General features: G+C 70.3%; 97 protein-coding genes and 2 pseudogenes (2 of these 99 cut by a window edge). 54 read left to right on the top strand and 45 right to left on the bottom strand.

Going from position 1 to position 115,343, the window contains the following annotated elements; translation table 11 throughout:
- Positions 1 to 222, bottom strand: the 5' portion of a protein-coding gene (locus GPA04_RS14305) for a DeoR/GlpR family DNA-binding transcription regulator (protein ID WP_156224855.1). It extends 618 nt beyond the left edge of the window; the window shows 222 of its 840 coding nt (coding positions 1–222); its start codon is at positions 220 to 222; its stop codon lies beyond the left edge, outside the window.
- Positions 223 to 565: 343 nt separating this feature from the next.
- On the opposite strand from GPA04_RS14305, the gene GPA04_RS14300 reads away from it, so the two are divergent.
- The 8 genes from GPA04_RS14300 (at position 566) to GPA04_RS14265 (ending at position 8,604) form a co-directional block, all read left to right on the top strand.
- Complete coding sequence (locus GPA04_RS14300) at positions 566 to 1,717, top strand: ABC transporter substrate-binding protein (RefSeq protein WP_241680808.1); 1,152 nt, start codon at positions 566 to 568, stop codon at positions 1,715 to 1,717.
- Positions 1,718 to 1,830: 113 nt separating this feature from the next.
- Entirely contained in the window at positions 1,831 to 2,694 is an 864-nt protein-coding gene (locus GPA04_RS14295; RefSeq protein ID WP_241680807.1) for a carbohydrate ABC transporter permease, read from the top strand.
- Between the two features lie 2 nt (positions 2,695 to 2,696).
- A complete protein-coding gene (locus GPA04_RS14290; protein ID WP_241680806.1) occupies positions 2,697 to 3,617 on the top strand; it encodes a carbohydrate ABC transporter permease in 921 nt (306 codons plus the stop codon).
- A gap of 35 nt (positions 3,618 to 3,652) precedes the next feature.
- Complete coding sequence (locus GPA04_RS14285; RefSeq protein ID WP_156224853.1) at positions 3,653 to 4,519, top strand: ketose-bisphosphate aldolase; 867 nt, start codon at positions 3,653 to 3,655, stop codon at positions 4,517 to 4,519.
- Positions 4,520 to 4,549: 30 nt separating this feature from the next.
- Positions 4,550 to 5,413, top strand: a complete 864-nt coding sequence (locus tag GPA04_RS14280) for a ketose-bisphosphate aldolase (RefSeq protein ID WP_156224852.1) — start codon at positions 4,550 to 4,552, stop codon at positions 5,411 to 5,413.
- Positions 5,410 to 6,603 carry an ADP-dependent glucokinase/phosphofructokinase gene (locus GPA04_RS14275; RefSeq protein ID WP_156224851.1) on the top strand — a complete coding sequence of 398 codons (1,194 nt, stop codon included), beginning with the start codon at positions 5,410 to 5,412 and terminating at the stop codon, positions 6,601 to 6,603. The genes GPA04_RS14280 and GPA04_RS14275 overlap by 4 nt, the downstream gene beginning before the upstream one ends.
- Positions 6,600 to 7,835: an ADP-dependent glucokinase/phosphofructokinase gene (locus tag GPA04_RS14270; RefSeq protein WP_156224850.1), complete on the top strand. Its 1,236-nt coding sequence runs from the start codon at positions 6,600 to 6,602 to the stop codon at positions 7,833 to 7,835. Before GPA04_RS14275 ends, GPA04_RS14270 begins: the two co-directional genes overlap by 4 nt.
- Before the next feature lie 10 nt (positions 7,836 to 7,845).
- Positions 7,846 to 8,604: an SDR family NAD(P)-dependent oxidoreductase gene (locus GPA04_RS14265; RefSeq protein WP_156224849.1), complete on the top strand. Its 759-nt coding sequence runs from the start codon at positions 7,846 to 7,848 to the stop codon at positions 8,602 to 8,604.
- Between the two features lie 28 nt (positions 8,605 to 8,632).
- On the opposite strand, the gene GPA04_RS14260 is transcribed toward GPA04_RS14265, so the two are convergent.
- Both GPA04_RS14260 and GPA04_RS14255 read right to left on the bottom strand, forming a co-directional pair.
- The gene (locus GPA04_RS14260) at positions 8,633 to 9,799 is read right to left on the bottom strand and encodes a MalY/PatB family protein (RefSeq protein ID WP_156224848.1); all 1,167 of its coding nucleotides are present in this window, start codon (positions 9,797 to 9,799) and stop codon (positions 8,633 to 8,635) included.
- A complete protein-coding gene (locus GPA04_RS14255; RefSeq protein WP_206674236.1) occupies positions 9,796 to 10,572 on the bottom strand; it encodes a helix-turn-helix transcriptional regulator in 777 nt (258 codons plus the stop codon). The genes GPA04_RS14260 and GPA04_RS14255 overlap by 4 nt, the downstream gene beginning before the upstream one ends.
- Positions 10,573 to 10,844: 272 nt before the next feature.
- Between GPA04_RS14255 and GPA04_RS14250 the strand changes: the two genes are divergently transcribed.
- Genes GPA04_RS14250 through GPA04_RS14220 form a run of 7 tightly spaced genes read left to right on the top strand, consistent with a single transcriptional unit; the run spans position 10,845 to position 19,015 of the window.
- Positions 10,845 to 12,497 carry an ABC transporter substrate-binding protein gene (locus GPA04_RS14250; RefSeq protein ID WP_162458621.1) on the top strand — a complete coding sequence of 551 codons (1,653 nt, stop codon included), beginning with the start codon at positions 10,845 to 10,847 and terminating at the stop codon, positions 12,495 to 12,497.
- 28 nt (positions 12,498 to 12,525) lie between these two features.
- A complete protein-coding gene (locus GPA04_RS14245; protein ID WP_156224846.1) occupies positions 12,526 to 13,461 on the top strand; it encodes an ABC transporter permease in 936 nt (311 codons plus the stop codon).
- 12 nt (positions 13,462 to 13,473) lie between these two features.
- Entirely contained in the window at positions 13,474 to 14,763 is a 1,290-nt protein-coding gene (locus GPA04_RS14240; protein WP_156224845.1) for a metal-dependent hydrolase family protein, read from the top strand.
- A complete protein-coding gene (locus tag GPA04_RS14235) occupies positions 14,763 to 15,629 on the top strand; it encodes an ABC transporter permease (protein ID WP_156224844.1) in 867 nt (288 codons plus the stop codon). The genes GPA04_RS14240 and GPA04_RS14235 overlap by 1 nt, the downstream gene beginning before the upstream one ends.
- Positions 15,630 to 15,639: 10 nt before the next feature.
- Positions 15,640 to 16,665, top strand: coding sequence for an ABC transporter ATP-binding protein (locus GPA04_RS14230; RefSeq protein WP_162458620.1), 1,026 nt, complete (start codon positions 15,640 to 15,642; stop codon positions 16,663 to 16,665).
- Positions 16,662 to 17,687, top strand: coding sequence for an ABC transporter ATP-binding protein (locus GPA04_RS14225; protein WP_156224842.1), 1,026 nt, complete (start codon positions 16,662 to 16,664; stop codon positions 17,685 to 17,687). The genes GPA04_RS14230 and GPA04_RS14225 overlap by 4 nt, the downstream gene beginning before the upstream one ends.
- Entirely contained in the window at positions 17,687 to 19,015 is a 1,329-nt protein-coding gene (locus GPA04_RS14220) for an MFS transporter (protein WP_156224841.1), read from the top strand. Before GPA04_RS14225 ends, GPA04_RS14220 begins: the two co-directional genes overlap by 1 nt.
- A 332-nt stretch (positions 19,016 to 19,347) precedes the next feature.
- Here the strand turns inward: GPA04_RS14220 and GPA04_RS14215 are convergent, their stop codons facing one another.
- Positions 19,348 to 19,947, bottom strand: coding sequence for a hypothetical protein (locus GPA04_RS14215; RefSeq protein ID WP_156224840.1), 600 nt, complete (start codon positions 19,945 to 19,947; stop codon positions 19,348 to 19,350).
- Positions 19,948 to 20,005: 58 nt separating this feature from the next.
- Between GPA04_RS14215 and GPA04_RS14210 the strand changes: the two genes are divergently transcribed.
- On the top strand, positions 20,006 to 20,812 hold the full coding sequence (locus GPA04_RS14210; RefSeq protein ID WP_241680805.1) for a DUF1206 domain-containing protein: 807 nt from the start codon (positions 20,006 to 20,008) through the stop codon (positions 20,810 to 20,812).
- 4 nt (positions 20,813 to 20,816) lie between these two features.
- On the opposite strand, the gene GPA04_RS14205 is transcribed toward GPA04_RS14210, so the two are convergent.
- On the bottom strand, positions 20,817 to 21,803 hold the full coding sequence (locus GPA04_RS14205; protein WP_156224839.1) for an aminoglycoside phosphotransferase family protein: 987 nt from the start codon (positions 21,801 to 21,803) through the stop codon (positions 20,817 to 20,819).
- A gap of 203 nt (positions 21,804 to 22,006) precedes the next feature.
- Here GPA04_RS14205 and GPA04_RS14200 point away from each other — a divergent pair, with 203 nt between their 5' ends.
- Together GPA04_RS14200 and GPA04_RS14195 are read left to right on the top strand one after the other, a co-directional pair.
- Positions 22,007 to 22,645 (top strand): nucleotidyltransferase domain-containing protein, encoded by a 639-nt coding sequence (locus GPA04_RS14200; RefSeq protein ID WP_156224838.1) that lies wholly within the window; start codon positions 22,007 to 22,009, stop codon positions 22,643 to 22,645.
- Positions 22,642 to 23,037 (top strand): hypothetical protein, encoded by a 396-nt coding sequence (locus tag GPA04_RS14195; RefSeq protein WP_206674235.1) that lies wholly within the window; start codon positions 22,642 to 22,644, stop codon positions 23,035 to 23,037. The genes GPA04_RS14200 and GPA04_RS14195 overlap by 4 nt, the downstream gene beginning before the upstream one ends.
- Before the next feature lie 23 nt (positions 23,038 to 23,060).
- Here the strand turns inward: GPA04_RS14195 and GPA04_RS21235 are convergent, their stop codons facing one another.
- From GPA04_RS21235 to GPA04_RS14180, 3 genes are read right to left on the bottom strand one after another with little or no spacing between them, the layout of a single operon-like run.
- Complete coding sequence (locus GPA04_RS21235) at positions 23,061 to 23,774, bottom strand: hypothetical protein (RefSeq protein ID WP_206674234.1); 714 nt, start codon at positions 23,772 to 23,774, stop codon at positions 23,061 to 23,063.
- Positions 23,774 to 25,930 carry a hypothetical protein gene (locus GPA04_RS14185; protein WP_156224837.1) on the bottom strand — a complete coding sequence of 719 codons (2,157 nt, stop codon included), beginning with the start codon at positions 25,928 to 25,930 and terminating at the stop codon, positions 23,774 to 23,776. Before GPA04_RS14185 ends, GPA04_RS21235 begins: the two co-directional genes overlap by 1 nt.
- A gap of 1 nt (position 25,931) precedes the next feature.
- The gene (locus tag GPA04_RS14180) at positions 25,932 to 26,294 is read right to left on the bottom strand and encodes a DUF6507 family protein (RefSeq protein ID WP_156224836.1); all 363 of its coding nucleotides are present in this window, start codon (positions 26,292 to 26,294) and stop codon (positions 25,932 to 25,934) included.
- Between the two features lie 334 nt (positions 26,295 to 26,628).
- On the opposite strand from GPA04_RS14180, the gene GPA04_RS14175 reads away from it, so the two are divergent.
- From GPA04_RS14175 to GPA04_RS14155, 5 genes are read left to right on the top strand one after another with little or no spacing between them, the layout of a single operon-like run.
- On the top strand, positions 26,629 to 27,453 hold the full coding sequence (locus GPA04_RS14175) for an ABC transporter permease (protein WP_156224835.1): 825 nt from the start codon (positions 26,629 to 26,631) through the stop codon (positions 27,451 to 27,453).
- Between the two features lie 4 nt (positions 27,454 to 27,457).
- Positions 27,458 to 28,201, top strand: coding sequence for an ABC transporter ATP-binding protein (locus GPA04_RS14170; protein ID WP_156224834.1), 744 nt, complete (start codon positions 27,458 to 27,460; stop codon positions 28,199 to 28,201).
- 47 nt (positions 28,202 to 28,248) lie between these two features.
- Complete coding sequence (locus tag GPA04_RS14165) at positions 28,249 to 29,241, top strand: ABC transporter substrate-binding protein (RefSeq protein ID WP_156224833.1); 993 nt, start codon at positions 28,249 to 28,251, stop codon at positions 29,239 to 29,241.
- Positions 29,234 to 29,998: an SDR family NAD(P)-dependent oxidoreductase gene (locus GPA04_RS14160; protein WP_156224832.1), complete on the top strand. Its 765-nt coding sequence runs from the start codon at positions 29,234 to 29,236 to the stop codon at positions 29,996 to 29,998. Before GPA04_RS14165 ends, GPA04_RS14160 begins: the two co-directional genes overlap by 8 nt.
- The gene (locus GPA04_RS14155; protein WP_162458619.1) at positions 29,982 to 31,406 is read left to right on the top strand and encodes an FAD-dependent oxidoreductase; all 1,425 of its coding nucleotides are present in this window, start codon (positions 29,982 to 29,984) and stop codon (positions 31,404 to 31,406) included. Before GPA04_RS14160 ends, GPA04_RS14155 begins: the two co-directional genes overlap by 17 nt.
- A gap of 58 nt (positions 31,407 to 31,464) precedes the next feature.
- Here GPA04_RS14155 and GPA04_RS14150 read toward each other — a convergent pair whose 3' ends face one another.
- From GPA04_RS14150 to GPA04_RS14125, 6 genes are all read right to left on the bottom strand, one after another.
- Positions 31,465 to 31,797, bottom strand: coding sequence for a VOC family protein (locus GPA04_RS14150; protein WP_156224830.1), 333 nt, complete (start codon positions 31,795 to 31,797; stop codon positions 31,465 to 31,467).
- Between the two features lie 232 nt (positions 31,798 to 32,029).
- Positions 32,030 to 35,290, bottom strand: coding sequence for a phospholipase D-like domain-containing protein (locus GPA04_RS14145; RefSeq protein WP_156224829.1), 3,261 nt, complete (start codon positions 35,288 to 35,290; stop codon positions 32,030 to 32,032).
- Positions 35,287 to 38,442, bottom strand: a complete 3,156-nt coding sequence (locus GPA04_RS14140) for a hypothetical protein (RefSeq protein ID WP_156224828.1) — start codon at positions 38,440 to 38,442, stop codon at positions 35,287 to 35,289. The genes GPA04_RS14145 and GPA04_RS14140 overlap by 4 nt, the downstream gene beginning before the upstream one ends.
- Positions 38,439 to 45,587, bottom strand: a complete 7,149-nt coding sequence (locus GPA04_RS14135; protein ID WP_156224827.1) for a hypothetical protein — start codon at positions 45,585 to 45,587, stop codon at positions 38,439 to 38,441. Before GPA04_RS14135 ends, GPA04_RS14140 begins: the two co-directional genes overlap by 4 nt.
- Before the next feature lie 244 nt (positions 45,588 to 45,831).
- Positions 45,832 to 46,752: an oxidoreductase gene (locus GPA04_RS14130; RefSeq protein ID WP_156224826.1), complete on the bottom strand. Its 921-nt coding sequence runs from the start codon at positions 46,750 to 46,752 to the stop codon at positions 45,832 to 45,834.
- A gap of 28 nt (positions 46,753 to 46,780) precedes the next feature.
- Positions 46,781 to 47,794 carry an SDR family NAD(P)-dependent oxidoreductase gene (locus GPA04_RS14125; protein WP_156224825.1) on the bottom strand — a complete coding sequence of 338 codons (1,014 nt, stop codon included), beginning with the start codon at positions 47,792 to 47,794 and terminating at the stop codon, positions 46,781 to 46,783.
- A 116-nt stretch (positions 47,795 to 47,910) separates the two neighbouring features.
- On the opposite strand from GPA04_RS14125, the gene GPA04_RS14120 reads away from it, so the two are divergent.
- Positions 47,911 to 48,504 (top strand): TetR/AcrR family transcriptional regulator, encoded by a 594-nt coding sequence (locus GPA04_RS14120; RefSeq protein ID WP_241680804.1) that lies wholly within the window; start codon positions 47,911 to 47,913, stop codon positions 48,502 to 48,504.
- A gap of 177 nt (positions 48,505 to 48,681) precedes the next feature.
- On the opposite strand, the gene GPA04_RS14115 is transcribed toward GPA04_RS14120, so the two are convergent.
- Both GPA04_RS14115 and GPA04_RS14110 read right to left on the bottom strand, forming a co-directional pair.
- Positions 48,682 to 49,638, bottom strand: coding sequence for a hypothetical protein (locus GPA04_RS14115; protein WP_156224823.1), 957 nt, complete (start codon positions 49,636 to 49,638; stop codon positions 48,682 to 48,684).
- Between the two features lie 31 nt (positions 49,639 to 49,669).
- Entirely contained in the window at positions 49,670 to 50,278 is a 609-nt protein-coding gene (locus GPA04_RS14110) for a TetR/AcrR family transcriptional regulator (protein ID WP_156224822.1), read from the bottom strand.
- 98 nt (positions 50,279 to 50,376) lie between these two features.
- On the opposite strand from GPA04_RS14110, the gene GPA04_RS14105 reads away from it, so the two are divergent.
- The gene (locus GPA04_RS14105; RefSeq protein ID WP_156224821.1) at positions 50,377 to 51,114 is read left to right on the top strand and encodes an SDR family oxidoreductase; all 738 of its coding nucleotides are present in this window, start codon (positions 50,377 to 50,379) and stop codon (positions 51,112 to 51,114) included.
- Positions 51,115 to 51,174: 60 nt separating this feature from the next.
- Entirely contained in the window at positions 51,175 to 52,299 is a 1,125-nt protein-coding gene (locus GPA04_RS14100) for a PQQ-dependent sugar dehydrogenase (RefSeq protein WP_241680803.1), read from the top strand.
- A gap of 16 nt (positions 52,300 to 52,315) precedes the next feature.
- On the opposite strand, the gene GPA04_RS14095 is transcribed toward GPA04_RS14100, so the two are convergent.
- Complete coding sequence (locus GPA04_RS14095; RefSeq protein ID WP_156224819.1) at positions 52,316 to 52,870, bottom strand: hypothetical protein; 555 nt, start codon at positions 52,868 to 52,870, stop codon at positions 52,316 to 52,318.
- A 206-nt stretch (positions 52,871 to 53,076) separates the two neighbouring features.
- Between GPA04_RS14095 and GPA04_RS14090 the strand changes: the two genes are divergently transcribed.
- Positions 53,077 to 53,460, top strand: coding sequence for a hypothetical protein (locus tag GPA04_RS14090; protein ID WP_156224818.1), 384 nt, complete (start codon positions 53,077 to 53,079; stop codon positions 53,458 to 53,460).
- Positions 53,461 to 53,490: 30 nt separating this feature from the next.
- Here GPA04_RS14090 and GPA04_RS14085 read toward each other — a convergent pair whose 3' ends face one another.
- Positions 53,491 to 54,129 (bottom strand): TetR/AcrR family transcriptional regulator, encoded by a 639-nt coding sequence (locus tag GPA04_RS14085; RefSeq protein WP_156224817.1) that lies wholly within the window; start codon positions 54,127 to 54,129, stop codon positions 53,491 to 53,493.
- A gap of 104 nt (positions 54,130 to 54,233) precedes the next feature.
- On the opposite strand from GPA04_RS14085, the gene GPA04_RS14080 reads away from it, so the two are divergent.
- Entirely contained in the window at positions 54,234 to 54,776 is a 543-nt protein-coding gene (locus GPA04_RS14080) for a dihydrofolate reductase family protein (RefSeq protein WP_156224816.1), read from the top strand.
- A gap of 41 nt (positions 54,777 to 54,817) precedes the next feature.
- Here GPA04_RS14080 and GPA04_RS14075 read toward each other — a convergent pair whose 3' ends face one another.
- From GPA04_RS14075 to gabT, 5 genes are all read right to left on the bottom strand, one after another.
- Entirely contained in the window at positions 54,818 to 54,997 is a 180-nt protein-coding gene (locus GPA04_RS14075; protein WP_156224815.1) for a hypothetical protein, read from the bottom strand.
- A gap of 33 nt (positions 54,998 to 55,030) precedes the next feature.
- A complete protein-coding gene (locus tag GPA04_RS14070; protein WP_156224814.1) occupies positions 55,031 to 55,438 on the bottom strand; it encodes a hypothetical protein in 408 nt (135 codons plus the stop codon).
- A gap of 28 nt (positions 55,439 to 55,466) precedes the next feature.
- Positions 55,467 to 56,096, bottom strand: a complete 630-nt coding sequence (locus GPA04_RS14065; protein WP_156224813.1) for a DUF4203 domain-containing protein — start codon at positions 56,094 to 56,096, stop codon at positions 55,467 to 55,469.
- 68 nt (positions 56,097 to 56,164) lie between these two features.
- On the bottom strand, positions 56,165 to 57,619 hold the full coding sequence (locus tag GPA04_RS14060) for an NAD-dependent succinate-semialdehyde dehydrogenase (protein WP_156224812.1): 1,455 nt from the start codon (positions 57,617 to 57,619) through the stop codon (positions 56,165 to 56,167).
- A 31-nt stretch (positions 57,620 to 57,650) separates the two neighbouring features.
- Positions 57,651 to 58,997, bottom strand: coding sequence for a 4-aminobutyrate--2-oxoglutarate transaminase (gene gabT, locus GPA04_RS14055; protein WP_156224811.1), 1,347 nt, complete (start codon positions 58,995 to 58,997; stop codon positions 57,651 to 57,653).
- Between the two features lie 131 nt (positions 58,998 to 59,128).
- On the opposite strand from gabT, the gene GPA04_RS14050 reads away from it, so the two are divergent.
- From GPA04_RS14050 to GPA04_RS14035, 4 genes are all read left to right on the top strand, one after another.
- Positions 59,129 to 60,625: a PucR family transcriptional regulator gene (locus GPA04_RS14050; RefSeq protein WP_162458618.1), complete on the top strand. Its 1,497-nt coding sequence runs from the start codon at positions 59,129 to 59,131 to the stop codon at positions 60,623 to 60,625.
- 184 nt (positions 60,626 to 60,809) lie between these two features.
- On the top strand, positions 60,810 to 61,826 hold the full coding sequence (locus GPA04_RS14045) for a dimethylarginine dimethylaminohydrolase family protein (protein WP_206674233.1): 1,017 nt from the start codon (positions 60,810 to 60,812) through the stop codon (positions 61,824 to 61,826).
- A complete protein-coding gene (locus GPA04_RS14040) occupies positions 61,816 to 63,123 on the top strand; it encodes a M20 family metallo-hydrolase (protein WP_241680802.1) in 1,308 nt (435 codons plus the stop codon). Before GPA04_RS14045 ends, GPA04_RS14040 begins: the two co-directional genes overlap by 11 nt.
- A 119-nt stretch (positions 63,124 to 63,242) precedes the next feature.
- Positions 63,243 to 63,854 carry a helix-turn-helix domain-containing protein gene (locus tag GPA04_RS14035; RefSeq protein WP_156224809.1) on the top strand — a complete coding sequence of 204 codons (612 nt, stop codon included), beginning with the start codon at positions 63,243 to 63,245 and terminating at the stop codon, positions 63,852 to 63,854.
- Between the two features lie 21 nt (positions 63,855 to 63,875).
- On the opposite strand, the gene GPA04_RS14030 is transcribed toward GPA04_RS14035, so the two are convergent.
- Positions 63,876 to 65,456 (bottom strand): thiamine pyrophosphate-binding protein, encoded by a 1,581-nt coding sequence (locus GPA04_RS14030; RefSeq protein ID WP_156224808.1) that lies wholly within the window; start codon positions 65,454 to 65,456, stop codon positions 63,876 to 63,878.
- On the bottom strand, positions 65,453 to 66,832 hold the full coding sequence (locus GPA04_RS14025) for an aldehyde dehydrogenase family protein (protein WP_156224807.1): 1,380 nt from the start codon (positions 66,830 to 66,832) through the stop codon (positions 65,453 to 65,455). Before GPA04_RS14025 ends, GPA04_RS14030 begins: the two co-directional genes overlap by 4 nt.
- Before the next feature lie 264 nt (positions 66,833 to 67,096).
- Here GPA04_RS14025 and GPA04_RS14020 point away from each other — a divergent pair, with 264 nt between their 5' ends.
- From GPA04_RS14020 to GPA04_RS13990, 7 genes are all read left to right on the top strand, one after another.
- Positions 67,097 to 68,203 (top strand): extracellular solute-binding protein, encoded by a 1,107-nt coding sequence (locus GPA04_RS14020; RefSeq protein WP_162458617.1) that lies wholly within the window; start codon positions 67,097 to 67,099, stop codon positions 68,201 to 68,203.
- 85 nt (positions 68,204 to 68,288) lie between these two features.
- On the top strand, positions 68,289 to 69,185 hold the full coding sequence (locus GPA04_RS14015) for an ABC transporter permease (RefSeq protein ID WP_156224805.1): 897 nt from the start codon (positions 68,289 to 68,291) through the stop codon (positions 69,183 to 69,185).
- On the top strand, positions 69,182 to 69,970 hold the full coding sequence (locus GPA04_RS14010) for an ABC transporter permease (protein WP_156224804.1): 789 nt from the start codon (positions 69,182 to 69,184) through the stop codon (positions 69,968 to 69,970). The genes GPA04_RS14015 and GPA04_RS14010 overlap by 4 nt, the downstream gene beginning before the upstream one ends.
- Complete coding sequence (locus GPA04_RS21030; protein WP_162458616.1) at positions 69,967 to 71,109, top strand: ABC transporter ATP-binding protein; 1,143 nt, start codon at positions 69,967 to 69,969, stop codon at positions 71,107 to 71,109. The genes GPA04_RS14010 and GPA04_RS21030 overlap by 4 nt, the downstream gene beginning before the upstream one ends.
- Positions 71,110 to 71,216: 107 nt before the next feature.
- The gene (locus GPA04_RS14000) at positions 71,217 to 72,254 is read left to right on the top strand and encodes an NAD(P)-dependent oxidoreductase (RefSeq protein ID WP_162458615.1); all 1,038 of its coding nucleotides are present in this window, start codon (positions 71,217 to 71,219) and stop codon (positions 72,252 to 72,254) included.
- Positions 72,251 to 73,165, top strand: a complete 915-nt coding sequence (locus GPA04_RS13995) for an aldo/keto reductase (RefSeq protein ID WP_156224802.1) — start codon at positions 72,251 to 72,253, stop codon at positions 73,163 to 73,165. Before GPA04_RS14000 ends, GPA04_RS13995 begins: the two co-directional genes overlap by 4 nt.
- Complete coding sequence (locus GPA04_RS13990) at positions 73,162 to 74,376, top strand: MFS transporter (protein ID WP_156224801.1); 1,215 nt, start codon at positions 73,162 to 73,164, stop codon at positions 74,374 to 74,376. Before GPA04_RS13995 ends, GPA04_RS13990 begins: the two co-directional genes overlap by 4 nt.
- Before the next feature lie 397 nt (positions 74,377 to 74,773).
- On the opposite strand, the gene GPA04_RS13985 is transcribed toward GPA04_RS13990, so the two are convergent.
- From GPA04_RS13985 to GPA04_RS13980, 3 genes and pseudogenes are all read right to left on the bottom strand, one after another.
- Positions 74,774 to 75,301 (bottom strand): hypothetical protein, encoded by a 528-nt coding sequence (locus GPA04_RS13985; protein WP_241680801.1) that lies wholly within the window; start codon positions 75,299 to 75,301, stop codon positions 74,774 to 74,776.
- A gap of 90 nt (positions 75,302 to 75,391) precedes the next feature.
- A pseudogene (locus tag GPA04_RS21615) lies at positions 75,392 to 75,586 on the bottom strand (DUF7662 domain-containing protein); the annotation flags it as partial.
- 138 nt (positions 75,587 to 75,724) lie between these two features.
- The gene (locus GPA04_RS13980) at positions 75,725 to 76,858 is read right to left on the bottom strand and encodes an epoxide hydrolase family protein (RefSeq protein WP_156224800.1); all 1,134 of its coding nucleotides are present in this window, start codon (positions 76,856 to 76,858) and stop codon (positions 75,725 to 75,727) included.
- Positions 76,859 to 76,982: 124 nt separating this feature from the next.
- Between GPA04_RS13980 and GPA04_RS13975 the strand changes: the two genes are divergently transcribed.
- Positions 76,983 to 77,933, top strand: a complete 951-nt coding sequence (locus GPA04_RS13975) for a helix-turn-helix transcriptional regulator (protein ID WP_156224799.1) — start codon at positions 76,983 to 76,985, stop codon at positions 77,931 to 77,933.
- A 34-nt stretch (positions 77,934 to 77,967) separates the two neighbouring features.
- Here GPA04_RS13975 and GPA04_RS13970 read toward each other — a convergent pair whose 3' ends face one another.
- Entirely contained in the window at positions 77,968 to 78,444 is a 477-nt protein-coding gene (locus GPA04_RS13970) for an MSMEG_6728 family protein (protein ID WP_156224798.1), read from the bottom strand.
- Positions 78,444 to 78,896 carry a DUF3253 domain-containing protein gene (locus GPA04_RS13965; RefSeq protein ID WP_156224797.1) on the bottom strand — a complete coding sequence of 151 codons (453 nt, stop codon included), beginning with the start codon at positions 78,894 to 78,896 and terminating at the stop codon, positions 78,444 to 78,446. Before GPA04_RS13965 ends, GPA04_RS13970 begins: the two co-directional genes overlap by 1 nt.
- Before the next feature lie 152 nt (positions 78,897 to 79,048).
- Between GPA04_RS13965 and GPA04_RS13960 the strand changes: the two genes are divergently transcribed.
- From GPA04_RS13960 to GPA04_RS13935, 6 genes are read left to right on the top strand one after another with little or no spacing between them, the layout of a single operon-like run.
- Entirely contained in the window at positions 79,049 to 80,281 is a 1,233-nt protein-coding gene (locus GPA04_RS13960) for an ROK family transcriptional regulator (RefSeq protein WP_156224796.1), read from the top strand.
- Positions 80,278 to 81,231: a carbohydrate ABC transporter permease gene (locus GPA04_RS13955; RefSeq protein ID WP_156224795.1), complete on the top strand. Its 954-nt coding sequence runs from the start codon at positions 80,278 to 80,280 to the stop codon at positions 81,229 to 81,231. Before GPA04_RS13960 ends, GPA04_RS13955 begins: the two co-directional genes overlap by 4 nt.
- A complete protein-coding gene (locus GPA04_RS13950) occupies positions 81,224 to 82,045 on the top strand; it encodes a carbohydrate ABC transporter permease (RefSeq protein WP_156224794.1) in 822 nt (273 codons plus the stop codon). Before GPA04_RS13955 ends, GPA04_RS13950 begins: the two co-directional genes overlap by 8 nt.
- 44 nt (positions 82,046 to 82,089) lie before the next feature.
- Positions 82,090 to 83,376, top strand: coding sequence for an ABC transporter substrate-binding protein (locus GPA04_RS13945; protein WP_206674232.1), 1,287 nt, complete (start codon positions 82,090 to 82,092; stop codon positions 83,374 to 83,376).
- 55 nt (positions 83,377 to 83,431) lie between these two features.
- Complete coding sequence (locus GPA04_RS13940; RefSeq protein ID WP_156224793.1) at positions 83,432 to 84,577, top strand: glycoside hydrolase family 15 protein; 1,146 nt, start codon at positions 83,432 to 83,434, stop codon at positions 84,575 to 84,577.
- Entirely contained in the window at positions 84,570 to 86,798 is a 2,229-nt protein-coding gene (locus tag GPA04_RS13935; protein ID WP_206674231.1) for a glycoside hydrolase family 31 protein, read from the top strand. Before GPA04_RS13940 ends, GPA04_RS13935 begins: the two co-directional genes overlap by 8 nt.
- Positions 86,799 to 86,832: 34 nt before the next feature.
- On the opposite strand, the gene GPA04_RS13930 is transcribed toward GPA04_RS13935, so the two are convergent.
- On the bottom strand, positions 86,833 to 87,933 hold the full coding sequence (locus tag GPA04_RS13930) for a LacI family DNA-binding transcriptional regulator (protein WP_156224791.1): 1,101 nt from the start codon (positions 87,931 to 87,933) through the stop codon (positions 86,833 to 86,835).
- A gap of 357 nt (positions 87,934 to 88,290) precedes the next feature.
- Between GPA04_RS13930 and GPA04_RS13925 the strand changes: the two genes are divergently transcribed.
- From GPA04_RS13925 to GPA04_RS13905, 5 genes are all read left to right on the top strand, one after another.
- Entirely contained in the window at positions 88,291 to 89,253 is a 963-nt protein-coding gene (locus GPA04_RS13925; protein ID WP_156224968.1) for a hydroxyacid dehydrogenase, read from the top strand.
- Positions 89,250 to 90,281 (top strand): ABC transporter permease, encoded by a 1,032-nt coding sequence (locus GPA04_RS13920; RefSeq protein ID WP_156224790.1) that lies wholly within the window; start codon positions 89,250 to 89,252, stop codon positions 90,279 to 90,281. Before GPA04_RS13925 ends, GPA04_RS13920 begins: the two co-directional genes overlap by 4 nt.
- Before the next feature lie 92 nt (positions 90,282 to 90,373).
- Complete coding sequence (locus tag GPA04_RS13915; protein ID WP_156224789.1) at positions 90,374 to 91,219, top strand: carbohydrate ABC transporter permease; 846 nt, start codon at positions 90,374 to 90,376, stop codon at positions 91,217 to 91,219.
- A gap of 41 nt (positions 91,220 to 91,260) precedes the next feature.
- On the top strand, positions 91,261 to 92,829 hold the full coding sequence (locus tag GPA04_RS13910; RefSeq protein ID WP_156224788.1) for an ABC transporter substrate-binding protein: 1,569 nt from the start codon (positions 91,261 to 91,263) through the stop codon (positions 92,827 to 92,829).
- Between the two features lie 157 nt (positions 92,830 to 92,986).
- On the top strand, positions 92,987 to 93,709 hold the full coding sequence (locus tag GPA04_RS13905) for an alpha/beta fold hydrolase (protein ID WP_162458613.1): 723 nt from the start codon (positions 92,987 to 92,989) through the stop codon (positions 93,707 to 93,709).
- A 140-nt stretch (positions 93,710 to 93,849) separates the two neighbouring features.
- Here the strand turns inward: GPA04_RS13905 and GPA04_RS13900 are convergent, their stop codons facing one another.
- From GPA04_RS13900 to GPA04_RS13875, 6 genes are all read right to left on the bottom strand, one after another.
- On the bottom strand, positions 93,850 to 94,773 hold the full coding sequence (locus GPA04_RS13900) for a ketose-bisphosphate aldolase (RefSeq protein WP_156224786.1): 924 nt from the start codon (positions 94,771 to 94,773) through the stop codon (positions 93,850 to 93,852).
- Positions 94,774 to 94,807: 34 nt separating this feature from the next.
- Positions 94,808 to 95,662 carry a carbohydrate ABC transporter permease gene (locus tag GPA04_RS13895; protein ID WP_156224785.1) on the bottom strand — a complete coding sequence of 285 codons (855 nt, stop codon included), beginning with the start codon at positions 95,660 to 95,662 and terminating at the stop codon, positions 94,808 to 94,810.
- 1 nt (position 95,663) lies between these two features.
- Complete coding sequence (locus tag GPA04_RS13890; RefSeq protein WP_162458612.1) at positions 95,664 to 96,503, bottom strand: carbohydrate ABC transporter permease; 840 nt, start codon at positions 96,501 to 96,503, stop codon at positions 95,664 to 95,666.
- A gap of 173 nt (positions 96,504 to 96,676) precedes the next feature.
- Positions 96,677 to 97,936 (bottom strand): ABC transporter substrate-binding protein, encoded by a 1,260-nt coding sequence (locus tag GPA04_RS13885; RefSeq protein WP_156224783.1) that lies wholly within the window; start codon positions 97,934 to 97,936, stop codon positions 96,677 to 96,679.
- Between the two features lie 195 nt (positions 97,937 to 98,131).
- Positions 98,132 to 98,887 carry a DeoR/GlpR family DNA-binding transcription regulator gene (locus GPA04_RS13880; RefSeq protein WP_156224782.1) on the bottom strand — a complete coding sequence of 252 codons (756 nt, stop codon included), beginning with the start codon at positions 98,885 to 98,887 and terminating at the stop codon, positions 98,132 to 98,134.
- Positions 98,888 to 98,956: 69 nt separating this feature from the next.
- Positions 98,957 to 100,342, bottom strand: a complete 1,386-nt coding sequence (locus GPA04_RS13875; RefSeq protein WP_156224781.1) for an FGGY family carbohydrate kinase — start codon at positions 100,340 to 100,342, stop codon at positions 98,957 to 98,959.
- Positions 100,343 to 100,464: 122 nt separating this feature from the next.
- Between GPA04_RS13875 and GPA04_RS13870 the strand changes: the two genes are divergently transcribed.
- Both GPA04_RS13870 and GPA04_RS13865 read left to right on the top strand, forming a co-directional pair.
- Positions 100,465 to 101,469: a ketose-bisphosphate aldolase gene (locus tag GPA04_RS13870; protein WP_156224780.1), complete on the top strand. Its 1,005-nt coding sequence runs from the start codon at positions 100,465 to 100,467 to the stop codon at positions 101,467 to 101,469.
- A gap of 105 nt (positions 101,470 to 101,574) precedes the next feature.
- Positions 101,575 to 101,943, top strand: coding sequence for a hypothetical protein (locus GPA04_RS13865; RefSeq protein ID WP_156224779.1), 369 nt, complete (start codon positions 101,575 to 101,577; stop codon positions 101,941 to 101,943).
- 135 nt (positions 101,944 to 102,078) lie between these two features.
- Here GPA04_RS13865 and GPA04_RS13860 read toward each other — a convergent pair whose 3' ends face one another.
- Together GPA04_RS13860 and GPA04_RS13855 are read right to left on the bottom strand one after the other, a co-directional pair.
- Positions 102,079 to 102,399: an MSMEG_6728 family protein gene (locus GPA04_RS13860; protein ID WP_156224778.1), complete on the bottom strand. Its 321-nt coding sequence runs from the start codon at positions 102,397 to 102,399 to the stop codon at positions 102,079 to 102,081.
- A 22-nt stretch (positions 102,400 to 102,421) separates the two neighbouring features.
- Positions 102,422 to 103,750: an MBL fold metallo-hydrolase gene (locus tag GPA04_RS13855; RefSeq protein WP_241680825.1), complete on the bottom strand. Its 1,329-nt coding sequence runs from the start codon at positions 103,748 to 103,750 to the stop codon at positions 102,422 to 102,424.
- A 603-nt stretch (positions 103,751 to 104,353) separates the two neighbouring features.
- On the opposite strand from GPA04_RS13855, the gene GPA04_RS13850 reads away from it, so the two are divergent.
- A complete protein-coding gene (locus tag GPA04_RS13850) occupies positions 104,354 to 105,040 on the top strand; it encodes an 8-oxoguanine DNA glycosylase OGG fold protein (protein WP_156224776.1) in 687 nt (228 codons plus the stop codon).
- A gap of 59 nt (positions 105,041 to 105,099) precedes the next feature.
- Here GPA04_RS13850 and GPA04_RS13845 read toward each other — a convergent pair whose 3' ends face one another.
- From GPA04_RS13845 to GPA04_RS13825, 6 genes and pseudogenes are all read right to left on the bottom strand, one after another.
- Complete coding sequence (locus GPA04_RS13845) at positions 105,100 to 105,834, bottom strand: hypothetical protein (RefSeq protein WP_156224775.1); 735 nt, start codon at positions 105,832 to 105,834, stop codon at positions 105,100 to 105,102.
- Positions 105,835 to 105,836: 2 nt separating this feature from the next.
- The gene (locus tag GPA04_RS13840) at positions 105,837 to 108,113 is read right to left on the bottom strand and encodes a 3'-5' exonuclease (protein WP_156224774.1); all 2,277 of its coding nucleotides are present in this window, start codon (positions 108,111 to 108,113) and stop codon (positions 105,837 to 105,839) included.
- Positions 108,113 to 114,499: a DEAD/DEAH box helicase gene (locus tag GPA04_RS13835; protein ID WP_156224773.1), complete on the bottom strand. Its 6,387-nt coding sequence runs from the start codon at positions 114,497 to 114,499 to the stop codon at positions 108,113 to 108,115. The genes GPA04_RS13840 and GPA04_RS13835 overlap by 1 nt, the downstream gene beginning before the upstream one ends.
- A 4-nt stretch (positions 114,500 to 114,503) precedes the next feature.
- Positions 114,504 to 114,845, bottom strand: coding sequence for a hypothetical protein (locus tag GPA04_RS13830; protein WP_241680800.1), 342 nt, complete (start codon positions 114,843 to 114,845; stop codon positions 114,504 to 114,506).
- Positions 114,846 to 114,869: 24 nt separating this feature from the next.
- A pseudogene (locus GPA04_RS21530) lies at positions 114,870 to 114,953 on the bottom strand (DUF2510 domain-containing protein); the annotation flags it as partial.
- 1 nt (position 114,954) lies between these two features.
- Positions 114,955 to 115,343, bottom strand: partial view of a class I SAM-dependent DNA methyltransferase gene (locus tag GPA04_RS13825; protein WP_156224771.1) — the final stretch only. 4,336 nt of this gene lie beyond the right edge of the window; only the last 389 of its 4,725 coding nucleotides appear in the window; the start codon falls outside the window, past its right edge; the stop codon is at positions 114,955 to 114,957.

Here is a 115,343-nt window from a genome sequence, read left to right as displayed (position 1 = left end):
CGAGTTGGCAACGGCGCCGCCGCGGGTCCGGGTCAGCTGCCCGTCCTTGTGGAGGGCGGTGAGGTCGCGTCGGACGGTGTCCGGCGAGACGTCGAAGTGCTCGGCGATCTCGTGAACGCTGGCCTGCCGGGCGGCCTCCACGAATCCGACGATCCGGTCGCGGCGGACCGCGGGTAGCTCTCCTCCCGCAGCGTCCGACGGATCGATGCCCACTGCGCTCATCGGTCAGCCTCCCTCGCCCGCCATGCTGCTGTCATGCCCGAAACGTACCGGCTCTAGAGTGCGCGTTCCTGCGCTCAGGCCGACAACTTCTACGAAGACTCTTGCACGATTGCGCAGAAACATGCAAGTATCACGCACCACTTCGGCACGAATGCGCACCACACAGCAGTGGTGCCAGACCGGCAGCACACTTGGAGGAGCTATGAACAGCGCTGTTCGACACACCCGCTGGCGTCCACGGAGCCAGGTACTTGTGGCCACGCTCGGCGTCGCCGCTCTCGCGGCAGGCTGCGGCGCAAGCGGTGGCGGCGCGAGCGAGGGCGGAGACGTCACGATCGAATTCATGCAGTGGTGGGAGCCCGAACTTCCTGATGGGGAGTTCGCTGCCCTGATCGAGCAGTTCGAGGAGGAGAATCCCGGCATCGACGTCGAGCTTCTCTCCGGGCCCTACGCTTCGATCAAGGACCAGGTCATCGCGGGGTCGGCATCCGGCACCATGCCGGATGTCCTCGGTCTCGACGGCGCCTGGGTGCACGACTTCGCGACGCAGGGTTCGATCGCCGACCTGTCCGCCGCGATGTCCGACGCCGGTTACGACGACTCGCAGCTCGCCGCACAGGTCCAGGTAGACGGCTCGACCCGCATGATCCCGGTGGTCAACTTCGCCTACCCGATGTTCGTCAACAACGAGTTGCTGGCGGAGGCCGGTGTGGAGGTCCCGACCACCCGGAGCGAGTTCATGGCCGCGGCTCAGGCCGTCACGGACTCCGGCAGCGGAGCGGCCGGGTTCATCGCGGCCCTCGGTCTTGAGAAGCCCAACGGCATCAACATCGACATCATGCCGTGGACCTGGGCCTCGGGCGGCACCATGCTCTCCGACGAGGGCGGTCCCGCCGTCAACAACGAAGACGTCACCTCTACCGTCGACTTCATCAAGCAGATGTGGGACGCCGGGGTGATCGCACCAGGTGGTCTCACCATGGCCGAGCAGGACAAGGTCGAGGAGTTCACCAACGAACGTGTCGCCATGATGGTGTCCTCGTTGGCCCACATCAACCTGATCCGTGAGAACAGCCCGGACCTGGACTTCTCCGTGGTGCCGCTGCCCGTCGAGGACGGCTACACCGGTGAGTCAGGTGTGCGCTACGCGTCCTGGGGCATCGGGATGTCGGCCAACAGCGAGCACCCTGAGGAGTCCTGGAAGCTCATCGAGTTCCTCATGAGCGAGGGAGCGAACGGGCAGCTCAGCGCCTTGGCGAACGGATTTCCTGGTAACGCCAACGTGACTCCCGACTTCACCGAATCGGACCCCCTGTTCGAGGACGCGTTCACGATCTGGGAAGCCGGCTATCCCGTCAGTGAGTTCACGGGCCTGCCGTTGGCCGATGAGCTGATGCGGGTCTTCGACGAGGAGCTGCAGCAGGTGCTTGCTGAGGACAAGCCGGTCGACGAGGCGCTCGGGAACATCCAGACGGAGTGGGAAGGCATCTTCTAGCCGCCTGCGCGGCGCGGAGGGCCCATCGCCCACACCCTTCGCGCCGCCACCCCTCCTCCGCAGTCAGCCGCAAGAAAGGCCTCACAGTCGTGGCTCAGAGCAGACAGCACAAGGTGACAGCCGCCGCTTTCGGCTACCTGTCGCCGACGCTGGTCCTTCTGGCAGTCCTGATGGCGCTGCCGATCGGCATGGTCGTCTGGTACTCCCTGCAGAACAACGTCATCACCAACGCGAACCCGGAGTTCATCGGATTCGAGCACTATCTCGACATCTTCGGGGACAGCCAGTTCCACGCCGCGATCAAGAACACCTCGGTGTTTGTCCTGGCGTCGGTCGTCGCCCACCTGTTCCTCGGCCTCGGGTTCGCGATGCTGCTCAACACGCAGCTGCTCCCGCACTGGGTCAAGACGCTCTTCCGCACCATCTTCGTGCTGCCCTGGCTGCTGACGGTCGCGATCGTCGCAGTCCTGTGGCGGCTCATCCTCAACCCGAGCGGTGTCTTCAACTACCTGCTCGTGTCGACGGGCGTGATCGACTCGCCCCAGGAGTGGCTGGCCGACCCGAAGCTGGCGCTGTTCGCCGTCGTGCTCATCAACATCTGGTGCGGATACCCGTTCTTCATGATCAGCATGCTGGCGGGCCTCCAGGGCATCTCCGCCGAGCTGTACGAGGCGGCCTCGGTCGACGGGGCAGGTCTGATCCGGAAGTTCTTCTCGATCACGCTTCCCCAGCTGCGACCGATCATCATCTCGATGTTGCTGCTGGACATCATCTGGACATCCCACCAGTTCACCTTGATCTGGATGACGACCGGCGGCGGTCCGCTGGACCGGACCGAGCTGCTCTCCACCTACACCTACAAGCTCGCGTTCTCGCAGTACATGTTCTCGGCCGCCTCGGCCAGCGCGGTCGTCGTCCTGGTGATCTCCGCAGTGCTGGCCTTCGCCTACGTCCGACACCAGCGAGCGAGGGACTGACCATGACGACGACGACCGTGACCCCGGTGCCGCCCACGGCACCCGTGACCGGTGTGCGCACCGGGCGCCGACCGCCGCGCAAGATGACCTCGGTGAGCCGACGCAGGGTGGCGATCACGCTGACCCTGGTGGGCCTGATCCTCGGGGCACTCTTCGCGGGTGCGCCGGTGATCTGGATGTTGTTCTCCTCGTTCAAGTCCAATCCGGAGATCTTCGCGTACCCGCCCCAGCTGCTCACGGAGAACTCGTCGTTGGCTCCGTACCTCGCGATCCTCAACGATCCCCGGCAGCTGCGCTTCTTCGTCAACTCCTACGTGGTCTCGCTCGCGGTGGCGGTGCTGACGCTGCTCGTCGCCGTGCACGCCGCGTACGCCTTCAGCCGCTACGACTTCCCCGGCAAGAGCATCGTCAACATCGCGGTGATCTCGGTGCAGGCTGTGCCGCCGATCACGCTGCTGATTCCGTACTTCGGTCTCGTTGTTGCACTTGGTCTGTACAACACCTACCCCGGCCTGATCCTCACCTACATGGTGTTCACACTGCCCTACGCGATCATCATGATGACGGGGTACTTCAACACGTTGCCCAAGGAGCTCGACGAGGCAGCACGTGTCGACGGGACATCTTCGTTCGGGGCGCTGTGGCGGATCCTCATCCCGATCGCTGTACCGGGCATGGTCTCGGTCGGCATGTATACGTTCATGATCGCTTGGAACGAGTACTTGTTCGCGCTGACGTTGACGCGAACAGACGACATGCGCACCGTTCCGATCGGCATCCAGCTGCTAATGGGCCAGCACTCCTACGACTGGAACCAGATGATGGCGATGAGCGTGCTGGGCTCGCTGCCGGTGATCCTGCTCTTCATCTTCTTCCAGCGGTACTTCATCGGCGGCATGACATCCGGGTCCGTCAAGAGCTGACGCGCCACCACCGAACGAGAGGCAGCACGACCTTCATGGCACTCATCACAGGGTCTGAGATCCTTGCACCGGCGAGCGAGCACGGCTTCGCCGTGCCGGCACTGAACCTGTCCGACTTCGGCATGCTGATGGCGGCGTTCGAGGTGTGCGAGGAGCAGAAGTCGCCGCTCATCGTGGCCCTCGGTCCCAAAGAAGGGAATTGGATCGGCCCCGACTTCATCCCGGCGGTGCTCTCGCGTGCGGCGCGCAGCAGCGTCCCGACCGCGCTGCACTGGGATCATGGCAACGATCTGACCGAGGTAGTTCGGGCGATCCGGCTCGGTTACACCTCGGTGATGATCGACGCCTCGCTGCAGCCCTTCGAGACGAACATCGAGATCACGTCGCGCGTCGTTGAGATCGCCCACGCTGCCGGTGTCTCGGTCGAGGGCGAGCTGGGGACCATCGGCAAGACCGAGGGCGCCGACGAGGGCGGCACCGACGACATCCTCTACACCGAGCCGTCCGAGGCGAGAGAGTTCGCCGATAGGACCGGCATCGACTCGCTCGCGATCGCCATCGGCACCCGACACGGCATCTACCCCAAGAGCCTGACCCCGCAGATCAAGCTCGATCTGCTGGACGCGATCGACGACGTGGTCGACATCCCGTTGGTGCTGCATGGCGGATCGGACAACCCCGACGCCGAGATCCGCGATGCCTGCACCCGGGGGATCAACAAGGTCAATATCTCTTCCGACGTCAAGACCGCCTTCTACAGCGGCATGCGCGAGGTGCTCCAGGACCGGAAGCTGCTCGACCCGCGACTGATCGTGCCGACAGCGATGGATGCCGCCAAGGAGTTGGTGCGCCACAAGATCGGCCTCTTCGCATCCGCCGGCACCACCCACCACTACAGCTGACCCCACCGACGAGATTCAGAGGAGCCATACATGCTGCTGTCCGGAGACCAGGTGCTGAAAGTGGCGGCCGAGGGCAACTTCGCCGTACCCGCCTTCAACATCAGCGACTACTCGATGATGAACGCCGTGTTTGAGGTCTGTGAGGAGAAGCAGGCGCCGCACATCATCGCGATCCACCCGGACGAGGTGAGGCACATCGGGCGATACGTGCTTCCCGCCATCATCGATCGTGCCCGCACGTCGTCGGTCCCGACAGCGATCCACTGGGACCACGGCGCCACGTTCGAGCAGGCGCTCACGGCGATCCAGTACGGCTTCACGTCGGTGATGATCGACGCCTCGTTGCTGCCGTTCGACGAGAACGTGGCGCTCTCGAGGCGGGTGGCGGAGGTCGCGCACGCAGTGGGCGTCTCCGTGGAGGCCGAGCTCGGCACGATCGGGAAGACCGACGGCTACGCCGAGTCCGGGACTGACGACATCATCTACACGGTGCCCGCCGACGCGGCACGGTTCGTCGAGGAGACCGGTGTGGACTCGCTGGCCGTCGCGATCGGCACCCGGCACGGCCTCTACCCCTCCTCGCTCACGCCCGAGCTCAAGCTCGACCTGCTCGATGAGATCGACGCGGTGGTCTCGGCGCCGCTCGTGCTGCACGGGGGTTCCAACAACCCCGACGACGAGATCGCACAGGCATGCAGGCGCGGGATCAACAAGGTCAACATCTCCTCGGACATCAAGGTCGCGTACTACTCACGCATGCGTGAGGTGCTCGGCGACGAAGGCCTGCGGGAGCCGAACGCCATCCAGCCCTCGTGCGAGGCCGCCCTGCAGGTGGTCGCGGCCCAGAAGATCGACATGTTCGGCGCCGCGGGAAAGGCCTCCCTGTACCGATGAGCGTTGCAGGCACGAGGGTCGTGCTCGGCATGGGTGGGTGCGTCGACCACGAGATCGCGTGGGACGCGACGGCGATCGAGGAGCTCGTGCGAGAGCACGGGATCACGGACGAGGACCTGGCGATGCCGAGCGCGGTGGTCGGTGAGCGGGACATCCTGCGCACGCTGCTCGTGCAGATGCGGGAGGACAACGGAGGTGAGCGCTTCGTCGAGGACGCGGCAGCGTTGCTCACTTTCGCGCGCCGATTCCCGGCCGTCGTCACGCTGGGCGGGTCAAGCGTGCGTGCCGCTGTCGCGCTCGATCGGCTCGGTGTGCCCTCTCTGCTGCACCTGGTCTCGATCGACGACGACGTGCGACGGCTGCTCCCGGCTTCGACCTCCTACCTCTGCAGTGCGGAGACGGACTCAACCGATCCCCACGTGATCGTGCAGTACCCCGCAGGCGCGCGGGTACGTGTGGGTGACACCGAAGTGGTCGCGTCCCGGCCCAACCGGCTGATCTTGGTCAATGACCCCCCGAACGCCGAGCTGCGCCTTCATCCTGACTTCGGTGAGGCTGTAGCGGCGGCCGAGGTGGTCGTGGTGTCGGGGTTCAACTCCATGCAGGACCTGGCAGCGATCCGTGAGCGCGTCGGGCAGGTGCGCCAGGCACTGGAGCAGCGGCGCCCCGACGCGGTCGTCCTCTACGAGGATGCCGGCTTCCACCACGACGAGCAGCGGCAGGTGGTGCTGAGCGAGCTGGCCGGTGTGATCGACATCTGGTCCATGAACGAGGACGAGGCGCAGATCTATCTCGGACGCCCGCTGGACCTGTTGGAGGCTGACGCGGTGGCGGATGCGGTCCGCGAGCTGCACGCGGTCGTGGGGGTCGCCACCCTCGTGCTGCACACACAAGAGTGGGCGCTTGCCCACGGCGGCGCGACCGACCGCCGAGAGGCGCTCCGCTCCGGGGTGCTCACTGCGACGGCACGCTTCGCCCACGGTGACGACTGGCGAGCCGAGCATCGCGACAGCGTCGCCGAGATCCCGATCGAGCAACAGATGGCGGCGGTGGCCGCGCGGATCGAGGACGCTGTGGCTGAGAACATCGCCGTCGTGACGATCCCGCGCCCCGCGACGCCCCGACCAACCACCATCGGGCTCGGCGACACCTTCCTTGGCGGCCTCGTCGCGGGTCTGGTGGCACCGTGACCGGCGGCAGTGACGCTCGCCAGCGCTACGAGCAGCTGGTCGAGCAACGCGAAGCGCTCGTCGCCGCGAGCGGGCCGATCGTCGCCGGCTTCAGCGCCACCACCGATGCGCTGCACCGTGTCAGCGACGCGGCGCTCGAGCGGCTCATGACTGCCGGGCATGTCGGCTCCGACACCTTCGGCCAGGGGCTGGCGACGCTGCGGAGATGGCTCCTGGAGGGACGCGACGGTGAGCTCTTCATCGACGACGAGGACGCAGAGCCCCTGTTGGAGCAGCTCGCCGGCGCACCCGAGCGGGTGCAGTGCGGCGGGACGTCGATCCAGGCGTGCTGGAGCTGGTCGTCGCTCGGGCTGGCTCCGCTGCTGGCGTTGACGAACCGCAGCGAACGGCAGCTGCGCGCCACGGCCGAGCACGTGCGGGTGATTGCCGCCGGTGAGCCGATCACGGTGCGCCGGGTGACTCCGGTCCCCGGTCCGGTGGTGCCGTCCAACCATGTGCTGGAACTGACACGCGGGACGAGTGGCGGCGGCGTGACGGTCGCGCGGTCGAGCCGTATCACCGTGGTGCTGGCCCGGAAGCGGCTGCAGCTCGACCCTGGCTTCCTGACACGCTCGGCTGCGCTCGTGCGCGACGGCGTGGGGCTGGTCTCAGGACTGAACGGGATCGGTCGCGCCCGTGAGGCGGCAGTTCCGCAGGTCGCTGAAGCGGCCGCGGGGTGGCGCGCCGGTGGTGCTCGGCTCGTGCACCTGGAGCTTGCCGAGTACGCAGGCGCAGGTGAGCTGGGTCGCGTGATGGAGCTGGTGGGTGAACACGTGGACTCGGTCGGCATGAACGCGAGCGAGCTCAATCGCCTCGTTGGCGCCGGCGACCCGGCGCACGTGGCAGCGGCGTTCGCCGCCGAGCACAAGCTTGCACGGGTGGTCGTGCATGCCGACGAGTGGGCGATGAGCGTTCATCGCCGTGATCCGGAACGCGAGGAGCTGGCGCTAGCCGCGGGGAGCCTAGCGGCGGCGAACCGGGCCGAGGCGGGTGAGCCACGAGGGAGCTGGGTCATCCCGGACCACTCGAGTCTCGCCGTCGAGATCCCGCCTGCGGGACCGGTCACGCATGGGTACCGCGCGAGCGTCGTCGCCACCCCGTACCTGGTCACGCCGCGCTCAACGATCGGGCTTGGCGATACGTTCGTGAGCGGCGACCTGCTCGTGCAGGCCAGCTCAGCAGACCTCAACTGAAGGAGACAGCATGGTGCAGCCCCAGACCCTCGCCGGACGCCGCGTGATCGTGACGGGCGGCGGCATCGGGATCGGACTCGGCGTCGTGCGGCAGCTCGCGGCCGCGGGTGCGCGCGTCGCGCTGACGACCCACAGCCGGTCCGCCGACGAGGTCGTCGCCACCCTCGCCGGTGAGGGGATCGAGGTGATCGGCGCGAAGCTGGACGCGACCGACTCGGCGGCGGTGAGCGCCGTCGTCGACGATCTCGCCGCCCGGCTCGGTGGGGTCGACGTCGTGGTCAACAACGCGGGCGGACTGATCGCACGGCACGCAATCGCGGAGATGACCGACGAGCACTGGGACCTGGTGCTGAAGGTCAACGTGACGTCCGCCTTCTACGTGAGCCGCGCGGCGTTGCGGCACCTCGGTGAGGGCGGCCGGATCATCAACATCTCCTCGCTCGCCGGCAGGAACGGCGGCGGCAATGGCTCCGGCGCCTACGCGACCTCGAAGGCCGCGCTCGACGGCTTCACCCGCGCGCTCGCGAAGGAGGTCGCGCCCGCCGGCATCACCGTCAACTCGATCGCGCCCGGGCTGATCCTCGACACCCCCTTCCACGAGACCTTCACGCCGAAGGCCGACCAGGAGAAGACGATCGCCGCCATCCCGGTCGCACGGCCCGGCTACCCGGCCGACGTCGCCGCCGCGGTCGAGTACTACGCGCGTCCCGACTCCGGTTTCGTCACCGGCACCGTGCTCGACCTCAACGGAGGCGTGCACTTCTCCTAGCCGCCGGTGCGGGACCGGCGTGCCCGGGTCAGCGGGACCTGAGCGCCGCCCCCATCTGCTCGATCGCCTGCGCCATGATCGGCCGCGGCGTGGCGAAGTTGTAGCGGACCACGCCCTTGCCGACCTCGCCGCACATGGCGCCGTCGGTCATCGACACGCCGGCCTTCTCGGAGAAGAACTGCGCGGGGTGGTCGCCGAGGTCGAGCTCGCGGCAGTCGAGCCACGCGAGGTAGGTGCCCTCCGGTGGGGTGTACCGCACGCCGGGCAGGTGCTCGGCGATCAGGTCGGCAAGCATCATGCGGTTGCCGTCGAGGTAGCCGATCACCTCGCGCAGCCACTGGCCGCCCGCCGAGTAGGCGGCCGTGTTGGCGATGACACCGAGGTTGGCGGCGCCGTGCTCGAACATCATGCCCTTGCCCGCCCACAGCTCGCGGTCGGCGTCGTTGGAGAGGATCACCTGGGCGCACTTCATGCCGGGCAGGTTCCAGGCCTTCGACGCCGAGGCCGCGGTGAGCGTGTGGCCGGCCGCCGTCTCGTTGATCGAGGCGTAGGGGACGTGGCGGTGGCCGGGGTAGACGAGCGGTGCGTGGATCTCATCGGAGAACACCCGCGCACCGTGGCGATCGACCACGCGCGCGATCGCCTCCATCTCCGCCACCTCCATGACGCGGCCGCCGGGGTTGTGCGGATTGCACAGGATCAGCAGCCCGCCCCCGGCGGCGAACGCGGCGTCGATGGCGTCGAGGTCGTAGACGAAGCGGCCGTTCTCCTGCGCCATCGGGACCTGGATCACCTCCCGGTCGTGAGCCAGCGGGACCGTGAGGAACGGCATGTAGGCGGGGGTGGGCAGCACGATCGCCGAACCCGGGGCGGAGAAGTGCTCGATCGAGACCTCGAGCGCAGCGATGACGTCGGCGATGGGCCGGACCGACTCCGCGGCGATGTCCCACCCGTAGGTCTCCCGCGCGTAGCGCGCGTGAGCCTCCGACATCGCACTGCTCAGCGACGGCGGCAGGTACCCGAACGCGCCGACGTCCACCGCGGCGTGCAGGGCCTGCGTGATCGGAGGTGCGATCCCGAAGTCCATCTCCGCCACGAAGGCACCGATGGTGTCGGGGAACATCGACCACTTGATCGAGCCGACCTTGCGCAGGTCCTCGATCCGGACGTCGTCGAATCCCATCGTCTGGGTCATGTCTCACGTGCCTTTCGCTTCTCAGGTGTTCGGGCGGGAGCAGAGCTGTCGTCTGCCAGCTCGTTGAGGTAGTTGTAGATCGTGAACCGGGTGACCTGAAGGGAGGTCGCGAGCATCTCGACGGCGTCGCGCAGCAGGAAGATCCCTCGCCCCTGCAGGTCGCGGACGATCGCGAGCTTGTGCTCCTTCTTCATGAGCTCCACCGGGATCCCCTGCTCGAGGATCGAGGTGTGGATCAGGTGCGCGGCGAGCTCGTCGACGTCGCGTGCGAAGACCTCGGTGGGTGCGTCGGGCGCGTCATCTGCCGGCTTGGCCAGCTCCTCGTCGTCGCCGAGCATGCCGCCCGCGATGCGGTTCAGCGACTGCCACACCGACAGGTCGGAGTTGATGCAGAGCGCCGCCACGGGCGTGCCCTCGCGGTCGCGGATGATGATGGTGGTGGAGCGCATGTTGCGCCCGTCCGGCAGCGTGGTGCGGTAGCCGAGCATGTGGTCGAGGTTGCCCGCCGTCGCGCGTTGGAGCAGCAGGTCGGTCGCCGGGTCCCCGACCCGCCGGCCCGTGACGTTGCCGTGCACGGCGATGATCGAGTCCGGCAGCCTGGACAGGTCGTGGAGCACGACCTCGGACGAGCTCGGCATCGCCTGCCCGAGCGGTTCCACCATCTCCGTGATGGTGGCGAGCAGGCGTTCGGTGTCGCTCTGGAGCGTGGAGCGGTCGTCCCCGGGAGCCACGGGCTCCTGCCGCTCGGCAGTCAGCTGAGTCTTCTTGGTCACGCGAAGGTCCCCTCAAGGTGGTGCGTCGGCCTGCGGCTGTCGCGGGGTCAGAGACCCGACCAGCACAAAGCCTCTCGAAGCAGTGTTACGAACAAGTCAACAGCATGTTGCATGTTTCAACAAGGCCTTGCGTGCTTCAACTCGCGTTTGTAGAGTCCAACGCAACGTCGAACCGGCGCCACTCGTCCGAACCGGCACACCCCCGCCGCAGGACACCGTCGATCTCTGGTCCATCGCGACCCCCCTCCTCCCTCGACGCCGTGGAGCGACACATGACTGCGAACCGCACGTCCCGCCTCTCCGTCACCTCAGCTCTGGCGATCGGCGCTCTCGCGCTCGCCGGCTGCGGTGGGGGTGCCAGCAACGACCCCACGACAGGATCCAGCCAGACCCCCAGCATGGAGGCGGTCGACGGCGGGTCCGCCATCTTCGCCGTCGACACCCCGTTCTTCGGTTTCGACCCCAACGTGACCCCGGCGGCGCAGGATGCCCGGGTGCTCCGCCAGATGTTCGACTCACTGCTCTACCTGGACGAGAACGGTGAGCTGCAGCCCTGGCTCGCGACCGAGTGGACCGTCAGCGACGACGGCCTCACCTACGAGTTCACGCTCCGCGAGGACGTCACCTTCTGGGATGACACCGCCTTCGACGCCGCGGCGCTCTGCTTCAACCTCGACCGGATCATCGACCCGGCCGCCGGGTCCATCTACGCGATCGGGCTCGTCGGGCCGTACGCCTCGTGCGAGGCGAGCGGTGACTTCACCGCCGTCGTGACGATGTCGGCGCCGTTCTCGGCGTTCCTCAACAACCTCACCTCGCCCTTCATGGGCATGAACTCGCCGACGGCGGCCGCCGCGGTCGAGCCCGCCGACTACCTGATCGCACCGGTCGGCAGCGGCCCGTTCGAGTTCGTCTCCTACACGCCGCAGGACCGCGTGGAGCTGACCAGGAACGCCGACTACGACTGGGCGCCGGGCAACGCGGTGCACACCGGGGCGGCCCACCTGGAGAATCTGACCTTCCAGATCATCGCGGACGCCACCGTCCGGATGGGCTCGCTGCGCAACGGCACCGTGCAGGGCGTCGGCAACGTCCCGGAGACCGAGGCGGCAGCCGTGGAGGCGGACGGGACGCTGACCTACATCGCGCAGCAGCAGTCCGGCGCGCCGTACCAGCTGCACCTCAACGTCGACCGGGTGTTCGCCGATCAATCGGTCCGCGAGGCGGCCCGGATGGCGCTCGACATCGACTCCGCCGTGCAGGCTCTGTACTTCGGCACCTACGACCGCGCGTGGGGCCCGCTGTCTCCGACCACGGTCGGATACGACGCCGCCGTCGAGAGCTCGTTCGAGTTCGACGCCGATGGTGCGAATGCGCTTCTGGACGAGGCTGGCTGGGTCCTCGGTGACGACGGTGTCCGCACCAAGGACGGCGTCCGGCTCGAGGTCGTCTACATGGAGGGCACGCCCAACCGCGAGAAGCGGCAGGACCTGGCCACCTTCTTCGAGGCCAACCTGGAGGCCGTCGGGTTCGAGGTCGAGACGGTCTTCGAGCAGACCGCCGAGCTGCTGTCCCGGCAGCAGAACGGTGAGTACGACATCGCCGGGCTGAGCCTGGTGGCGGTCGACCCGAACGTGCTCTACCAGATGTACGACCCGCGCTTCACGCCGTCACCGGGGCAGACCGGCTTCAACCTGAGCCACACCGACGACGCCGCGGTCACCGACCTGGCGGCGCAGAGCCAGCAGCTGACGGGCGCCGAGCGCGAGGACGTCGTCGCCCAGCTGCAGCAGGACGTCATCGACAACGCCCGGTCGGTCGCGATCTACGTCCCGACCTACACGCTCGCGGTCAACACCCTGCAGGGCCTGCGCTTCGACGCCGAGGGATACCCGATCTTCTACGACGCCTTCCTCGCAGGCTGAGCCGGGGTCGACGGGAGGAGGAGGCGCCATGGGATTCGTGATCGCGCGGCGGGTGCTCGCCGGTGTCCCCACCCTGCTCGGTGTCACGGTGCTGCTGTTCATCGCGCTGCGACTGCTGCCGGGTGACCCGATCGCCGCACTCCTCGGCGGGGCGTCGGCCAGCCCGGAGGTGGTCGAGAACCTGCGGCAGCAGTTCGGGCTCGACCGGTCGGTGCCGGAGCAGTACTGGACGTTCCTCACCAGCGCGCTGCAGCTGGACCTGGGGACGTCCTACGCCACCCGGCAGCCGGTGACCGGCATGATCGCCGCCCAGATCGGGTCGACGCTGCAGCTGGCCGGGGCCGCGGCGCTGATCTCGGCGGTCACCGGGATCACCCTCGGGTCGCTGGCGGCGATCAAGCGGAACTCCTGGATCGACGGCCTGGTGCGGGTGCTCAGCCTGGTCAACACCTCGATGCCCTCGTTCTGGGTGGGCCTGCTGCTCATCATGTTCTTCTCGTTCCAGCTGGGGCTGTTCCCGGCGACCGGCAGCGGGTCGCTCGGGCAGCTGGTGCTGCCGGCCGCCACGCTCGGGCTCGCCGCGGCGGGCACCGTGACCCGGCTCGTGCGCAACAGCGTGATCGAGGTGCTGGGCGAGAACTTCGTGACGGCGCTGCACGCCAAGGGACTGCGCGGGCGGGTGATCGTCGTCAAGCACGTGCTGCGCAACGCGATCATCCCGACCGTGACGGTCGTGGGGCTGCAGCTCGGCGGGCTGGTGGCCGGCTCGGTGATCGTGGAGACGGTGTTCAGCCGCCGCGGCATCGGGCAGACGCTGGTCCAGGCGATCGGGGGCCAGGACTACCCCGTGGTGCAGGGCGTCGTGCTCGTCATCGCAGTGATCTACATCGTCATCAACATCGTCGTGGACATCTCCTACGCCTACATCGACCCGCGCGTGCGGTCGGTGCTGGCCGCATCCTGAAAAGGCGGAAACATGCAGATAGTCACAGCAGACCGGGCCCTCGTCGGAGCAGACCTGGAGGTGGTCGAGCACGCCGCCGTCGTGATCGACGGCGACCAAATCGCCTGGGTGGGCCGCGAGGCCGACCTCGCCGCGGACCTGGTCGAGCGCGCGGACACGGTGCGCACGCTCGGTGACGCGACCCTGCTGCCCGGCCTCATCGATGCGCACGTGCACCTGGCGTTCGACGGCGGACCCACCCCAGTGGCCCGCATGATGGCCGAGGGCGACAGCGCCCAGGTGGCCCTCATGCTGCGCAGCGCTCGCGAGCTGCTCAGCGTCGGCGTCACCACGGCCCGGGACCTCGGCTCCCGCGACTACCTCGGCGTGGACGTGCGGGAGGCGATCGCCTCCGGGACGGCGCGGGGGCCGCGAATCCTGACTTCCGGCCCTGCGATCACCGTGACCGGCGGGCACTGCTGGTTCATGAACGGCGAGGTCGACTCGCCCGACGCCATGCGCACGATGGTGCGGCGCCACCACAAGGCCGGCGTCGACTGCATCAAGGTGATGTCGACCGGCGGCAACATGACCCCGGGCTCGATGCCGTGGCACGCGCAGTTCACCGAGGACGAGCTGCACGTGGCCGTGGACGAGGCGCACCGGCTCGGCAAGAAGGTCGCCGCGCACGCGCACGGTGTCGAGGGCATCCGGCGCGCGCTCGCGGCCGGCGTCGACAGCCTGGAGCACTGCTCCTTCCAGACCGAGGAGGGCTTCGGCGGCTTCGACCCCGAGCTCGCCGACGCGATCGCGGCGTCCGACACGTGGGTCTCACCCACGTGCTCGGCGCGCATGAGCGACTTCCGGCGGCTGCTGCCGGAGCGGGAGTTCCCGCTCGGGGAGCTCTACGCCCGTGGTGTGAAGCTGATGGCCAGCACCGACGCCGGCATCGACAACAACCCGCACTACGGATACGTGTACGGGCTGCTGTCGATGCACGAGTTCGACATCCCGATCCGCGACGTGCTCCGGGCCGCGACCTCGGGCGCCGCCCGCGGCCTGGGCCTGCAGGGCGTCACCGGTGAGCTGACCGCCGGCACCAGCGCCGACGTCATCGCCGTGGCGGGCGACCCGCTCACCGACCTCACCGCGCTGCACGAGCTCCGGATGGTCGTGGCCCGCGGCGAGCACTTCGCCCCCGACCCGGTGCCGGCGATCGAGCCGCTCGACCCCGACGACCTGCCCGAGCTGCTGCGCCGGATGATCGAGGCGAGCCGGGTCGCACGCGAGCAGGCACTGGTCACGGCGGAGGGGCTGGGCTGATGGCGGCAGCGACCGCGGTGGCCGAGGCCACCGTGCTGCGCCACCGCACGTGGCGCTCGCGCGTCTCGGTCAACAACGTCACGCTCGGGTTCTCGCTCGCGTGGCTGGCCGTGGTGGTGGCGGCAGCCGCGCTCCCGGGTGTGCTGGCGACCGACGACGCCACCACGCTCGACCCCACCCGGGTGCTGACGGCGCCGGGCGAGCAGACGTTGCTCGGCACCGACCACTACGGGCGCTCGGTCCTGACGTTGCTCGTGCACGGCGCCCGCGCGGCCCTGGTGATCGGGCTCGCGGCCACCTTGCTCGGCATGCTGATCGGCAGCCTGGTCGGGCTGGTGGCCGGGTACCTGGGCGGCGCCGCCGACATGCTGCTGGGCCGCTTCGTCGACATCCTCATGTGCTTCCCGGGTGTGCTGCTCGCGCTGGTGATCGCCAGCGCGCTCGGTGCCTCGACGACCAACCTGATCATCGCCGTCGGGATCTCCGCGGTGCCGGGCTTCGCGAGGGTGATGCGCGGCCAGGTGCTCACGATCCGCGGTCGGCTCTACGTCGAGGCCGCCCGGTCGGCCGGGTTCGCGCCCGGCCGGGTGCTGATGCGGCACATCCTGCCCAACTCGGTCGCGCCCACCGTGGTGCTGGCCACGGTGACGGTCGGGACGTCCGTGGTCGTGGCGGCGTCGCTGAGCTTTCTCGGGCTCGGCGTCCGCACCGAGATCCCGGACTGGGGGCAGCTGCTGGCGATGGGCCAGCCGTACCTCGCCGGGGCCTGGTGGATCTCGACGTTCCCGGGGATCGTGCTCACCCTGACGGTGATCGCGGTCAGCCTGGCGGGCGACTGGCTGCGCGACCGACTCGATGTGGACTGAGGGAGACCGGATGCCTGCACGCGACCACCTGCTGCGGCTCGACGGCGTGAGCGTCGAGCTCGACAACGGACACCGAGACATACCGCTGGTGCGCGACGCCACCCTGGACGTGCGCAAGGGGGAGATCGTCTGCCTCGTCGGGGAGTCCGGCTCCGGGAAGTCCGTCACGGCCCGGACCGTGATGGGGCTGACCCAGCTCGACCGCCGCATGAAGGTCGGCGGCACAGCCCTCTTCGACGACGTCGACCTGTTCTCCCTCGACGCCGAGCGGATGCGGCGCATGCGCGGCCGCGACCTCGCGATGGTGTTCCAGGAGCCGCTGAGCAGCCTCGACCCGGTGTTCACGGTGGAGTCCCAGCTGCGGGAGGGGCTGCGCCGCCGCGAGCGCCTCTCCCCCAAGGCCGAGACCGCCCGGCTCTCGGAGGCGCTGCAGGAGGTGGGCATCCACGACTGCGAGCGTGTGCTCCGCTCCTACCCGCACGCGCTCTCGGGCGGCATGTGCCAGCGGGTGATGATCGCGATGGCGCTGCTGGCGCGGCCGCGGCTGCTGCTGGCGGACGAGCCGACGACGGCGCTCGACGTCACCATCCAGGCCCAGATCCTGGAGCTGATCGATCGGCTCCGGCACGAGGAGGACATGTCGGTGCTGCTGGTCACGCACGACATGGGGGTCGCGGCCGAGGTCGCCGACCGCGTGGTCGTGATGTACGCCGGGCGGGTGGTGGAGGACGCGGACCCGCAGAAGGTCTTCGCCGCGCCCGCCCACCCGTACACCGGTGGCCTACTGGCGTGCATCCCCCCGATGGTGGGCGCGCGACCGGTGGTGCTGCCGGCCATCGGCGGCTCCGTGCCCGACCCCTCGTCGTTGCCGGGTGGCTGCGCCTTCCATCCTCGGTGCGTCAACGCGCTGCCCCGCTGCACCACCGAGGACCCACCGCTGGAACCGGAGGCGGGCGGCACGGTGGCATGCTGGAACCCGCTCACGCGGGAGGCCGCCCCGGCCCCCGAGCTCGTGCACAACGGAGGATCGGCATGACCGCCGTCGTCGGGATCCAGGACGCAGGCGAACGCCTGGACGGCGACCCGATCCTCACCCTCGACGAAGTCTCCAAGCACTTCCAGGTGCGGACCTCCACCAACCCGTTCCACCCGGCGAGCACGCTGCGCGCGGTCGACGGCGTCAGCCTGAGCATCGAGCGCGGCGAGACCTTCGGGCTCGTGGGCGAGTCCGGTTCCGGCAAGTCCACGCTGGGCCGGGTGGCGGTGCGCCTGGACGCCCCGACGTCGGGCACGATCACCTTCGACGGGCAGTCGATCGAGAACCAGGGCGGCGAGCAGCTGCGCAGGACCAGGCGGCAGATGCAGGTCGTGTTCCAGGACCCGCTCGGCTCCCTCAACCCCCGCATGAGCGTGGGATCGATCATCGGTGAGCCGCTGCGGGTGTTCGAGGGTCTGCGTGGCTCGACGCTCACGGACCGGGTGGCCGAGCTGATGCGCTCGGTGGGTCTGGACCCCTCCCGGGCGGCCGCTCGTCCGCGGGCGCTCTCGGGCGGTCAGCGGCAGCGCGTCGGGATCGCGCGGGCGATCGCGCTGAACCCGCGGCTGATCCTGGCCGACGAGGCGGTCTCCGCGCTCGACGTCTCGGTGCAGGCGCAGATCACGAACCTGCTGGTGGACCTGCGCGAGCGGCTCGGTCTGACCTACCTGTTCATCGCTCACGGGTTGCCGATCGTGCGCCAGGTGGCGCAACGTGTGGGGGTGATGTATCTCGGACGGATCGTCGAGGTCGCGGACACCGACGACCTGTTCGCCAACCCCCAGCACCCCTACACCCGCGCGCTGCTCGCGGCGTCACCGGTCCCGGATCCCACGGTGCGCCGCGAGCGGATCATCCTGCACGGGGAGCCGCCGACGCCGCTGAACCTGCCCAGCGGTTGCCGGTTCCGCACCCGGTGCCCCATGGCTGCGGAGGTGTGCGCCCAGGTCGCGCCGCCGGTGGTCCAGGTCAGCCCGACGCACACCGTCGAGTGCCACTTCGCCGAGACGAGCGGGATCTGATGGCCCAGTCCCGCAGAAACCTCGCCGCGCTGGTCGCGAGCAACCTGCTCGGCGGCGTCGGCGTGGCGTCCGGGGTGGCCGTGGGCGCGCTGCTCGCCGAGCGCCTCGGTGGCACCGCGATCGCGGGGCTGGCGCAGGCGGCGAGCGTCCTCGGTGCGGCCGTGGCCGCCGTGCCGCTGGCGACGATGGCGGCCAAGGCCGGCAGGCGCCGAGCACTGACGCTCGGTTACGTGCTGGCGGTGGCCGGCGCCGTGCTCATCATCACCGCCGGGATCGTGGGCCAGCTGATCGTGCTGCTGGTCGGACTCGGCCTGTTCGGGGTGGCGCAGGCGTGCAACCTGCAGTCGCGGTACGCCGCCGCCGACGACGTCCCCGCCGACCGCCGCGCCCGCACGATGTCCATCGTGATCTGGGCGACGACGATCGGCTCGGTCGCCGGCCCCAACCTGACGGCGCCCGGTGACCGGCTCGGGGTCTCGCTCGGGCTGCCCGAGCTCGTGGGCCCCTACCTGTTCTCGGTGGTCTCCTTCGCGGCGGCCGCGACCGTGATCGGGCTGCTGTTCCGGCCGACGCGTGCCGCGGGTGGGGTGGCGGCCGCCGCTGCCGCCGCCGCGCCGCCGCGTGCGGCGCAACCGGTGGGCCCGGAGCCGACTGCGCCGGCGCCCGCGCCGGTGCCGTCAGGCGCTGAGAAGGTCGGTGCCCTGGCCGCGCTGCGGTGGGCGGCGGGCAACCCCCGGGCGAGATTCGCCGTCGTCCTCATCGCCAGCGCCCACGCCGTCATGGTGATGGTCATGGTGATGACACCGCTCCACATGCAGCACCACGGCATGACGCTCGAGCTCATCGGGATCGTCATCAGCCTGCACGTGCTGGGCATGTACGCGCTCAGCCCGGTGTGGGGGTGGGCGGCCGACCGGTTCGGGACGGTCCGCACCGCGCTCGCGGGTATGGCGGTCGAGGGCACCGCCGTCGTGCTCGGCTACATCGCCGCCTTCGGCGACAGCGAGCTCACGATGGTGGCGCTGACCGTGCTCGGGCTGGGGTGGTCGGGGTGCGTGATCGCGGGCTCCGCGCTGCTCACGGCCGCCGCGCCCGAGCGGGTCCGGGTGCCGCTGCAAGGGGCCACCGACGCCGGCATGAACTACGCCGGCGCGGGCGCTGCCGCCCTCGCCGGCCCGATCCTGGCGCTCGGCGGGTTCCAGGGCGTCAACATCGCCGGTGCGGTGCTGCTGGTGCCGGCGATCCTCACGGCGGTGCTTGCGATCCGGGCCGGTCGTGCCGCGCGGGTGCCGGTCGACGAGTCGACAACGGCCCCCACCCCGCACTGACGGGCCCTCGAGGTCGCACCTCCGGCTCGAGGTCGCACCTCCGGAGGTGCGACCTCGAGCCAAGGGTGCGACCTCGACGTGGCGGCGGGCTCGCGACCCTTCGCCCCACCGCCCCCAAGTCCCACCGCCACCAAGCCCCGCGGGCCCAACCCGCCCGCGCAGCCCCTCGCCCTCGTCGAGCTTCTCGCTCTCCCGCCCGCGCTGCCCGCGCACGGCCGACCCTGTCGCACGAGATCGCACCTCTGGCTTGAGATCGCACCCCCGCAGGTGCGATCTCGAGCCACAAGTGCGATCTCGTCGCGGTGGGGTGGCCGCGCGCCCGGTTGGGCGGCTCAGATCTGGCGCGGCAGCTGGTCGACCAGGCCGGCGACCTCGGGGGCGACCGTCACCCGGCGGGCCTGGTGGTCGACGTGGATCCGGTGCAGCGTGCCGTCCCGCCACCAGAACACGTGGGGCGTGCAGGGGTCGGCGGCGTTCTGGTGCAGGGACGCCGTCAGCGTGGCGAGCGTGGCGCACGGGTCCGGGAACGCGCGCTCCATGGGCCGGCAGATCGCCAGCGAGCGGCGCGGTGCCGCGACCAGCAGGTCGGTCACGCCCTCCAGCCCGAACGGCCCGCCGGGCGAGACCAGCATCGAGGAGACGTACCGCGATCCCTCGCGGACCGCCCCCAGGTACCGATGCTCCCCCACGGTGCGCGGGCTGATCTCGATGCCCTCCAGCTCGGCCCTGTTCGTGGCCCCGACCCCGATCTTCAGCAGGCTCTCGATCGGGAGCTCGACGGCGGAGCGAGCCAGGCTCTCCGGCCCGGCCGGCGTCGCGCTCACCAGCCTGACGACCATCCCGGCGCCGAGCTCGTGGGTGAGCTCCGCCGTCGGATCCGTCTGCTCGGCGGGCAGAACCTCCACGCGGAGGGTGTCGAGGTCGATCGGCATCGGACCAGGCTACGAGGGCGGGCTGGCCAACCGGGCCGCACAGTGGTGAGATCAGGCCGTGAACAACGACGTGCAGGGCATGGCCCAGCGAGCGAGCCGTAGCACCGCCTTCGAGCGGGTCGCGCGGATCGGGTACGCCGCGAGCGGCGTGGTGCACTTGCTGATCGCGTGGATCGCCGCCCAGGTGGCGCTCGGCTCCTCCGGCGAGGCCGACGAGGCGGGCGCGCTCGAGCAGCTGGGTTCGAGCACCGGCGGCTCGGTGCTGCTGTGGGTGTGCGCGGTGGCGTTCGCGGCCCTGGCGCTGTGGCACCTGGTGGAAGCGATCGTCTCGCACGGCGGCTCGGGCCGCGACCAGCTGCTCGACCGGGTCAAGGCGGCCGGCAAGGGTGTCGTCTACGGTGCCCTCGCGTTCACGGCGTTCCGCGTCGTCACCGGCGCGGGTGCCGACGGCGGCGAGACCACCTCCGAGGCGACCGCCACCCTGATGGCGGCCCCGGCCGGGCGGATCCTGGTCGGGCTGCTGGGCCTGGTGGTGCTGGGTGTCGGCGGGTATCACGTCGTCAAGGGTGCGAAGCGGAAGTTCCTCGAGGACCTGGGCGGCACGGGCAAGCGCCAGGTCAGCCGCGCCGTGACGGTGCTCGGCATGGTCGGCTACGTCGCCAAGGGTGCGGCGCTCGCCGTCATGGGTGGGCTGTTCCTCACCGCAGCGCTGCAGGCCGACCCCGACCAGCCCACCGGTCTGGACGCCGCACTCAAGACGCTGCGCGACCAGCCGTTCGGCGTCGTGCTGCTGCTGGTCGTGGCGGTCGGGCTCGCGGCCTACGGGCTCTACTCCTTCGCCCGGGCGCGCTACTCGCGGATGTGATCGGTCAGCCCGGCTGGAGCGCCTTGAGGATGGTGACGTGCCGGGTGAGTGCGGCTGCCAGGTCTGGTGGTTGCGCCCGGACGTCCCCGACGGCGTTGCGCAGGATCCGTAGCTCGCTCACCACGCGCCCGCGGTCGACATCGAGGCCAGCGGCCTCGCAGACGACGTCCAGCCTCACGTTGAGGTGGACCCGCGTGTCGTAGGCAGCGACGGCGTCCTCCCAGCGGTTCCAGAGCGCAGGCGCGACGACCCAGGTCGGGTCGGCGGCGGTCGCGTGCGGGTCGATGGCGACCCACTCGCCCGGGTCGGGGCGCCACAGGACGTTGTGCTGGTGCAGGTCGGCGTGCACGAGCCTGGCGTCGATGTCCGGCTCCGCGGCGAGATCCAGCGCGAGCGAGCGACCGCGCTCGAGCAGCCGCCGCGGCAGGGCGTGGGAGTGAGGGCCGGTACGGAGGGCGTCGATGTCGGCGGCGAGGGTGCGCAGGTGCTCGCTCGCACGCTGCCGCAGCCACGCCGGCGCCGGCCGGTCGAGGGTGGCGGCGACGCGCCCGATCTCCTCGCACGAGTCGAGCACCGAGACAGGCGGGCCGCCGAGGTCGCGCGGTTCCAGGCGCTCGAGCAGCAGGGCCGAGCGGGAGGGGTCGGCGGCGAGCAGCCGGACCGCGCCGCGGCCACCCCAGAGTGTGAGCGCCCGGTGCTCCTCGCGGAGCTCAGGGTGCGGCCACGCGAGCTTGAGCACCGCAGGACCCTGCGGGCTGGTGACCGGCAGCACGAGCGAGGTGTTGCCGTAGGTGGCCGGCCCGGTCACCGTGAGGGTCCAGAGCTCGGTGAGCTCGTCGACCAGCCCGGGCGCGGTGATCAACCAGGTGTCACCGCTGGCGAATCCTGGTGCCGGCACGTGCCCGTGCACGGCATCGATCAACCCCGGCGGCACCAGGTCGGTGACCGCGCGGGGCAGATCGGTGCGATCAGGGCGAGGGGAAGCATCCATGAGCCGGACCGCGCTAGCGGTGTCCTTTGCCCGGCGGATGGGAAGAGGTCGAGAGCCAGGCAGTCATTCACCCAGAGTAGGACGGCTCCTTCCGACGGCGGTGCACGCGCGGACGCGGTGCCGCACCACGAACTTGTCGTACAAAAGTACGCCTACGCGTATGATTCTACGAAGATCCATACAATCATAGGAAGGTGCGGACCTTGGAACCACAGCGGCCGCTCGCCGTGGCCACCTCGACGCTGGACGGCGACGTCCTGGCCCGGCTTGCCACCATCGATGCCGCGGTGACCGCCTCACAGCTGACCAGCGCGCTGTCGCGGGGGTCGCTGGAAGGTGTCCGACGGGCACTGGCGCGCCTGGTGAAGCAAGGTGTGGTCACCGCCGCGGCGGTTGGCGCGCGGGGACAGCAGTACCGGTTCAACAACGACCACGTCGCAGCCCCCGCGATCGTGGCCCTGGCTCGTCTGACCGAGGAGGTGCAGCGACGCTTCCAGGACCTCCTTCGACAATGGGAGGCGCCGCCGGTGTACGCAGCCTTGTTCGGCTCGTGGGCGACGACATCCGCTAGCGCAGATTCCGACCTCGACGTGTTCCTGGTACGGCCTCGGGAGGTCGACGCCAGTGTCTGGGAAGGACAGGTCATCCAGCTTCAGCGGGTCGCGACCTCCTGGACGGGTAACGACACCCGGGCTTTCGTGCTCGACGACGATGAGATCGAGTCCGCGGCCGTTGCGGCCGATCCTGCGCTCGCCCAGATCCTGCGCGAGGGCATCGCACTACACGGCGATCCAGATGCGTTCCGTCGACGCGTCACACGTGCGCAAAGGGGTAAGGCGTGAGGGTGGTCAATGCTGGACCGCAGGTCGGTGTGCAGCGGCTCGCCAAAGCCCAGCAGTTCGCAGATGCAGCCAACCTGGTGCTCGACCTCGCCGAGGAGGCAGAGGACGTGGGCGACGCGTTCGTCACGCTTGCGGTACACGCCGGGATCGCTGCAGCTGACGCGATCTGCATCGCCCAGCTTCGGCGCTACAGCCGCGGCGAGAACCATCAGGAGGCAGTTGCGCTTCTCGGGGAAGCTGACGCCGCACGTGCTGCGCCTCTGTCGCGGCTGCTGCAGCTGAAGACGAAGGCGGGTTACTCGCCAGAATCCGTATCAGCTAAGGACAGGACCGCGGCGTCACGCGCGATGAAGACGCTGTTGGCTTCCGCGCGCCGGGTCAACGGCCGGTGAGGAGCTCGTCGGGGTGGTGGTGGTCATACGTCCGAGGCGTGCGGGATCTCGTCGAGATCGTTGGCCTCGAGGGTCTGCCTCATGGCCTCGGCGACGGCGAGGTATCCCCAGTCGTCCGGGGCTGAGAGGAGGGTGCCACCCTCCAGCGGACGAACCGTCAGGCCCTCGGCGACCTCGCTGAAGGTTCCCACCTCGGGGCTGGTCCAGAGCCGGTAGCCCACCGGGACGTCCCAGCCGCTGCGCCCAGCCTCGGCGTGGACCGCCGTCGTTGTGAAGTCGACGGTCAACGGGTTCCATGCGCGCACGGCGAGCGCGACCAGATCGTCGACGACCTCACGCGGTGGCGCCGAGGTGTAGCGGGGGTCGAAGCCGAGCCCGGCAAAATGGATCGGTATGCGGTTACCGACGTCGACAGCGCCCGCCCTGATCATCATCTTCGGACTGGGCAGCTCGGCCCCGTAAAGCGAGATCCCATAGCCACTGCCGACGGCGACTCGTCCCTCGTAGGCGACGAGATTGTCAGTGATGAGCTGGTGCTGCGCGGTCTCCTCGGTGGGCCATGGGATGCGGTCGCTGGTGATCCATTCAGGGACATCAAGGAGTTCTAGGAGTCCCGCGACGAATCTGTGTGTCGCCGCGGCAATCCACTCGACCGGCTCGTTGGCGCGCGCCCATGTCGCACTGAGGGTCGTCTTCTCTTGCTGCCACGCGACAGCTGAGGTGGAGATCTGGCCCATCACAAGACCGGAGTGTAGAGAACGACGACATCGCCGAGTTGGTACTGCCTATCCGCGAAGACCGCGCGCAGAGCGGCTGCGGTGTGCGGGTTGGAGCAGTGCCACTCAAGGACACCGTTCGGCGGCAGGCCGCCGACCTGGTCCTGGGCTTGCTCGATCCACTTGTCGAGGATCTGTTCCACTTTGGCGGAGTTGGGTGTGAACGCGATGTCGTCCCACCCATTCTTCATCTCCTGATGCACGGCGATGTCTCCACGCATGACCATTCCGTCGTAGCTGATCTCGCGGCCGGCCGGCGTCGTCCGGTAGTACTCCGGCAACCGGCCTGCTGCATCGGGACGTAGCCCGGAGACCTGCATCTGGTACTGAAATGACGGCTTGCTCACCTCACGGATCTCCGCGTACCAGCCGTGCCCGCCGGAGCCAGGGGTGAACGTGTCGGCGGGAGTCCGCGGCGGATCCCACCCAGGCAGGTGCACGTCACCCGACCCGTAGGTCTGCGCCCACTCCAGGTCGGGATACAGCGGTTCGACGGACGAGACCACGCCCGGGTGCCACGGAGAGAGCAGCTCGGGCCGGACCGGGGGCGCGTCGTCGCCGTCGGCAGGATCATCGCCGGCGCCATCGCCCGGGGTCCCGTCACCTCCGCCGGTTCCCGGTGGGTCGTTGGGCGGCTGCTGCGGGGGTGCGCCGTCGAGATCGGGCTCGGCGGTCGGCTCCCAGGCGTCCGAGCCCGCAGGCACCTCATCCGAACCGGCCACCTCGTCGACGGTGTCGACACCACCGGGCCGCTCCGCCGTCGTCGACCCGAAGAGGTGGTCCGAGGCGGGGGTGTGGGTGAACGCGTCGACGGCGCCGGCTTGTCGGACCGCGACCCCCGGGAGGTGGTCGCCGAAGCGCGCCAGGTCGGCCAGGTTCCCCGTGACCCGGGCGGCGCTCGCCACGGCGAAGGAGCCACCGGGAACGAGGAAGTCCGCGCCCAGCCCGGTGATGCGCGCCCAGCGGGCTGGGCGCGCGGACAACGTCGCGAAGCGCGCCGCCCCGGCGCCCGGTGCCACCATCGAGAGCACGTTGAAGCCGGCATCCATCCCGGTGGCCCACGGGTTGTCCCGCCACCCGTGCCAGGCCGACTCGCCCGCGTCCGCTGCGGCGGCGTCGTAGCCGACCATCAGCCCGGCCGACTCCGCCGTGCGGTACCGATCCTGCAACCACGGGAGCTGCGCCAGGCCCCAGCGCTCCATCCTGGCCTCGGGGTAGGCGGCCGCCACCATCACCGAGCCGAGCAGGTTCCCCACGCCGAGCCAGGACTGGGCGGCGGTGCCGAGGCTGTGCACCCCGGTCGTCGGATCGATGCCCAACAGCGGCAGGAACGCGAGGAGCCCGTCCCAGATGCGCCGCCCGCCCTCGGCGATGTCCTCGACGACGTTCATCTCCTCCGTCGCCGGCCAGCCCCACGGCATCTCGAGATAGGGCGCGTCGAACGCCTCGGCCGGGACCGGGTGGGTGTCCTCGACCAGCGCGGTGTCCCTGAGCAGTGCTCGGATGCCGTTCTCGACCTCGTCGGCCGCCGTGCTCAGCCGCTCCAGGATCTGCCAGTACTCGGCCAGCAACGCCTCGTTCTCCGCGACCGCCTCTGCCGACTCGCGCCAGTGCACGAGCACCTCGGGCTCGGGCCCGCCGACCAGCCCGACGACCGTCTGCAGCAGCGTGGGTCGCCCGCTCTCCGACACCGGGACCATCACGCCGTGCCGCACCCGCTCCCGGAACGCCGACGCCCGCCACTCCAGGTCCGCGAGCGTGCGCTGGATGCCCGCCAGCTCACCCGCGTAGGTCACCAGCAGCCGTGCCGCCGCGCGCAGCTGCTCCTCGAGGCGGCGGGCGTCGTCGGTGGGCGCCTCCATCAGCGCCAGCAACCGGTCCCGCTCCGGTGCCACGTACCAGGGGCGCATCCCCGCCCACTCGGCGGCGATGCCGGTCATCTCCCAGCGGACCGCCGAACCGAGGCGCGTCAGGTCGTCGGCCGCCATCTCGACCCGCGAGGGCTGCAGGTCCGAGGCGCCGCACGCGAACCCCGCCGGGTCGATCAGCCCGTCAGCCCCGGTGCACTCCCGCGCGCCTCCTCCCCCGGCGGACTCGAGGATCGGTGACAACCCCACGTCACGGCTCCAGATACGGGACGAACGGCGCCAGGTCGCCCGACTCGGCCGCCGTCAGCGCCTGCTGCTGGAACGTCGCGGCCATGTCCTCCTGGCCCGCCTCGTAGGCCGCGACGGCGAGCGAGGTTCCCACCACGCCGGCGTCGATGTGCTGGCGCATCCGGGTCAGCCGCGCGACCTGGTCGGCGAGCAAGCCCTCGACGGCGGCCGGGACCGCCGCGACCGGCCATCCGCCGCCCGAGACGTCGAGCACCACGCCCGACACCCGCGTCTCGCGCAGCGCCTGATCCAGCTCCGTGCGTCGTTGCTCGACGGCGCGCAGCACCCCGCGCACCCGCTCCGGATCCAGCTCCCATCGCGCCATCCCCGCGCCCCCTCCCTCGGTCCTGAAGGACGCTAGCGACGACGACGCGCTTCTCGCAGGGCTCGTCCACACCCTGTGGACAACCTGGGTAAAACCCCGTCGTTGGCCCGATCAAGGCCGCCACCATGTGAGACCAGCCGGACGGCGGTCGCGGGGCGTGCTTGAAACCTGTACTAAGGGGTCACGCGCATCTTCGCGCGTGATCACGTCGCGGTGACCCTGGCTCGCTCCGGCGCGCTCCGGGTCACCCGGGCCCGAGAGGAGTGGCTGTGAGCCCACCCGGCGCGCGCACGGGCCGCCCCACCGCCCGCACCACCAACACCGAGGGACGCTGATGGCCGTCGACGCCGCCGCCCTCGACACGGCCACCACCCCGCAGCCCAGGCGCCGGTCCCGCCGTCGCGGCTTCCCGATCGGCTGGCTCGTCCCGGTCGCGATCCTGGTCTTCTGGTACCTGGCCTACACGTTCGAGTGGGTCAACCCGATCCTGTTCTCCTCGCCGGTCGAGGTGGTGCAGACCCTGTGGACCAGCACGCTCGACGGCACCCTGCCGATGCACCTCGGCACCAGCGTGGGCCGCTGGCTGCTCGGGTTCGCGATCGGTGCCGTGCTCGGCCTCGCGCTGGGCGCGGTGACCGGGCTGTCCTCGTTCTTCGAGCGGCTCCTGGACCCGACCGTGCAGATGCTGCGCACCGTCCCGATCATGGGTCTGGTGCCGCTGTTCATCGTCTGGTTCGGCCTGGGCGAGCTGCCCAAGGTCATCCTCATCGCGTTCGCGACGTTCTTCCAGGTCTACATCCAGATGTACCACGGCATCCGCAGCATCGACCGCAAGCTCCTCGAGGTCGGCCGGATGTACGAGCTGTCCACGCTCGCCACGCTGCGGCGGATCGTCGTCCCCGGCGCGATGCCGAGCATCCTGCAGGGCATCCGCCTGGGGCTCGGCATCGCCTGGCTCGCGCTGGTCATCGCCGAGCTGACCGGCGCGAACTCCGGCGTCGGGTACTGGATGCAGACCGGTCGCGAGTACGTCCGCGTGGACGTGGTGCTCGCGGCCCTGATCGTGTTCGCCGTCGTCGGCAAGGTCGTCGACTCCCTGGTGCGCCTCCTGGAGCGCCGCCTCCTCGACTGGCGCGACACCATCGAGCGGGAGATGTGAGCCCATGAGCACCTCGATCACGGTCGACGGCGTGAGCCGGGTCTTCTCCGGACGCAACGGCGACGTCGTGGCCCTGCAGGGCGCGACCTTCGACGTCAAGGCCGGCGAGTTCGTCGCCCTCGTGGGCCCCTCCGGCTGCGGCAAGTCCACCGTGCTGCGCTGCATCGCGGGGCTCGACACCGACTACACCGGTGAGGTCCACGTGGGCGAGCGCCGCGTCAGCGCGCCCAGCACCGAGGCCGGCATGGTGTTCCAGGAGCACCGGTTGCTCCCCTGGCTCACGGTGCGCCAGAACATCCTGTTCGGGTTCGTCGGCACCGCCGCCCAGCAGCGCGAGCGCGCCGACGAGCTGCTCACGCTGATGCACCTCGAGGCGTTCGCAGGAGCCCACCCGCACGAGCTCTCCGGCGGCATGGCGCAGCGCGCCGCGATCGCGCGCGCCCTCGCACCCCGCCCCGACGTGCTCCTCCTCGACGAGCCCTTCGGCGCCCTCGACGCCTTCACCCGCATCGAGATGCAGGACGCGCTGCGTGAGGTCTGGCGTCAGCACAACACCACCGCCCTCCTCGTCACCCACGACATCGAGGAGGCCGTGGTGCTGGCCGACCGCGTCGTCGTGATGGCCGCCCGCCCCGGGCGCGTGCGGCACGTCGAGGACATCGCGCTGCCCTTCCCCCGGAACCGCGCCTCCGACGAGTTCGCGCACGTGCGCGCCTCGCTGCTGGCCCAGTTCTCTCTCGTCCACTGACCCGGCCACCGGCCCACGCCACCCCCACCCCACTCGGAGCAACCCCCATGCGCACTCGTCCCCTCATCGCCCTGGCCGCCACCGCGGCCACCGTGCTCACGCTCGCCGCGTGCAACAACGACGCCGAGAGCGGTGGCGGCTCGAGCGAGGACGGCGGCGCGATCGACCTGCCCAACGTCGCCACCGTGGTGTCCTACCCCGCGCTCCCCTCCGGCCTGGAGCTGGGCCTGTTCGACGAGCCGTTCGGTCAGGACGCCTCCGGCATGACGGTGGAGTTCGTCTCCTCGGGCGCCGACGGCGTCTCCGCCCTCGCCTCGGGCAACGTCGACCTCGTCATCGGCGGCTACGACCCGCCGGCGATGCTCGGCGCCACCAACGCCCGCATCATCGCGATGACCGAGACCAGCCCGGAGACCCACGCGATCCTCGTGCCCCCGGGGTCCGGGATCGACAGCATCGAGGACCTGCAGGGCCTCACCGTGGGCGGCTTCAGCTCCGCGCTCGCGCCGTTCCTCGCGCTGATGCTGGCGAACGCCGACCTCCCGGGTGACTACATCGACTACATCCAGGTGCCGCCGGACGCCGGCCTGGCCGCCCTCACCTCGGGCGCGATCGACGCCTGGTACACCTGGGACCCGTTCTACGCCCAGGCCCAGCTCGAGGACCTGGCCGACGTCGTCGTCGACGGCACGGACTTCTTCCTCAACCCGATCGTGATCGTGGCCCGCGAGGACTACATCGAGGAGAACCCGGAGGCCGTGCAGGCGTTCCTCACCGGCTACGACGCCTCGGTGACCTGGGTCAACGAGAACCCCGCCGACGCCGCCGCGTACATGGCCGAGGCCACCGGCATGAGCCCGGAGGCGGCGGACATCACGATCGAGCGCCGCGACTACGCGCTCACCATCCCGACCGAGTCCGACATCGCGTGGATGGACTCCCTCGGCGAGGCGCTGGTCGAGGCCGGCACGCTCCCGGACGTCCCCGACCTGAACGTCGCGATCGACACCACCGCCCTGGAGGGCGTGCTCGGTGACTGAGCCCGCGGGCGGCCCGCTCGCGGGCAAGGTCGCGGTGGTCACGGGCTCCACGCGCGGCATCGGCCGCGGCATCGTGAAGCGCCTGGCCGACGACGGCGCAGCCGTCCTGGTCTCCTACGTCGCCGAGTCCTCGACCTCCTCGGCGAAGGACGTCGTCGACGGCGTTCGTGCCACAGGCGGCCGGGCCGCCTCGTTCCAGGGCGACGTGAGCGACCCGGTGACGGCACAGGCACTGGTGAGCACCGCCGTCGAGCAGCTCGGCGGGCTCGACATCCTGGTGAACAACGCCGCGATCAGCGACTACCAGCCGTTCGGCTCGTTCTCGGTGGCGGACGTGCAACGCACGCTCGCGGTCAACGTGGTGGCGCCGTTCATGCTCAGTCAGGCGGCGGTCGCGGTGATGCCCGACGGCGGTCGGATCGTCCACATCGGCAGCACCGTGGCCACCCGGATGGCGCGCGAGGAGGGATCGCTGTACGCGACCAGCAAGGCGGCGCTGATCGGGATGACCAAGGGCATGGCGCGCGACCTCGGGCCGCGGCGGATCACGGTGAACCTGGTCAACCCCGGGCCCACGGCGACCGAGATGCTGGCGCGGCACTCGGAGGAGAAGATCGCGCACATGGTCTCCTTCATGGCGATCAAGGAGCTCGCGAAGCCGGAGCACACGGCCGCGATCGTGGCGGCGCTGGTGCGTGACGACGCCGCGTACACCACGGGAGCCGTCATCGGGGTCGACGGTGGCTACACCATCTGAGCTGCTCAGCGCCGCGCCGCCAGACGCCGAGGTCCCGATCGGGCTCGACGCGCTGCGCCGCGAGGTGCTGGCGCAGCGGCGGCTGATCGCCTACCCCGAGACGGTCTGGACGCCCGAGGACGACCGGTGGGACGCCGTCGTGATCGGCGGTGGCCAGGCCGGCCTGACGACGGCGGCCAAGCTCACGCACGAGGGCGTCAGGCGGGTGCTGGTGCTCGACCGCGGGCCGGCCGGGCGAGAGGGGCCGTGGGTGACGTGGGCGCGGATGGAGACGCTGCGCACGGCCAAGGACCTGCACGGGCCCGACGCCGGGATCCCGGGCGCCACGTTCCGGTCCTGGTACGCGGCGCAGCACGGGGAGCAGGCGTGGGAGCGGCTCGGGCTGATCCCGCGCGAGATGTGGCAGACGTACCTGCTGTGGGTCCGGGAGACGTTCGGGATCGAGGTGCGCAACGGCTGCGAGGTGACCGCGCTCGACACCGACGGGTCCACCGCGACGCTGCGGGTCGTGGCCGGCGGCACCGAGGAGGTGCTGCGGGCGCGGGCGGTGGTCGTGGCCACCGGGACCGACGGTTTCGGCGGGCCCCAGCTGCCGCCGTTCGTCGCCGACCTGCCGCGGCACCGGTGGATCCACTCCTCCGGGCACCTGGACGTGGCAGCGCTCGCGGGCAGCCGGGTGGCGGTGCTGGGGGCGGGGGCGTCGGCGTTCGACAACGCGGCGGTCGCGCTCGAGGCGGGCGCGGAGCGGGTGGTGCAGCTGGTGCGGCGGCCGGCGCTGCCGACGGTCAACGCAGCCCGGGCGGTGGAGTCGCGCGGGGTCTACCGGCACTTCGCGGCGCTGCCCGAGCGGGTGCGGTTCGAGCTCGCCCACCGGTTCCTGTCGCTGCCGATGCCGCCGCCGGACCACTCGGTGGCGCGGTGCACGCGGTTCGAGCAGTACGAGCTGCGGCTGGGTGCTGCGGTCGTGGGCGCTCGTGAGGGTGCGGACGGGCTGGAGCTGCGGACCGCCGACGGCGCGGTCGAGTCGTTCGACCTGCTCGTGGTGGCGACCGGGTTCGCGGTCGACGTGGACGCGGTGCCGTGGCTGGCTCCGGTGGCCGGGGACATGGCGCGATGGGTCTCGCGAGACGTGGCTATCCCGACCGACCCGATGGGCGCCGCGCTGGCGCGGTATCCGGTGCTGGACGCCACGATGCGGGTGGTCGGGCGGGATGCCGCCGCCTCGGAGCGGCTGCGGAATCTCTATCTGTTCGGGCCTGTCGGCTGGCCGAGCGTCGGCCCGCAGTGCACGGGCATCAACTCGCTGCCGATCGGGAGCGACACCGTGGTGCGCGGGGTGTGCGCCGGGCTGCTCGCCGACCAGGCGGAGCGGCTGCTCGAGGACTTCGACCGCGCGACGAAGGGCTGATGAGCGAGCGGCTCGGGCGGTCGCGGCATGCACGCCGCGTGGTGTCGGGTGCGGGGGTTCAGTCGCCGGTGAGGACGATGCGGTTGCCGTCGGGGTCGGTGAGCTGCAGGATCCTCGCCCCGCCGCCGGGCTGGGGACCGTCGTGCTCGAGGCCGGCGGCCGTGAGCCGGGCGGCCGTGGCGTCGAGGTCGACGATCTCGAGCACGGCGCAGGAGTCGCCGGCCCGGTCGGGCTCGGACCACACCTGCATGCCGAAGCCCTCACCGAGTCGCCATTCCAGCAGTCCGGGCATCGGGCGTGCGTCAGGTCCGCGGCCGAGGAGACGGGTGTACCAGTCCTCCGCCCGCTCGAGATCGGTCACGGTGCAGTGGGCAAGCACTCCGCGGATCATCGTCGAACACCTCACTAGTTGCAGTTCGCAAGCGGTCACTCCACCGTAGCCCTGCCAGTTGTGAAGCGCAACCGGTCCTGGCGACGGGCGAGGCGACCGCCCGGCTGCCGGTTCGTCGGCCTGCGACGCCCCACCACGCGTGACCCCCGTTGCGATGCGGATCCGATGTACCAGGTGCATCGGATCCGCATCGCAAGGCAGATATGGGCTCAGGTTCATCCCGGTAGCGACGTCAGGCCTCGCCCGGGACCTCCTCGCGGATCTCAGCCTGCACGCCGGCGGCGAGCCCGGCGAGCCAGTCCATGAAGTTGAACCCGCCGACGAAGCTCCCGTCCGGGTTCCACACGCGGGTGTCGAGCTCGGAGGGCTCGGGCACCGGCGGCTCCAGCACCTCCGGCGCGAGCCGCAGCCCGCCGCCGCGGTTGCTGAGGGTGCGCACCGCCCGCACCAGCTCCTCGGCGTCCTCCGGCAGGAGCGAGGGCGCGAGTCCCAGCCGGCCGGCGAGCAACGCACGCCGGAACCCGATGACCTCGGCCGGCCGGCCGCCGTCGAGCCGCTCGTCGAAGACCGCGACCGCGAGCGAGGTGTCGAACGAGAGCCCCCGCCGCCACAGGTGGGTGCCGCCCGTGAGTGCCCACGCGTCGTCGACCACCACGGTGGTCGCGTCCAGGTGCAGGGACCGCCCCGGGCCCGTGGTCGGTGTGAACGCGGCGACCCGGTCGCCGCCCGCGGCGCGCAGCGCGGCCAGGCCCGCGAGCACGCCCGCGTTGCGCACCCTTCCCAGCTTCGCCGGCGCTCCCGGCGCAAGCGTCAGCGGCAGGCAGACCAGGACGCGCAGCGCAGGGTTCTCCGTCAACCGAGCCGTCAGCGCCCCCCACACGTCGAGGGCGTCGTCGCCGGAGCCCAGCGGCAGCGCGTCCAGCGCGGGCGTCTCGAGATAGACCAGGTCTTGGGCGCCGGCGAACCGCGCCGCCAGCGCTGTCGCCGCCTCCCGGTAGCCCCACCGCGCCCCCAGCAGCCGCCGGTTGAGCGCGCGCTGCATGCTCACCGCTGCCGCGTCGGCCGCCGCCGGCACGGTGACCCCGAGCCCGACGAGCCACGTGCGCAGGTCCGCGAGTGGCTGCTCCCACGGGAACGCGCCGAGGCCGAGCGCGTCCATCGCCTCGACCAGCCCGGGCTCGCACTCCACCCGGGCCGCCACCGTGCGCAGCACGGCGGCCCAGGATCCCGCTGACGACGGCGCAGCCGGCTGGGTGAGCGGCGTCGCCGCCGCGACGGCCAGCTCGGCGGTCGAGGGCTCGGTCCGCTCGCGCGCCAGCTCGGCCACCGGCACCACGGCAGGCCCACGCAGCCGTGCGCCGGTGCCGTGCCGCTCGTCGTCCGCGGGTGCCCCCGGGTGCCCCGTCTGGTGCGTCCCGACCTCGTGGTGAGCCCCCAGCGGCCGGACCGCGGCCACCGCGGCCTCCGCGGGCTCCGCCACACCCGACGCGAGCGCGACCGCCACCACCTCGTCCCGCGACTGCGTCGGCAGCGGTGACGCGACGGCGAGCGGCCGCAGCAGCAGCGTCCGGGTCAGCGCGCTCGCGCTCGCCCCGGTGCCGCCCAGCACCGCCGCGGTCTCCCCGCCGCGCCAGCCACGCCACGCCGGCTCGGTCAGCAGCACCGTGTCATCGGCGCCTAGCGCCGGCCCCACCGCAGGCGCCGACCACGCCGTGGCGGGGATCGACGCGGGGTCCATGAGCGCCGGTGGTGCCGTGAGCGCGACCAAGGTCGCACCCGACGGCACCGCACCGGCGGCCACGGCCCCCGAGATCTCGACCCCCGACTCGCACACCAGCACCGCTGCGCCCGCCGAGGCCAGCGCCACCATCGCCCCGCCCACCGGCGCCGGGCGCTCCAGCCGCACCTCCGGGTATCGGGTCGCCCCCACGGCGGTCACCACCATGACGTCCAGGCCCATCCTGTTCGCGGGCGTCACCGCACCGTCGGCGAGCCGCACCACCACGCGGGCGGTGCCGGTGGCGTCGAACAGGCCGCCGCCACCCGCACCGCGCACGTGGCGGCCGGTCGCGGGGTCGAAGTACTGCGGCCACACGCGTACCCAGGCACCGGCAAGCCCAGGATCGGACGGGACCGTCACCAGGATGCGTTGCCGCAGCACCACGCCGTCCGCGGCCGTGCCGCCGCCGGTCAGCGCGGTCACCGTGACCCCGCTGATGCTCGACGGCGGGGCGATCGCCGGCAGGCTCGGCACCGCGACCGCACCGGCTGCGCGGTCCAGGACCGGGGCGAGCACCGTCGCCGGCCCGGCCGCGATCGTGCCGACCAGCGCGGCCATCGCCGCGTCCGCGGTGGCGAGCAGCACGGTGTCGGTCGCGTCGACCGTGGCGCGGGCCACCACGGTCGCGGTCGATGCGCGGGCCTGGTCGGCGGCGCGTCGGACGACGGGTGCCGCCGCGCCGGATGCCGCCACCCGTGGTTGCCCGGTCACGTGCGACTCGACGTCCACGAGGGCCACCCGCACGCAGTCGCGGGTCACACCGCCGACCGGGGTGCCCCCTGACCACAACGAGACCGACGAGCCGTAGCTGCCGGCGGGCAGCACGGCGGCACGCGGCTGGCCGGCGTCCTGCGCGCTGCCGCCGGTGAGCGCCACGGTCGCGGTCTCGCTGCCCGCGACCCGCACGGCGCCGGTACCGGTCAGGCCGGTGACGACGAGCCGGGCCAGCACGCCGTCGCCCGCGGGTGCCTCGTCCGGACCGCAGAGGATCACGGTCCGCTGGTCGTCGACGGTCGCGGTCCGGGTGTCGGGCCCCGGCGCCCACAGGTTGGTGAACGACGTCGCCAGCCGCGCCCACCACGCCGCCACGGCCCCGGGGTCGATGGCGCGGCCGCGGGTGTCGAAGGCGAACAGCCGCACAGCTGTCGTGGCCGGGAAGGTCAGCACGGCGTCGGTGCCGCCCTGGAAGGTCCCCGGTCGCTTGAGGTCGGCGATCGGCGTCCCGGTCAGCCCGAGGTAGGCCTTCTTCGCCTCCTCGCCCATCGTGCCCGCGTCGGGGATTCCCGGCACCAGCCGGGGCTCGAGCGCCGCGATCGTGCCCGGCTCCTCGGGCAGCTCGAGCGCGAAGGTCCGCACGACCGCCCGTGTCACGCCCGCGCCTGCGCCCCCGCCGTCAGCAGCCGGCACGTCGGCGAGAAGTGCAGCCAGCCTGACCTCGACCTCGGGCAGCAACCGGAAGGTCGCGACGTAGCGCCCGGGCTGGAACGGCGGGGTGCCCGCTGGACCGCGGAGCCCCGCGAGCCGTGGCTCGCCTCCGGTCGCGAAGCTGAGCAGGCCGGTGGCCGGGGGCAGCCAGCGGGTGCCGGTCTGCATCGACACTGCGACCGCCAGCTCGTCGGTCGGTGGCGGCAGCGTGACGTCGGTCGAGAACCAGGGCCCCAGCACCGGCCCCTCGAGTCCCAGCTCGGCGGGTGCGGGCGTGAGCACGGTCATGGTGCGACCACCTCCTCGCTCGGTGCCGAGCGCCGCCCGATCGGGTCGGTCACGACCACCCGGTAGCCGGTGCCGGCAGGCACGGCAGGGTCGGGGTCGAGCACGTCGAACGCACCCGCCGAGCCGCCGCCCAGCCCGGGCACCGAGGTCGCGATCTGCATCGGCTCTCCCGGCCGACGGCGGTACACGTCCACCACGTAGCCCTTGCTCGCGCCCGGCTGCAGGGGACCGGCGTGGCTGAACCGGACGTGGACCCCGACGGCGTCGCGCACCGCGGTCATGCTGGTCACCTCGGACGGTGGCTCGCCGGGCATCACGACCGCCGACGCGGGCGCCGAGGGCGCGGACCACTCCCCGGACGGGCCGCCACCGGGCAGGTCGGGACCGGCGACCTCCACCCGCCAGGCGTACCGCACCCAGCCGGACAGCGAGGTCCGGCTCACGCCCGGTGCATCGCCGGTGTCGACGACCTCGAACGTCTGGTCGCCGCCGGTCGCGGGCGCGGTCACCAGCCCGTGCGCCACCAGCGGCATCAGGGCGGCGTCGGTGGTGGCGCTGGCCCGCCGTAGCCGCCACCGCGCCGCCCGTGTCCGGCCGGGCGGCACAGTCACCGCGATGGTCGCCTGCAGCTTGCCGGTGGCGGTGGTGGACGGGGTCACGCGGATCGACGGCGTGGGCGGCGCCAGCACGTTCGGGACCGCCCGCGGCAGGATGGGCGAGGTCCGGAAGTCGGACTCGACGCTCGCCGCGCTCACGGCCACCACCCGGTAGAGCACGAGCACCGTCAGCGCCCCGGAGACCTGGTGCCGGAACGTCGTCGTGGCGCTCGCGGGGATCGGCTCGGGCGTCAGCTGCAGGAACCAGCGCCGGGGCAGCCGGGTCTTGTGCGCCTCCCAGACCGCGCCGCGCTCGGGTGCGCCCGGTGCCGCGTCGAGCGCGTCGAGGATCGTCTGCGCCTGGCTCGCCGATGGCGCCTGCCCAGCATCTCCGGCTGCCAGCGTCCCGGCAGCGATCTCGGTGAGCTTCGAGCGCAGCGTCGTCTCGTCGGCCAGGAAGACGCGGAACGAGGCCTGTCCCGGCTGCGCGCCCCACGAGAGCGTGGTCTGCGCCCAGCCGGTCGCATCCGGGCGTGCGGTGTAGGTCAGCGTCGCGGGCAGCACCACGGGGGCGGGGGCGCGCGGGTCGTGCAGGGTGGCGCTGCGGGGCTCGCTGACCTCGGAGGCGACCGCCGCGGTGTCGAGCCAGCGCGCGGTCACGGTCACCGATCCGGACGTGGTCGGCAGCAGCGCCGGGCCTGGCACCGTGACCACGACGGCGTCCCCGGCCGCCGGGTGCGTCGAGATCGTGGAACCGCCCGTGCTCGGCACCACGGTCAGCTCCAGCTGCGCGAGCGAGCGGGCGCCGGGCGGCAGCGCTGTCGGCGGTGGCACCGGCACCTCGACCCGCACCCTCCCCGACAGCGGTCCGGTCGGTGCCGGTGTCGGCACCGTGGGCGGCGACGTGGCCAGCAGAACGACCGGGCGCGGGGGTCGAGGGCGCTCACCGGCGCCGAACGGGGTCCGGGTCCATCCCGACCAGCGGCCGAACCAGTCCGCCTGCGCGATCTGCCACGCCCCGTCGCCCTCGGTGACGCCACGATCGGTGAGCCGCCCCTGGGTCGGCGAGGTCGCCGTCGGCGGCTGCGAGGGCCCGAGAAGCACCAGCCTGCCGACGCCGTCCTTGAGGTGGCGGCTGCCCGCCGGGCTGCCGTCGGGCTGTGCGACCGCCGAGGCCAGTGCGGCTCCCGCGACGAGCCGGTCCAGGTCCGCGGTGAGTCTGCGGGAGGCGGTCGGCGGCGGCACCGACTGCCAGGTGCCGTCCCAGCTCACGGTCATCGGTGGTGCCGCAGGCAGATCCAGCGGCACGGTCGCTGGTGCCACCAGCACCATGTCGAGCTGCATGGTCTCGCCGACCTGCTCGCCGCCGTCCCAGCTCTCGTCGACGAGCTCGCCGAGCCGCTTGATGACCTGCGCAGCCTCCTCGACACCGGGCAGCGACGCCCGCAGACCGAGCTTGCCGATCGCCCCCAGGTCCGGCGCGAACGCGGCGCTGACCAGGTAGAGCGTGAGCATCTCCCGGTCCTGCTCGTCGGTGTCGATGTCGCCGAACGGCAGCCAGCGCGCCACCCCCGGGTCGAGCGTGGCCTGCAGCACCGTCGTCAGCAGGTTCCGGTCGGAGGTGCCGAGCCCGCCGCCGACGCCCGTCACCGCCGCGGTCGCCACCAGCTCCTGCTGGCTCGCCGAGGTGTCGTTGACCAGCCGGTCCAGCTCGTTCTTCAGCGCATCGGCGTGGCTCTCGACCCGGAACCGCTCGTCCGCCGCGCCCACCGGGTCGCACGCGGCCGGACCGGCTGCTTGCGGCTGCTCGTGCATCCCGTAGCGGGTCGGGGCGGCGTCGTGCGCCCGCTGCAGCCCGCGGTCCCAGCCGTCGCCGGGGCCCGCGTACCGGGCGCCCGGGCCGCACGGCAGCGGCAGCGTGTGCCACCGCTTGCCGCCGGGAGCCCGCGCCGGGTCCAGCCACCGGATGCCTGCCACGGTGCCGGAGCCGCTGACCACCACCCGCTCGATGTGGGAGGCGTACACCTGGTACGGCGCGCGTGAGCGCACGGCCACGGGTGCATCGCCCAGCGGTGTGCCGACCATGCCCTGGACGAGGATTCGCGACGCGCGGACCAGCGCGGTCGGCCGCTCCCGCTGACCCGCGGCCGGCACCGGCTTCCTGATCGGACCCAGCACCGGCGAGACCACCGGCCCGAGCACCACGTCGCGGATCGGCCCGACCACCGGCGGCTTCCAGTCGCCCTTGGCCGGCGTCGCTGCGACCTCGGCCCAGCACGCCGTGCGGGGCAGGTAGGCGGTCACCGGGTTGTCGGGCGTCAACGTGAACGGCGGGGTCAGGATCGTGCCGTTCGCGGCGACCCAGATCGCGTCGCTGCGGGTGTGGCGCTGCAGCGACTTGATGTGGATGGTGACCCGGTGGACCACGACCGGACACACCGGAAGCCCGAGCAGCGGGTTGGTGACGATCCGCAGGTGGTTCCCCACGGCGAGGTGGGTGTCCTCGCGGCCGTCGATCGCCTGGCCGCTCATGGCCCAGGAGGGACTCGGGTTCACGATCCGACCTCCTGGTAGACGGCACGCGGCGCGGTGAGCGCGGCTCGGCTGCCCGTGACGACGGTCGCCGAGGTCGCTCCGGTCCGGTCGGTGAGCGTGCGGGTCAGCTGCATCACCAGCGGCTGGGCCTGGAAAGGGTCGGCACCCGAGGGGCTGACGGCGGTCGGCGCGGCCGGGCCGAGCAGCACCCTGGTGCCGTTGGTGTTGCGTCGCCGCTGGACCAGCGGGACGCCGCCGTGGCTGCAGGAGGTGACGTCGAGCGCGCGCCGCCCGGTCCGCACGATCGGCTCGGGCAGCTCCAGCAGCACGCCGCTGAGCAGCCAGGAGGTGCCGTCGTGCCACCACAGCACGCTGGTCCGGCCCGCCACCGGCAGCGGCCAGGGATCGAGCCCGACGGCGGCCATCGCCTCGTCGAGCTCGCGGTCACCGACCACGAGCGGACCGGCCGGCAGTGGCGCCGTCAGGACGGCGTCCGGCGCGATCAGCGGGCTCTGCGTCGGCGACAGCCCGAGCGCGGCGAGCAGGTCGGGGGCGTCCCGGTAGAACGACGCCTGGAAGTGGGCACGGCGGACCACGAGGTCCTCCGAGGCGGGGTTCGCCGTCGGCGTCGCCATCAGCATGAGGTCGTACCAGGCACCCGGCACGAGGTCCGCGGTGATCTCGCCCGTGGTGCCGCCCAGCGGTGGCTCCTCGAGGCAGGGCGCCTCCCGGATCGCGTCGAGGAAGCGCTTCTGGCCGAGCGGCCGGTAGTGGTCGTGCAGCTTCGTCCAGGCGACGTCGATCGGCTCGTCCGGCGCGTGCGGCTGGCCGGCGAGCGATCCCGGCGGCGGGTCGGTGCGGCGCAGTCGAAGCCCCACATCGCGCCCGTACAGCCCCGCCAGCTGGTCGAGGTGGTCGACGGCGAGGTGGATCAGCAGGGTGTCGTCGAGCAGGTGCGGCGCCTGCCCGGTGTCCGGCTCGAACGCCAGCAGGTACCGCAGCAGCGATCGCGGATCGAAGGTCTTCTCGTCGGTGAGCTCGGTGGGCGGGTTGCCGGCGATGCTCGCCTGCGACGCCGTGCGGAAGCGCCGGACGACCTCCGGCCCGTCCTGCCACGCTCCGGGGTCGGGGATGTCCTCGGGCTCCGGCGTGCTCTCGGACTTCACCCAGCCCTGCCACTGCCAGCGGATCCGCACGGAGTAGCCGGTGCCGGCGGCGAGCAGGCTCCGGTGCGGCGGCTGCGGGTCGCTGGCACCGGCGAGCCCGTTGATGAGTTCGGCGAGGTCGGAGGCGTAGTCGGCGTTGGCGTCGGCCTGTCCCTGCGCCGAGGCGCTGATGCCGCACAGCTGCATCCAGCCCACGCGTGCGGGCGATCGCCTGCCGCCCACCCACTCCAGCACCCGCACGCCGCGCCAGCGTCCGGGGCTCGGAGGCGTGTAGACCACGACGGAGCAGGTGCCCGTGCCGGTGCGGTAGGTCTGCTCGACCACGGGTTCCCACTCCCGCTCGCCGTTGCCCACCAGCTGGCCCATCACGCGCGGCAGCTCCGAGGTGCCCACCGGCTCCTCCTGCTCCGCGCTGCCCCAGCAGATCCGTTCGACGCCGATCCAGGTGCTGCCGTGGATCTCGATCGAGACGATGCCGGCTCCGGTCAGCGTCACCCGTTGCGGGCCGACCGCGCCGGGCGGCACAGACCCGTCGGCGACGGCGTTGCCGTCACGGTCGAGGCCGATCAGCTTGACCTCGCCGTTGTCCCAGCAGATGAAGCCCACCTCGACGACGTCGGAGGTCTCCGGCAGGTGGGCCACCATGCCGCCCTCGGGCAGCAGCACGGTGACCGGGTCACCACGTGTGGTGAAGGTCGCGCCGTGCGACTCGATCTTCACGCCGTCGATCGAGCTCGCCGTCCCGAGATCGGTGTCGGGCTGGTGGTGGTCACCGACGACGGCGCACGTGCCGACCGGCTTCCCGCCGCCGTGCTCCGGGCGCTTGCGGTGGTCGGTGCACACCAGCAGCCGCAGCTCGGGTTCCACGACCTGGGGCGCCAGCGTGACCCGCAGCTCGGTGGTGCGCTCGGTGAACCCGTACCGGGTCGCGGCGGCCAGCCACCAGATGCCGTCGGCCACATGACCGGGCACCAGCGCCAGCCCCTGGGCGGCCAGCCACGGTGCGGCCACGCCGAGCACCCTGCCCGCGATCCGTTCCCGCCCGTACCCGGTGAACCGGGAGGGGAACGGTGCTGTGCCGAGGCTCTCGGGGGGCAGCTCGACGGCGTCGACGCCTGTGCGCTCGGCGTCCTTGCCGAGCAGGCACGTCCGCGCCGGCCGGGGCGGCGGGTCGCACAGCCGGCCGGGCGTCTGCGACGGGTCGCCGTCGGTGCCGGCACCGCCGTCGGTGAGCCAGTAGGTCCACGGCGCCGGGTCCCACGCGAGCAGGGCGAGGAACATCGCCTCCTCGGCGGAGACGGCCACGTCGCCGCCGGCGAGCACACCCGGACGGTGGGTGGGCAACCACCACCCCGAGGCGAGCGGACCGCCCAGCGGTGCGCCGCCGTCGGGCACGATCTCGACGCCGACGAGCCGGTAGGCGTACTTCATCTCCGAGGTGCCTGACCACACCGGGCCGGGTGGCGGTGCGCCGGGTGTGAACGCCGAGGCGCCGAGGTCGACCGCCATGTGGTGCATCAGCTCGATCACGGGAACGGTGTCGGGCCAGACGGTCTGCTCCGGTCCCGGTGCACCGGTGCTCGCCTCCGCGGTGGTCTGGCCGCGACGGTCGGTGAGCGAGACCTTGCCGATCGGTGGCGGTGGTGGCGGCGCCTCGGGTGTGAGCGAGTCCCCGATCGAGATCCCCACGCACCCGGACACCGAGAAGAAGAAGAACGAGACCTTGCCGCAGAACTTGCCGGTCAGGTTGACCTTGAGGCCGCCGTCGTCCCACACCGTGCAGATCAGCTCGCCGTCCACGTCGACCTCGACGATGACCAGCGACAGCGTGCCCCACACCTTGAACATGCCCTTGAGCAGGAACGGGTTGGTGCCCAGCCCGACGAGGATCTTCGCGCCTGCGGCGAGCTTGAACGGGCCGGCCTCCCAGCCGATCTCGATGCCCGCGCCGAACCCGATCGAGAAGCCGTCGAAGCTGAAGCGGGGGTCGCCGCCCAGCTTGTGCAGCTTCTTCTCCTCGATCATGAGGAACGCGTAGGCCTCGATGTCGAGCGTCTCCGGAAGCAGGATGATCTGGACCGGGTCGCCACCGCGGCCCTCGGCGACGACACCGTCGGAGCCCACCCGCACGAACGCGTCCTTCGGGGTGCTCGGGTACGGGAAGTAGCCGTCGATCGGGACGTTGAGCGTGAGCACCTTGGGGATCGTGTAGCGGCCGCGGATGCCGACCAGCACCGCCTGGTCGTCGATGACCACCAGCCCGAGGATCTCCAGCCCGGCGCCGGGCGCGCTGCCCTGCGCCTTCGGCGCGAGGTCCGGCCGGGTGGCGAGCTTGGCATCGATCGCGAAGATCACCTCGGGATCGGGGAACGCCACGACCAGCATGCCGACGGCGTTGAACGTGAACGCCTGATCCGGCATCGTGCCGACGACGACGCCCAGCCCGATCGCCCACTGGCCGCGCTCGGGGCCGAACTTGTCGAGCAGCGGGGTGTCCCGGTACCACGCGATCTCGCGCCCGACGGGGTCGTTGTCGAAACCCGAAGGCAGCTGCCGGGCACCGTTGGAGACGAACATCCCGAGGAAGCCGTAGATCCCGAGCCCGGTCGCGCCCAGCGGGATCCCGACCGGCAGCAGCAGCCCGAGCTGGATCGAGAGGTAGTCGTGCGCGGGGTCGAACTCCAGGGCGCCGAGGCCCTTGGCGCCGACCGAGACCAGCTCGAGCTCCAGCGACGCACCGAACGCGCCGCCGTCGCCGATCACGACCTGCCCCCGGCCGTTGAGGACGCCGGGGATGTCCACACCGAGGGCGAGGCCGCGGAGCTCGGCCGACACGTCGCCGTCGGCGAAGATCACCCGGATGGTGGCGCCCTCGATGCTGACGACGCCGAGGTCGAGGGCGAACTCCAGGTCGCACTCGAACCACGAGGAGCCCGAGCCCGCGCGGGTGCCGGTGATCGCCAGCAGGTCGCCCAGCGGGCCCTCGATCTGCCAGCGGCCCGGGTCGGCGACGTCGAAGGAGACGTCCTCGAAGACGAACCCGACCTTGTCGTACCACTCGGTCGCGGCGTCGTCGTACTCGATCCCGACCTTGGTGTAGCGGACCTTGAGCGGGTGGCCGTCGGCGGTCGCGATCGAGCCGATGCCGTCGGCGGAGATCGAGATTCCGACGGCGGCCGTGTAGTCGACCGTGACGCGCAGCTTCATGCCGCGAGCTGAGTCGATCGACGGCGCCCGGTACTCGGCCGAGATCGTGTGGATGACGACCCAGCCCTCCTTGGTGATCGTGGCCATCACGGCGCTCGCGATCGCCAGCGCCGACATCTGCACCACGCCGTTCGCGGCGCCGCCGCCACCGATGCCGCCGAGCAGCGCGGGAGCCAGCGCCAGCGCGACCGCGAGGAACGAGGAGTCGAAGCGGACGATCCCCTCCGGGTCACCCTCGGAGGCGACCGAGAGCGAGAACAGCGTCTGGCCGGAGCGGTTGTCGTAGGCCCAGCGGCCGGTGATGGTCCAGACCTCGGTCGACGGCGTCCCACCGGATGACGGCGAGGAGACCGGGACGTCGGTCTCGTCGTCGTTCTCGTCGGTCATCGTGACGTGGTCGCTCGACCAGGCGAGGGTGATCTCCGCGAGCGTGGGCACGGCGTCGGCCCAGCTGGTGACCGTGGGCGAGTCCCACGAGACGGTCAGGCGAACCAGGTAGCCGAGCCGGCTGTTCACCTCGCCCGGCGGGGCGATCTCGGCGGCGTCGGCTCCGGGGACGTACGAACGGCGCAGCGCAGGGTCGCGGGTCTGGGGGTCGGTCGAGGCCTGCTGCTCGGCGGGCGGGTCGTAGGTGCCACCGATGGCGTAGACATCGATCCGGCGGTATTCCTTGCGGATCGGGAGCTCGGTGACACCGTGCTGCGGATGCGAGGGCGGGATGTCGTTTCCATCGAGAAAGATGGTGCGCCCCACGGCACGCTCGGTCGCGCTCAGCTCGGACGCTGCCACCGCACCTTGCAGAATCTGGACCGCAGCGGTGACGGGTTCCTGCTCGCCGCGGGTCTGGACGCGTCCGGAGGGAAGGAGCGGCACCACCGCGTCGATCCTGCGGCGAGCGAGCGCGCGGTTGAGGTCATCGGGACCGAGGTCGCAGCAGTGGCCGATCACCAAGAACTCCGTCGCCCCGGTGAACAGCGCCGCCCAATCGGTGACCGCGACGTTCTGGTAGGCAGTGGACCGCGATGGACGGTACTCCGCTCGCCAGAGCCGAGGATCGTCCTGATTGAACTCGTACAGCACGGACAGGTGGCGCACCTCGGGGACGTCGACGGGAGCGGGTGGCGCAGCCGGGTCGGTGCCGCTCCCCAGCTCGACGGTGACCGCGGCCAGCCCGCCGTCCGGGACGGTCACGGTGGAGCCGGAGGCCGTCGCGTCCGCCCGGTGCGAGGTGAGCTCGCCGGCACGGTGGAACGGAGCCAGCGCGTAGGTGGCGTCGACGCCGCGCACGGGGACCAGCTCGCCGGTGTGGTCGTGGACGCCATCCTCGGCGCCGACGAGCAGACCACCCTCCGCCAGGGTGTCGATGCGCACCCGGCGGGTGCGGTCGCCGTCGGTCATCACGAGGTAGGCGGTGCCGACCTCGTCCGGGAACACCGTGAAGTCGTGGCCGGTGCCGGTCTGCGCACCCGCGCCGGAGCCGTACTGCCAGCGGATGTGGGCGGCGTCGGGGACGGCGAGCCGGGACTGCAGGTCCACCTGGGCGATCGCGTCCCTGGTACCCGAGAGCGAGACGACGTTGGCGATCGTGCTGCCCGGGATGACGGCGTCGATCATCGAGGCGTGCTCGACCTCGTCCTCGTCGGATGCCGTGAAGGTGTAGGTGATCGGCAGGTCGTACCGGCGCTCGCCGTCGACCAGCTCGGAGAAGACGCCGTTCATCGTCTCGCCGACCTCGGTGACGAACCAGCCGGTGTCCGGATCCGCGATGCGGGTGGCGTCCGGCAGGGTCCACAGGACCCGCGGCTGGTTGGGCTGGCCCTGCGCGGCTGGGGAGAGCGTGGCCCGCATGCGTGCGGCGGCCGGGCTGCCGGTGACCAGCGGCACGGTGAGCTCGCGGCCGCTGCCCGCAGGGGTGCGGGGGTGCTCGGTGCCCTCGACGTCCTGCGTGAACTGCACGGCGGCACCGGCGATCGGGGTGCGGCCGAGCTCGACCGAGACCGTGCCCTGCATGCCGGCCGGGCTGCCGAGGATGACGTCCTTGACCGAGGCGTTGATCTGCTCGACGGCGGTGCCCTTGAGCGGGAGCAGGACGGTCGCCTCCGCGATCGCCATGCCCTGCCAGCCCGGGGTCTGGCCGCGCGCGAGGATCTCCGGCGGTGTGATCTGCTCGGAGGCGTCGTAGACGACCCGGTCGATCACCATGCCGATGTCGGAGGAGCCGAACGTGAAGCTGATCGGCTCGAACGTGACGCGGTGCACCGGCCCGTTGGGCGCCGCCGGGTCGAACGGGTCGGGGAAGTCGACGAACCTGACGATCTCGGCCGCTCCGGTCAGGTCGATCCGCATCACCCCCGAGCCGACGATCTTGACGGCGTCGCGGCTGGGGTCCGGGAGCAGGTGCGCGGGCGAGCTGGCGGTGGCGGGCACCAGGATGGCGGGCCGCAGCCCGGGGATCGTGATCGCGATCCGGTCGACGACCAGGTCGAGGAACGCGGCGTCCGCAGCGGGCTCCAGGCTGTCGGTCGCGCCGGGCTGGGTCCGGATGCGGACCAGCCGGAACGGCAGCCCGGTGTTCAGCCCCGGGATCTCGACCGGCCAGTCCCGCAGCGCGGGCAGCCCGAGGTCGGAGAGCGGCTGCACCACCCCTTCGTGGACGAAGGTGCCACCGCTCGTGGTGCTGCGCAGATCGACGACGGCCAGATCCTCGAGCCGCCGGGCCACCTCGTCGGGAAGCAGCGCCTGACTCCCGCCAGGTGCGAACAGGTCGAGCAGGGTGACTCCACGCTTCGCCACGATCGGGCTCCACGACGTCGGGGTAGAGGAGGCGAACCGTACGCCTGCGTGGCGGCACTGTCACGAGGTTGATGCCACAACCACTACCTGCCGCGGCGACGCGCGGCGTTTCCACCCCGACACGCCGCGCTGAGGGGCTGCCTGTTCCTGAAGCGCGCGGTCTCCTGTGGCTGTTGCCCCCCGTTGTGATGCGGATCCGATGTACCAGGTGCATCGGATCCGCATCGCTAGCGGAGCTGCCGGCTCAGGCCAACCGGACGCCGTCGAGCAGTGCCAGCTCGTCATCGGTGAGGCGCAGCGCGCCGGCGGCGACGTTCTCCTCGAGGTGGCCGAGGTCGCCGGTGCCGGGGATAGCGAGCACGTGAGCGCCGCGGTGCAGCGTCCACGCCAGCCGCACCTGCGAGGGGGTGGCGCCGTGGACGGCCGCGACCTGGGCGACCTCGAGCTTTCCGGTGCTGTCGACGGCGCCGCCGGGGATCGCGCCCGGGAGCGCCGCGCCCATCGCGAAGAACGGCACGAACGCGATGCCGCGCTCGCCGCAGAGGGCGAGGATGTCGTCATCGGTGCGCTCGGTCAGCCCGTAGCGGTTCTGCACCTCGACGACCGGCGTGACCTCGAGCGCCTCGCGGAGCTGCTCGATCGAGACGTTGGAGACGCCGATGTGGCGCAGCAGCCCGAGGTCGCGCAGCTCCGTCAGCGCGCCGACGTGCTCGGCGATCGAGCCGGCCTCCTTCGTCAGGCCCGAGCCCCAGCGCAGGTTGACGACGTCGAGGTGGTCGCGGCCCAGCTGGCGGATGTTCTCCTCGACCTGGGCGCGGAGCTGGTCCGGTCGCGCGTAGGGCTCCCACCCGCCGTCGCGGGACCGGCTCGGCCCGACCTTGGTGGCGATCACGGGCTGCTCCGCGTAGGGCTGCAGCGCGGTGGCGATCAGCTCGTTGGACGCGCGGGTCGGCAGGAAGTAGAAGGCGGCGGTGTCGATGTGGTCGACACCGAGCTCGACGGCGTGACGCAGCACGTCGATCGCGCCCTCGCGGCTGCGTGGGGCCGGGTCCCAGGGCATGCCGGTGAGGCGCATCGCCCCGAACCCGATGCGGTTGACGGTGCGGTCGCCGAGCTGCCAGGTGCCGGCGGTCTCAGCGGTGTAGGTGGCGATCTGCGTGGTCATGGTGAATCTCCTTGGTGCGGTGAGATGGTCAGACGACGAGCGAGTAGGTCTCGAGCGTCGGGGTGCCGACGAGCTGCTCGCTCAGCTCCCAGAGCCGGTGAGCCGAGCCGGGGTCGATCGCATGGGGTGCGACGTCGGCGGGCGGGCTGGTCATGTCGACGGGACCGGTGCTCGCGTCGACGGGCGAGACGTCGCCGTTGTTGAGGTAGACGCCGCCGATGCCGGCCAGCAACGGGCTGGCGGCGGCGAGCACGATCGTCGCGGCCCCCTGCTCGAGGGTCTTCACCCCGCGGGTGGGGTCGATGATCGGGTTGCCGAGATCGTCGATCAGGCCCATGGCCCGACGGGCCTCGTCACCGGCGGAGCCGTTGAACGCCGTCGCCGGCACGATGCCGGGGTGGGGCGCGAAGGCGCGGATCCCGCCGTCGGACCAGCGGCGGTCGAGCTCGACCGTGAACAGCACGTTGGCGGTCTTGGACTGGGAGTAGGCGAGGTCGGGGTGGTGCCGGCCGGTGCGGAAGTGCGGGTCGTCCCAGAGGATGTCGGACATCCGGTGCGCGCCGGAGCTGGTGGTGACGACGCGGGCGCCGCCCGCGGCGCGCAGCACGGGCTGGAGGCCCAGGGTCAGCTGGAAGTGGCCGAGGTGGTTGACGGCGAGCTGGGACTCGTAGCCGCGCGCGTCGTGCTGGAGGCCGCCCGCGGAGGGCAGCCCCGCGTTGTTGACGAGGATGTGCAGCGGACGTCCCGAGCGGCGGTAGCGGGCGGTGAAGGCGTCGATCGAGGCGGGGTCGAGCAGGTCGAGCCGCTCGACCTCGACGCGCCTGATCCCGAGGACCGCGCGAGCGGCCCGCTTCGGGTCGCGGGCGGCGACCGTGACCGAGGCGCCCGCCGCGCTCAGCGCGCGGGTGGTCACGAGGCCGAGCCCGGAGTGGCCGCCGGTGATGACGACGTTCGCGCCGGTCAGGTCGACGCCGGCCATGACGTCCTCCACGGTCGAGAACGCGGTGAAGCCAGTGCCGACGGGATGCTGTGCGTGAGGCATGGTGAGTGTCTTTTCGTAGGCTGCAGGTGGCGCCTCGCGGCGCTACCATGGAGATACGGAACAACGTTCCGGCTACGACTATACGGAACAGTGTTCCGCTTACGCAAGGGGGTTGTGTGCCCACGACGGAATCGGCTGCGGTCGACGCCTGCCCCGACAAGCGGGTGCGCGCCGACGCGCAGCGCAGCATGGACGCGCTGCTCACGGCCGCCGCCGAGGTGTTCGCGAGCTCCGGCGTCGACGCACCGGTGCGGGAGATCACGGCGAAGGCCGGCGTCGGCACCGGGACGCTCTACCGCCACTACCCGCTGCGCTCGGACCTGGTGGCGGCGGTCTTCCGGCACGAGCTCGACGCCTGCGCCGACGCCGCCCCCGTCCTCGCCGAGCAGTACGAGCCGATGGAGGCGCTGAGCCGCTGGCTCGAGCGGCTGCAGGGCTTCTTCGCCACCAAGCGCGGGCTCTCGGCCGCGCTGCACTCGGGCGACAGCGCGTACGAGCACCTGCCCGACTACTTCCGGTCCCGGTTCGTCCCCGCGCTCGGCTCGCTGCTCGACGCCGCCGCCGCGGCCGGTGAGATCCGCGCCGACGTGGATCCCCAGGAGCTGCTCAACGCCGTCGCGCAGCTCAGCATGGGCGGGCCGATCGCTGGCGAGGGCTACGCGACCCGCATGGTCCAGCTGCTGCTCAACGGCCTGCGCTACAGCGACTGAGCCGCGTTGCGTCATACGTGGGGAGGTGACGGTTCCTCGCAACGTATGACGCAAGCGTCGTCGTAGGGCGGTGGGTGCTGCGTTGCGTCATACCTGGGGAGGTGACGGTTCCTCGCGACGTATGACGCAAGCGTCGTCGTGGGGTGGTGAGGGTGGCGTCGGACCCGGCGTCGGGGTTCAGTCCAACGGCTCGACGCCGAAGACGAGCTCGCGCCCCTGCCGGAACGGCTCGAGGAGCTCGACGTTCTCGTAGGCCGCACCGCCGGGGATCTGTGACTCGCTCGCCCAGTAGGAGGCGCGGGCGTTGACGAGACCTTCGATCGCGGGGTGGGGGTCGGCCGCGCGCCAGTACTGGCGAGCGCGGCGGCCCTCGAAGTGCCAGCCGGGATAGACGTCCTCGGCGTAGGTGACGCCGACCGGGTCGGCCTCGTCGGGGGCGGCGGCCAGGACGACGGCGCCGCTCGCGTCCCGGGTCAGCTCGCCCAGGCCGAAACGCGCGTGGGGCGCGAAAGCATGGCCGGTGAAGTCCGGCCACAGCTCGGCGGGTGTGACCACCCGATCCGCCAGCTGGAGCTCGCGCAGCCGCGGGTAGTTGCCCATGGTCGCGGTGATCACCAGGTGCTCCAGCGGCACGGAGCCCTCGCGCGCGTAGGACCCGATCGCGACCTCGTGCGGGCGGTCGGCGCGGAACCTCAGGTGCAGGAAGACGTCGGCGCCGTTGTCGAAACGCTCGACGAGCACGAACACGATCTGGTGAGCGACGCCGTCGACCATCTCGATCGTGCCGCGGGCGGGCTCGGTGGCCGGCCGCGGGGTGGCGTCCGTGGGGTCATCGGCCGACCAGAAGCGTTTGCCCCGCGCGTCGTCGAGCGCGGAGGGTTCGAGCTCGGAGAACCCGCGGCGCGTCTCGCCCGCGGGGATCGGCTCGACGGCGATGAAGTTCATCATCCGCTCGCGCGGCTGGTCGAGGTAGGGCGTGTAGATCCGCAGCAGCCCGCGTGGGCCGGGGAGCGGATGGAGGCCGACCTGCAGGCCGTCGACGTGACCCCAGCGCGGCTCGGCGGGGATCTCGTCGGCGGGGCGCAGGAACGGCCCGTCGGGCACGGGCAGGGCGGGTGCGGCGTCGGTGCTCACCCGGGCGAGGCTAGCGGTCGCCGTCGGGCCGTCAGCCGGTGGGGCTCGCCGCCCCGTGCAGCGCGTGCTCGACGAGCCGGGGCACGAGCTCCTCGTCGAACGGCACCCGGAGCACCAGCAGCCGGTGGTAGCAGGCACCCCAGAGCTGGTCGACCACGACGTCGAGATCGGCGTCCGCACGCAGCTGACCCTGGCTGCGGGCGCGCTCCAGTCGGGTGCGGGCCAGCTCGCGCCGGGGGCGGGCGTACTGCTCGGCCCAGGCCTGCGCCACGTCCGGGTCGGTCTGGGCGGCGCCCAGCAGCTCGGCGACCGGCTTGGCGGCACCGTCGCGCACCAGCCAGCGCACGAACGCGGTCAGCTGCGAGGTGAGGTCGGCCCGGATGTCGCCGGTGTCGGGGAACTGCAGGAGCGGCGCGCTGCGGGTGAAGTACGCCTCGGCCGCGAGCGCGCCGGGCGAGGGCCACCACTTGTACAGCGTCACCTTGCTCGAGCCGGCCTCCTTGGCGACGCGCTCGAAGGTCACGGCCGGCAGGCCGTCCTCGAGCAGCAGGCGCCCGGCTGCGGCGAGCACGCTCGCGCGGACCTCGGCAGCGGGTCGGCGGCCGCGACCGGGCCGCGGCGTGCTGACGTGCTGGGTCATCGATGCCTCGATCTCAGAATGCTCATGTGAACGTCTTGTACATTTCCGTCTAGCAGATTAATGTACGACAAGTTCATATCGTAGCGGAGGGATCAACCATGACCAGCACCCAGGACCGGGTCGCCATCGTGACCGGTGGATCCGGCGGGATCGGCCGAGCGAGCGCGCTGCGGCTCGCGCGGGAGGGCATGAGCGTCGTCGTCCACTTCCATGGCAACCGCGACCGCGCCGACACCACGGTCGCCGACATCGTGGCCGCCGGCGGCAAAGCCCTGGCGGTGGGCGGCGACATCGCCGACGAGGAGGCCGCCACGGCGCTGTTCGACGCCGCCGAGCAGGAGTACGGCGGCGTCGACGTGCTCGTGCACACCGCGGGCATCATGCCGCTGTCGCCGATCGCGGAGCTCGACCTGGAGGTCTTCGACCGCGTGCAGCGGGTCAACGTCCGCGGCACCTTCGTGGTCGACAAGCTCGCGGCCCAGCGGCTGCGCCCCGGTGGTGCGATCATCAACTTCTCCACCTCGATCACGCGGCTGCAGCAGCCCGGTTATGGCGCCTATGCGGCGTCGAAGGGCGCTGTCGAGGCGATGTCGCTGATCCTGGCCCGCGAGCTGCGTGGCAAGGGCATCACGGTCAACGCCGTCGCGCCCGGCCCGACCGCGACACCGCTCTTCCTCGAGGGCAAGTCCGAGGAGCTGGTCGCCCGGATCGCCGGGAACAACCCGATGGAGCGCCTCGGCAGCCCGGAGGAGATCGCCGAGACCGTGGCGTTCCTCGCCGGGCCAGGCCGCTGGGTCAACGGGCAGACGATCTTCGTCAACGGCGGGGCGGCGTGAGCCATGGGCAGCCACCGCCGCCGAGCGTCCTCACGTAGCGGGCACCGCCGCCCGGTTCGGGTGGCCGCCGTTGCCGCCGCGCTGGTCCTGCTCACCGGGTGCAGCACGCCGTCGGACGGCGACGCCGAGACCACCACCGCTTCGACGGCGCCGGGACCGGTCGAGTCGGCCGGTCCCGGCCAGATCGCCACCCTCGGCGAGGTGACCGAGCTGACGACGGGGCTGGAGGCGCCGTGGGGGCTCACCTTCCTGCCGGACGGGTCGGCGTTGGTCTCCGAGCGCCTGAGCGGGGAGATCCTCCGGGTCGGACCCGACGGCGGTGCGGCGCAGACCGTCGGCGTGGTGCCCGGCGTCGACGTCAGCTCCGAGGGCGGCCTGCTGGGCATCGTCGCGTCGCCGGAGTTCGAGCAGGACCGCACCGTCTACGCCTACGTGTCCGGCGTTGACGAGAACCGGGTGGTGGCGCTGACCATCGGCGAGGGCTACGAGGCCCTCGAGGTCGACCGCGTCCTGCTCGAGGGCATCGAGACGGCGGACCGGCATCACGGCGGAAGGATCGCCGTCGGGCCTGATGGGCATCTCTGGATCGGGACGGGTGACGCCTTCGAGCCCGAGAACGCCGCGGCCACCGACTCCTTCAACGGCAAGATCCTGCGGATCGCGACCGACGGATCGGTCCCGGAGGACAACCCCTCGGGCTCGCCGATCTACTCCAGCGGGCACCGCAACGTGCAGGGCATCGCGTTCGGTCCCGACGGCACCGTGTACGCCTCGGAGCTCGGGCACCGCACGTGGGACGAGGTCAACGTGCTACGACCGGGTGCCGACTACGGCTGGCCCGCGACCGAGGGCATCGCCGGCGACACCGGCACGCCACCGATCGCGACCCTGCACCCGGACGAGGCGAGCCCCTCTGGGGTCGCGTACGCGGCTGGGTCGCTGTGGATCGGCGCCCTGGGCGGGCAACGGCTCTGGCAGCTCCCGGTCGACGGCGGAGCCGCCTCCGCGGATCCGCTCGCCCATCTCGTGGGCGAGCACGGCCGAATCCGCACGGTCGAGGTCGCGCCCGACGGCGCGCTCTGGCTGCTGACCTCGAACACCGATCGGGCCACGTGGGGCGGGACCGATCCCCGGCCGGGTGACGACCGGATCCTGCGTGTCGAGGTGCTCGAGCCCGGCGCTTAAGCGGCGCCGGGCGACGTCAGTCGCAGTTGTCGCAGATGCCGGAGGCGGGGAGCTGCATGAAGCAGGTGGGGCAGATCTTGGGTGCCTCCTCGGCCGGCTTCGGCTTCTGCTCGCGAGGGGCGCGGGCGGCGCGGGGCCGCCGGGGGGCGCGCTCGCGGGACTCGGCGGCGGTCTCCTGCTTGGAGCGGGCGAGGGCGTCGGCTTCCGCGACGGCAGCGGCCGGGACGTCGGCGGCGAACCGGCGGTAGCAGGCGAAGCGCGCCAGCGCCGTGCCCTCCTCGACGGCGATGTCGCTGTCGGCCCGGTAGACGACCAGGGACGTCAGCGGTGGCAGCCCGTCCGCGCGGCACTGGGCCACGACGGCGGCGAGCACGCTCCCGATCCAGCTCCGGTACGGAGCGCGGGTCCGTAGGCCCGTGAGCGCCTGCACCTGCTCGGCGAGGTCGGCGTAGGTGATGACGCCCAGGTAGTTGCTCGCGGTCTCGGTGAGGACCTCGGCCGCCGCGGCCGCCCACTCGCTCGTCGCCTCGGTGGGCTTGACCCAACGCTCGTCCGTCGCACCATCCGTCATGTCTCTAGCGTCGCATCCTCACCTCGGTCCACAGGACAGGGGTGTGACCACGAACGGCGGGCTCTGGGCGTGCCAAGATTCAGCACATGCAGCCCTACCGGGCGCCCTTCTCTGTCTCTCCGCCACCCGGGATCTTGGTCGCGGGTGGCGGAGACCGCAGTGCGGAAGGATGACCGTCAGGTCTGTCGTCTCTCGGAAGGACCACCATGGTCGCCCTCACGCTCTCGATCGGGAGCCTGCTCACGGCTACCGGTGTCATCGCGTGGTTCGCCACCTCGATGAGCAGCGTCACGGCGCTGATCCCGGCGTTCATCGGGGTGCTGCTGCTGATCATCGGGCTGATCGCCCGACGCGGGGAGAACGTGCGCCGGCACGCGATGCACGTGGCGATGGTGGTCGCGTTGCTCGGCGCCCTCGGCTCGCTGATGAACGTCGCGAAGATCGGCTCGCTCATCGACGGCTCGGCGGAGCGCCCGGCCGCCATCGTGGTCAGCCTCACCATGTTCGTGGCGCTGGTCGTCTACCTGGCCTTCGGCATCCGCTCGTTCGTGCAGGCGCGCAAGGCGCGCACGAGCTCGACGGCTGCCTGACGCGCCGGGCGCGCGGGCCAGGCCATCGCCTCAACGAGTCGAACCCGCGGGCCCGGCACAGCGTGCGGCGATCGTGAGGGCGGCTTCGTCGACGGCGCGGCGCTGCTCGTCGTCGGTGATGGTCCATGTGCCGTGCACGAGGCGCGGCCAGAAGATCGCGGACGCGATCATGCCGAGAAGCTGGGCCGACGCGACATCGGGGTCCTCGACGTCGGCGGTTCCCGCCGCGTGCGCCGCTCGGAGATAGCGGCCGAGGGCCGCGAGCACGGGCAGCGTGCCGAAGTCGAAGGTGCGCTCACGCAGCTCCGGGAACCTCGGCGACTCGGCGATCACCACCCGCATCAGGGCGATCATGCGGGGGCGGGTCAGGAGCTCCGCATACGCGCGACCCAACCCCACCAAGCCCGCGTAGAAGTCCCCCGTCGGAGGGTCGACGACCTCGCCGTCGGGCGACCCGCCGGCCGTGAGCACCGTCGCCTCGAACAGCTCGGCCTTCGTCGGGAACTGCTTGAACAGCGTCGCCTTGGAGACCCCCGCGCCCTCGGCGACGCGTGCCAGCGATGTGCGGTCGTACCCGGACTCGAGGAACAGGCGCACAGCCGCGTCGAGGATCGCTGCGCGGTTCGTCGCGGCCACCTCACGGTGGTACGAGGAGAGCTGGCGTGTCACTCGCACAGCATCCCACGAGGTGAGTTTCTTGACTCACCTCGTGACGGCTCGGTAGTGTCGAAGGTGAGTCGAGCGACTCACCTTCTACCGACAAGGAGCAGATCATGGCTCGAGTGATCGTCCACGCGACCGTGACTGTCGACGGGTTCATCGCTGATCCGGACGGCGGGGTCGAGTGGATGTTCGGCCGACCGTCCGCTCCCGAGGACGACGCCGTCGTCGAGAAGGTCGTCGCGCACATCGGCGCCGTCGTCGGGGGAGCGAACACGACACAGACCATCGAGGACGGCGAGATTCCCTACGGCGGAATGCTCAAGGTGCCCGTGTACCTCATGACGCGCACCGATCACGAGCCGATCGAGCGGGACGGCGTCACGTACACCTTCGTGGTCGACGACATCGCGCGTGCGGTCGAGTCCGCCAAGCAGGCGGCGGGCGACAAGTGGGTCAGTCTGCTCGGCGGGAGCATCGCGCGCCAGTGCCTCCGGCTCGGACTCGTCGACGAGCTCCACCTCGACGTCGCGCCAGTCCTGCTCGGTGAGGGCATCTCGCTGTTCGCCGGACTGGGGCAGCGCATCGAGCTGGAACGCTTGGAGACATCGGCCTTCGCGAGCGAGACCCACCTTCGTTACCGCGTCCTCCGCTGAGCATCAGCGCTCACCAGGGGATCCGTACCTCAAACCCACGTTCATGGTCGCTCGGCTGGGCCGAGCTCGTCGCCCCAGCGGTCCCCGGCGTACGCCCTGACGGCGTCGACGATCTGCTGGTCTGGCACGTTCCACGCCGGCCGCGGCGTCGCCGCCTTGCGCCGCCCGTGCCATCCGGGCCACCAGGCCGGTGACGTCAGCCGCACGAGCCCGGTGACCACGTCGTTTCTCTCGACCGCGGTGCTGACCAGCCGTCACGGGAAGGCCCAGGTCGGCGTACGGGGCGCCTCAGGTCCGAGGTGGGCTGCGATCCAGTGGCCTCCCGCCCCGAGGTCGTGCCGGTACCTCCCCACCTGAGCGAGGTCCGACCACGCTCGGGTGCGGACCCACCCCAGCCCTCGCCAGGTCATGCCCTCCGAGGAGATCCGCACCTGGAGCGGTTCGCTTCCCACGAGGTAGATGGCGACCAAGGCCGTCATCACCACCCACACGAGGTAAGCCAAGACCGACCCGACCCGGAGGCCCTCGTGCACGAGCTCTACTCCCTCGACGACATGGAACACCAGGAGGAGCACCAGCACACCCGCCACGAGCCACCAGTGCCACCGCGGTGTGGTCGGCCGGATGACGAGCTCGGGAGGGCTGGAGCGGCCGTCGTTCATCGGCCTCGCACCTCGGCGGGACCGACGGTCACGCCCTCCCCGCCCATGTCGCCCGCATCCGGCGATCCCGGGCGACCCCGCGGAACTGGACGATCATGCCCACGACCGCGAGGGCCAGGGCGACGATGCCCGCCCAGGCGGGGACGCCGTCGGGCGCCTGCCCTGCCTCGAGCTCGGCGAGGGTGATGAGGTCCAGGAGCAGCAGCAGACCCATCACGGCGATGTTCGCGCCGGCGAGGGCCGTGAGCACGATCAGGATGCCGGCAGGGAGGTCGGCGACAAGCGCGAGCACGGCCAGCAGCACCGCGACCACGGCGCCGACGACCCAGATCACGACCGCGTTGTCGACCCCGATCGCCGTCATCACGCCCGTCGCGACGCTGAACCCGAGTGCCGCCATCCCGATCACCACGGCCGCTTGGTAGAAGGCGTAGGCGAGCGCACCGATCACGACGGCGCCCGCGATCGCGCCGACCCACCCGAGCGGGCCTGCCAGCAGTCCCTCGCCGGTGAGGTTCGCGACGATCCCGGCTCCGAGGAAGAAGCCGAACCACGCGCCGAGCAGCGTGATGATGACCCGCAGCGCGACATACCCGCGCAGGGACACCAGCAGCCCCACGAGGATGCCGACGACTCCGATCACCGTTGCCTCGCCCATGGGTGCCTCCCGTCGCCTCGTGACGGCAACCGTACGACCTATCCCCGGTCGGTCGTGGGCTCTTCGTCTCAGCCAGCGCCGATGACGGCGTAGCGAACGCTCTGGTACTCCTCGAGGCCTTCGTGGCCACCCTCGCGGCCCAGACCTGACTGCTTGACGCCGCCGAACGGTGCCGCAGGGTCAGAGACCATGCCGATGTTCACACCGGTCATTCCGCTCTCCAGAGAGGTGAGCAGCCTGTGTCCCCGGGCAAGGTCCCGCGTGTAGACGTACGAGACCAGTCCGTACTCGGTGTCATTGGCCAGCGTGACAGCTTCCTCCTCGTCGGAGAACGTCATGATCGTGACGACGGGACCGAAGATCTCCTCTCCCACGATCCGCGACTGCGGTGCCACGTTCGACAGGACGGTGGGTGCGAGGTAGCTGCCCGTCGCGGGCAGGTTCTTGGGCAAGGCGCGCGAGGTCCGCAGCGTGGCTCCATGCGCCAGTGCATCGTCGACGAGTGCAGCGACACGGTCGACGGCGGCGGGACTGATCAGCGGCCCCACATCGACGCCCTCCTGGTCGCCAGGCCCGACGCGCAGCCGCTCGACCTCGGCAACCAGAGCTGCCGTGAACTCCTCGGCGACGTCGCGGTGGACGAGGAACCGGTTCGCTGCCGTGCAGGCCTGGCCGCTGTTCCGGAACTTCGCCACCATCGCCCCGGCGACCGCCGACCTGATGTCAGCATCTTCGAACACGATGAACGGGGCGTTGCCACCGAGCTCCATCGACGTGCGCTGCACCTGTTGAGCCGACTCACGAAGCAGGACCCGGCCCACCTCGGTCGATCCGGTGAAGGACAGCTTGGCCACGCGCTCGTCTGCGAGCACGGTCCGAGAGATCGCGGCCGCGCGGGAAGACGGGACGGCGTTCACAACGCCATGCGGCGCACCGGCCTCGTGCAGGATCGCCGCGAGCGCCAGGGTGGTCAGCGGTGTGGCGGCGGCGGGCTTGATCACACAGGTGCAGCCGGCAGCGAGTGCCGGTGCGATCTTGCGAGTGGCCATCGCGAGCGGGAAGTTCCACGGCGTCACCAGGTAGCTGACGCCCACGGGTGCGCGGGTGACGATCATCTGCCCGCGCCCGTCCGGACTAGGCCCGTACCGGCCACCGACCCGCACAGCCTCCTCACCGAACCAGCGGAGGAACTCGGCACCGTAGGCGACCTCCGAGCGGGCGTCGGTCAGCGGCTTGCCCGACTCCGCGGTGATCAGGCGAGCGAGCTCCTCGGTCGCATCGATGACCAGGGCGTGCGCCCGGTGCAGCACTGCCGCACGTTCCCGTGGCGTCCGCCCGGCCCAGCCCGGTTGGGCGGCAGCCGCGGCGGCCACGGCAGCCGTGGCGTCGGCCTCTACCGCATCAGCGACCCGCACCAGTCCGGCACCCGTGGCCGGGTTCACCACAGCGAACGTCTCGCTGCCGGCGGCATCACACCATCGACCGTCGAGGAACAGCTGCGTTGGTGTGGTGAGGACAGGCATCGGATCACCAGATCCGTGCGGCGCCGTCATCTCACGCCACCTGCGCGAGCGCGTCGATGAGGACCTCGACGCCCTCGACGAGCAGGTCGGTGGGGATGGTCAAGGGGGGCAGCAGCCGGATGACATTGCCGTCGCTGCCGCATGTCAGGGTGATGACTCCTTGACGGTGCATCCTCGCTGCGATCTCTTTCGCAGCAGCCGCGTCGGGGTCTCCCTCGCCGTCCACGATCTCGACGGCGAGCATGGCGCCGCGGCCGCGGATGTCACCGATCCGCGCATCGGTCGCGGCTGCACGCTCCAACATCGGGCGCACGGTCGCCTCGATCGCGCGTGCCCTCTCCAGCATGCTCGCCGAGGTGAGTCGGTCGATCGTCACCAGTGCCGCCGCACAGCTGAGCGGGTTGCCGGCGTACGTCCCGCCGAGGCCGCCCTCCACCGTTGCGTTCATGACCTCCTCCCGCCCGGTCACCGCTGAGAGGGGCAGCCCGCCCGCGATTCCCTTCGCGGTGGTGAGAAGGTCGGGCACGACCCCTTCGGCATCACAGGCGAAGGCATCGCCGGTCCGGGCGAAGCCGGTCTGGATCTCGTCGGCGACCAGGAGCACACCGTGCTCGGCACACCAGTCGGCGAGGCCGCTCAGATAGCCGACGGCGGGGACGATGAAACCGCCCTCGCCCTGGATCGGTTCGACGACGACGGCCGCCACGTCGCCGATGTCGACCTGTCGGCGTATCGCCTCGATCGTGCGGTCCAGCGCCTGGGCAGCGCTCAGTCCGTCCCGGTACGGGTACGAGCCGGGGACGCGGTAGATCTCGGGGGCGAACGGGCCGAACCCGTGCTTGTACGGCATCTCCTTGGCGGTCATGGACATCGTCAGGGTGGTCCGGCCGTGGAAGGCGTGATCGAAGACCACGACGGCGCTGCGCCCGGTCGCCGCGCGCGCCACCTTCACCGCGTTCTCGACAGCTTCGGCACCGGAGCTGAACAACGCCGTCCGCTTGCTGTGGCTGCCGGGCGTCACCCGGTTGAGGGCTTCAGCGACCTCGACGTACCCCTCGTAGGGCGCGACCGTGAAGCAGGTGTGGGTGAAGCGCTCGGCCTGAGCGGTGACGGCGCTGACGATCTCTGGGTCCGCGTTGCCGATCGTGGTCACCGCGATGCCCGCGCCGAGGTCGATCAGGGAGTTGCCGTCGACGTCGACCACCACACCACCGGAGGCCTCGGCAGCGAAGACGGGCATCACCGACGCCACACCGCTGGCGACCGCAGCGGCCCGGCGCGCAGCAAGCGCGCGCGACCGCGGACCCGGGAGCTCGGTGAGGAGTCGCCGCGCCTGCTCGTGCGTAGCGATCCGGTTCGGCGAAACGGTGCTTCTCATGAGGCCTCCTGGTCGAGCGGTTGCCTCACGCTAGGAGCGATCATCCTGCCCCGCGGATGCCACTATGGCGCCATGCGATCTGTCTCCTGCCAGCGTGGCAACCCAGCTGCTGCCGCCCGGAAGGTGACGCCATGGCCACGGTGACACTCGCCGAGCTGCTCGCTGCCCCGGCTCTGCGCCTCCGCACGGCCGTCGCGCCGCGCGACTCCGGACCGTTCGCATGGGTCCACAGCACCGATCTGATCGATCCGGCCCGATTCCTCCCGCCGGCGACAGTGGTTCTGACGACGGGGCAACAGCTCGCTGACGGGAGCGACGCCGAGCTCGTGACGCGCTACGTCAGCGAGCTCGTGCGTGGTGGCGTGTCCGCACTCGGCTTCGGTCTCGGAGTGGTTCACGAACGCACCCCTGCCACGCTGGTCCGTTCGTGCAGGGACCAACAGCTGCCGTTGTTCGAGGTGCCCTTCGAGGTGCCCTTTCTGGCGGTCGCCACCCATGTGGCGCGAGCGTCGGAGGCGGCGCGGGCCGAGCGGGTCGCCTGGACCCAGCGTGCGATCGCTGAGCTGACCCGGAGCGCGCACCGCCGCGACGGCCTCGACGAGGTGCTGGGCGCATGCGCTCGGCTGTTGTCCGGTCCCGTCGCGCTCGTGACCGCTCGTCGCGTACGAAGCTGGGCGGCGGATGGACGGCGGAGCGAACCGTCGAGTGCATGGGCGCCCGTTCTCGCCCAGGCGCGATCACTGCTGGCGCAGGGGCGCGCCGCCACGGCGGCGGTCGAGGGTCCGCAGGGCGCCGCACATCTGTACACCGTCGGTGCCCTCGGTGCGATGTCCGGTGTGCTGGCCTGCAGCCCCGGGCCAGAGCCGGACGCTGCTCATCGAGCCGTGATGGCAACAGCAGCAGGCCTGGCGAGTCTCGCCGTCAGTACCGCGGACCGTGTGTGGGTCGCGATGGCGACGGCCCGCCAGGCTGCCTTCGAGCTCGCGCTCGGCGGTGCCATCGGTGCCGCAGAGGACGTGTTGAGCGCTCTCGACGGCGAGGTCGGCGACGAGCGGTATCTGGTCGTCTGCATCAGGGGGGCCGCGCAGCCACTCCCCAGCGTGCTGCCGCCGGGCGTCACGGAGCTGCGTCGCACCGCGGCCGACAGCCTGCTCGTGATCGAGGGTGCGGCCCGCGCGGTCGATCATGTTCGCGCGGTGATGCCGCCTGCGGCACGAGCGGGGATCTCCGGTCCGCACCCGCTGGCGGACCTGGCCCTCGCGTTCCGGGAGGCAGCTGCGGCAGCCGACTCCGCTCGCGCTGGTGCCGTCGCCGTGTTCGACGACCTCGCGGACAGTCCGTGGTCGCACCTGACCGTGTTGGGGCAGCACGGTGCCATCGCCGAGGGATTCCTGGATCGGCTGGGAGATCGTCGCGACGAGCTGCTTCCGGCGCTCAGGGCGTGGCTGGACAACGGGACGCAATGGGAGCCGGCGGCTCGAGCGTTGGGCATGCATCGGCACACACTGCGAAACCTGGTCGAGGAAGCGGGGCGCGCGCTCGACAGGGACCTGAGCAGCGCAGTCGCCCGCGCGGAGCTCACCTGGGCGCTGGCGGTCGCGGGCGCAACCGGTGAGGCGTCACCGTAGCGACTGCGGGCGAGGTCCGGGAGCAGACCGGTCGGTGCGCCCGTGACCCAGGCAACGGCGCGGTGCAACCGGTAGCGCTTGTTCACATACTTGAAACACCCGCGTGAGGCGCGCGCATTGTGTTGTCCGTTAGTATTCACATGTTTCATGGTCGTGGTCGTCAGGGGAGAGAATCGTGAGCAAGGTGAGTGAATCGTCGGCCGATCCGACGCTCGACATGTCCGAGGGCCGGTTCCATCAGCTGCTCGGCCCGGAGCCCGATCCGGCGTTCCTCTCCGCATCCGAGCTCGAGAGCGGGTGGGGCCGTCGGTGGGGGGCTCAGGACGAGGTCGGCCGGCTGCGTGTCGCCATGCTGCGCCGCCCGAGCACGATCCTCGAGCAGGTGGCCGAGCTGGGCGAAGCCGCATGGAGCCCCGAGCTGGGTGCCTACCTCGACCCCGATCGTCGCTGGTACTGGGCCGGGCACGCGCTCCCCGACCTGAACCTGCTGAACGAGCAGTTCGACCAGCTCGTCGCGACCCTGCGCGCCGAGGACGTCGAGGTGGTGATGGCACCGCAGCTGCCTGATCACTCCAAGGCTGTCTTCACCCGGGACCCCTTGATCACGGTCCCGGGAGGCGCGGTCATCGGCCGACTCGCTGCCCGGATGCGCCGCGGAGAGGAGCAATCGATCACGCAGACCGTCGCCGCCGCCGGCATGCCGGTGCTGGCCACCATCACCGGGCTGGGTCTCGTGGAGGGCGGATCCTTCGTCAAGGTGCGGCCGCACCTGGCCTTTTTCGGGACCTCCGTCCGCTGCAACGCTGAAGGGCACCGCCAGCTCGCCGCGATCCTGCTGGAGCAGGGCATCGAGGTCAAGCGGTTCCAGATGCCTGGGTACCAGATCCACCTCGACCTGTGCATGGCGATGATCGACGACGACCTCGCTGTCGTGAACAGCCGCATCGCTCCGTACGACCTGCTCGTCGAGCTCGGCGAGCTGGGGATCGAGACGGTCGAGGTCGCGCCGGAAGAGGACTGGGCGTGCAACCTGCTCACCCTGGACCGCCGACGGGTCCTGTTCCCAGCGCACCTGCCGCGCACCGCGGAGCTGCTCAGCACCAAGCACGGCGTCGAGATCGTGCCCGTGGAGTACCGCGAGATGAACAAGAACGGCGGCGGGATCCACTGCTCGACGATGGAGCTCCAGCGTGACTGGTGAGGTGTCGACCACAACAGGGGAACGCGGTGCGCGGGTTCCCACCAACGAGGAGGACGACGCCCGCTACCTCGACGACTTCGCCGCGGTGTCGACCTTCGGAGCCACCCCTGGAGGCGGGGTTGAGCGTCTGGCCGGATCTGCCGAGGACGGCGCGGTGCGGGACTGGCTCGTGGCCTGGATGCGTGAGCGCGACTTCTCGGTCGTCGTCGACGAGATCGGCAACGTCTTCGGGCTGGTCGAGCTCGTGCCGGGCGCTCCCTATGTCGCCGTCGGGTCCCACCTGGACAGCCAGCCCCTGGGCGGTCGCTACGACGGGGCGTACGGCGTCCTTGCCGCGGCTCACGCGGTCGACCGCATCCGGCGCCACGCGCTGGATGGTGGTGACGTCACCCCCCGGTACAACCTCGCCGTGGTCGACTGGTTCAACGAGGAGGGCGCGCGGTTCGCGCCGAGCATGATGGGTTCAGGTGTCTTCACGCACAAGGCCAGCGTGGAATCTGCCCTGGCGACGGCCGACCGAGCCGGCGCCACCGTCGAGCAGGCGCTCCGACAGACCGGCTATCGCGGCAGCGACGCGGCGCCATCCCTGGTGGGCTATGCCGAGATCCACGTCGAGCAGGGCCGCATCCTGGAGGATGCCGGCATCACGATCGGCGCCGTCGAGTCGACCTGGGCTGCGCACAAGTATCAGGTCGTCGTGCAGGGCGAGCAGTCCCACACCGGGTCGACCGCCATGTCCGACCGGCGGGACGCCCTGGCCGGTGCTGCGCGGCTGATCGTCGCGGCGCGCGAGCTGGCCGACGCGTATGCAGGGCCGCCGGCGCTGCACACCAGCGTCTCCGAGCTCACCGTGCTACCCAACTCGCCCGTCGTCGTCGCCCGCGAGGTCCGGATGAACCTGGACCTGCGCAGCCCCTCGGCGGCGCTGCTCCGCGAGGCCGAAGGGCGCTTCCTCGCGCAGGTGCGCGAGGTCGAGCGCACCACGGCCGTCGAGGTGAGCGTACGGACGACCCATCAGTGGGACCAGCAGCCTTACCAGTCCAGCGGCGTCGAGCTCACACAGAGCATCGCGGCGGGGCTCGGGCTGCCGTGCATCCCCATGCAGACGATCGCCGGGCACGACTCGACCAACTTGAAGGACGTCGTACCGACCGTGATGCTGTTCGTGCCCTCGGTCGATGGCATCGCGCACAACGAGGGCGAGCTGACGTCCGACGAGGACTGTCTCGCGGGCCTTCGGCTGCTCACCGAGGTGGTCGTGGCGATGGCCGAGGGTGCCGTAGTTGACACGGAGTGACGCGAGCGGTCTCGTTGTATCGCCCTGCGAAACCTCGTATCATCGATGGTTCATGTCGGAGGCACCATGTCGTCTCCGGAACGTGCGTCGTGCGACGCAGACGTCACGATCGGAGCGATGTGGCAGTTGGTAAGCAGTCGGGTGCGTCCTCGGTCGACGACGTCATGGAGAACCTCGGCGGCCGGATCCGTGAGATTCGTCGACAGCGGCGCGAGACCCTGGCGGCCGTAGCCGAGAGGTCGGGCCTGACGCGGGGTTTCCTCTCCAAGCTCGAGCACGGACAGACGTCGATCTCGGTCAGCGCTCTCCTGCGACTGTGTGCAGCTCTCGAGACCGACCTGTCCGACATCCTCGTCTGGTCTCCGACCCGCCTGGTGCGCGTTGCGGACCGCGAGGTCGTCTACTTCGGCGGGCGTGACCTGACCGAGTACCTGCTCACGCCGGGTGTTGAGCAGCGGTTGCAGGTCCACCTGACCGACATCGAGCCGGGCGGAGGCTCGGGCGACGAGCCGTACGAGCTGCCGGTCGAGGTCGAGTTCGTGCACGTGCTGTCCGGTCGCATCCGGCTGGAGATCGAGACCGAGTCCTATGAGCTGGATCCCGGCGACTCGCTCACGTTCTCCTCGGCCCCCCACAGCTTCACCAACATCGGTGACATCACGGCCCAGGTGATGTGGGTGCTCGCTCCCGCCGTGGGTCGCGACCAGCGACAGGAACCGCCGAAGCGCTGAGTGGTCCGCGAGCCGGGTGGCTCAGGCGGCCTCGGGGACGCGTAGGCGGACCATGGTGGGGCCGTCCGCGTGCAGGGCCGTCGCCATCAACGAAGCGGCCTCGTCCGGGTCCGCAGCCTCGTGCGCGATCCACCCCATGGACCGTGCCAGGACCAGCAGGTCCGGCGAGTCGAGCGTGACCGCGAACGGCGGGATGCCTCGATCAGCCATGTTCTCCCTGATCTCACCGAAGCCGTGGTTGTCCACCACCAGCATCGGCAGCGACAGCCCCAGCTCGGCCGCTGTCATGAGCTCTTGAAGGCAGAACATCAGGGCGCCATCACCGATGACAGCGGCGACGGCCGCCTGAGGCAGCGCGAGCTTGGCACCGATCGCCGCTGGAAGCGCGTAGCCCAGGGTGGAGTACCCGGTGGTGACCAGGTAGTGGCGGGGCTCACGGAAGGTCCAGTACGGACCGGTGCCGCGATAGGACACCTGGGAGCTGTCGCCGGTGATGATGACGTCAGGCGGCAGAGCCGTGCGGAGCGCGTCCTGGATCGCGCGCCAACGCCCGGAGACCGACTCCATCGCGGCAAGTGCGTCGGCTCGTGCGCGACCAGCACGTGCAACCCCCTGGCGTGACTGCGGTGGCAGCGCGGCCATGAGCTGTTCCGCAACCAGCCCGACGTCCCCCAGCAGCGCGACGTCGGCGACCGCGTTGCGGTGCAGTCGGGCCGGGTCCAGGTCGACGCGTACCAGCGTCCCGGAGAAGTCCGGATAGCGCGTGCTCAGGTCCGGGACGGTGGCCCCGAGCACCAGCAGCAGGTCGGTCTGCGCCATCAGCGGTGCCAGCAACGGTTCACCGAAGAACTCGCCGACGCAGCGCGGATCGGTCTCGTCGACGATGCCTTTGGCCAGGGTGGTGGTGACGACGGCGGCGTCGACGTGGGCCGCCAGGCCGCGGATGGCAGCCGCCGCGTCGAGACCGCCGGGGCCGGCGACGAGGGTGATTCGCTCGGCGGCCAGGATCAGCTCGGCGGCTGCCGCGATCCCGGAGGGATCCGCTGCCGGCCTGTAGGGGCGCGGCCATGCCGGTGTCGGCGCGCTCGCGGGCGACTCCAGTACGTCCAGGGGGATCTCGATGTGGATCGGCCGGGGATGCTCGACCGCCCACCGCGCGAACGCCTCGTGGACGGCGGCCACCGCTTGGGCCGGCGTCCCCACCCGCACGCTGCGGGCAGCCACGCCATCGGCAGCCGCACGTTGGTCCTTCGTCTCGTGCATCCAGCCGATGTCCTGGCGTTCCTGCCCCGTGGGGATGCCGGGCGAGATCACCAGCATCGGGACGCCGTCGGCGTGGGCGTTGGCGATGCCTGTCAGCGCGTTCGTGAGGCCGGGTCCGGAGGTCGTGATGACGACGCCGGGCCGGCCCGTCGCGCGCGTGTAGCCGTCGGCGGCATAGGCCGCACCCTGCTCGTGACGGGTGACGACATGGCGCAGGCCGCGCTCGGACAGTCCTCGGTAGAGCTCCATGCTGTGGGTTCCCGGGATACCGAAGACCAGGTCCACCCCGTTGGCCTCGAGCGCCTCGATCACCGCGACACCGGTCGTGCGCCCGGTCATCGGACCGCTCCGGCCTCGGTGGCGTCCTCGGTCGTGCGGATCAGCTTGTGGTTCATGAACTCCTCGACACCCGCGGCTCCGAGCTCACGCCCGAACCCCGATCGCTTGGTCCCGCCGAAGGGAGTCTCGACTCCGTCGGCGTCGATGCAGTTGACGAAGACCATGCCGACCTCCAGACGGTCAGCCACGCGTTGCACCTGGGCAGGGTCCGCGCTGTAGACGTACGAGCCGAGCCCGTACGGCGTCCCGTTGGCCAGCTCGACGGCGTCGCTCTCGTTCCGAGCGCGCAGCAGCATCGCCACCGGACCGAAAATCTCCTCCTGGAGAACGGCAGATCCGGCAGGGATCTGGTCGATGACGGCGACGACGGCATCGCCCGGGTTCAGGGGCGACCGTACGACGTCGACGCGCGCGCCCGCTGCCCGAGCACGCTCGACCTGCTCGGCGACCGCAGCCGCCGCCGAGGCTGACGACAGCGGGCCGAGGCCCTCGGCGGCTCGGCGGAGGTGGGTCACGAACAGGTCCCTGAACCGGTCGTAGAACTCCTCGAGCACGATGATGCGCTTGGCCGCGTTGCACGCTTGGCCGACGTTGGAGATCCGCGCTCGGACGGCTTCGGCGGCGACGCCGTCGAGATCCTCGCCGGAGAGGACCAGGAAGGGGTCCGAACCACCGAGCTCCAGGACCACCTTCTTCAGGTGTCGGCCGGCGTGAGAGGCGACCACCGCCCCCGCGCGGTCCGAGCCCGTCAGCGAGACGCCTCGGATGCGGGGATCGGCTATCGCCCGAGCGACCTGGTCATGGTCCAGGCGCACGTCTTGGTAGGCGCCTGTCGGCGCGCCCGCTGATCGCAGGATGTCGGCGATCGCCTCTGCCGACGACGGGCACTGCGGTGCGTGCTTGAGCAGCACCGGGTTGCCCAGGAGCAGGTTCGGTGCGGCGAACCGGGCGACCTGGTAGTACGGGTAGTTCCACGGCATGATGCCCAGCAGCGGGCCGACCGGGCTCGGTCGCGTCACGGCAACGCCCGGGCCGCTCAGCAGCTCGATCGGCCGATCGGCGAGGAACACCGACGCGCGGTCGGCGTAGTAGCGGTAGATGTCGGCGCTGAACTCGACCTCACCGCGTGCCCCTTGCACGCTCTTGCCCATCTCGAGCTGGATCAGTCGTGCCAGCTCGTCCCGTTGATCGAGGTGCGCGTCAGCCACCGCGTGGAGCAGCCTCGCCCGCTCCGGCGCCGCCGCCCGCTCGCTCCAGTCGCTGCGGTAGCACTGCCAGGCCTGAGCGAGCGAGTCCGCGAGCTCGGCGTCGGTCGCGGTCGGGTAGCGGCGGTGTCTCACACCCGTCGCGGGGTCGACCACTGCGTACTCCGTCACGAGACAACCTCCACCGCTTGTGTGGCGCACCACGCGATTCCTGGCACATGACGCGCCCGGTATCCGCAACGTAGGAGCCGGATGTTGCGCCTGTGTTACGAACGTATCTTTTTGATTACGTGCATTGCTCAGTACGCACCACGTGTTTACTGTGAAGCAACTCCAGTACACCGAGCCGTCGTCACACCTCCGGTGCTCCGACCAGCTCAGCCGCCGTGCGCCGGAGCCCTGATCGACACCCCACCACCCATGAGAGGGATCCCCATGAGAGCTGGTCGTCGTGCTGCGGCAGCCGGGCTTGCCGCCGGCATGCTCATCGCACTCGCCGCGTGTTCCACAGCTGACTCTGCCGAGTCGTCCGCTGACGAGCCGTCCTCCGAGAGCGACGGCGACAACCCCTATGCCGGAGAGGGCGAGGTCGTCTTCGCCAACTTCGGGGGGACCGGAGCGGAAGCGCAGGAGGCCGCCTGGTACGAGCCGTTCACCGAGGTCAGCGGCATCACCGTGGTTCAGGACAACTCCGTCTCCTGGACCAAGCTCGAGGAGATGGCCAACGCCGGTGCCATGGCGTGGGACGTCGCCCAGGGCAACATCAGCTACGGCGTCACCGACAACCCGATGCTGGAGATGCTCGACTGCGACGTCATCGACTGCGCTGCCTTCGACGACGCCGGCTACCCGGCATACCCGCAGGCGGTCCCGCTGCTGAGCCTGGCCGCCGTCCTGACCTACAACACCGACACCTTCTCCGAGGGTGACCTCACCGGTATGAGCGACTTCTTTGACCCGAGCATCGACGGGTACCGCACGATCGGTCCCACCGGCAACGGCTGGCACGGTGTCCTCGAGGCGGCGCTGCTCACCGACGGGGTACCCCGCGACGAGCTGTACCCGCTCGACGTCGACCGTGCGCTCTCGGTCTTCGAGCCGATCAAGGAACAGCTCATCGTCGCCGAGGACCACCAGCAGTGCATCAACGACGTGGCCACCGGTGAGTCCGTGCTGGGCATCTGCAACAACGGCCGCGTCGCCATCGCGGCCCAAGAGGGCTACCCCGTCGCGATCGCCTGGGGGCTGCAGGTCCAGGAGGCCGACTACATCTACATCCCGAAGGGCGCGCCCAACCTGGAGAACGCCCAGAAGCTGATCGCCTACATCGTCGACAACCAGGGTGCGATCGGCAACCACATCGCCTACGGGCCGCTGAACCCCAGCGCAGCCGGCGCCGACCCGGACTCGGAGTGGTTGGACTTCCTTCCGACCAAGCACGAGCTGGGCGGCGACCAGGCACCGATCTACTTCGACCTCGACTGGTGGGGCGCGAACCGCCCCGAGGTCATCGAGCACATCTCGGAGTGGCTCGCCGGCTGATCGATCACCTCGCCGGCCGCAGGGGGTGTTCGCTCCCCTGCGGCCGGTGGCCGCCCACACCGACCGACGACCGAATGAGGACGAGGTGACCACGCTCGACTCGGCGACTGTCCCCGACCAGGCAGTGCGCAGCAAGGCCGCTCCCAGGCCCGCCTGGCTCAGTGGCATAGGTGCCTTCCAGTCCGCTGCGGTGCTCTACATGGCCGTCGCGTTCCTGCTGCCGGTGCTGCTGATGACGATCCGCGCCGTCTCTGACCCGCAGAACTTCGTCGATGCGTTCTCCAGCGGGATCTTCCGGCGCTCGATCTGGACGACGGTGCGGATGTCGTTGACCGTCACCGTGGTCTGCCTCGTCGTCTCCTACCCGTACGCCTACGTGCTGGCGCGGGCACGCAGGACGATCGTGATCATCCTGGCGACGTGCCTGCTGGTCTCGTTCTGGACCAGCACCCTGGTTCGCACCTACTCCTGGCAGCTCCTCCTCAACAACACCGGGCTGATCAACACCGCGATGGTCGCTCTCGGCATCGTCGACGAACCGATCCGGATGATGGGGACGGACTTCGCCGTCTATCTCGGGATGGCCCACGTCCTCGCCCCCTACACGGTCCTCACGATCTACGCCCAGATGCGTGCGATCCCCCGGGAGCTCGAGGAGGCGGCGCAGATCATGGGGTCGCGGCCCGCCACCGTCTTTTGGCGGGTCATCGTGCCGCTGTCGCGGCCAGGCGCGCTCGCGGGCGCGGTGCTCGTCTTCGTGATGGCGCTCGGCTTCTACATCACTCCACAGATCCTCGGCAGCGCCCAGAACGTCTACATCGGCACCGCCATCGTCCAGCAGGTGCAGGCGTTCCTCAGCACCGACGTGGGTGCGGCGCAGGCGGTGGTCCTGCTTCTCATCGTCCTGATCACGTTGGCTGTCGGTGGCAAGTACCTCGGGATCGGCCGGATCCTCGGACTCGACAAGGCAGGCCAGCGATGAGGCCACGCTTCGGCGTCACCGCGCTGGCGATCCTGATGGCAGTCATCTTCCTGTTCCCCACGATCGTCGTCGTGGTGACCTCTTTCGGCAGCGGTCGGATCGTGTCGTTCCCGCCGCAGGGCTGGTCGTTGCGCTGGTACGCCGAGGTCTTCACGGACACGATGTGGGTGCAGGCCTTCGGCAACAGCTTCGCGGTCGGGATCCTGGCGGCGGCGCTCGCCATGGCCGTCGGCTCCGCCCTCGCCATCGGCGCCACACGCACGAAGATCTTCCCGGCCTCGCTGGTGACGGGGATCGCGATGAGTCCTGTGGTCGTCCCCGGTGTGGTGCTGAGCGTGGGCGTCTACATGGTGGCCGTTCGCACCGACCTGACCGGGTCGGTCATCGGGCTCGCCCTCGCGCACGCCGCGGTCGGCGTGCCGTTCGTGTTCATCAACGTGCTGGCCAGGCTCGCCACCCTCGACAAGCAGATCGAGGAGGCCGCCAGGATCTGCGGCGCCGACGAGATGACGACGCTACGCACCGTCACGCTGCCGATCGTCGCACCGTCCGTGGTGATCGGCGGCGTGCTGGCCTTCATCTCCTCCTGGGACGAGTTCATGGTCGCGAGCTTCATGAACTCTCCGACGTTCCGCACGATCCCCGTGGTCGTCTGGGGCGAGGTGATCTCGGGGGCCGATCCCTCAACGTCGGCCGCGTCGACGCTGATCACCGTCATCTCCATCCTCTTCCTCGCCCTCGCCGCCGGACTCCCACGGCTCAGGAACAGAAAGGTCGCACCGTGAGCACACAGTCCCTGACAAGGCCGGCCGAGGACAGCCCGGCCACCAGCCTCGCGGCCGGAGGTTCCTCCGTCGAGCTCTTCGACGTGGTCAAGCGCTACGGCGAGGCGACCGCGGTCGACGGCATCTCCTTGACGATCGAGCCCGGGTGGTTCGTCACTCTTCTCGGTGCATCTGGCTCGGGAAAGACGACCTTGCTGCGCATGATCGCCGGGTTCATCGACCCGACCGAGGGACAGATCCGCATCGACGGCGTCTCGATGCACGGTGTCGCGGTGCACCGGCGGGGCATCGGCATGGTCTTCCAGAACTACGCGCTGTTCCCGCACCTGAACGTGTACCGCAACGTCGAGTACCCGCTCGCACGCGCCAAGGTGCCGGCGAAGGAGCGCCGCAGCCGCATCGACGAGGCGCTCGGGTCGGTGCGCCTGACGGGCTTCGAGAAGCGGATGCCGAGCCAGCTCTCCGGTGGCCAGCAGCAGCGTGTGGCACTGGCGCGCGCGATCGTCGCCCGCCCCCGGCTGCTGCTGATGGACGAGCCGCTGGGCGCTCTGGACCGTAACCTGCGCGAGTCGCTGCAGATCGAGATCCGGCAGCTCAGCCAGCGGCTGGGAGTGACCGTGATCAACGTGACGCACGATCAGGAGGAGGCGTTGACGATGAGCGACAAGATCGCCCTCCTCTCCGACGGCAAGCTGGTCCAGTTCGGCACCCCCGAGGAGCTGTACCTGCGGCCCAGCAACGAGATCGCGGCCGACTTCATCGGCGAGTCCAACATCTTCCGGGGCCAGGCTCGCGCCGTGGGCACCGGTGAGGTCGCGGTGGAGGTGCCCGGCGGTCGGGTGGTCGGGCTCGGGGCAGGGGTCGACGACGGCGACGCGTGCCTCGCCGTGGTGCGTCCCGGTGACGTCCAGCTCGCCGGGGCGGGCTCACAGCTCGACGGCGTCAGCAGCGTGACCGCCACGGTCACCGACGTGATCTTCGCCGGCGAGTCGCGGCGGGTGCTGCTGCGCGGCGCCGACGGGCAGCAGCTGATCGCCCGGGTGCCGGTCGGTGCCCCGTTCGATCTCAGCCCGGGCGAGGAGGTCGCCATGACCTGGCCGACCGCCGCGTGCCGATGCGTGCGCACGTCCGCGGCCTGAGCTCGCGCCATCCACCCCGGCAGGGATCCCGAGCACGCCGTCCCCGAGCGCGCCCGCGCGTCCAGATGTCCACATCCATTCAGAAGAAGAACGACGAAGGAGAACCGATGTACCGGATATTCGTGTCCCAGCCGATCCCGGAGCCCGCGCTGGAGTACATGCGTGAGCACGCCGAGGTGGAGGTGTTCCGGTGGCAGCACCGTGAGATGACGGTTCCGGAGGTCGAGGACGCGGTCAAGCGCGCCGACTACCTGTACTGCATGCACACGATCCCGGTCACGCGGTCCGTCGTCGAGGCCAACCCGAACCTGCTGGGCTACGGGGTGGCGGGCACCCGCGGTGACATCCACGACCTGGAGGCCGTGGAGGAGGCGGGCATCCCGTGGCTGGTCGCCGAGCACCCCACGCCGCCGGAGAATCCGGAGGACTGGGACGACAACGGGTGGGGCCTGAACCCGCGGGCCACCGCCGACCTGCTCGTCACCCACGTGCTCTCGGCCGCGTACCGGTTCGTGGAGTCCGACCGGTACTGCCGCGAGCGTCGCTTCTTCCAGGAGATGACGATGGACCTGATGGGTCTGGGGTGCACCGGGAAGACGGTGGCGTTGTACGGGTTCGGCAAGGTCGCGCGTCAGGCGGCCAAGCGGTTCAAGGCGCTCGACATGCGGGTGCTCTACACCAAGCGGACCCGGCTGAGCCCCGAGGAGGAGGTCGCCTACGGCGTCGAGTGGGTCGCGGATCCTGACGACCTGTTCCGCGAGGCCGACTTCGTCTGCCTGCTCACCAACGCCGAGCCGCAGAACCTCAAGATGGTCACGGCACGGCACTTCTCGCTCATGAAGCCCACCGCGTACTTCTTCAACGTGGCACGTGGCCGGCTCGTCGATCAGGACGCGCTGATCGCGGCGCTGCAGGCGGGCACGATCGCGGGCGCCGGCCTCGACGTCTTCACCAGCGAGCCGCCGAAGGTCATCGAGCCCTACGTGCCCGAGGAGTTCGTCTCGATGCCGAACGTCTCGCTGACCCCGCACAACGGTGGCGCGACCTATCGTTCGCGCGGCGCGCAGTGCATGGCGATCGCCGAGGCGATCGTCTCCGACATCAAGAGGCGCGAGGCGGAGTCGGCACAGGTGGCCACCGCGTGAGTGTCCCCACCCGTGCCCTGGGCCCACTTCGCGTGAGCGAGGTGGGCCTGGGGTGCAACAACTTCGGAAGGCGCCTGGACGCGGACGCCAGCGCCGAGGTGGTCCACGCCGCGCTCGAGGAGGGGATCACGTTGTTCGACACCGCCGACTCCTACGGCGGTGGTGAGAGCGAGGTCTTCCTCGGGCAGGCGCTGGGCGGTGACCGGGACAGCGTGATCGTCGCGACCAAGTTCGGGTTCGAGCCGCGGGATGCGTCCGCGGGCAACGTCGTCGCCAGCTGCGAGGCGAGCCTGCGGCGACTCGGCACGGATCGGATCGACCTGTTCCAGATCCACTTCCCCGATCCCGCGACACCGCTGCAGGAGACTCTCGCCGCGCTGGCCTCGCTGGTGGCGGCGGGCAAGGTGCGCTACGTCGGTTGCTCGAACTTCGACGTCGCACTCCTCGACGAGGCGTACGCGCTACGGGACGTGCTGCCTGTGGTGAGCGTCCAGAACGAGCTCTCGCTGCTCGCGCGCGTAGACGAGGCCGAGGTACTGCCGTGGTGCCTGGACCACCAGACCGGCTACCTGCCCTACTTCCCGCTCGCGGGCGGTTTGCTGACCGGGAAGTACCGGCGCGGTGCGGAGGCGCCGGCGGGTGCGCGGTGGACGGTGCAATCGGGTCCGCGGCGCGATCAGCTGGTCACCGAGGCGAACCTCGACGTCGTCGAGGCACTGGTGGGCTTCTGCGAGCGGCACGGCCGCACGATGGTCGAGCTGGCGTTCTCCTGGCTGCTGACACGGCCCGGGCTGTCGTCGGTGATCGCGGGGGCGACGTCACCCGAGCAGGTGGTGGCCAACGTCGCCGCCGCCTCGTGGGAGCTGACCGAGGAGGATCTCGCGGAGATCCACGCCATCACCGCACGATGACGGCGCTGTCGGGGCGGGGGCGCGTCACCACGATCGCGCTCGTGGTGGTCTGCCAGAGCCTGCAGGCGCTCAGCGTGGGCGGGATCGCGCTGTTCCTCCCGCTGATCCGCAGCGACATCGGGCTGAGCTTCACCCAGGCTGGGATGATCTCCGCGGTCGCGCTGATCACGTTCGCGGCGATGCAGATCCCGGCGGGCGCCATCGCCGACAGGTTCGGGCCGAAGCGGGTGTACACGATCGGGCTGCTGGGCGTGCTGGTGCTGACGTGCGCGTTCTCCGTGCTGGACTCCTACGCGCTGATCCTGGTGAACCAGGGGCTGGCGGGCATCTTCCGGTCGTTGGTGTTCGTGCCCGGGATGCTGCTGATCACGCACGAGTTCCCCACCGAGCGGCGCGCGACCGCCATGGGCCTGTACGTGGCGGGCGGGTTCTCCTCGAACATCGCGCTCTCGACGATCGGCCCGTTCCTGGTGGAGCCGCTGGGCTGGCGGCTGCTGTTCGTGATCTTCGGGGCGATGGGCCTGCTCGTGGTGGCTGGGTACCACTGGCTGGGCGGCCCGGGGCCGGCCCCGCGGGGCGCGGCATCGCTGTCGGTCCGGCACCTGGGGGTGATGCTGCGCGAGCCGGTGGCGCTCGGGGCCGGCTGGCTGCAGTTCGTGAGGTTCGGCGTCGCCAACGGGATCACCTACTGGTTGCCGACGTTCCTCGTGGCCGATCACCGGCTCTCGTTGCAGCAGGCCGGCATCGTGGTCGCCGGCGCCTCGCTGCTGACGGCGCCCGCGAACATGTTGGGGGGCTACATCTCGGACCGGCTCCGGGCGCCGCTGGCCATGATCGCGACGTCGTTGGCCGTGCTGACGGTGTCGCTGGCCGCGATTGCCTGGGCACAGGACTCAGTGCTGCTGTTCCTCAGCGTCGGTGTGATGTCGGTGTTCGTGCAGGTCTACTTCGGGCCGCTGTTCGCGCTCCCCACGCGGTTCCTCGGAGCAGAGACCGCCCCGCTCAGCAACGGCTACTCCAACCTGGTGGCCAACATCGGCGGCCTGCTCGCCGCGTGGGCGCTCGGTGCCAGCCGCGACGTGACGGGCTCCTTCAGCTACGGGTTGACGGGGCTCGCCGTGCTCGCCCTGTCAGGACTCGCGGTTGCGCTCGTGATGCGGCGGCGGTACCCCGATCCGCGGTCGGTGCCGCGAGTGCCGGTGGACGCGTGAGTGTCGGTCAGCGGGGGGTTCCGCGGGAAGCCACCACGCTTCTGAGGGGACTCGACGAGCCCGTGCTCGTAGATTCCGAGAGCTTTCGTGGTGTCTTCGAGTGCGTACTCGGCGCGGACCATCCCTCGGCTCGTGCAAAGCAGCATTCCGAGCGTCTTCGCGTCATTGGACGATGACGGATCCCCCGGCGCCTAGGTCGAGCAGGAAGTCAGTGACGTGCTCGAGCAGCGCCTCCTCGATCTCACGCTCAAACGCCTCGGAACTCAGGCCGGGGAAGTCTCGTGAACCTGGTTGTCAGCGACTCGCGAGCGAGGTCGCAGGTTCCTGACAATGGCCGCTCGGCTGCCCAGCACAACCGATGGTTGCCAGGCCCGTCCATGAGATTCCCGAGGGCTGGTCAGCTGCAATAGTCGCACCCACCCGAGGCGGGTAGTTGTATCGAGCATGTCGGGCAGAGCGCAGGAGGCACAGGTGTGGCCGATCGACGGCGCCGCCACTGCACGCTGCGCTCGAACTCTGCCGTCAGAGTGGCCGTGGCGTTGGGCGGGACATCGTTCGCCCACCTGCGGTAGCAGGCGAGCCGACCCTCAGCGGCGTAGGTCTCGCGCTCGAGCTGATCGTCGGTCGGTGCGATGCCTAGAACGGTCAGTACCTCGTCATAGCCGACCCCGACCTGGCCGTCATCTTTGTGAACGACGAGCGAAGTTAGCGGCGGTAGTCCTTCGCGGTGGCAGCGATGGACGACCTCCGCCAGCATGCCGCCGATCCAGTTGCGCAGGGGCACTCGGGTGCGAAGACCTGACTGCTCCTGAACTTGCGCCGCCAGATCCGAGTAGGAGATGACCGCGCCGTAGCGGCTTGCCACTCCAATGAGGACGTGTAGCGCAACGTCGGCCCACACGGGCCGGCCCTCGTTGGTGCCCACCCAACGAATCTCGTCGGGACTCGCGAATGAACCGGGGGTGGCGTGGTCGCCGTCTGGGCCACTGCCGGCACCTGCCCGTGTGCGCACGAAGGTAACCTCTCGCCCCACGCGGACCTCGTGCGCCCGAAATCCCGCCCAAGCCGGTCGAGCGCCGCCCCAGAACGCTGTGTGATCGGTCGCCGACGGGGGAAGTCCGCCAACCAGTCGGTCGATCTCGTCCCAGTCGAGCGTGATGGAGTCACCGACCCTGCCCAGTCGGTCGCGTAGCGGTTGCCAGTTGGCCATACCGTTGATCATGGCAGCGAGCGCCGACGATGTCCCACCGCCAGGTTGACAGTTCGACCCATCCCTGAGGTGACGCATTCCCGAGGGCACCGGACGCCGTCGGGCATCCCAGCCCGACGGCGCCCGACCCATCCGGCCTCAGCCGAAGAACACCCGGAGGTCACCGACGACGTCGTCGGGCACCTCCATCGCGGCGTAGTGCCCGCCACGGGGGAACTCCGACCAGTGCTCGATCCGGGCGTTGTCGCGCTCGGCGAGGCTGCGGATGGTCTGGAAGTCGTCCTTGAACACCGCGACGCCGATCCGCCCGGTGCTGACCACCGGCTCGGCGCCGGAGCGCTGCTCGGCGTAGTGGTACCGGGCGGCGGTGGCGTAGGTGTTGGTCAGCCAGTACAGCGTGGCCTGCGCGAGCACCTGGTCCGCGCTCACCAGCGAGGTGCCGTTGCCGAAGCTCTCGAACAGCTCGTGGTAGGCCAGCGTGGCCACCGGGGAGTCGGCCAGCCCGGCCGCCACCGTCTGTGGCCGCGAGGCGTTCATCGTGTTGTAGGCGCCGACCGACTGGAACCACTGCATGTGCCCGAGCGCCGCGTACTCCTTCTCGCCGAACTCGTCCATCTCGCCGGGCGCGCCGGAGGGGAAGGAGAACAGGTGCAGCACGTGGGCGCCGCGGAAGCCCTCGGGGTCGAGGATCGCCAGCTCGCGCCCGATCATCGCGCCGGCGTCGCTGCCGTGGATGCCGTAGGAGTCGTAGCCGAGCGCGCGCATGAGGGTGTCGTAGCTGCGCGCCACCCGCGCCATCGTCCACTCCCCGACCATCGGCGTGGAGAACCCGAAGCCCGGCATCGAGGGGATCACGACGTCGAACGCGTCCTCGGCGCGGCCGCCGTGACCGACCGGGTCGACGAGCTGGTCGATCATGTCGAGGAAGTCGAGCACCGAGCCGGGGTAGGTGTGGGCGAGCAGCAGCGGCGTCGCGCCCTCGTGGGGCGAGCGCACGTGCAGGAAGTGCAGCGGCTGCCCCTCGATCTCGGTGACGAAGCTCGGGTAGCCGTTCAAGCGGTTCTCGACGGCGGCCCAGTCGAAGGTCTTCCACCGCTCGACCATCTCGCGCAGGTAGGACTGCGGGGTTCCGTAGTCCCAGGAGTCGCCGGGCGCCGCCGGAGCGAAGCGGGTGCGCCCGAGCCGTTCGCGCAGGTCGTCGAGGTCGGCCTGGGGGATCTCGACGGCGAACGGGCGGATCTCGAGGCCGGCGGCGGGGTTGATGGTGGTCATGTCAGGTGCTCCCGTGGTCGTGAGCCGGGTCGTCGTCCAGCTCGTTGACCTCACGGTATGAGGTGTTCAGGAACAGTCTCTTCCGGTACTTTGGGCGCGTTTCAACGGTTTCTGGGGGTGTGTCATGGGATCGACATCCGCACGACTGCTCGCGCTTCTCGGGCTGCTGCAGTCGCGCCCGGACTGGTCCGGTGCCGAGCTCGCCGAGCGGCTCGAGGTGACCGACCGGACGGTCCGCAACGACGTCGCCCGGCTCCGCGAGCTGGGCTACCCCGTGGACGGCGTGCGCGGGCCCGGCGGCCGGTACCGGCTGGGGGCGGGCGCCCGGCTGCCCCCGCTGCTGCTGGACGACGCCGAGGCGGTGGCGGTCGCCGTCGGGCTGCGCCGCACGACGGCGACGGCCGGGTTCGAGGAGCCCGCCCAGTCCGCGCTGACCAAGCTGGAGCAGGTGATGCCGGAGCGGTTGCGGCGCCGTCTGGCAGCGATCCGCGACGCGAGCACGAGCGGTCCGGAGAACACCGACTCCAACGTCGAGGACCCGGCGGTCGACTCGGCCACGCTGGCCGCGGTGGCCGACGCGATCCGCGACCACCAGGGCCTGCGGGTCTACTACCGCGACGACCCGCTGGAGCTGGAGCCGTACCGGCTGGTGGCGTGGCAGCGGCGGTGGTTCCTGGTGGCGCGGGAGCCCGGCAACGGGGAGTGGGGGCCGTACCGGGTGGACTGGCTGCAGCTGCGCACCCCCGGCGGCCGGCGGTTCACACCGGTGCCGTTCCCCGGCGACTTCACCGAGTTCGTGGTGCGCGAGGTCGCGCGGACCGGATGGGCGGTGCACGCGCGCATCACGGTCGACGCGCCGGCCGCGGAGGTGCTGGCCCGCATCAACCCTGCCGTCGGGACGGTGGAGGCGCTCGTCGACGGGCGCAGCGTGCTGGTGACCGGCGGCGACAGCGTGGAGGTGGTGGCGGTGTGGATCGGGATGCTCGGGATCGACTTCCACGTCACGGAGCCGGCTGAGCTGGTGGAGCACGTGCGAACACTGGCTGAGCGGTACGCGCGGGCGACTCCGGGGTGAGCCGCGCGATGCCATGGTGACGCGGTCGCTGCGATCACCGAGGGATCGTGTCGGGGTCCGGCTCGGCGGGTGGCCACCAGTACTCGAGGTCGGTGGGCTCGGTGAAGAGCACGCCGTAGTGCGCGGGGTCATTGGCGAGCAACCTGCTGCGGTGGCGGCGATGGAACTCCTCGATGCCCAGCCACCAGGGGAGCGCGCCCGCGGCGACCAGCTCGGCCTCGCTGCGGATGGTGGTGACGCCGGCGGAGGCGACGTCGGCGGCGATGGTCGCCGCGCAGGTGTCGGCGTAGCCGCGGGCCAGCCAGACCTCACAGCAGGTGAGCCCGTAGCGGCCGAGGGCCTCGAGGTGGCCGGCCCACATCTTGACGGCGGGATGGTGGCGCCAGCCGTACCCAGGCACGACGAGCCCGCGGATCACCTGGATCGCTTCGACGCGTTGCTTGCCGAGGCGCTTGTCGTCGAGAGCCTGTGCCGACTCCTCGAAGCTCGGGTAAGGCAGGAAGGTCTGCATCAGGGGTTCTCGTTGTCGAGGTCGGCCTGACGGACGGCGGTCGCGTCCGGTTTGCCGGTGAGGTGGGCAACGGCGTTCTCCGCGTCTGAGAGTTCGATACCGGCTCCGGGCGAGAGGGTCGCGAGATCCTCCACGGTGACGGCGCCGTCTTCGCCGCGGTGCCGCAGCAGCGCCCGCGCCGCACGCTGAAGCCGGTCGACACGGCCCTCCGGCGTGGTCGGTTCCCACCACGGTTCACCGCGCTCCCCGAGCGCCACCTTCGCGTCGTGGACGGCGGGGCGAGCGGTCTCGTCGGTGCGGACCGCGCGTCGTGCGGCCATCAGCGCCGAGACGAGCTTGTCGCGGAGCACGGGTGGAATCGACGGATCGGTGGCTCGCCAGCGGCGGCCATCGATGACGACATGGTGCCCTGGCTCGGTGAGCTCGCCGCTGCTGCCGTCCTCGCGTGACACAACTCAATCGTCGCAGGTGCCACCCCCGAGGCTGAGGGCATGTCTCGCGCCCGATGCCGTCGCGGCGATGCGTGGCGGGGACTTCCCTGTTGACTCGCACGCCGCCGTCGACTATCTTCCCGACTTAATAAAGCACCAAACAAAGGGTCTCGATGGCGACGACGAAGGCAAGCGTGCACGGCCAGGACCATGTCCAGTCGGCGGTGCTCGGGCTGCTCGGCACACGCGGCCCGATGTCGCGGGCCGATCTGGCGCGCACGCTCCAGATCTCGCCGGCGCGGCTCACCGCGGTCGCCAAGGAGCTCCTCGAACGCGGCATGGTCACCGAGCTCGACACCACGCCCTCGACGGGCGGCCGGCCCGGCCGCCTCCTCGGCCTCACCAGCGCGAACTCCTGCGCCATCGGCGCGAAGGTTACCGCCGACCACGTCACCACCGTCATCGTGAATCTCGACGGCACCGTCGCCGCCAGCGACAGCCACCCCTTCGACGCCACCAGCGCCACCGCGCAGACCGACCTCGCCGCCATCCTGGCCGCCACGGTCGAGGTCGCCGACGCCGTTGTGCTCGGCATCGGCGTCGGCATCCCCGGCGCCGTCGACAGCCAGGCCTCCGGCGTGGTCACCGCCCCCTTCATCGGCTGGGGTGAGGCGGCCGTCGGCGCCACCCTTCGCGCAGCCCTCAACCTCCCCGTCCTCGTCGAGAACGACGTCGACGCCCTCACCGCCACCGAGCTCCTCTTCGGGCCTGTCGCTGATCACGCCGATGCCCTTGTCGTCACGATCGGCCGCGGCATCGGAGCGGGCGTCGTCGTCGACGGCGCCGTCCACCGCGGCAGCCACGGCGCCGCCGGCGAGATCGGGCACATCCCCATCGATCCCGACGGCATGCCGTGCTCTTGCGGCTCGGTCGGGTGCCTCGAGACCATCGTCGGCGATGCCGCCCTCATCCGTGCCGCCCGCGCGGTCGGCCTCCTCGCGGATGACACCGTCGCCACCACAGACGACCTCCTCGCGCTCGCTGACGCAGGCGACCCGGCCGCCCAGGAGGTCTACGCCCACGCCGGAAGAGTTCTCGCCCGCGCCCTCGCCGGCGTCGTCCACACCATCGACCCCGAGATCGTCGTGCTCCACGGCGAGGGCGTCATCGCCTGGCACCACTGGAAGGTTGGTTTCGAGCCCGCCTTCCGCCGTTCCCTCATGGCCTCCCGCCGCGGCGTCCCCTTCCACGTCATGCCCTGGTCCGACGTCGCCTGGGCACAGGGCGCCGCGTCCCTCGTGCTCGGCAGCCCCTTCGACGTCGCCGGTGCCACCGGCGACCAGGGCCGCCTCGTCCGCGAGCGTCTCTCCGACACCAGCGCCGGACGCGAACCCCGATCCGCATGACCACAGCCCTGACCAACCGCGACGTCGACCACTCACCCGGCCGGTCGCCGTCGACCCCTCCCGCCCGACGGCGGCCCCGCACCCGCCGACGCACCCTCGCCTGGGCAGCGTTCTTCCTCGCGCCCAGCCTGGTGCCGCTCACCGCCTTCACGCTGATCCCGATGATCTCGTCGGCCTGGGTGAGCCTGCACGAGTGGAACCTCATCTCCCCGATGAGCTGGGTCGGCATCGACAACTACGTCAATCTGCTCGGTGACCAGCGCACCCGCGCCGCCTTCAGCCACACGCTGGCCTACATCGTGGGCTACCTGCCGCTGACCTACATCGGCGGGCTGCTGATCGCGCTCGCCCTCAACGCCGCGATCCCTGCTCGCTCGCTGCTGCGCTCCGCCTACTTCCTGCCGGTCGTCACCAGCTGGGTGGTCGTCGCGCTGGTGTGGCAGTGGCTCCTGAACCCCAACAGCGGTCTGGTCAACACGGTGCTGGGCGCCCTCGGCCTGCCCGAGCCCGGCTGGTGGACCGACCCCACCTGGGCGATGCCCTCGATCATCCTCGCCTCAGCGTGGAAGGACCTCGGCTTCATCATGGTCATCCTGCTCGCCGGGCTGCAGGCGATCCCCGGCGAGCTCTACGAGGCCGCCCGTGTGGACGGTGCCTCCGCGTGGCACCGCTTCTGGCGCCTCACGCTGCCGCTGCTGTCACCCTCGACGTTCTTCGTCGTCGTCATCAGCCTCATCAACGGCTTCCAGGTCTTCGACCAGGTCTACGTGATGACGGCCGGCGGCCCGGGCGGAGCCACCCAGGTGGTCGTCGGCGAGATCTATGACCTCACCTTCCGCTACGGCCGCGCCGGTGAGGCCTCCGCGCTCTCCTGGCTGCTGTTCGCCGTCGTCCTGCTCGTCACGCTCCTGCAGATGCGCGGGCAGAAGCGGTGGGTGACCCATGCGTGAGCACGTCACCCTCCGCAAGGTCGCGCTCGTCGCCGCACTCGTCATCGGCGCCCTGCTCATGATGTTCCCGTTCGTGTGGACGGTCATCACCTCGATCACCCCCGACGGCACCCTCGCCGCCGGCCCCACGCTGCTGGTCGACAACCCCACCCTGGACGCCTACCGCCAGCTCTTCGAGCGGCTCCCGATGCTGCGCATCGCCGCCAACTCCCTCGGTGTCGCGACCGCGACGACCGTGCTGCAGCTGCTCACCTCCTCGATGGCGGCCTACGCGTTCTCACGGCTGCCCTTCCCGGGGCGGCAGGCGCTCTTCGCGGTCTACCTCGCGACCCTCATGGTGCCGCTGCAGGTCCTCGTGGTGCCGCTGTTCATCCAGATGACCCGGCTGCAGCTCAACGACACCTACTTCGCGCTGCTCGCTCCCTCGATCGCCTCCGCGTTCGGGGTGTTTCTTCTCAAGCAAGCGGTCGACGGCGTCCCTCGCGAGCTCGATGAGGCCGCCACCATCGATGGTGCCTCCCATCTGCGGATCTTCGGCCAGATCGTCATCCCGCTCGCGCGCCCGGCGCTCGCCACGCTCGCGGTGTTCGCCTTCATGTCGAGCTGGAACAGCTTCCTGTGGCCGCTCGTGGTGGTCCGTTCACCCGAGCTGATGACGCTGCCGCTCGGCCTGTCCGCGCTGCACGGTCAGTACACCTCCGACTGGAACGTCATCATGGCCGGCTCGGTGACTTCGATCATCCCCATCGCCTTGATCTACGCCTTCGCGCAGCGACACATCATCGCTGGCTTTGCCCACTCGGGGCTCAAATGAGCGCCCGCCGACGCCGGAGCCCCGGCACCCAGAAAGGAATCCCCATGTCCCGGACCATCCGCGCGACGATGCGCGGCGCCGCCCCCGTGCTCGCAGGCCTCGCCGCCATCGGCATGCTCGCCGCCTGCAGCCAAGGGTCGGCCACCAACTCGGACCCCGACCCGACGACCGCCGATGGCGAGTCGGGCGCGCCCGTCACCATCACCTACATGAACTTCTCCGCCAACGGTGGCAACGAGGAGAACCTGCAGGCGATCGCCGATGCCTTCACGGCCGAGAACCCCGACGTGACCGTCGAGATCGAGACGGTCGCCTACGACGACTACTTCACCTCGCTTCAGACCGCGCTCGCAGGCGGCACCGCGAGCGACACCTTCGAGCTCAACTACGAGAACTTCGTTACCTACGCCGCCAGCGGCGCGCTCGCCGAGCTCAGTGACGTCCCCGCCGACGTCTACACGCCCTCGCTGCTCGATGCCTTCACGCGTGACGGCGTCCAGTACGGACTGCCCGAGTCGTTCTCCGACGTCGTGCTGTTCTACAACAAGACCCTCTTCGACGAGGCCGGTCTCGACTACCCGACGGCGGACTGGACCTGGGCGGACGAGCAGGCCGCCGCGGAGGCCCTCACCGGAGGCGGCGTCTGGGGCGACTACCAGCCCGTCTCCTTCCACGAGTTCTACAAGACCCTCGCCCAGGCGGGTGGTCAGTTCTTCACCGAGGACGGCTCCGCCGTCGCGTTCGACTCCCCCGAGGGCGTCGCGGCCGCCACGTGGCTGATCGACAAGTCCGGCACCACGATGCCCACGGAGGCCGACGGCGCCGGCACCCCCGACTTCGACACCAACCTCTTCAAGGAGGGCAAGCTCGCGATGTGGCACAGCGGCATCTGGATGTTCGGCGCGCTCGCCGACGTCGAGGGGCTGGAGTGGGACATCGTCGTCGAGCCAGGTGACGCGCAGAGCGCATCGGCGATGTTCACCAACGGTGTCGTCGTCAACGCCGCCAGCGATCAGCCCGAGGCGTCCCAGGCCTGGCTGGAGTACCTGACGTCCAGCCAGACGATGGTCGACCTGCGCATCTCGTCGGGCTGGGAGCTCCCGCCCGTGGCCGATGAGGCCGCCCTGTCCGCCTACCTCGAGCAGACCCCGCCGCAGAACCGGCAGGCCGTGTTCGACGCGCTCGAGTCGACCGTCCTGCCGCCGGTCATCGAGCGCCAGCAGGAGATGCAGGACATCCTCACCGAAGAGCTCGGCAACGCTGCCGCGGACCGCAAGAGCGTCGAGGACGCCCTCGCCGACGCGGCCGAACGCATCAACGCCCTGCTCTGACACACCACAGGTGGGCCCGGCCGCGCGCCGGGCCCACCTGCGCAAGGAGACCTTCATGACCTCACAGCTCGCCGCGCCGTCGGCCGCCGATCGGCAGCGGCTGACGGAGCTCGCTCGCACCAGTCACACCCTCATCCGCCGCCATCAGGACGCCAGCGGCGCCTACCCGGCCTCGCCCACGTTCTCCGCGTACCGCGGATACGCGTGGCTGCGGGACGGCGCGTTCATCGCGGAGGGCATGTCGCGGTGGGGTGACGTCGCCTCGGTGGACGCGTTCCACGACTGGACCGCCGGCACACTCGCCGCGCGGGCCGACCAGGTGGCCGAGCTGGTCGCGCGCGCTCCGGAGGCCCCCGAGCAGGCCCAGGGGCTGCTGCTGCCCACCCGGTTCCGATTCGACGGCAGCGACGGCGACGACGACTGGTGGGACTTCCAGACCGACGGCTACGGCACGTGGCTGTGGCAGCTGGTCACCCACACCGAGCGGCACGGCGGCGAGCTCGCACGCTGGGCCGCCGGCATCGAGGTCGCAGTCGACTTCCTCGGCGTCACCGCCAGCTGGCCCTGCTACGACTGGTGGGAGGAGCACGCCGAGCACCGGCACACCTCGTCGCTGGCAGCCGTCGTCGCCGGGCTGCGGGCGGTGCTCCGCACCGGAGTGCTCGACGGCGACCGGGCGGCTCGTGCCGCCGCCGTCGCCCGGGACTGTGCAGACCTGATCGCGACCCGGGGCACCGCGGATGGGCGGCTGACCAAATGGCTGGGGAGCGACGCCGTCGACGGCTCGTTGCCGGCGTGCGTGGTGCCCTTCGGGGTGGTCGAGGTCGGATCGCCGGTGGCAAGCGCGACGCTGGCCGCGGTGGCCGAGGAGCTGCTCGTCGACGGCGGAGTGCACCGGTTCCGTGCCGACACCTACTTCGGTGGCGGCCAGTGGCTGCTGCTGTCCTGCCTGCTCGGCTGGAACCTCGCGGTGGCCGGTGAGCACGACCGCGCGGGCGCGCTGCTGCGCTGGGTGGCGGACCAGGCCGACGAGAGCGGCTCCCTGCCCGAGCAGGTGCCCGACCACCTGCTGCATCCCGAGCGCCGCCAGGAGTGGGTCGACCGCTGGGGTCCGGTCGCCGACCCACTGCTGTGGTCGCACGCGATGTACCTGATCCTTGCCGACGAGCTCGGCCTGCTCCCGGAGGACCGACGTGCCTGAGCTGACCCATCGACCGTTCGGGATCGAGCACCCGTACGCCACCAGTGCCGACCAGCGGGTGCCGGTACGGCCCGACGCCGGCAGCCCGGTGCGGCTGGGGGTGGTGGCGCAGGATGTCACCGCGGTGCACTGCGAATGGGTGCCCGACGGCGGCACCCCGGTGATCCTCGACCTCGCCCCCGCGGCAGGCTCGGAGGCCGACCGTGCCGCGCTCGCCGGTGGTGACGGGCACCTCGCCGAGGCTCAGGCGGCCCAGCTCGGCGACGATGGCGGCTGGCAGGTGATGACCCCTGCGGTCACGGTGCCGACGAGGTACCGGTTCGTGGGCCAGGGGCCCGCAGGCGAGGTGCGCACCGACTGGTTCGAGGTGCTGCCGGGGCAGTGGGGCGAGGACGGCGGGTCGCTCGTGCTGGACGGTCCGATTGACCGGCTCGTGCCGGGGTCGGTGCAGTGGTGGGCCGACCGCGACGGGGTGCACCGGGTGCGGTTCGCGCTGCGCCTGACCCCGCAGGAGCACGTGGTCGGGTTCGGGGAGCGGTTCGGCGCCGTCGACCAGCGGGGCCGCCGCCTCGACGCCGTGGTGTTCGAGCAGTACAAGTCGCAGGCCGAGCACGGCCGCACCTATCTGCCGATGCCGTTCGCCCACGTGATCGGGGGCGCCGGCTGGGGTTTCCACGTCCGCACCGCACGACGCACCTGGTACGACGTGGGCGCCTCGGCGCCCGACATGCTCGTGGTCGAGGCCGCGTTGAGCGGAGCACCTCACGAGGACCTGACGATCGCGACCTACGAGGGACCGCCGTCGGCCGTCACGGCTGCCTTCACGAACGAGGTGGGGCGCGCCGAGGAGCTGCCCGAATGGGTGCTGGGGCTGTGGGCGTCGGGCAACGAGTGGAACACCCAGGCGATCGTGATGGACCGGATGGACCGGCACGCGGAGCTGGACCTCCCGGTCGACGTCGTGGTGATCGAGGCGTGGAGCGACGAGGAGGGAATCCGCATCTTCCGCGACGCGCGGTACGCGCCGGACCCTTCAGCTGCGGAGGACTTCAGCTATCCCGCCGACGGTGCCTGGCCGGACCCTGCCGGCATGATCGACGAGCTGCACCGGCGCGGCATCAAGGTGCTGCTGTGGCAGATCCCACTGCTGAAGACCGCGTTCGACCTGGGCCCCGACGTGCCGGCTGACGCGCAGGTCTACCGCGACGGCGAGGCGCTGGTCGCCGCCGGGTTCGAGGTGAAGGAGGCGGATGGGTCGCCGTACCACAACCGTGGCTGGTGGTTCCCGCAGTCGCTGATGGCGGACCTGTCGACCGCCGAGGGGCGGGCATGGTGGACGGAGCGGCGCCGCTATCTGGTGCGGGATCTCGGCGTCGACGGCTTCAAGACCGACGGCGGCGAGCACGCCTGGGGCCACGACCTGCGCTACGGCGACGGCAGCCGCGGCGACGAGGGAAACAACCGTTACCCCGTGCACTACGCGCGGGCCTTCGGGGACCTCCTGCGCAGCGAGGGCAAGGCGCCGGTGACGTTCTCGCGTGCGGGGTTCACCGGCTCGCAGGCGCACGGGGTGTTCTGGGCCGGCGACGAGAACAGCACCTGGGAGGCGTTCCGCAGCTCGGTGCGGGCGGGCATCACGGCCTCGGCGTGCGGGATCGTCTACTGGGGCTGGGACCTCGCAGGCTTCTCCGGCCCGGTGCCCGATGCCGAGCTGTACCAGCGGGCGGTGGCCGCCTCGGCCTTCATGCCGGTGATGCAGTACCACTCCGAGTTCAACCACCACCGGCAGCCCCAACGCGACCGCACGCCGTGGTGGGTGGCCGAGGTCAACGACGCCCCGGAGGTGGTGGACGCGTTCCGGCGGTACGCGAAGCTGCGCGAGCGGCTGCGTCCGTACCTGGCGGCGTCGGCGCGCGAGTCGGTGTCCACCGGGGTGCCGCTGATGCGCGGACTGTTCGTCGACTTCGGCGACGACGAGCAGGTGTGGCAGGCGCCGCTGCAGTTCACGATCGGCGCCGACCTGCTGGTCAACCCGGTCACCGAGCCCGCCGCGACGACCTGGCGCACCTACCTGCCCGCCGCGGCCTGGGTGGATGCGTGGAGCGGCGCGGCCGTCGACGGCGGAGCATGGCACGAGCGATCCGTGACCGGCGACGTGCTGCCCGTCTACGTGCGGGCCGAGTCCTGGCCGCGGCTTCGTGAGGTGTTCGAGACCACGTAGCTCACCACGTCACTTGTGCAGCCGGATCCTGGCGTCACCGGGCTCGCGGCGCCCGATCGGGCGCTGACTGGGGTGCCCCCGCAGTCGAGCCTCGGAGCACGAGAGTGGTCGGCAGGATGGTCGGCTCGGGTGGCGGTTCACCCTGATGGCCCAGGGCGAGCGAGACCGCGAGTCGACCCATCTCCTCGTAGGGCACGGCGACCGAGCTCAGCGGTGGATGCATGTCCAGTGCCGCGGGCACGTCGTCGAAGCCAATGACCGAGACCTCCTCCGGCACACGGATGCGGCGCGAGTGCAGCGCGGCGAGCACGCCGGAAGCGGTGGCGTCCGAGCCCGCGAACACGGCGGTGAACTCGGCACCGTCGTCGAGTGCCCTCTCGGTGGCGGCCCGGCCGGCATCGCGTGAGAAGGCGCTCTCCGAGATCAGCGACTCGTCGACGGCGACACCACGCTCGGCGTGCGCCCGCCGATACCCGGCCAGGCGGGTCGAGGCCGTGCTGTAGCCGGCGGCGCCGGGGAGCGCGAGGATCCGTCGGTGGCCGCTCCGGAGCAGCTCAGCGGTCGCATCGAAGGCTCCCTGCTCGTTGCTATAGGACAGCACCAACGCGTCAGGTGCGTGGCCCTCCAGCGCCGGTCGGCCGCACAGGACGAGGCGGGACCCCACGGTGGCGAGGAGGCGCTGGTAGTCGTCCATGCGTGCGCGGTACTCGGCCAGGTCCGAGGCTCCGCCGACGAGGATCACGGCGGTGGCTCGGTGCTCGCGCATCAGCCGGACCTGCGCCGCCTCACGATCGGGATCGGCGTCGGTCGTGCCGACCACGCACAGGCGGCCTCGCTCCGCAGCTTCGCGCTCAGCACCTCGGGCCAGTGCGGCGAACGAGGCGCCCATGATGTCCCCGATCAGCACGGCGATCGGACCGTCGGCCGCTCCTTTGAGCGCACGCGCGTGCGCGTTCATCGTGAAGTCGAGCTTGCGCGCGGCCGCCTCGACCCGCTCCCGGGTATCGGGCATGACCGGTCGATCCCCTGAGTACACGCGCGACACGGTGGCGATCGAGACGCCCGCCTCGGCAGCGACATCGCGGATGGTGGGCAGCCCGGTGCGGCCGCGACCTCGCGCTCGTTCACCAGTCATGCGGTCCCTTCCTCGAGTGTGGCCGCTCTTGACATCGGCTGCACACAGGCCTCATGATACCGTTTACCTGGAGATGTAAACGGTTACCTGGCTCCATCTGATGACCGCGCTCCGCAGCAACGAGGCTGGTGCCCAAGCGGCCACCGGGAAGGAATCAGCGTGGAGGCCGTGCAGGCACCCGACCGCCCCCAGACCAGGCCGCTCTTTGCCTCGCCTGACGGGCTCGAGAGGCCGGCGGGCGGCGACGTCGATCAGCGTGACGTCGGCACGTCGACTGCGTCGGCACCGTCGCCGGTCGTGAGCACCCACGCCGTGTCTGAACCGAGCCGCTCCCAGCGACCCAGTGCCTTGGTGGTGATGTCGCCACCGCACCTGGCCGAGCTGGTGTTCGCCGGCGGCCTCGCGACCGAGCTCGCTCGGCTGGTCGACGTCCCAGGCGGCGCCGTCCTGGGTGACCTCGATTCCGCGACCACCCGGTCGGTGCTCCCCGACGTGGAGATCCTGATCACCGGCTGGGGATGCCCACCGATCACTCCCGAGGTGCTGGAGGCCGCGCCGCGGCTGCGGGCCGTCGTCCACGCCGGCGGAGCCGCGGCAACGCTGTTCGCCGAGCAGTCGTCGGCCAAGGATCTGTACCTGAGCAACGCGGGCGAGCCGAACGCGTTGCCCGTTGCCGAGTACACGATCGCGATGATCCTGCTGGCCGGCAAGGACGCGACAGGTGCTGAACGGCTCTACCGGGAGCGACGTACGTACCTCGATCGGGAGATCGAGTTCGCGCACACCGGCAACTTCGGCCGCACCGTCGGCGTGGTCGGCGCGTCCCGGGTGGGCCGTCAGGTGCTGCGCCTCCTGCGCGGCTTCGACCTGGAGGTGCTGCTGCACGATCCGTACGTGGACGCCGCTTCGCTCGGTGTCGAGGGTGTCTCCCTCACCGAGCTGATGCGGCGGAGCGACGTCGTCACGCTGCACCAACCGGTCACCCTGGAGACGATCGGCATGATCGGTCGAGACGAGCTCGCACTCCTCCGTGACGGGGCGACCCTCATCAACACCGCGCGTGGCGAGGTGATCGACCAGGACGCTCTCGTCGATGAGCTGCGACGCGGCCGCCTGCGCGCCGTGCTGGATGTCAGCACGCCGGATCCCCTGCCCGAGGACCACCCGCTGTGGGAGGTACCTCACCTCACGATCACGCCGCACATCGCAGGCTCCACCGGATCCGAGCTCCGCCGGCTCGGACGGCACGTGGTCGACGAGGTCGCGCGGCTCGTCTCCGGTCGACCCCCGCGCGTCCTCGAGCAGGTGGGCGAGCGATGACCGGGACCACGGAAGACACCCGGGCGGCCACCCCCGGAAAGCTGAAGCCGACCGCGCGCGCGGCCAGGCGCACCCCGCAGGAGAGAGGGCCGGTGGGCTCGCGACGCCGCCGCGGTGTGCAGTGGCGTCGCAAGGACTACGGGCTGGTGATCCTCGCTGCGCCGGCGATCGTGTTCTTCCTCGTGTTCGCCTACGGCCCGATGGCCGGCCTGGTGGTGGCGTTCCAGGACTTCAACATCAATGACGGCGTCTTCGGATCGCCTTGGGCGGGACTGTCCAACTTCGAGTTCTTCTTCACCTCCGGGCAGATGAATCGGATCCTGCTCAACACGCTGGTGCTGAACGCCCTGTTCCTCACGGCCACGCTCGGCGCCGGCGTGCTTCTCGCGCTGATGCTGAACGAGATCCGTGGCACGCTCCTGCGGCGCGGCCTGCAGTCGGCGGTCTTCATCCCGTACTTCGTCTCGCCGATCGTGATCAGCATCTTCCTGCAGGCGTTCCTGGCCGGTGTCGGTGGCCGTGGCGGCATCGTCAACGACGCCCTCAACGCGTTCGCCCTTCCCTCGGTCTCCTGGTACACCGAACCCGGCCCCTGGCCGTGGATCCTCACGATCGTCAAGGTCTGGCAGCTCGGCGGGTACTTCTCGGTGATCTTCCTCGCCGCCATCACCTCGATCCCGGAGGAGGTGTACGAGGCAGGAACCATCGACGGCGCCACCCGGGCACAGATGGCATGGCGCATCACCCTGCCGCTGCTGAAGCCGACGGGAGCGGTGCTGCTCCTGCTCGGTGTGGGGCGCATCTTCTACGGAGACTTCGGCCTGATCTACGCCATCGTCGGCGACAACGGGATCCTGTTCTCCACCACCGACGTGATCGACACCTACGTCTTCCGCGCCCTGCGCACGTACGGCGACTTCGGCACGACCGCCGCGATCGGGCTGTTCCAGTCGGTCGTCGGCTTCGTGCTGGTCATGATCGCGCTGGGCGTCCAGCGCCGGTACTCGAAGGAGAGCTCGGTCCTGTGAGCGCCACCCGCACAGCCCCGAATCCGGCCACAGCCATAGCAGGGCGGAACCGATCCACCCGAGATGCGCCCCGCCGTCGGGCTCGCCGCCCCATGGAGGCGTTCACCGCCGTGAGCTACATCGGCGCGGGTCTGTTCGGGCTCGCCGCGATCATCCCGTTCTGGATGGTGCTCGCCGGGTCCCTGACAGCCGAGTCCGCGCTCTCCCAGCGCGGGTACTCCTTCTGGCCCTCGCCGTTCTCGACGGCGGCCTACGCGGCCATCTTCTCCGGCACCCGGGTGTGGCTCGCCTATGGCGCAACCCTGTTCATCACCGTCGTCGGCACCGCGCTGGCGGTGGCCGCCACCTCCGGGCTCGCCTGGGTGATCTCACGTGGACTGCCACGCCTGAGCCGCGGCCTGGCGGTGTTCTCCTACATCCCGATGCTCTTCAGCGGTGGCCTGGTGCCGCTGTACATCCTGGTCACCCAGATGCTCGGGCTGCGCAACTCGCTGTTCGCCGTGATCCTGCCGATCGTCGTGGCGCCGTTCCTGGTCTTCGTGCAGGTGAGCTTCTTCCGGGGGATCCCTGGCGAGATCCTCGACTCGGCACGGGTGGACGGCGCGGGCGAGCTGAGGATCTTCTTCCAGATCGTGCTGCCGCTGTCGAAGCCGGTGCTCGCCGTGATCGCACTGTTCTACGCGGTGACGTTCTGGAACGACTGGTTCCACGCGCTGCTGTTCATCAGCGACTCGAACATCTACCCGCTGCAGCTCGTGCTGCACAACATGATCTCGAACCTGTCGATGGCCCAGGACCTCGCCGGTGCCGGGGCAGCGCCGCTCTACCAGATCCGCCTCGCGATGACGGTCGCGACCATCGGGCCGATCCTCCTCGCCTACCCCTTCGCGCAGCGCTACTTCGTCAAGGGCCTCACCCTCGGTGCCACGAAGGGCTGAACTCGCCTCCACGCGTTTCCCCACCACAGAAAGGCAAGACCATGGCAGCGATCAACGATGCTGGGCTGTCCCGGCGCTCCTTCCTCCTCGGCACCGCGGGCCTCGGCACCGTCGGCGCGCTCGCAGCCTGCGGCAACGGCGGCGCCGGCGGCGACTCGACCTCCGGCGGCAGCCTCAGCCTGCTGCTTCCCGGTGACGTCCCGCCGGGATGGGACCGCGTGCTCGGCGCGGTGAACGAGAAGCTCGAGGCCGACCTCGGATTCACCATCGCTCCGGAGTTCATCGCGTGGTCCAACTACGCGAGCCAGTCGCTGCTGAAGTTCACCGCCGGCGAGGACTTCGACACCGCGCTCAGTGCCCGGTGGCTGAACATCGCGCAGCTCGTGGAGTCGGAGGCGATCATCGGACTCGACCATGCCTTCGCCAGCGGCGACTACCCCGAGCTGCAGGCGACGATCGCGCAGGATGCCTTCGACGCGAACCGGTGGCCGGACGGCACGGTGTACGGCCTCCCCGCCGTCAACAGCGCCGCCCGGCTGCACCACTACACGGTCCGTGCCGACCTCGTGGACACCTACGCCGGCGGATCGATCGACTCCTTCGACCAGCTCGAGCAGTTCTGGTACGACGTGCACCAGGGCGAGGGCATCCCCGGGTTCGTCCGCGGCGGCGCCAGCCCCTGGCTCGTGCTCGGCGGCCCGACCGGCGTGTTCTTCCCCGAGGGGTGGGAGAACCCGAGCGTCATCCCGGTGTTCTTCTCCTCCGACTCGCTCTTCTTCGTGCCTGCGGCGGACGCCGCGAGCACCGGGTCGAGCGACCTCGTGCCGTTCTGGGAGCACCAGCCCTACGTGGACGCGCTACGCCGGGTGCGCCAGTACTACGAGGACGGCATCATCAACGCCGACATGCTCAACATCGACACGGCGACGGCGAAGGGTCAGTTCACCAGCGGCGGCGCGGCCTCGGTCTGGGCGATCACCGACGGCACGTCCACGTCCGCTCACCTGCAGGAGCTCACGGCGGCGGTGCCGGGCGCCTCTCTGATGAACGTGATGCCGTTCGCGGACGGTCTGGCCGCACGTCCGAGCCAGACGTTCCAGGCGGACAACATGGTGGTGCTGAACGCCTCGGGAAGCGACAACGCCCGGGCTCTGCAGGTCCTCGACTGGGTGTCGAAGCAGGAGAACCACGACCTGCTGCAGTACGGCATCGAGGGGACCGACTGGGAGCTGGTCGACGGCGACCGGTACCGACAGATCGGGGAGTACGCCAACTTCCCGGGTTACGCGCTGAGCTGGCGCGTCGACCGCGAGCGCAAAGCGGCGGACATGTCCGACTCCGAGGATGAGCTGTTCACCTGGTCTCAGGACTACAGCAACTTCGAGCGGGACACCTTCGCCTCGTTCATCCCCGATCTCGGGCCCGTGGAGACCGAGCACAGCCAGATCACGGCGGCGATCGCCGAGTTCGGTCTGCCCCTGTGGGCCGGTGCCAAGGATGTGGACTCCGGTCTCGACGAGCTGAAGCGCGCCATGGAGACGGCGGGCTACGAGAAGGTGCTGGAGGAGCTGCGCACCCAGGCTGACGCCTACCTGGCCGAGCAGGCCTGATGCGGTCGAGGACGCGGGAACGGTGAGGGCCCAGGTCCGATTTCACCGCACTGTCGACCGCTCGACGACACGTGCCGAGAAGCCTCGACCTGCCGGTGCTGACACGGTCGCTCGCCGACCTGGCCGCCGCCGTCGAGCGTCGTGACCAGGTGTGACCGTGGCCGCTGAGTCGGCGCGCCTGCTGTGCGTCCACGGCTGGGGCGGCTCGGGGCGGTCCTGGGATCCGGTCCGCCGAGCCATGTCGCGAGAGCGTGGGTTCGCGGCCATCGATCTCCCGGGGCACGCAGGTGCACCAGGGCCGGCGACCGTGCCCGGTGGGGTCGCGGCCGTCGTCGCCGACCTGGAGGCGAACGGTCCCGCGATCCTGGTGGGGCACTCCCTCGGTGGTCAGGTCACGACGCTCGCACACGTCGCGCGCCCGGATCTGGTCGTGGCGGAGGCCGTGATCGATCCCGCGTACGGGCATCCCGACCGAGACCGGGCGAGGCTGGAGGAGTGGGCGCTCTCGGTCGAGCGGGCGCCGCTGGCCACCGTCGAGGCATTCGTCAACGGTGCCTTCGGCCCGGCGACTCCCGAGGGGGTCCGCGCCTCGGTCCTCGCCGACCTCCGAGGGACGGACCCGGCGGCGTTCGCCAGCTATCTCCGGTCCGAGTATCTCGACCCGGGCGCGATCGGGCTCGCATCAGCGAGCGCCGCCGTGCTGGCTGGACGGCGCCGGCCGACGCTCGCCTTCTACTCCACGGAGAGTGCGGCCGATCTCGAACGACGGACAGGGCGGGCGAAGGTCCTGGTGTGGCCCGGCCACGGTCACTACCTCCACCTCGAGGACCCAGCCCGGTTCGTCACCGAGCTCGATGAGTGGCTCGACACGCTGGGGTGAGCCGCAGACTGGGCGTGCATCGCGCCCTTTGGGGTGATCTCGGTCCATGGGGAGGACCACGGTCACCCCAAAGCGCTTTCCGCAGGATGGGGCGGGGCGGCGGGCTGGGCGGGGTGGCGGGTTGGGGCCGGGAAGCGAGGTCAGTGCTGCACCGTCGCGGCGCCCTCGGTCCAGCGGCGCTCGCCGATCCCCGCCGGCCGGTAGTCGTAGTGCGCGGCGCCGCCGACCGAGCCGAGAACCTCGGCCTTGTGGCGCACCACGTCCTGGACGACGGCGAGAGCCGGCGGGTAGATGTCGAGCGGTTCGCGCTGGGCGGGGTCGGTCAGGACCTCCCGCAACTTGGTGAAGTACGCCGTCTTCATGTCCGCCGAGATGTTGACCTTCGCGATGCCCAGCTTGACGGCCTGTGAGACCTGCTCGTCCACGGCGCCGGACCCGCCGTGCAGGACCAGCGGGATCCCGATGGCGTCGTTGATGCGCGCGATCAGGTCGAGCTTGAGCTCCGGCACGAAGCCGGCGGGGTAGACGCCGTGCGCGGTCCCGACGGCGACCGCGAGCAGGTCCACACCGGTCGTCTCCACGAACTCCTTCGCCTGCTCGGGGTCGGCGAAGACGAAGTCCTGCATCTCCTCGAGCGAGCGCGGGTCGCGCGGGCCGATGGTGCCGATCTCGCCCTCCACCGACACCCCGATGCGGTGCGCCATCTCGACCACCTCGCGCGTGATCGCCATGTTCTGATCGAAGGGCAGCAGCGAGCCGTCGATCATCACCGAGGTGAACTGGTGCCGCAGGGCAGCCGCGGCCTGCTCGACCGTGGCGCCGTGGTCGAGCTGGATGGCCACCGGGACCGAGGACGAGGCGGCCGCGGCGAACACCGAGGCGAGGAACTGGTCGCCCACGAACTCCCAGTCGTCCGGGTGGATCAGCAGGATGACCGGAGACTGTGCCGCCTCGCTCGCGGCGAGCACCGCCATCAGCATGCCGTAGTCGCTGATGTTGTAGGAGGCGACGGCGAACCCGCGGGCGTAGGCGGGCGCGACGATGTCCTTGCCGGTGAGCAGCATGAGGTGGTGTCTCTCTCTGAGTGGCGGAAGCGGGTCAGGCCTTGACGGCGCCGGCGGTGATGCCGCTGACAAACTGTCGCTGGAAGAACAGGAACAGGACGAGCACGGGCAGGCACCCGAGCACACTCATCGCCATCATCTCGCTCCACTTGAAGGAGTGCTCGCCCATGAGCAGCTGGATCCCCACCGGCACGGTGCGGTTGGACCGGCTCTGCGTCAGCGTGAGTGCGAAGAGGAACTCGTTCCACGCCACCATGAAGGTGTAGGCGCCCACGGAGACGATGCCCGGTCGTGCTGTCGGGACGAGCACCTGCCACAGCGCGCGCATCGAGCTGCCGCCGTCGACCTTGACCGCCTCGTCGAGCTCCTTGGGGATGGTGTTGAAGTAGCCCGTCATCATCAAGATCGCGTAGGGGATGGTCGCGACCATGTAGGTGAGGATCAGCGCCCACAGCGAGTCGTACAGCTTGAGCCAGACCACGAGCCCGAAGTACGGGATCAGCAGCGTGATAGGCGGCACGGCCTGCACCGAGATCACGACGGTGTTGACCAGGCTCTTGAGCGGGAACGTGAACCGGCTGAGCGCGTAGCCCGCCATGATCCCGGCGAACAGGGTCAGCAGCACCACGGCGCTCGCCACGGCGTAGCTGTTGAGGAAGAACCGCAGCTTCTCGGAGCTGGTGAGGATGTCGGTGTAGGCGCTGAGGGTGAACGTCTCGGGCAGGAACGTGGGAGGGAACTGGAAGATCTCGGTGTTCGGCTTGATCGAGCTCAGCAGCATCCACAGCGCCGGGAAGCCGGCGAACACGGCGCCCAGCGTCAGCCCGATCCAGAGACCGATCCGTTGCCCCACCTGGGAGCGCCCACGTGTGCGTGCGGTGACCGCCATGTCAGTCCCTCGCCTTCTGGTGCCGGACGTAGAAGAGCGCCACGATCGCGGAGATCAGGAACAGCACCACACCGCTGGCGGAGGCCATCGCGAACTCACGCTTGGAGAACGCGAGGTTGTAGGTGTAGGTGGCGATCGTCTCGGTGGCGTTGAGCGGCCCGCCGCCGGTGGCGAGGAAGATGATGGGGAACTGCTGCAGGTTCCAGATGAAGTCGAGCATCGCCATCGCGATGATGATCGGGAACAGCTGCGGGATGGTGATGTTGAAGAACCGGTCACGCCAGCCCGCGCCGTCGATCTCCGCGGCTTCATACAGGTCCTTCGGGATGCCCTGCAGGCCTGCGAGCAGGCTGACCATGAAGAAGGGGTAGCCGGCCCAGACGTTGATGAAGATGACGGTGCCGAGCGCGAGGTCGGGGTTGGAGAACCACTCGACCTTGGTACTGATCAGGTTCAGCGTCTCGAGCATGTAGTTGATGACGCCGTTCGGGTTCAGCATCAGCTGCCACAGGATCACCACGATCGAGGCGGTGAAGACCCACGGGAGGATGTACACCACCCGGAACAGCGAGGAGGCCAGGCGCGGCAGCAGCGTGCTGTTGAGCATCAGCGCGAACGCGAGCCCCAGCAGCAGGTGGAACACGACCGAGGTGACGGTGAAGATCGCGGTCTGGCCCAGCGCCTTGCGGAAGATCGGGTCGCTCAGCAGCGTGGCGTAGTTCGCCAGGCCCACGAACTCCGGCTCGCGCTCCATGATGACGTTCGACAGGGTCGAGTACGTGAACACCATGACGACGGGGACCGCCATCATGACGAGCATCACGAGCAGCGTGGGCGACATGTACCCGTAGGCCGTGAGCGAGCTCCGCCACCATCGGGACCGGGTGCTGCTGCGCCGGCGACCAGGCGCAGGCAGTCGTGTTGCTGCTGACATCACACTTCCGCGGGTTCGATCGGTCGGGACGGGAAAGTCAGCGGGTGCCGGCTCGGGGGAAATCCGGCACCCGCCGACGTCTACTCCCCGCTGAGCACTCCGTTCCAGTACTCCTGCAGCGAGGCCTGGGTCTCGGGGACCGTGGCCTCACCCTGCAGCAGCCGGACGAGGTTCTCGTTGAGGTTGCGGTTGAGGTCCAGTGCCAGCGGCAGGCCTTCGAGCTCGGTCACGAACTCGCTGCTCTGGTAGACCTCGAAGGCGAGCTCGTACAGCTCGTCGCCCTCGACGAAGCCGGGCACCGAGCTGGCGTTGCCGGGGAAGCCGGTGGCCTCGCCGGCGAGCTCGGAGTTGATGTCCTCGCTCACCAGCCACTCGATGAGCTGCCAGGCCTCCTCCTTGTGCTCGCTGTTCTCCGCGATACCCAGGCCCCAGCTGGCGCCGGCGATGCCGGAGGGCTCACCGCTCACCGACGGCACCGAGCCGATCGAGAAGTTGAGGTCCGGGTTGGCCTCCCGGATCCCGGCCACGTGGGCGAGCGAACCGATGAGGAAGGCGTTGCGGCCGGCGGTGAACTCCTCCACCTTCTGCTGCTCCTGCTGGGTGAAGGCGCCGGGGGTGACGTAGCCGGCGTCGTACTGGGCCTTGAGGAACTCGAGCCACTCCGCGATCTCGGGCGTCTCGAAGTTGGGCTGGCGGTCCTCGAGCATCCGGTTGCCGGACGCCCACAGCCAGGACTGCGAGTCGAAGCCGGCCGGGGACTGCACGTTGATCGGCAGCGACCAGGCGTAGACGTTGCTGCTCGGGTCGGTGACCGCAGCGGCCGCGGCGTCGAACTCCTCCCACGTGGTGGGCAGCTCGGTGACGCCCGCAGCCTCGAGGAGGTCGGTGTTGTAGTACATCGGGTACGCGAAGTTGAGGGCGCGGACCATGTAGGTCACGCCGTCGATCTGGTCGTTGCTCACCAGCTGCGCGGGGTCGAACCCGGCGTCGTCCATGAGGGCGCTGAGATCGGCGATGGCGCCCTGATCCTGCAGGTCGTAGACGCTCGCCCCGTTGATGGCGACGATGTCGGCGAGCGTGCCGGTCGCGGCGGCGGAGGTCTGCAGGTCCACGGTGGCGGAGTAGGGGTTCGAGATCAGGTTGACCTCGACGCCCGGGTGCTCCTCCTCGAAACGGTCCATGAGGCCGCGCATCACGCCTTCGCTGAGCTCGACCTCCCACCACTGGCTGAAGTCGAGCGTGACGGTGTCGTCGCTGGAGCCGTCGTCTGACGAGCATCCGGCGAGCACGAGCGCGGCGGCGGCGCCGGCGGTGACGAGCGCAGCGAGTCTGCGGTTCATCGGGGTTCTCCTCCTCGAGATGGGGCGGGCCACCTCACACATGTTGTTCGAAGGCATCTACCCGCGAACGTGGCCGAGATCGGACTGTACCCGAAGGGATTCGAAAGCGCCACTCTTTGGTAGTGGTTCGAATCTCCGACGGCGGAAGGGTGCGTGAGTCCGCTCGCCCCGGTCTGGAGCGGTGCTCGCTCGCGCTCAGGCGAGGATCAGTTCGGCGCCGGTGGCGCGAATGGCGTCCTGGGTGCTGACGGGCATGGCGTCGTCGGTCACCACGGTGTCGAACCGGGACACGTTGACCACCTTGTGGCGGTCGAGCGTGAACCACTTGGCGGAGTCGGCCAGCAGCACGCGGCGCCGGGAGGCGGTCACGAGCGAGCGTTTGGACTCGGCGATGTCGAGCGAGCCCTCGACGACGTCGTGGTCGGCGTCCATGCCGCCGGCCCCGAGGAAGGCGACGTGCGCGATCTCGCCTTCCAGGCCTTGCTGTCGCGGTGATCCGACGGTCGCGGCGATGTGGGGCACGAGCCGGCCGCCGAGCAGCCGGACCTGGATGCCGCTGACGTCCATGAGCGCCAGCGCGATGTTGACGCCGGGCGTGAGCACCACGAGGTCGCTGACGCCGGGGAGGTGGCGGGCGAGCGCGAAGATCGTGGTGCCGGAGTCCAGGATGATGGTCGTGCCGTCGGTCACCAGGGCGGCGGCGGCGGCGCCGATGCGCTGCTTGGCCTCGACGTTCTGGCTGGAACGGGCGTCGAAGCCCATCAACGGGGTCTCCGACATGGTGACCCCGCCGTGCACGCGGGCCACGCGGCCCTGCCGCTCGAGCACCTCGAAGTCGGTGCGGATGGTGACCTCGGAGACGCCGAGCGACTCCGCGAGCTCGCGGGTGCGCGCGGTGCCTCGCTCGAACACCGCGGTCATGATCGCCTCGCGGCGTTGGGAAGCGTGCACCCCCGGAGGCTACACGGATACGCAAGTGAACGAAGGTGAAGCGCAACCAGGGCGTGCCTGGGAGGCCTGTCACCGCACCAGCGCGCTCGCGACCTCTTCCATCTCGACGGCGGAGCTCACCGGGGTGCGGGTGGCGCCGGGCATCTCCTCGGCGGTGGGCCACCAGCCCAGGCTCGCGCCGGCGATGGCGGCGCAGCCGCGGGTCGCCGCCTCGGTGACGGTCGAGACCTCGATCCGGCGCGGGCCGAGCGCCACCTTGGCCTCGCGCCAGCGCCGCGAGCGCAGCCCGCCACCGGTGAGCACGGTGGCGCCGGTTGCGCCCGAGACCGCACGCGCCAGCTCCTCGCCCTCGTTGGCGAGCAGCACGTAGGCGTCGATGAGCTCACCCCAGGCGTGCGCGTCATAGGGGGACGCCACTCGGTGGCCGGCCTGCAGGGCCGCCAGGTCTGCCCCCGAGAAGGCGAGACTCACGCTCGGGGGTGCGGCGCCGTCGTCGAGCACCCGACGTTCGATGCCGCTCGACTCCAGGAAGGTGCGCATCGCCAGGCCGGGGCGCATGCGCTCCCAGACCGCGAGGAGCGCGCCGTCGGTCGGCCAGAGCTCGAAGGTGAGGTCGGGGTCGCGGTCGAGGTAGGCGGCGAGCTGCTCCTGGGTGAGGGCAGGTTCGCGCGGGAGCGCGGCGATGATGGCCTCGCCGGTGCCCATCGAGTCGGAGACGTCGCCGGAGCGGACACCGGCACCCACGCTCGCGACCGGGTGGTCGTGCCCGGCGATGACCACGGCGGCGCCCGGCTCCAGTCCCAGCGAGAGCGCGAGGAGGCCCGCGGCGGGGGCGCTGTGGCCCGGCGGCCGGACCGGGGCGAGGGTGATGTGACCGAGGCCGGCCGCGTCCCAGAGGTCGGTGAGGTAGCGGCCGGCGAGGAGGTCCCAGACGCCGCTCGTGGTCGCGAGGCCGGCCTCCTGCCAGGCGCTGCCGGTGAGCTGGTGGGCGAGCGCGCCGCAGAGGCCGACGAACTCGCCCGCGGGCACCGGTGTGGACGAGGCGTGCGCATGGCCGAGCTTGGCCGCGGTCGAGGTGGTGCGGCAGTGGCGGCCGGTGACGTCGCGGAGGTGGGTGGCGCCCCAGCGGTCCTCGAGCGCGTCGATGATCTCGGCGCCGCGGTCGTCGTACCAGGCGGGGAAGTCCACCGGGGCGAGGCCGGTCTCCGTGACGACGGTGCCCACCTCGCCCATCGAGGTCAGGCCCAGCGCCGCGATGGGTCCGCTGCGGAGAGCGGCGACGGCGTCATGGGCGGCGCCCAGGAGGTCGAGGACGGGGAAGTCGTCGCCGTCGGCGACGTGGATCACGGGGGTGTCGACCGCCTCGAGCCCGACCATCTCGCCGCTGCGGTCATAGGCCGCCGCCTTGATGCGCGAGCTGCCGAAGTCGACGCCGACGATCACCTGCGAACCCATGCGAACTCCTTCGTAAGCGCAACTAAACCAACGTTGTTTGGTTTCGTTCTGTTATGGTAACGCCCGAGCGGGGCTGCTCAGGCACCCGCACCACCGCCGTCCGCAACTGAAAGGCCACCACGATGACACTGTGCTCTCTGCGGGAGGTGCTCGACCACGCCCGCGCCGGCGGTTACGGGGTGGGCGCGTTCAACGTCACCGACATCGAGCAGGTGGAGGCGGTGCTGGACGCGGCGGCGGCCACGAACTCGCCGGTGATCGTGCAGACGATCGCGGGGGCCTCGGCGTTCGCCTCGGACGAGCTGTACTGGGACCTGCTGCTGCGCGCGGTGGACCACTACCCGCAGATCCCGGTCGTGGTGCACCTGGACCACGGTCCGGATGCGGAGACGTGCAAGCGGGCGATCGACGCCGGGTTCTCGAGCGTGATGATCGACGGCAGCCTGGACCCGGTCACGCACAAGCCGACGAGCTTCGAGGCGAACGTGGCGGTGACCAAGGAAGTCGTGGCGTATGCGCGTGACCGTGGGGTCTCGGTCGAGGCCGAGCTCGGCACGATCGGCGGGTCGAAAGACGGCGCCACGCACGCCGAGATCGTGCTCGCCGACCCGGAGGAGGCGAAGCGGTTCGTGGAGGAGACCGGCGTGGACGCGCTCGCGGTCGCGATCGGGACCTCCCACGGGGCGTACAAGTTCACGAGCCCGCCCGACGGCACCGTGCTGCGGATGGACCTGATCGAGACGATCGCGTCGCTGATCCCGGACACCCACCTGGTGATGCACGGCTCGTCCTCGCTGCCAGCACACCTGCGCGAGATCATCAACGCCCACGGCGGCGGGCTGCCCGAGTCCTGGGGTGTCCCGGACGAGGAGAAGGCGCGCTCCACCAAGCTCGGGGTCACGAAGATCAACCAGGGCATGGACTCGCACATGGCGTACGCGGCGGCGATGCGGGTGGCGCTCGCCGCCGACCCGCTGGCGGCCGACCCGGCGCCGGCCGCCAAGGCCGGTCGCGCCGCGATGTCGGAGATCATCGCCGAGCGGATGGCGATCTTCGGCCAGGCCGGGCGCGCTGCTGACTACGTGGGGACGCCCGTTCGCGAGGCTGCGGCGCTCAGCCTCGGCTGACCTCTAGTCTCCCGACGGCGGGGCGCACCTCATCGAGGGCATGCCCCCGCCGTCGGGACCGGGTGGGCATCACGCTCGCCGCGGCTGTGCTGGATGATTGACCGCATGACATCGCCTGAGCCTGGTGAGTACCGGGAGTTCAGCGCCGGGGATCGTCACTCGCAGATGCTCGAGCTGGCAACGTCGTGCGAGCGTATGGGACGCATCTTGGCTGCCCATGGTGACGTGCACTTCGCGGCGATGTTCCGGTGTCGCGCGCAGTTCGCGGAAGAGCTCATCAGGTCCGGTTACGTCAAGAGCGATCTTGACGCGCTGGGCGGGTCACTCCCGTCAGGCCCAGAGTGGCTCAACCCCAAGGCTGTTGACTTCGGCGGGCGTCGTGAGCCGTGGCACGCGGAGGTGGCTGAGCTCCATGCGCGTGCCTTGGGGGTCGCGGCCAGGCTCCGCGCTGTTGCCCTCTGGCACGGCGCATGAGCTCGCGCGCTCCGGACGTCGCGACTACGGGTTCGCAGGAGAGAGCGCCACGTTCAGCCTCGGACTCATCTGAACCTGACGACTGGCGCTCTAGCTAGGCATCGCCTCGGGGTCCGGCTCCGCTGGTGGCCACCATTACTCGAGGTCCACGGGCTCGGTGAAGAGCGAGCCGTAGTGCGCCGGGTCCTTGGCGAGCAGCCTGCTGCGGTGACGGCGGCGGAACTCGTCGACGCCGAGCCGTCCGGGCAGTGCGCCCGCGGCGATCAGCTCGACCCCGCTGCGGATCGTGGCGACGCCAGCGGAGGCGACGTCGGCGGCGATGGTGGCCGCGCAGGTGTCGGCGTAGCCGCGGGCCAGCCAGACCTCGCAGCAGGTGATTCCGTAGCGGCCAAGGGCCCCGAGGCGAGCGGCCCACATCTTGACGGCGGGATGGTGGCGCCAGCCGTACCCAGGCACGACGAGACCGCGCGAGTCCCTATTAGAGGCATCTGTACAGGTTCCCGCTCACCTCGGTCGCAAAGAAGGCTTCGCACTGGTGACTGTTCACATGGCGATCGGATCTAAGGGCGTGCGACGGCCCACACTGCAGAACGCACATGCATACGTGCGGGAAGTCGGACGGCATCCTCACGGTGCCGTGATGCGGAGCCAGGGCCAAACTGTACATCGGACCGATCTTGCGTAGTTGACCCGACACGTGCTGCAGCGACCACCCCTTAACATCTCCGAGGGCGACGAAACCGGCTTCCTGGTGAATCAGCACCAAGCTCAGGTGGTTGTTGAGCACGCCCAACCTGCGAGCCAGGTCGCGAAGCCTATCGCGGTGCTCGGTAAAGGCAGAGCCCGGGCCGAACAACTCGGTGTGCCCCGTCTGACCGAGGCCGCTGCGCGGCTCTGGGATCGACTCCTCGTCGACCGAGAACTCCGGTGCCATGTAGTCCGAGGCCAAACCGTTTGCCTGCCCATCGAGGTCAATCCGATCCATGCCGCCTTTCGCATTATGCTCGGGCAGTTCAGAGCCGTGAGGCCACTCTGGCAACGGCGCCTCGCCCCAAACCCCGTTGGCGGCGAGGTCCCAGGCGACGTCCCCCTCGACCCGCGCGCGCTGGGCCTCATTTAGTCCGCCCAGATACCCGTCGTGCCCTTCATGTTCAAAAGGCTCCTCGAATACCTGGTTGGGTCCGCCGCCGGTTGGACCGTCGGTAGTCTCGTCTCCGACAGCACCCGACCATGCGTCCTCATAGGCCTCGTTGAGCGCTCGCTTGAGTTCAGGTAAGTCTTCCGCAAGCGCTGACAGTTCCTCCAACGTCCGGCGCGCGGCCCGCGACCAAGAGTCGGGCAGAATGCGTGGTGGCCAAACAACATCGAAGGTCTGATCTCCCAGCTCGAGCTGCTCGCCGGCGAACATCGGCTGCGCATCGACCTCGGCCACTGGGCGCCAGGCGCCAATCAGGTCCTGAGCACGAAGGCTGACGCCGTCGTCGACCATCCGCAGAGCCATGAAGGCCGCTGTCGTCTCCCGGCCGACCCGGGACAGGCCGGGATACCGGATCGCGATCTGCTTTGGCAGGTGCGCCCTCTGAGCCACGGTCGGCAGCGCTCTAAGCCCCTTCCAGTGGTCGGCGTCGAAGTGGGACACCACAAGCGTGGTTACCTTTGACAGCCGCCGACCTAGGGAGTAAGCGAGGATCTGTGCCTGCAGGGCGCCGCCCGAGCGCCACGACCCACAGTCCAATACCAGATGCTCGCCCTCGTTATCGGCTATGACTGAGCAGGCGCCATCCCCTACATTGAGGACGCTGAGCATAAGGGGGCTGGGCATGAGCACATCCTGGCATTTGCTGCCAGCGATGGGGCAGCCTTGAACGATCGCTGCACCCGCCCCCGGTGGAAGACGTACGTCGGCTTTTGCTCTGCTCCACGAATGGGCGACCAACCGATCTGCCTAGCCTTGGCGAGATCGCCACAGAAGCAGAGCTGCTGCGAAACGTCCGCGAGAGCGCCGTGCCGCGAGGCTGGCTGAGGTGGACGCCGGCTCCTCTTGCGAGTTCGTGATCGAACGACGACGGCTCATGTCCACGGCCATCCGGCGGCACTACGAGCAGCCATGAGTGGACTGTGATCCGGGAGGGCGCCATCTCACCCGTGGAGACTTGCCATCTGCTGGGTTCCGCCGAGCCGCAGGGGGGTGGGCGGAGCATGAATGAAGTTGAACGGTCGGGAGCAGCCCGATGCCTCACGGCCCCCGGTCTCGGGAGGGCCGCTGTGGCTCGCACGCTGGGCATTTCCCCCTCGATCCTCGACCGCATCGAGCGCTAGAACCGTCGCGATGCCCAGCTCGACCCGGACGACCCGATCCTCATCCACCTCGCCCCGCACTTGCACGCTGATCTCAACCACTGGAGGACGCATGACCACTACCCCCGCTCCCCTCGCCACACGACTTGCGAATGCTCCTGAACCCCAGCGGGCGTTCTCGTTCGACCTCGCCCGGTGGCGGGCCGTGCTCGAGGACCTGCCGGCAGTCGATGCGACCGTGCGGGAGTTGCCGCGGCAGCTCGAACGGGAAGCTGTACGACGTGTGGTCCACGACCGACTTGCGGCGGGCGAGGTGTTGTCGGCGTTCATTCCCGTGATGATCTGGGGAGGACCTGGCGGCTACGGCGCGTCGAGGACGCGGTCCATCCTCACCGGACGGCGGAGCAAGGCACAGGTGACCGCTCCTGTCGATCCCACGGTTGCGGATCGCCTGGAAGCTGCCGTCATCAAACTCAGGCGCGACGGTCCGGTGCAGGCCTTCTTCCTGCTGAACAACCAGGGCCGCATCCCCTACCTTCGCGGCGCGTTCTTCACCAAGTGGCTTTACTTCGCGTCGGCCGCGAACTCGCTCGATGGTGAGGGCGTCGCGCCGATCCTTGACAAGCGCGTCCGCGACTGGATCCGCAACAACACGGACGGCCGCCCCGACCTCAGCCCTTACAACACGACGGACTACGAGGCGTACATCGAGCTCCTCACGCACTGGGGCACCGGCGCGCCGTCGCCGCGCACTCCTGCACAGGTCGAGCTCGAGATCTTCGAGCTCAGCCGCGCCTGAGTGAGAGCAGTTGGATGAGGCGATCGTCGGACTGTCGACGACCACCCGCCGGGCGACCGCTAAGTGTCGAGAAGGCGGTTGAGTCGAGGTAGGTCAGCTGTGACAAAGATGCCGACTGGGTCCGAGGTCCTGGTCCCGGTCCGCGTGACCAGCACGGCCCGGGGCACGAATTCGGACGCAAACTTGGCGATGACGTCGGCGATGGGTGTTCGCGGCTTCACGGCAGATACCACCTCCTCTTCTGCAAGCTGAAGCAGCTCGCCTACCGTCGCTGCCAGCAGAACGCCCTCACCCTCGTCGTCAATGACGGACGCGACCCAGCGGGCGATCGTGTTGGTCGTCAGAAGGGTTGCGGGTTGGTCAGGGTCGTAGACGACGAGTTGTGAGTAGTCGTACTCGAGCATGTCCCGCATGAGCGTGTGGATCCGTGACGCCCGACTCACGGTTCGGAGCGGTGGGAAGCCGCGCAGTGCCGTCTCAACAGTGACAGGGTTCTCGATCTGCAGGGCTATCGTCTCGATCCGCGTCACTGTCGTGACCAACGGAACTGCAATGGGGATGCCACCGTCGTACGGGTTGTGGACGATCGCGTTGCGCAATTCGGCAAAGTCGGTGAGTTCCCGATGATAGGTGCGGATTACCTTGTCCCGACGATCGAGGGAACGCACGAGAGTGCCTAATCCGCCACTCCGTGATGCGTCGGGATGACGACGCTTGATTGCGGCTTCGATTCGCGACACAGCATCAAGGAAGCGACGCGCCAGCGTCTCAGGCTGCTCTGCCAACTCCGTCATTATCAGGCTCCAACACGGTCTGCAGGAAGAAGCTGGCTTCGTTCGCCGCTCCACACCACGACGAGCTCGTCACGTGCCCGAGTCGCGGCAACGTAGACGAGCGAACGCTCGCGAAGCATGGCATCCGCGATCTCGCCCTCAGGTACGTTCCCGAGCGCGAACGCGGACGGGACGGCACCAGCGCTCATCTCGAAGAGCACGACCTTCGAGAACTCCATGCCCTTCGCGCGGTGCATCGTCATGACCTGCACCGAGCCGTTCGATGAGCTCGACGTGTCCCGTTCCACGAAGCGCACGGGGACTCCCGCGTCCCGGAGCTCCCGCTCCACGGATTCGGCCGTGTGGCGTGTTCGCGTCAGCACGCCGATCGTGTGAGGTGCGGCGCCGTCGTCGATCCAGGCCTGTACGGTCGTCGCCGCTCCGGCGTACTCCGCCGCCAACGAGTCGTAGCGTCGCAGCTGCGGCTGCGGTCCGGAGCGCGACGACCGGTAGCCCTCGACGCTCGCCGATTCGTCGCTCAGATCCGAGTACTCCGCACCCGAGAGCACGTCGACGGCGAAGCTCAGGTTCTGCGCCGTCGTCCGGTAGTTGAGCGTCAGTCGCCGCGAACGCCCACGGATGTTGATGCCGTACCGCGCCAGCACCACCTTCTGCCCGTAGATCCGCTGGTGAGCGTCCTCGGCCAGGAACAGGTCGTTCGGTCCCTGATCTACCAACGCCCGCAGGAACCGCAACCGAGACGGCGTCAGATCCTGCGCCTCATCCACCAGCATGCTGTCGGCAGGCCGCTCGAGCCCTCGCCGCACCCGATCGTCCAGCGACATAGCCGCGATCATGGCCTTCTCGTCCCAGTCGGTGGTGCCCGCGATAGCAGCCGCCGCCCGGTATGCGGCGATGACCTCCCATACCGCCTTCCGTGCTGCCCGCGCCAGCGGCACGCCACGGCCGGGTCGCCGCACGGTTAGGTAGTCCGCCTCTGTACGCACGAGGTTCGGCAGCACCACCGTCGCGTACTCCGCCTCGAAGAACGTCACGCTGCGCAGGTGCGGCGGGAGCTCGGTCACTCTGTCGATGGCGGCCTGCCAGGCGCCTTGGGCTGTTTGCGACACCACCTCGATCGTCCGTGGCCCGAGCACGCGTTCGACGGCGCCCATCGCGCCTTCGGTCGATGCCAGGCCGGCATCCGGCGCCGTTAGCACCTTTCGCACCAGTGCGTCCACAGACGCCACTGTCACACCCGAGCCACCGAGCGAGACCGTGGGCACCTTCGGATCCAGCACCGCCAACTGATCAGACAGCGAGTCCGCCAGCGTTCGGTTGAACGTCGTCAGCACAACCCGCGTAGCGGGATCCGAACGGACCAGGTGCCGCGCCCGGTGCAGTAGCACGACCGTCTTTCCAGTCCCCGCCCCGCCAGAGAGCCGGAACGCGCCGTTCCGCTTCCTCGTCGCATAGGCCCGCTGCTCGGGGTGCAGGAAAACCCGCCACGCGGCGAAGTCGCCCTCGACCGCCGCGCGCAGCTCCTCGTCGTCCTCGATGAACCGGAACTGCAGCTGTGCACCCTTGCGACGCATGGCCGCCAAGAGCTCGTCGTCCTCAGTCTTGGGCGCCGGCGGCTCAACCGCAGGCCCCTCAACCGCCGACTCCTCGTCCTCAGGATCGGGAATCAGCCCGATGGTCATCTTCACCTGGTCGAGCTTCTTGCCGAATGCCAGGTCGAGGACCGCGACACCCTGCCACTGGGCCGGCGCCTCCTCGGCCAGTGCCAGCAGGGCCTCTTCGTTCGTCACGGCCACGGCCGCAGCCGCGAAGGCCGCCTCGATACCCAGGGCGAGCAGATCCTGCTCTGAGATCCCCTGGGTCTCGAGCATCGGGTACGAGATCACCGGCTCAGGTGCCTTCGGCGCGGACTGCGTCCACTCTGGCGTCTTATGGAGAGTCGGCTCCGTCTCCTGGATCAGCTCGGCGATGCCGTTGACGGGGTTGACCCGCAGCCGCACCTTCTTCGCATAGGTGATCGCTTCGTCGTGCGGAAACGTGCCCACATATAGATAGTGCGGCTCCGGATCGGCCTCTCCCTGCAGCTTGAACAGCACCGCGCGCCAGAAGTCGTTGACCCGCCCCGTCCGCACTCGCGCATCGAGGGTCCCGGTGATGGGCTCGATGTGCAGGCCGGGCAGCGCGTCGTCCTCGCCGAGCTTCTCCAAGAACTCGAAGACGGACTTCTTGACGCTGCCGTCGAGCTTCTGCTTCCCGGCCTGCATGATGACGTGGGGCATCAGTCCTCCAGTGCCTTTCTCAGCTCTGCGACGTCAGCAGGCACGAGCCGCCAACCCTGTGTCCGGAGCGACTCGCGGTCTGCCTCTGCAAGTTCACCCATGTCGACCGCCACCTTGACAGCGGGCCACGACAACGTGATTGGGATGCCATCTCCAGCCTCCTCGCCGAGCACCGGCGCCGGGGCAACGAAGGAGAGATCCGCCAGCGAGTAGAGCAACTCCCGCTCCTCCGGCATCGCCTCGTGGATCAGGGGCGCCCAGGCAGGTGAGATGTCCTGCTCGTCAGCGGCAGTGTGATCCTCGGGCTCGACGGCGGGGCCCGCCTTCGTGATCGACGCTGCGGTGATCCGCATCCCGCCCTCGCTGAACGACAGCAGATTCGCCAGCCTCAGCCACTCTCTCCAGGCATCCTTGTGATCCTGTCCGACGGCGTCGGTCCGGTCGTCGAGCACGGTCGCGATCTCGCATGCGAAGCTCGTTCGGTCGGTGACGCGGACGGCGACGGCGAGCGTGTCGTACCGCCACACGCCGCCGACCGTCGCACCAGTCGGCACCGGGTCGCCGTCGAGCGCCCGCACCCCAGCTTCGGCGAGAGGAACCTCACCGTCGAGGCCTTGGCCTCTGGCCTTGGGGAGCACCAGCAGCGGCAGCCACCGAGCCAGGGCCGTGCGTCGATCCGGCGCCGGGTTGCCGATCCAGTCGATCAGCAGCTCGAACGGAGGTCGTGTCACCAGGTCGAGCGTGGCCGGCGAGAGCCCATCCTTAGCCTGTGCGAGGACGACCTGGGTCGCCCCGGGAGCTAGCCACGGAACCGTGACCGAGCCCGTCGACGGCGTGCGAGCGGCGTCGAGGTCCTCCCATGTGAAGGCGAGCACCTGATAGCCGGCGATCCGGAGGTTTTCACGCTTGGCAGCGTCGTCGGCGATCCGGTTCATGATCGGAGAGGCGTGGTAGCGCCAACCATCGGTGAAGATCGCGGTTGGTGGAATCTCCGGGTGGTTGCTGGTGAGCACGAAGTCGGGCTTGGAGCCGGCGACGAACTGCTGCGGCTCCAGCCGCCATCGTCTTCCGCCGCCGAGCACGATCTGCCAGGCGGTGCCCTCGGTGCCTGGCTGCTCGGTGATCGTTGCGCCAAGGGTCTCCAACCGCTGTCGCAGCACCATCCGGAACAGCTGCTCGAGCTGGGACTCCCGATCCGGTGCCGTGGGCTCCTCGGCGGTCACTAACCACCGCATGTCCTCGGCCACCTCGAGTAGTTCGTCAACACCCGTGGGTGCCGAGCCCGAGAACAGCAGTGCTCGCAGGGCCCGCTCAGCAACCGCCCGCGAGGTCCGTTCCACGGCGGCGCCGTGTGCGAACGGGAGCAGGCATCGCTCGCAGGCCAGCCGTCCTTCGAACCGGCAGGGGCACTCCCGCAGCACGTACCACGCCCGGCGGAGCATCGCCCACACCGCCTCCGGGTCGGCCAGCTCGGCCAGATATCCGGTACCCCCGGGCACGATGTCGTGGAGCAGCAGCGCGTCCGGATTCTCCTCATCGCGCGGGGAGGGGTCCACGATCGGCGCGATGGCGAGGTGGTCCGGTGACCCACCGTGCCGTTCCCGTAGCGCCAGCAGCACAGCCGCGGACAAGCTCGGGATGGCGAACCGATCCCCCAGCGTCACCGACGACGGCAGCCGCAGCACCAAACCCTCGGTCCGCAGCGACCTGGTGAGCGCGATGCTCGTGGCCTCTTCCTCGGTGGCGCGCCGAAGTCGACACCAGGGTCGGTGCTCGCTCGCTCGGTTTGCTCCGGTCGTGGTGTCGAGCTTTCCGCAAGCTGAGCACAGCCGGAACAAGGGTGCGGTGCTCTCCTCGTTCGCCAGCGTTCTCGATGCCCCCCGAGCGCTGCCCTTGCCGAGGTTGGCCCAGCGCACTGTCATGTCTCGGACGTAGGTGGCGCCGAAACCATACGAGTCCACGAACCAGCGCCGCACCACCCGCTCGGGGTCGATGTCGGCGAGCGTCGCTACCTGGTACTGCTCGCGCAGCCGCTCATCGCGCTCCCCATCGATGACCGCCTCCTCGCGGCGCATCGCCGAGGAGACCCGTTTCATCTCCACGACGGGCAGCCGCTGCGCCACGTCCGCAATCCCGGTGGCGCGACAACGCGGACAGGTCGACGGCGCCGGCTCTTCCTCCTGCACGTAGCCGCATGCGGGGCAGCAGATCCAGGTGCGCACGGAGTCCGGGCCGAGCTCGACCGCGTCGATCTCGATCGCGTACCCGCGTGCATAGAACGTGGCCCCGGGAGCGAAGTCCCGCAGCGCCTGGGCTGAGCCGCGCTCGACCACGATCGGCTCGTCGCGGTACTCCTGCGTCTCCGGGTCGATCCACGAGAGCGAGACCTCGAGGGTCACGGAGTCATCCAGCAGCGTGTAGTTCGGCAGCAGCCCGAACTCCTCCAGCGTGGAGACCCAGTACTCCCCCCGCAGTTCGCTGAGCTGCTTCCCTCCGAGGCCATAGGCGGCCCTCGCGGTCCGCAGGTTGTCCTTGTCCTCCGAGGAGGCCGCAGGGCTCTCAGCCAGCTGCTGCAACTCGGGGATCGCCTTCTCGATCTCCTGACGGCGGAAGTCGAGCTCCTCCACCCGCGTTCGCCAGGCGGCGCTCGCGGCCAGGCAGCGAGCGGCGAGTCCGCTCGTCATCGGTGTGACGCCGTCGGGCCGGGTTGCCCACCCCCGCAGCAACGTGACGGCCGCTTCGGGCAGGTCGGCGAACGCGTCGAGGAACGCATCGAGGTGGACGCCGGAATCCTCCTCCGCCTCGTCGACGAGCGCCCGAAGATAGCTGCCCGGCTCGACGGAGCCGATCGCTTCGGGACTGGTGGCCGGGTGAGGTGCGTCGGAGCGGCGCGCGAGGGCGTCGGCGATCGAGGCGATGTACTGCCGCTGGAGGATCTCCTCGGCAGCCAGGTAGGTGGCCGGCGGCCTCACCTCACCGTTGATCGTCTGCAGCGGGGAGGTGAACCGCGGCAGCTGCTCTGCTCGACCGGTGACGAACGCCAGGGTCAGCGAGTTGCCGGTGAGTCGCCCCGCGCGTCCCACCCGCTGCAGGTAGGACGCCACCGACTTCGGCAGCGACGAGAGCATGACGGCGGACAGGTCGCCGATGTCGACGCCCATCTCCAGCGTCGGTGTGGCTACCAGCACGTTGGGGGCATCGGGTGCCGGGTCGGATGCCTTGAACTGGGTCTCGTACTCCAGCCGCACGTCATCCGGAAGCAGGCTCGTGTGCTCGCGCGCCACGACCCGTCGCACGTCGGGCGCTGCATACATGCGCCGGTAGAAGTTGTCCGTCAGCGGCTGTCGATGCAGGTGCCCGGCGCATCGATCCACCAAGCACGGTCCGCCGTCGAGCACCGCGACGCGTGCCACCGCCGCGTGTACCTTCTCCCCGCAGGTGTCACAGGCGAGCGCAAGATCACCCCGCTCGAGCGCTGCGACATCAGCACGCAGCACCGTGACGTTGTCCGGGCTGAGGTGGAAGGTCGTGGCACCGGACCCGGACTGCCTGGTGCCGACCACGGTCCTCTTGGCCAGAGCGGTCAGCAACGCCCGCGTCAGGTGGGCACCACCGGTGCGGTCGACGCCCATCGTCTTCGACGTCCATCCCGAGTACCAGCCGCGCGGCGAGGTGGCCGGCTCGAGATCGGAGTCGGTGGCGCTGCCGCCGAGCCGTGGGTATCCGGGGGCTGACGCGCCTCGCGGGAAGGCGGGCATCCCGTCGTGGCGCGGCCGGCCGCCCCAGATGGACCAACGGCGCCCATCCTCGGCGCGGAACGTGTCGAACCATTCGTGCTGCACGGCACCGCGAGTGCGCATGCGATGTAGGACACCGCGGACCCAGCGCACGAGCTGGGTGTCGTCAGGGCCTAGGCCGTCGAGCAGGTCGGTCGCCCCCGGCGTCTCCAATGCCTCCCGGGCTGCGGCGAGCAGCACGGCGTCGTCGACGTCGACATCAGCCACGACGGAGCCGGTGGCCTCGAGCGTGCGCCCGACGGCCGAGCGCAGCCCGAACTCGAGCTGCACGTCGAGCATGAGTCGCTTGCGGACGCGACGAATCACGGCGTTCGGCACGTCCCGGAGACGCTTCGCCTCCCAGAACCGCCGGAAGGCGCTCCGGTCGGCGAGATCCGGAGGGAGCAGGAGGTAGCGCTGGTGGGGGTCGTCGGCGCTGCGGATCATGTTCTCGACGAGCTGAGTGAGGTCGACGGCGCCTCCATCCATCGCCTGGTGCATCACCCCGCGCAGGGTCAAGGCGTGCGAGCGGGCCTGGACGAAGCCTGCTCGGTGGGCAGCGTCCTGGACGCTGTCGGTGAAGACGAGCGCCTTCTTCTCGGCAGCGTCGAGGTTGGGCGTCCCGAAGAGACCGGTGAGAGCCACGGAGAGGAGGGTCGCGATCGCTGAGCCGAGGAACCGGATCGCGTCGGGCTCTTCGCAGGAGGGGCAGACGTCGTCCGTCGAGCGCTTCCCGGCATCGTCACCGCGGTGGGTGAGCACGGGCAGCAGGTCGCCTTCTTGATGGGCGGCGTCGTCGCGGCGCAGCACGAGCCGACGCTCGGGCACGTGGAACCAGATGAAGTTCCTGTGCTCGGCATCGGTTGGTGCGCCGTCTCCCACGGTCTCGGCCTCGCCGGGTGCGTGGATGAGTGGCCGGAACCGTTCGTCGCGTCGCAGGTGCCGGCCGCGGATGTCGGCGTCCGAGGTGTCCAGGTCGGTGCCGGTCGGGGCGAGGGCGACACCCCAACCGGAGCGTCCGCAGTGACGGCAGTAGATCGCAGGGAACCCGGGGCTGTCCTCCTCGCCGTGCGAGGTGATGACCACGCCGTCGTCGCTCCACCGGAACTGTGGCGATGAGCCGGCGATCCGGTCGACGCGGGTGAGCTCGCGGACCCAGAGGTGGACGTCCACCGACACGGCGTCACGGCCGACGCGCGCGCGCAGGTGAGACAGCGCTGTGAGGATCGTCGAGACGACCGTGATCGGGTCATACTCGGCGTCCGCACGGCGGGGCGTCAGCGCGGTCGCGAGCTCAGTGAGATCGAGGGCGTCCCCGGTGAGGTCGCCGAGGTCGGCGATCACGGGATGGGCCTTGGCGAGCTCCAGAAGATCCTGCTCGTCGAGTGTGGACAGGTCCGGCAATGCCCAGTCAGCTGAGGCTGCGGGCGCGACGGCGCCCACCTCACGTGTGAGGTCGACATCAGCTGGCGCGACGCGGAACAGAGCTGCCAGGGCGGCGCGCGTGAGTGCCTCGGCGTCGAGCCGCTGCCCGGCGAGAGCGGCAAGGTCGGATGCCGCGTCGGGGAGATCCAGCGGCAGCCATCGGTGGGCGCGGGCCCAGCGCGGCGCTTCGCCGACCCAGTCCTCGATCGCGATGCGCGACTCGGTGATCACCGCGTCGGGACCAAAGGTCTCGCCGGTGACGGTGGTGGCGAACTCGAGCAGAGCGGCGGTACCGGTGGCGTCCTCGCTGCTCCCGAGCGTGGCGGAGGTGGCGACGGGGGTGATCCGGCCGAGCGGGCGGGCGCGGTCCGCGGGCGTGATGGTGGGGTCGTCGTCGCTCCAGTAGGACTTGAGCGCGATGCCGAGGCGGCGCAGCAGCATGGAGACGTCGGTGCCCTGGGCGCCGTCGTAGGTGTGGAACTCGTCGATGACGAGGTAGGTGAGGCTGGTTGCTGACTCCCGCCAGAGCTTGGCGTCCTTCTCCCGGAGCAGGAGCTGGTCGAGCATCTTGTAGTTGGTGAGCAGGATGTCGGGCGGGGTGTCGCGGATAATCTCGCGGCTCGTGATGAGGCCATCCACGGTGACCTTGGAGCGTTCCGGTCCGCCCTGGCCGGTGTAGAGGGCGGCGGTGATGCCGTCGAGGTCGGCGTGCTGGGTGAGCAGAGTGGTGAGTCGGCCGGCCTGGTCGTTCGCCAGTGCGTTCATCGGGTAGAGGATGATCGCCTTCATCCCGTCGATGCCCTGCCGCTTGGCGCGACTGACGTGGTCAAGGATCGGCATCAGGAACGACTCCGTCTTGCCGGACCCGGTCCCGGTCGTGACGAGCGTCGGCAGCGGCCTTGGGTTGGTCAGGCTCGACAACCGCGCGAAGGTGGCGGCCTGATGCCCGTAGGGCCGGAATCCCTCGTACCACTCGAAGTGCTCACGCCATCCCTCTGCGGCACGGGCGAACGGCAGTCGAAGCCGGACGTAGGGGCCGCGGAACATGCCCGATGTGGGGTTGTCGAGAAACTCCGTTAGAGCGAGCCGGGTGCCGACATCGTTGAGCGAAAACGTGGTGCCGAGGTACTCGAGCAGGCTGCTGCGTTGCGACGCTGCCTGGGTGACGGGGATGAGTTCGCTCATAGAGTCATCCGATCGTCCTAGTGCGGTCCGTCTTCGCCATGCGCCGGACGCCCCTGACGGCGATGCGCTCCGCTTGGGCCCGAGTGCCGCCCCACGCGGTGTACCTGTAGCCGCCCACCGTCGCGATAGCGCGCCAAGGCCGTCGTCCGAAGGCCGTTGCTTCCATCTCACCAATCGTCTTGATGCTGCTGACCTCGATCGGTGAGAGGTGTTGGCGCGGTGCTTCCTCGCGATCTCGGCGTCCGGTGACATCGCCTACCCAGGCGACGCCGTTCCAGTACTGGATGCCGTCGCCGCTCTCCGCGACGTACCAGTCGGGGATCGCATGCCGCTTGGGCTTGCGCACCGGGACGTGTCCCACACGAGCCGAGACATGCTCTGTCCACCTGTCGCCGTCCCAGTAGCGGAACTGTCCTGGGTGCATGGGGTCCGGGTACCACGCGGCGGCGAGCATCTCAACCCTTCAGCCGCTGCTCGAAGACGGCGTACGCCTTGCGCATGTCGGCCTCGCGGTCGAGGGTGACGAAGGGGAGCTCGTAGGTATAGGCGATGCCGCTACCCGGGTGGACAGCGGTGCGTTCCTCCTCGGTGATCGCGTCACCCTTCTTCCGCCACACCGAGAGCACAGAGTTGGGGACCAGGCGACCGTTCTCGTCGTAGAAGTATGTGTTGCGGTCGTAGCCGTAGAGGACCGGAAACTGGGTGCGGTAGATCGTGCACAGCTCATCGGCCGTGAGGCCGAGCGACAGCGCGACCAGCGCGTCGATCTCGAGTAACGCTTGCCGGCGGTCCTCCGCCACCCGTAGCGGCGTGTCCGGTGTCCACTCGGGGCCGACGTCGCCGA

Source organism: Pseudactinotalea suaedae, from assembly GCF_009733815.1.
In the GTDB taxonomy this organism is placed as follows: Bacteria; Actinomycetota; Actinomycetes; order Actinomycetales; family Beutenbergiaceae; genus Pseudactinotalea; species Pseudactinotalea suaedae.
This window is presented reverse-complemented; position numbering and strand designations above follow the sequence as displayed.

Excerpts from the sequence above, each read along its gene's own strand:
- GPA04_RS14165 (WP_156224833.1), top strand. The coding sequence starts at position 28,249 with ATGCGCACTCGTCCCCTCATCGCCCTGGCCGCCACCGCGGCCACCGTG.
- GPA04_RS13870 (WP_156224780.1), top strand. The coding sequence starts at position 100,465 with ATGACACTGTGCTCTCTGCGGGAGGTGCTCGACCACGCCCGCGCCGGC.
- GPA04_RS14240 (WP_156224845.1), top strand. The coding sequence starts at position 13,474 with ATGCAGATAGTCACAGCAGACCGGGCCCTCGTCGGAGCAGACCTGGAG.
- GPA04_RS14290 (WP_241680806.1), top strand. The coding sequence starts at position 2,697 with ATGACGACGACGACCGTGACCCCGGTGCCGCCCACGGCACCCGTGACC.
- GPA04_RS14150 (WP_156224830.1), bottom strand. The coding sequence starts at position 31,797 with ATGATCCGCGGAGTGCTTGCCCACTGCACCGTGACCGATCTCGAGCGG.
- GPA04_RS13925 (WP_156224968.1), top strand. The coding sequence starts at position 88,291 with ATGTCGCCACCGCACCTGGCCGAGCTGGTGTTCGCCGGCGGCCTCGCG.
- GPA04_RS14300 (WP_241680808.1), top strand. The coding sequence starts at position 566 with ATGCAGTGGTGGGAGCCCGAACTTCCTGATGGGGAGTTCGCTGCCCTG.
- GPA04_RS13980 (WP_156224800.1), bottom strand. The coding sequence starts at position 76,858 with ATGACCACCATCAACCCCGCCGCCGGCCTCGAGATCCGCCCGTTCGCC.
- GPA04_RS14030 (WP_156224808.1), bottom strand. The coding sequence starts at position 65,456 with ATGACCGGGCGCACGACCGGTGTCGCGGTGATCGAGGCGCTCGAGGCC.
- GPA04_RS13840 (WP_156224774.1), bottom strand. The coding sequence starts at position 108,113 with ATGCCCCACGTCATCATGCAGGCCGGGAAGCAGAAGCTCGACGGCAGC.
- GPA04_RS13845 (WP_156224775.1), bottom strand. The coding sequence starts at position 105,834 with ATGACGGAGTTGGCAGAGCAGCCTGAGACGCTGGCGCGTCGCTTCCTT.
- GPA04_RS14095 (WP_156224819.1), bottom strand. The coding sequence starts at position 52,870 with ATGACGGATGGTGCGACGGACGAGCGTTGGGTCAAGCCCACCGAGGCG.
- GPA04_RS13930 (WP_156224791.1), bottom strand. The coding sequence starts at position 87,933 with ATGACTGGTGAACGAGCGCGAGGTCGCGGCCGCACCGGGCTGCCCACC.
- GPA04_RS14000 (WP_162458615.1), top strand. The coding sequence starts at position 71,217 with ATGTACCGGATATTCGTGTCCCAGCCGATCCCGGAGCCCGCGCTGGAG.
- GPA04_RS14180 (WP_156224836.1), bottom strand. The coding sequence starts at position 26,294 with ATGGCGCGATGGGAGCTGGATCCGGAGCGGGTGCGCGGGGTGCTGCGC.
- GPA04_RS21235 (WP_206674234.1), bottom strand. The coding sequence starts at position 23,774 with ATGGGCCAGATCTCCACCTCAGCTGTCGCGTGGCAGCAAGAGAAGACG.
- GPA04_RS13990 (WP_156224801.1), top strand. The coding sequence starts at position 73,162 with ATGACGGCGCTGTCGGGGCGGGGGCGCGTCACCACGATCGCGCTCGTG.
- GPA04_RS14265 (WP_156224849.1), top strand. The coding sequence starts at position 7,846 with ATGGTGCAGCCCCAGACCCTCGCCGGACGCCGCGTGATCGTGACGGGC.
- GPA04_RS13975 (WP_156224799.1), top strand. The coding sequence starts at position 76,983 with ATGGGATCGACATCCGCACGACTGCTCGCGCTTCTCGGGCTGCTGCAG.
- GPA04_RS13940 (WP_156224793.1), top strand. The coding sequence starts at position 83,432 with ATGACCTCACAGCTCGCCGCGCCGTCGGCCGCCGATCGGCAGCGGCTG.
- GPA04_RS13950 (WP_156224794.1), top strand. The coding sequence starts at position 81,224 with ATGCGTGAGCACGTCACCCTCCGCAAGGTCGCGCTCGTCGCCGCACTC.
- GPA04_RS14125 (WP_156224825.1), bottom strand. The coding sequence starts at position 47,794 with ATGCCTCACGCACAGCATCCCGTCGGCACTGGCTTCACCGCGTTCTCG.
- GPA04_RS14130 (WP_156224826.1), bottom strand. The coding sequence starts at position 46,752 with ATGACCACGCAGATCGCCACCTACACCGCTGAGACCGCCGGCACCTGG.
- GPA04_RS14070 (WP_156224814.1), bottom strand. The coding sequence starts at position 55,438 with ATGAACGACGGCCGCTCCAGCCCTCCCGAGCTCGTCATCCGGCCGACC.
- GPA04_RS14090 (WP_156224818.1), top strand. The coding sequence starts at position 53,077 with ATGGTCGCCCTCACGCTCTCGATCGGGAGCCTGCTCACGGCTACCGGT.
- GPA04_RS14225 (WP_156224842.1), top strand. The coding sequence starts at position 16,662 with ATGACCGCCGTCGTCGGGATCCAGGACGCAGGCGAACGCCTGGACGGC.
- GPA04_RS14250 (WP_162458621.1), top strand. The coding sequence starts at position 10,845 with ATGACTGCGAACCGCACGTCCCGCCTCTCCGTCACCTCAGCTCTGGCG.
- GPA04_RS13875 (WP_156224781.1), bottom strand. The coding sequence starts at position 100,342 with ATGGGTTCGCAGGTGATCGTCGGCGTCGACTTCGGCAGCTCGCGCATC.
- GPA04_RS13890 (WP_162458612.1), bottom strand. The coding sequence starts at position 96,503 with ATGTCGCCCACGCTGCTCGTGATGCTCGTCATGATGGCGGTCCCCGTC.
- GPA04_RS14110 (WP_156224822.1), bottom strand. The coding sequence starts at position 50,278 with ATGACCCAGCACGTCAGCACGCCGCGGCCCGGTCGCGGCCGCCGACCC.
- GPA04_RS14280 (WP_156224852.1), top strand. The coding sequence starts at position 4,550 with ATGCTGCTGTCCGGAGACCAGGTGCTGAAAGTGGCGGCCGAGGGCAAC.
- GPA04_RS13970 (WP_156224798.1), bottom strand. The coding sequence starts at position 78,444 with ATGCAGACCTTCCTGCCTTACCCGAGCTTCGAGGAGTCGGCACAGGCT.
- GPA04_RS13955 (WP_156224795.1), top strand. The coding sequence starts at position 80,278 with ATGACCACAGCCCTGACCAACCGCGACGTCGACCACTCACCCGGCCGG.
- GPA04_RS14205 (WP_156224839.1), bottom strand. The coding sequence starts at position 21,803 with ATGGATGCTTCCCCTCGCCCTGATCGCACCGATCTGCCCCGCGCGGTC.
- GPA04_RS14260 (WP_156224848.1), bottom strand. The coding sequence starts at position 9,799 with ATGACCCAGACGATGGGATTCGACGACGTCCGGATCGAGGACCTGCGC.
- GPA04_RS13900 (WP_156224786.1), bottom strand. The coding sequence starts at position 94,773 with ATGCTGCTCACCGGCAAGGACATCGTCGCGCCCGCCTACGCCCGCGGG.
- GPA04_RS13835 (WP_156224773.1), bottom strand. The coding sequence starts at position 114,499 with ATGAGCGAACTCATCCCCGTCACCCAGGCAGCGTCGCAACGCAGCAGC.
- GPA04_RS13865 (WP_156224779.1), top strand. The coding sequence starts at position 101,575 with ATGACATCGCCTGAGCCTGGTGAGTACCGGGAGTTCAGCGCCGGGGAT.
- GPA04_RS14010 (WP_156224804.1), top strand. The coding sequence starts at position 69,182 with ATGAGGCCACGCTTCGGCGTCACCGCGCTGGCGATCCTGATGGCAGTC.
- GPA04_RS14175 (WP_156224835.1), top strand. The coding sequence starts at position 26,629 with ATGGCCGTCGACGCCGCCGCCCTCGACACGGCCACCACCCCGCAGCCC.
- GPA04_RS13915 (WP_156224789.1), top strand. The coding sequence starts at position 90,374 with ATGGAGGCGTTCACCGCCGTGAGCTACATCGGCGCGGGTCTGTTCGGG.
- GPA04_RS14245 (WP_156224846.1), top strand. The coding sequence starts at position 12,526 with ATGGGATTCGTGATCGCGCGGCGGGTGCTCGCCGGTGTCCCCACCCTG.
- GPA04_RS13850 (WP_156224776.1), top strand. The coding sequence starts at position 104,354 with ATGACCACTACCCCCGCTCCCCTCGCCACACGACTTGCGAATGCTCCT.
- GPA04_RS13920 (WP_156224790.1), top strand. The coding sequence starts at position 89,250 with ATGACCGGGACCACGGAAGACACCCGGGCGGCCACCCCCGGAAAGCTG.
- GPA04_RS13960 (WP_156224796.1), top strand. The coding sequence starts at position 79,049 with ATGGCGACGACGAAGGCAAGCGTGCACGGCCAGGACCATGTCCAGTCG.
- GPA04_RS14220 (WP_156224841.1), top strand. The coding sequence starts at position 17,687 with ATGGCCCAGTCCCGCAGAAACCTCGCCGCGCTGGTCGCGAGCAACCTG.
- GPA04_RS14235 (WP_156224844.1), top strand. The coding sequence starts at position 14,763 with ATGGCGGCAGCGACCGCGGTGGCCGAGGCCACCGTGCTGCGCCACCGC.
- GPA04_RS14230 (WP_162458620.1), top strand. The coding sequence starts at position 15,640 with ATGCCTGCACGCGACCACCTGCTGCGGCTCGACGGCGTGAGCGTCGAG.
- GPA04_RS13855 (WP_241680825.1), bottom strand. The coding sequence starts at position 103,750 with ATGCTCAGCGTCCTCAATGTAGGGGATGGCGCCTGCTCAGTCATAGCC.
- gabT (WP_156224811.1), bottom strand. The coding sequence starts at position 58,997 with ATGAGAAGCACCGTTTCGCCGAACCGGATCGCTACGCACGAGCAGGCG.
- GPA04_RS14275 (WP_156224851.1), top strand. The coding sequence starts at position 5,410 with ATGAGCGTTGCAGGCACGAGGGTCGTGCTCGGCATGGGTGGGTGCGTC.
- GPA04_RS14285 (WP_156224853.1), top strand. The coding sequence starts at position 3,653 with ATGGCACTCATCACAGGGTCTGAGATCCTTGCACCGGCGAGCGAGCAC.
- GPA04_RS14065 (WP_156224813.1), bottom strand. The coding sequence starts at position 56,096 with ATGGGCGAGGCAACGGTGATCGGAGTCGTCGGCATCCTCGTGGGGCTG.
- GPA04_RS14020 (WP_162458617.1), top strand. The coding sequence starts at position 67,097 with ATGAGAGCTGGTCGTCGTGCTGCGGCAGCCGGGCTTGCCGCCGGCATG.
- GPA04_RS14145 (WP_156224829.1), bottom strand. The coding sequence starts at position 35,290 with ATGACCGTGCTCACGCCCGCACCCGCCGAGCTGGGACTCGAGGGGCCG.
- GPA04_RS14105 (WP_156224821.1), top strand. The coding sequence starts at position 50,377 with ATGACCAGCACCCAGGACCGGGTCGCCATCGTGACCGGTGGATCCGGC.
- GPA04_RS14080 (WP_156224816.1), top strand. The coding sequence starts at position 54,234 with ATGGCTCGAGTGATCGTCCACGCGACCGTGACTGTCGACGGGTTCATC.
- GPA04_RS13945 (WP_206674232.1), top strand. The coding sequence starts at position 82,090 with ATGTCCCGGACCATCCGCGCGACGATGCGCGGCGCCGCCCCCGTGCTC.
- GPA04_RS14215 (WP_156224840.1), bottom strand. The coding sequence starts at position 19,947 with ATGCCGATCGACCTCGACACCCTCCGCGTGGAGGTTCTGCCCGCCGAG.
- GPA04_RS14170 (WP_156224834.1), top strand. The coding sequence starts at position 27,458 with ATGAGCACCTCGATCACGGTCGACGGCGTGAGCCGGGTCTTCTCCGGA.
- GPA04_RS13895 (WP_156224785.1), bottom strand. The coding sequence starts at position 95,662 with ATGGCGGTCACCGCACGCACACGTGGGCGCTCCCAGGTGGGGCAACGG.
- GPA04_RS13885 (WP_156224783.1), bottom strand. The coding sequence starts at position 97,936 with ATGAACCGCAGACTCGCTGCGCTCGTCACCGCCGGCGCCGCCGCCGCG.
- GPA04_RS14050 (WP_162458618.1), top strand. The coding sequence starts at position 59,129 with ATGGCCACGGTGACACTCGCCGAGCTGCTCGCTGCCCCGGCTCTGCGC.
- GPA04_RS14060 (WP_156224812.1), bottom strand. The coding sequence starts at position 57,619 with ATGCCTGTCCTCACCACACCAACGCAGCTGTTCCTCGACGGTCGATGG.
- GPA04_RS13910 (WP_156224788.1), top strand. The coding sequence starts at position 91,261 with ATGGCAGCGATCAACGATGCTGGGCTGTCCCGGCGCTCCTTCCTCCTC.